Consider the following 114206-nt stretch of genomic DNA (forward strand, 5'->3'; position numbering starts at 1 on the left):
CTGGGCGGGGATGGCGGAAGTGGTACCAACCCTGAGCAATTATTTGCGGCAGGCTATTCGGCCTGTTTTATCGGCGCAATGAAATTTGTTGCGGACAAGGAAAAGGTCGCTACACCGAACGATACCAATGTGCGAGCTGAAGTTGGCATAGGACCCAGCGGGAAAGGCTTTGGGCTGGAAGTTGATCTCTATATAGAGCTACCGGGCATGGATCAGGTGGTAGCTGAACGCGTGGCCTTAAAAGCTCACGAGGAAGTTTGCCCCTACTCTAATGCAACCCGCAATAATATTACCGTGAGGCTGCATATTACGGTTTAGAAGCATAAGGCTGCCAACCCCTGGCAGCCTTACAGGCCACTTTACCCTCTTACTCTTGGCGAGTTGAGCGCGCGGCCCCATTGGCTATTTGGAAAACCAACCTTGCTGCAGTGCGCGCACCATGATCTTCAATATCGAAATAGGGATTAAACTCAGCCATATCCGCCAAGCAAACCTTGTTTGAGTCCAGAACGGTATCCAGCAGCTCTTCGAGTAATTCCAGCGGGACTCCACGCCCAGAGGGGGCACTGACCGCAGGCATTACTGCTGCTGGTAATACGTCCAGGCATACTGTGAGGTACACAAAGTCCACCTTATCGGTAAAGTCCCGGATCTGCTGTTTTATTTTATCCAGATTCCAGCTGCTAATTTCTCGATCGCGAATGACTTCTGCACCCAGTTCATCGGCACGATTGTAAAGCGCCGGCGTATTGGCATTATCGGCAGCACCGACACAGAGATAATTGAAAGGGCGGCCATTGATCTGGCACTGTTCCGCAATTTGATAGAAAGGTGTACCCGAGGAACCCTTGGGTGAAGGGATGCGCAAATCCAGATGGGCATCAAAATTGATAATACCCAGGGTCTTCTCTCGGTGTAGCTCGCGCATCCATCGCGCTATGCCCTGATAACTACCAAACGCGATTTCATGTCCACCCCCCAAAACCAGGGGAAAGTGTCCGTTAGCCAGCAACTCATTGATACGCGCACCGAGTAGTGCCTGTGCGGATTCCAAATCCTCACGATCAACGCGCACATTGCCGGCATCATAAAGAGGTAAATCAAAGGTGGCGGGCAGATTGGCAGTCGCCAAGCGTAGGATTCGCGGCCCTTTCGCAGCGCCAATACGCCCTTTATTGCGACGCACACCTTCATCCGAGGCGAAACCGAGGATGGCAATTCCAGGGGGGTTATCCAGTTGCAGCGGCGAAACACGTTGGTGCCAACGCTCCCCGGCGCGACCGTCCTCGCTGTCTGTGCGGCCACTCCACAAGCGCATATCAGCCAGCTGTAACATCTTTACCTCCCAGGAAAATCTGTGCGGGTTTCAGCGCGCCAAATTCATAGGCCAGCTGATCTGGGGTATCCATCGGCCATAACACCATATCTGCGCGCAATCCGGGCCGCAGTACTCCGCGGGAACAGCAGAGCCCCAAGGCGCGCGCGGCTGCGCGAGTCACCCCGGCCAACGCCTCCGCTGGGGTAAGGCCAAATAGGTTGCAGCCCATATTCATCATTAACCGCAGAGAACCGATAGGGCAGCTACCGGGATTCAGATCGGTGGATAGAGCCATGCAAACCCCCGCCTCCCGCAGTTTCTCTACCGGCGGCATCTGGGTCTCGCGCAGAGTATAAAAAGCTCCAGGGAGCAAAACTGCCACGGTGCCGCTTTCAGCCATGGCCAGCACATCCGCATCGCTAATATATTCAATATGATCTACGGAGAGGGCGCTGGCTTTGGTTGCCATCTCAGTGGCGCCAGTGCGTGCCAGCTGCTCGGCATGCACTTTAATGGGCATGTCCAACTGCTTGGCGGCATCAATCACCCGCTGACACTGCTCTACCGTAAAGCCGATGGTTTCGCAGAACATATCCACCGCATCGGCCAGTTGCTCGCGCGCAACTGCCGGCAATATCTGCTCGCAAATCAAATCGATATATTCATCGGCACGACCATCGTATTCCGGCGGCAAGGCGTGAGCGGCCAAACAGGTGGTAACGATTTCCACCGAATTGTGCTGCGCCAAACGGCGAGCGGTGCGAAGTTGCTTCAACTCCGTATCCAGATCCAGGCCATAGCCGGATTTGATCTCGACAGTGGTGGCCCCCTCAGACATCAAGGCGCGAAGGCGGGGCTCCGACAAACGGTATAATTCCTCAGCACTGGCGGCACGAGTGGCCCTCACAGTGGAAATAATGCCACCACCAGAACGGGCTACTTCTTCATAGCTCTCCCCGCCCAGGCGGCGCGCAAATTCTCCGGCGCGGTGACCGCCGTAAACCAGATGGGTATGGCAATCGATCAGGCCCGGTGTCAACCACTGCCCCTCACCGTCGATCACCTTATCTGGAGCACAGTCCGGTAACTCGCGACGCGGCCCCAGCCAAACAATCTTGCCGCCGGTTACCGCCACTGCGGCATCCTCTACAGCACCGTAGCCCCCGGCAATCGAAGGGTCCATGGTAGCGGCGTTCACATTCGTAATCAGTAGGTCACAGCGTTCTGTCATAAGCTTCTAGCGGCGCGCTTTTCCTTCTTTAACCATAGATGCCCAGTGCAATACCGAGCGGGATTTGGGCAGTCAGCATACAGACCATCGCCCCGGCTTGACAGTCATCTTTAAGACAACCATAGTAGCTTCTATTATTTCTTGTATATACAACCATATACAAGCCATAAAGGCATTAAACCCGAGTATGAATACTGCAAGCGAACCCCGCTACGCGGCGATCAAGCGCCATATCCGGCAAAACATCGAAAACGGCAGCTGGCCTGTGCATTTCCAGGTGCCCTCAGAAAATCAGCTGGCACAGGAATTCGGTGTCAGCCGTATGACCGCCAGACGCGCTTTAAGTGAATTGACCGATGAGCGAGTGCTGATGCGCTCCCAGGGACTCGGTACATTTGTGGCCGAACCAGTACCGGCTGGTTCCCTGTTAGAAGTGCGCAATATTGCTGATGAAATTTCCGCACGCGGCCACAGCTACAGCAATCGAATTTTGCTGGCACAACATTGTATGGCTAATGCCGAAGTAGCCCGTGCCCTGGAAGTGCCGGAACAGGCCAAGGTTTTTCACACCATTATTGTGCACTGTGATAACGGCGTTCCCATTCAGTGGGAAGAACGCTTTACCAATCCGGCCCTGGCTCCCGAATACTTACAACAGGATTTCGCCCACACCACGCCAAACGCCTATCTTTCCAGGGTCGCACCATTGACCGAGGCGGATACCACGGTTGAGGCAATCGCAGCAGAAGCTTCTATTGCCTACGCACTGGAGATCGCCACCGGCGATGCCTGCCTACAGGTGTGGCGGCGTACCAAGAGTAGCGCCGGCACTGTGAGCTTTGCCCGCCTGGTGCACCCGGGTAAACGCTACCGCCTGGGGGCACAGCTGAGATTCTAATTTCTGCATGTATCTCATACGTCCCGGCAACACTAGATTGCTAATCATAGGGCGCAAGAATTTTTAACAAATAATTTGAGAGGAATGTATGTCCGCTGATAAACGCCACGACCCCAGCCGCAAAATCCGCGCGCCTCGCGGCAGTGAGCTCAATGCCAAAAGCTGGCTCACCGAAGCTCCCCTGCGCATGTTGATGAACAACCTGGATGCCGAGGTAGCTGAACGCCCGGAGGACCTGGTGGTTTACGGTGGTATCGGCCGCGCCGCGCGGGATTGGGAGTGCTACGACAAAATTGTCGAGGTGCTAAAGCGCCTGGAAGACGACGAAACCCTGCTGGTGCAGTCCGGCAAGCCCGTCGGAGTCTTTAAAACCCACGCCGATGCACCCCGGGTATTAATTGCCAATTCCAACCTGGTACCCCACTGGGCCAACTGGGAACACTTCAACGAGCTGGATAAAAAAGGCCTGGCCATGTACGGCCAGATGACTGCCGGCTCTTGGATTTATATCGGCTCCCAGGGCATCGTCCAGGGTACCTATGAAACCTTTGCCGCAGTCGCACGCAAACATTTTAAGGGCGAAGCGAAAGGCAAATGGATTCTTACCGGTGGCCTCGGCGGCATGGGTGGCGCTCAGCCACTGGCGGCGACGATGGCCGGTTTCAGCATGATCGCAGTAGAGTGCGACGAAACCCGAATCGATTTCCGCCTGCGTACTGGCTATGTAGATAAGAAAGCCACCAGCCTCGACGAAGCCCTGCAAATGATTGAAGCCGCGATGGAAAAAGGTGAAGCCATTTCCGTTGGCCTGCTGGGCAACGCAGCAGATATTTTCCCGGAAATTGTAAAACGCAATATTCTGCCGGATTCGGTTACCGACCAGACTTCCGCACACGATCCTTTAAATGGCTACCTGCCCCAGGGCTGGACCATGGAATACGCTGCGGAGATGCGCAAGAAAGATGAAGCCGCAGTAGTAAAGGCAGCCAAACAGTCTATGGCGGTTCAGGTTGAAGCCATGCTGGAGCTGCAAAAGCGCGGCGCCGCAACTCTCGACTACGGCAACAATATTCGTCAGATGGCTCTCGAGGAAGGCGTGGAAAATGCCTTCGATTTCCCCGGCTTTGTACCCGCTTATATTCGCCCTCTGTTCTGCGAAGGAGTAGGTCCTTTCCGCTGGGCGGCCCTGTCCGGCAACCCGGAAGATATCTACAAGACCGATGCCAAGGTTAAAGAACTGATTCCCGACAATCCGCAGCTGCACAACTGGCTCGATATGGCCCGCGAGCGGATTCACTTCCAGGGACTGCCCGCACGTATCTGCTGGGTGGGCCTGAAAGATCGCGCGCGCCTGGCACTGGCATTTAACGAGATGGTAGCCAACGGTGAATTGGAAGCACCGGTAGTGATCGGCCGCGACCACCTCGACAGCGGCTCTGTAGCGAGCCCCAACCGCGAAACTGAAGCCATGATGGATGGTTCCGACGCTGTCTCCGACTGGCCGCTGATGAATGCCCTACTGAACACTGCCTCCGGCGCTACCTGGGTATCCCTGCATCACGGTGGTGGCGTAGGCATGGGCTTCTCCCAGCACTCTGGTGTGGTCATTGTCTGTGACGGCACCGAAGCTGCGCGCAAACGTATCGAACGGGTTCTCTGGAATGATCCCGCCACCGGCGTAATGCGCCACGCCGATGCCGGTTATGAGATCGCAAAAAAATGCGCAAAAGAGCAGGGCCTAGACCTGCCCATGCTGAACGACTGATTTTTTACCGCAATAAAAATACCGCCGGCGGAAATCTTTTACAGCCCGAATAACTTTGATCGGGCTGCGCCGCCGGCACCTAACTGGGTGTTGAAAAAGCCAACAAGCGACTTTTTCAAGCCATCTTTGCGGCACATGTCCACAAAGATGGGCACTCAAATAAAGCATTTGCAGTGCTTGATTTTGCGGCAGGCGCTTTCGCACCGCCCACGCAGGCTGTTTTTCAACAGCCTGCTAAGCAGTAAATATTTTTTGGTGAATGAATTTATGTATCAATTGGAAATCGATCCCGGTCAATTGAGCCTTGCGCAACTGCGCCGGGTAGCCCGCGAGTCGGTGCAGCTGTCCCTGGCGAAAAGCGCCTACCCCGCTATTGAAGCCTCTGCCCACACTGTTGCCCAGGTTATTACCGAGGGGCGCACGGTTTACGGAATTAATACCGGTTTTGGTTTATTGGCCAACACCCGCATTGAAAAGCACGACCTGGAAAACCTGCAGCGCGCTATTGTACTGAGCCATGCCGCCGGTACCGGCAACTTTATGAGTGAAGCCACCGTGCGTTTGCTGATGGTGTTGAAAATCAACTCGCTCGCGCGCGGCTTCTCCGGTGTGCGCCCGCAGGTTATCGAAGCTTTAATGCAACTGGTCAATGCCGGTGTATACCCCGCTATTCCTGAGAAAGGTTCTGTCGGCGCTTCTGGCGATTTGGCGCCGCTGGCTCATATGAGCGTGGTACTTCTCGGTGAAGGGGAAGTATTTATCAAGGGTGAGCGCAAGAGTGCTCACGAAGGCCTCAAAGCGGCAGGGCTAGAGCCTATTACCCTGGCTCCCAAAGAGGGCCTCGCCCTGCTAAACGGCACCCAGGCTTCTACCGCCTTTGCCCTGCTCGGCCTGTTCGCCAGTGAAGACTTGTTCGCCGGCGCCCTGGTAACCGGTGCTATTACCCTGGAAGCCGCCAAGGGCTCACGCCGCCCTTTCGATGATCGTATTCACAACGCCCGCGGCCAACAGGCTCAGCGCGACGTAGCGGCAATTTATCGGGACCTGCTCGGTGAAACCAGCCAGATCGGTGATTCCCACCAATTCTGCGAAAAAGTGCAGGACCCCTACTCCCTGCGCTGTCAGCCCCAGGTCATGGGTGCCTGCCTGCAGCAGATGCGCTTCGCTGCAGAAGTATTGTTGGCCGAGGCAAATGGTGTTTCCGATAACCCGCTGGTATTTACCGATGAGGAAAATCCGGATAACTCCGACATTATTTCCGGTGGTAACTTCCACGCAGAGCCTGTTGCTATGGTCGCCGACAACCTGGCGTTGGCATTGGCAGAAATCGGCTCCCTATCCGAGCGTCGCATGGCGCTGCTGATCGACAGTAACCTATCCGGCCTGCCTCCCTTCCTGGTGGAAAATGGCGGGGTGAACTCCGGCTTTATGATCGCCCAGGTCACCTCAGCGGCGCTTGCCAGTGAGAACAAATCCATGGCGCACCCAGCCTGCGTGGATTCACTGCCCACCTCCGCCAACCAGGAAGACCATGTATCCATGGCCACCTTTGCCGGCCGTCGCCTGCGGGATATGGCCGACAATACCTGTGGCATCCTGGCGGTGGAGCTACTCGCTGCCTGCCAGGGACTGGATTTCCGCGCGCCGTTAAAATCCACTGATAAACTGGAGGCAGCCAAGTCAAAACTGCGCGCCCGAGTACCTTTCTATGACAAGGACCGCTACTTTGCCCCGGATATTGAAGAGGCGAAGCAATTGCTGAGCAGCGGCGCCTACCTGGAATCCATTGATCCAGCCCTGCTCCCAAGCAGTCATTAATTTCCTTTAATTTCTATAAATTAATTTTTATAGAAGATTTCGTTACTAAGTACCGGGGCCTAAATCCCGGTATTTTTTCCTCTGTCTTTGGTCCGCCAGCAACAGCGACTCTAAAGTAGCTGTTTGTCCACGGTCGCGTTTTAAAACAAAAAAATCAGTAAAGAGACAAGCTTTTCTTTATCGAGTACTGCTAGAACAATTTTTTTTCTTTGTGAGGAAATTTGCGCCAAAAGTGCTAGGCTGACAATTAGACGTTTTACCCGCCAAAAGGTGTGGAGGTCTAGATGAAACCGCTGTCGCTTCGGCTGCTCCGCCACTCGGGCTACGCGCTGGCTATTGCCACAGGGTTTGCCCTGTCAGCCTGTAACGGGACAGGTTATCCCTGCGGAGGAGGCTATGACTGCTCAGCTAGTTATTACGGATATAGCCCTTATTACAGCAAGTCATATTACAACCTACGGGGCCGCTATGCCCACTGCCACCCCGATGGAACCTGCCACAACATGCAGCATTGCAACTTTTACTGGGATGGGAATTTTTATCGCCTGAGGCCACCCGCGGTGGTGAACACAAGTTACCAGGTAATTGATCTGCCGGATCCGCCCTACCAGGCCAGGCCCTACTGACAAAGAAATTCTGTGTGCATCCATTTGGCACACATAAAGGGGCTTGGCCCCTGCCGGGCCTCTCCGGGGGGAACTTTCGCTTACCGGAGATTGCACTATGAATAGAGCTGTTAAGACGGCTTTTATTGCCGTCACGGTATGCACGGCCCTAACTTTAGGTGCCTGTGCAACCGATAGTTACTATAGCGGTGGCTACTACGGCGGTTACTACAGAGGAGGGGGAGTGGCCTACACATCTTCCTTTGTTTACCCTTACGCAACCCCGAACTACTATCCCTCCAGTAATATCTATGTCTCTTACCGCACACCGGTTTACCAGTATTACCGGGCAACCCCGCGCTATGGCTATTATTATCGCGGTGCCTATTCCTATTACCGCGCACCAGGTTATCGCGGCAACCCCCGCTACCGGGCCAGGTACTTTTATCGCGGGCTTCCCTACTACAACCGCTTTAACTCCCCCGGTGCTGCACAAATCCGCTATCGTGCCCAGCACCGTTACTATCGCGGTGGCCACCGAGGATATCGCAGCCACCGCAGCTACAGAGTGCGTGGGCACCATCGCGTCCGCGGTGGATATCACCATAGAAGACGCTAGCGTTTAGCTGCTATTAATCCAGCCTTGAAATAGCTGAAATCCAGATATTTCATTTTGCCCGCAAAATGCCGGTACAGATCAATAACATTACTGGTATTTTGCGGGCTCACCAATCCACAAAACAACATCAAAACCAATTTTAAATGGGTCCTCTAATAACTTTGAATTAATCATTTAGAAATATTTGATTACTTATTTGCGCGCAAAAAAAAAGAGTGATCAGAAAAATCTCTCTTCGATAATTCACATCCACTCCACAATAGTGACCAGCGAGTTTACTCACTGGGTACCAACGCCTGTTTTATCTTTAGCCATTCAACAGCTCTGTCGCTACTTTTTGCAAATTGGCGTTCTTTTCCTCACTTTGACAGCTATTACCACTACCCTGAGTTAAGAAAGCGAATCCTGTAAACCTTGCGAGGTAAGTGCAGTGCAGAAACTCCTGCCGAAACTGCTTGCTGTGACACTGGTAATAAGCATTACCGGCTGTTCCACAACTAAATCACAGGGCACCCCAAAATCTTTATCACTCAACGGAAAAAAATTTCACTGCGTTGAACAGGAACTGGAAACAAAAACTCTAGTGCGCTGCGCACGACCCGGCTAAAAAACGAATTTATTAATTGCCAGAAAAATACAGATAAAAAAGTCGGGATTTCGATTTAAAAATAAAAATTGAATTTTCGCCCAGAGCGGAAAAAATGCTTACTCAACTCTTACGACCCGTAGGGTATCGGTCTGGCCGCCGGCATCTTGTCGATAGCCACGGGAAACCAAGACAAAATCCCCCGATTTTAAAAGACTGCGCTGCTTCAAATGGTCGATTGCCTTGTGGTCACGGGAGGGACCATCCATACCTGCCACCGCCATTAAAACCGGATCGACGCCGCGATAAAGGGCAACCCGATTACAAACTCTACGGTGCCGACAAAAGGCGTAAATAGGAATGGCTGCGCGAACCCTGGACATCAAAAGGGCTGTGTTGCCCGTTTCTGTCTGGCAGATAATAGCCTTGATATCTCGACAGTGATTGGCAATGGTGATGGCAGCCATGGCGATACAGGCATCCCCAGCAGGGTAATTGCCACGCAAACTATCCGAAGGGCGATGTGTTGCACGGTGTTTTTCCGCCCCAATAATTACCTCGTCCATATGCCGAACAGTCTCCACCGGGTAGTCCCCGCTGGCGGTTTCTGCCGACAACATTACCGCATCGGTGCCATCCAACACCGCATTGGCGACATCACACACCTCCGCCCTCGTAGGCACAGGGCTGGAGATCATTGACTCCATCATCTGTGTTGCCGTAATTACCGTGCGATTCAGATAGCGGGCAAAACGAATTAAATGTTTTTGCACCCCCATCAATTCCGCATCGCCAATCTCTACTGCCAGATCGCCGCGCGCCACCATGATGACATCGCTCGCCAGAATCAGCTCCTGCAAGTGTTCATCAGAAGAGATCGCCTCGGCCCGTTCAATCTTGGCGACAATCTGGCTGCTACCCCCCGCCTGCTGTAGAAGCTCCCGCGCCCTATGAATATCCCGCGCATCGCGAGGAAAGGACACCGCCAAGTAGTCCAGCTGCAGATCGGCGACAACTTGAATATCGCACAAATCCTTGTCCGTTAATGCGGGCGCGGTGAGGCCACCGCCCCGCTTGTTAATTCCTTTTCGATTAGAGAGCCAGCCCCCATCCTGTACCTCAGTGATAACCGCACTGCCATCAATTTTCTTGATCTGCAGACTGAGTCGCCCGTCGTCCAGCAGCAGGGTATCTCCTGGGCGGCAGTCCTCGGCCAGCTCGGTGTAATCCACCGAAACCCCGGCGCTGTTGCCCTGCTCCCTTGGCCAAGTGGGGTCCAGAGTAAACTCGGCACCAGTGCTGAGATGCACACCACCATCGGTGAACTTGCCCACACGAATTTTCGGCCCCTGAAGATCACCCAATATGGCGATATGACACCCTTGGCGAGCGGCCTCTGCACGAACCTGCTCGGCGCGGCGGCGGTGCTCGTCGATTTCACCATGGGAAAAATTCAGGCGCACGATGTTCACCCCGGCGGCGACCAGTTGCCCCAGGGTGTCCCCCTTATCGGTTGAGGGACCCAGTGTTGCGACTATTTTTGTCCGCCGGATCATGCCGCACCTAGCCTCGTTTTACTGCCCGGATAGCACTCGCTTTCAAAGGAGAAGCATAGCTTGTCACACCTGTCGTCTCTCAACAGAGGCCAGCGACTAAGCTTTGCATAGAGCGGGTTATAGGCTAAAGCGACAGGCCCGTTTGAGATTGTAGGTGCAAGGGTCAGGGAGTAACTCGCCGATGAGCAGGTTGGTGCAACTGTGGCTGCTAGGGGCCCTACTGGTCATTGGCGGATGCCTGTCGAACAGTGCGGAAGAAGCCCGAGTTGTGCAGAGTGCGGGAACAGCAAGTTCAGTCTGCAATAAGAAGTGGCAGCTGGTACGCCTGCGTATTAACGGCGCTGCGGTACCGATCCAGAAGCCTGCAGATTTTACTTTCGTGTGTAATCTCGATGGCAATGTGATGGGGCGCAGCGGTATTAATACCTACCGTGGCGAGCTGCAGATAACTGAAAACGGCCTGATGTTGTGGGACAGTTCCAGCTTCGCCTCGACCAAGATGAGCGGCCCGGAGATCCTACTGCAGCAGGAAAATGCCTACCTGCGCGCCCTGGCCGGTACTCGCCAGGCATTTACCAAGTCCCGCGGTAAGCGTTTGATCCTTCGCGACGCCTCTGGCGATATTTATATTGAATATGTCAGGGCAGGATCTTGAACACCACCACAGACCACTGATAGCTTTTACGATTAAATGTCGCAAAAACAATGAGAACGACATCATGCCGCGATCTCACTTACGCTTGCAGCTTGTGGTCCCAGCCGTATTGAGCCTGCTTTTTTCCGGGTGTATGTCTTTCAGGGAGCCCACTCCCCAGCCCCCCAAACAGCCGGCGTGGTCTGCCTGTGAGCACGACTGGATACTCTCAAACCTCCGAGATGGCGAGAACACCTACGAGTACACGCTGCTGTGGAAAAAGTTCTGGCGCGAGCGCCCATTCTTTACCTGTGATCGCTTCGGCTACGTACGGGGTAACGGTGGCATCAATCCCTATCTGGGGCGTTTTTCTCTCGAGAGCAGCGGCGAACTTTCCTGGCCCAGGTCGCCGATTATCTCCAGAGTGGGGAACCGCCGCCCCAGTGATGAACTAGAGGCCGACTACCTGAAAGCCCTGCGCAAAACCCGTTTTCTCGAAGTGGTGGGTGACAAGCTGATCTTGAGCAGTAATGACAAATCCACACGGCTAGAATTTAACCGGGTCGATGACATTATGCGTTGAATTCCCGACACCAATGCCTGTAGCGCAGCCATAAAAAAGGCGACCCATAGGGTCGCCAATATTACAATCAAGAAGAATCAAAAAGATGAGTCAGATGCGCAATCGCATTGGAAAGCCTCGGCGCGCATCATAGTTCTCACAGATGACAGAAAAATGACATAACGGACCTCAAAAGCGCCGCTGATGCCTCTCCAGATTCTCCTGACGCTTGCGCTCGCTTTTGCGCAGCAAAAGGTAAGTAGCGCCCATACCACCATGTTGTTTTTGCGCGCTGTGGAATGCCAGCACCTCATCCAGTTGCGGCAGCCAATGATAGATACAGCTTTTCAAAAGTGCGGGCTGCTTGCGGCCCTCGCCCTTGCCGTGGGTAATAAGCGCACAGCGCACATCCGCCTCGACACAATCACGCACAAACTCCACAACGGCGCTGCGCGCCATTTCCACCGAGTGACGATGCAGGTCGAGACGTGCATCCACCGTGTACTTGCCCAGGCGCAGATTGCGATACACACCGTTCTGCACCCCATCACGCTTGAATTCGATAGGGTCCCAGGGCGCCACAAGCTCAATATACTCACCGGAAAGGGGGTTCATTTCGCGCTCGGTCAAACGCGTCGCAGCAGCACGGCGCTCGCGCAAGATACGCTCGGATGGCTCGCTCTCCTTGCGCAGGGTGACGCGGCGCTCCTGCACCAGCGGTTTCACATCTCCCAGCTCACCGAGAGCGTCTTTGAATAACTTGCTGTCGCCGCTCATGAAGTACCCCCCGCCAGCGTCAGTCCAAAAATAAATCCTTAGTCAGGTCCCCCGCATTATCGGGGTTGTGGGCATAGTCGGTAAAATCTTTTACCCCGCGTTCCACCAGAAGTTCCTCATCGATCAGCTGACACCCGCTCAAGGCGGCTTCCTTGGTGATCAGTACTTCGTAGGCAGCATCGGCCATAATCGCCGGCCTGCGGCTCTGTTCAAACATCTCGCGGCTACCCACGGCAAACTCAATGGCGGCGGTAGCCACCAGAGTGCGCGGCCACAGAGTATTAACGGCAACCCCCGCCTCGCGCAACTCCTCCGCCAATCCCAGGCTGAGGATTGTCATGCCAAACTTGGACAATGCGTAGGGCGCAAAAGGCCCCAGCCACTTGGGCTGTAGGTTGAGCGGTGGACACAGGCTGAGGATATGGGCGCTATCCGATTTCTTCAGGTAGGGAATCGCCAGGTGCGCCGTCAGATACACTGCACGGCTGTTGATGTCTTGCATCAAATCATAACGCTTGGGCGGGGTGGACTCGACATTACTCAGGTTGATCGCGCCGGCGTTATTGATCACAGCATCGATACCACCAAACTTGTCGGCTGCCTGCGCCATCGCTTCCTGCACCCGCTGCTCATCGCGCACATCCACCTGCAGGGCCAAGGCCTTACCGCCAGCGCTCTCCACCTCCTGCGCTACAGAGAAGATGGTGCCGGGTAGCTTCGGGTGTGGCTCTGCAGACTTAGCGGCGATCACAATATTAGCGCCATCCGCCGCGCACTTGAGCGCTATGGCACGGCCAATACCGCGGCTAGCGCCAGTGATAAAGATGGTCTTGTCCTTAAGCGCCCCTGTATTTTCTGTCAGGGTTACAAACTCTTCACTCATTTTTTTCAGCCTCCGGGGCAGTCACTGCCGGACTGTAAATTTCCTTGAAGATCGCCGGCATGCGCTTCGGTCTACCACTGGAAAGTTCGATGCATACCAACCGCCACTGGGCCCGCAATACCAATGCTCCATCGGCGGCGCGAAAGACTTGAAAGTGGCGGGTCATATTCAGGCGCCCATCCACCTCGGTGAGCCAGGTGCCGAATACCAGTTCATCCGCCTCTTTCGCCGCCAGTATATAGTCATACTGCCCATGACGAATGGCCATTCCCCGGTCGAGGTCCTGGTAATTTATGACATCCAGACCCAATGCGGCACTATGGGCCCAGGCGGTAGCCTCGCACCAACGCACATACTCGGCATTATTGGCATGGTGTAATCCATCCACATGCTCAGCACTTACCCTGACTCTGTGGATAAAGGGATTGGGTAAATCCCATTGCATAGGCAGCCCCCGCTGGATCTCACAAATAACTGGTATTTATTTCTACTAATCCCGCTAAGTGGACAAATAGCAGATATAAAAAAAGGCCCCTGATGGGACCTTTTTTGCAAGCTGACCGGATTATGCGTCCGCGTTAGCCTGTGCGCCTTCCGCTTGTTGCTGCGCCTGATTCAGGGCTTGGGCAAACAGGGCGTCGAAGTTGACCGGCGGCAGCATCAGAGCCGGGAAAGAACCCTTAACAACCGCGTTGTCGATCACTTCGCGAGCGTATGGGAACAGGATCTGTGGGCAGGCAGTATTCAGGGCCTGAGCCAGCTGCTGACCTTCCAGTCCCTTGATACCGAACAGACCAGCCTGCTTCACTTCCACCAGGAAAGCCGTGTCTTCTTCCAGCTTCACGGTGATAGTGAGCGTCAGTGCCACTTCGTACAGGTCTTCTTCAACCTTGGCGGTCTTGGTGTTCAGCTCCTGATTTACCTGGGGCTTCCACTGTTTCTTGAAAACCTCAACGCCCATGGGAGTCTCGAAGGAGAGATCCTTCAGGTAGATGCGCTGCATCGCGAATTGTACTTGTGGAGCCTCTGCGTTTGCCGCGCCGTTTAATTCTTCAGCCATGTTACTGCCTGTTTTTATAAAAAGTTTATTGATGCCTTCCGTGAGAAAGACTCCCTGTATGAGCCTTCAGATTGGGGCCTGCAAATACCGTTTCAAGGCCCGGACCGGATTAATAGCAAATATAAAGAGTCGCGTGAGGCACACGGCGTCAACCTTTATCAGCTTGCTGACTTAAGTAAGCCGTTAAGCTTACCGCTGCGCTCAAGGGCCATCAGATCATCGCAACCGCCCACATGGAAGTCGCCGACCCAAATCTGCGGCACCGACCGGCGCCCAGCCTTGGCCGCCATCTGTGCGCGCAGCTCAGGTTTATTGTCCACCGCAATCTCGCGATAATTCACGCCCTTGCTGTCGAGCAGCTGCTTGGCGCGAATACAGTAGGGACAAAAACGGGTGGTGTAGATGACTACATCCTGCATAATAAAACTCCGCCTAAAGCCATCTATAAAACTACTGAGCTAACCCTTGCCTTTGACCAGGGGCAGATTCTGATTACTCCACTCGCTCATACCGCCCTGTAGGCGACGTACCTGGAAGCCCTTCTGCTTAAGTAGGCGGCCCGCAGGGCCTGCGTGCTGACCCATTTTATCGGCGACAATCACCACCTTATCTTTAAAGGGTTCCAGCTCGGCGAACCGCTCGGCCACTTCCCCGTGGGGGATATGCAGTGCATCGACAATATGCCCGGCGGTAAACTCGCTGCGATCGCGCACATCCAACACCTTGGCCCCATCACTGTTGATCAGCCGGGTCACTTCGTGCAGGGAAACCGGCACGCCCGCCTTGTAACGCTCGCTCAGAACCAGCGCATAGAGCAGTGCCACGAGCAGGCCGACCAGCAGCCATTGCTCACTTAAAAAAACGAAAAAATCCACTCCGCCCCCAAAATCCATCGTGGTTATCGTTACGGCGCAGCTGCGCCAAAGCTGGCGGGAGTATACACGATTGTGGCGAATTTCTAACCAGCAAAATCATACTCCAACGGCATGGATATAGACTCAAATGGACTCACCCAACACTATTCGACGTAGTTAAACGATGGCCGAACGGGTTAAAATCCGCGTCCGCAATCCAAACCACCCGATAGAGGAAATCCGTCGCTATGGCCGCTTCGCAAGCCCCGCACAAACGCCCCTTGGTCCTGCTGATTCTGGACGGCTTCGGCCACAGCGACAATGCCGAGTACAACGCCATTCGCGCCGCGAAGTCTCCAGTGTGGGACAAAATCTGGGCGACGCGCCCCAAGACCCTGATCCAGACCTCCGGTATGGCGGTGGGGCTGCCCGAAGGGCAGATGGGTAACTCCGAGGTGGGACACATGACCCTAGGAGCCGGCCGTGTGGTTTACCAAAATTTCACCCGTATCAATAAGGCCATTCAGGACGGCGACTTCTTCCGCAATACCGCCTACACCGCTGCGGTAGATAAGGCCATCGCCAACAACGGCGCGGTACATATTATGGGACTGCTGTCCGAGGGCGGCGTACACAGCCACGAGGACCATATTGTCGCGATGGTGACCCTGGCGGCCCAGCGCGGAGCCCGCGCCATTTACGTACACGCTTTCCTGGATGGCCGCGACACGCCGCCGCGCAGCGCCGAGCCCTCCATCGCGCGCCTGATGCAGGTGTGCGACACCGTCGGCAATGCCCATATGGCCACTTTGGCAGGCCGCTATTTTGCCATGGATCGCGACCAGCGCTGGGAGCGCACCGAATCTGTCTACGACATGCTCACCCTGGGTACCGCAGAACACAAAGCCACTGACGCCCTGGCGGGATTAGCCGCCGCCTATGAGCGCGGTGAAAATGATGAATTCGTTGCGCCGACAGTGATCGGCGAGCCCGCTCCCATCAAAGATGGCGATGCTCTGATCTTTATGAACTTCCGCCCAGATCGCGCACGCCAACTGACCCGCGCCTTTACCGAAGCAGACTTCAGCGGCTTCGAGCGCAAGGCCCAGCCCAAGCTGGCAGACTTTGTCATGACCACTGAATACGCCGCAGACATCCACGCAAGCTGCGCTTTCCCACCGGAAAACCTGGTGAATTCCCTCGGTGAATATCTGTCTGCCCAGGGCAAGACCCAGCTGCGCATTGCCGAAACCGAAAAATACGCTCACGTGACTTTCTTTTTCAGCGGCGGCCGCGAGGAGCCGTACAACGGCGAAACCCGCGAGCTGATCAAGTCTCCGGACGTAGCCACCTACGACCTGCAGCCGGAAATGAACGCGCCGGAAGTAACCGACAAGCTGGTCGCGGCGATTGAGAGCGGCGAGTACGACGCCATTATCTGCAACTATGCCAACGGTGATATGGTCGGCCACACCGGTGTTTTTGAAGCGGCGGTAAAAGCGGTAGAAGCCCTGGACCAATGTGTTGAGCGTGTCGTGAATGCAGCCCTGAGTGCCGGTGGCGAAGTGCTGATCACCGCCGACCACGGCAATGTGGAAGAGATGTTCGACACCAACTCCGGCCAGGTCAGTACCCAGCACTCCACCCTGCCGGTGCCTTTTGTATACATCGGCGAACGCAATGTGCAAATGTGTGACGGAGGCAGTCTGGCGGATGTGGCGCCAACCATGTTAGCGTTGATGGATCTGCCACAGCCGGCGGAAATGACCGGCCACAGTTTGGTAAAAATGGACTGATGAAAACTCTCGTACTCTTCCTGATTGCCCTGCTGTCACTGCCCGCCTGGAGCCAGGCGGAAGCGGACCAGCAGGCACGCCTCGCGGAAATCAAGCAGCGCATCGACTCCCTGCAACAGGAGCTCAACCAGGTGCGCGGCCAGCGCGACCAGCTGCTCAAGGATCTGGAAGAGAACGAGAAAGATATCTCCGGGCTGTACCAGCGCATAGACCAGATCAAGCGGGATATGCGCAGCCGCACGGACAAGCTGCGCGAACTGCAGCGAGAGCAGAAACAGCTGCAAGAAGCGCGACGAAGTATGCAGCGGCGGGTCGAGCAGGAGATCGCCGCCGCTTACCGACTGGGCCGACAAGAACAGATCAAGCTCCTTCTCAACCAACAAAATCCACAGAATATCGCCCGCCAACTTCGCTACCACGATTACTTCCTCCAAGAACGCAGCCGCGTTATCGACAACTACCTGCAAACCCTCGCCTCGCTGGAAACGGTTTCCGCCTCGATCGAGCGCGAGCGCAATAGCCTGCAGGCGGAACGGGCACAGCTGCAGGAGCGCCAGGACAAATTGCGCAGCGCGCAACAAACACGCAAGCGCACCCTGGAAAAACTCGCGGCGCGGCTCGCCAATGGCGGTGGTGAACTCAAGCAACTGCAAGGGGACCGAAAACGCCTGCAGACCCTGATCGATGAAGTCGGGCGCGCAATCGCCACCCTGGTAAATCCGGACCAACACAAACCCTTCGCAAAGCAGCGGGGAAAATTACAGTGGCCGGTCAAGGGCCGCCGCGCCAATGCTTATGGACAGCGCCGCGCCAATGGAATCAGCTGGAAGGGGGTGATTATTCGCGCCGCCGAGGGGGAGCCCGTGCAGGCAATCCACCGCGGGCGCGTCGTCTTTTCTGATTACCTGCGCGGCCACGGCATGCTGGTGATTGTCGATCATGGCGATGGCTATATGAGCCTCTATGCACACAACCAATCCCTCAGCCGCAATGTCGGTGAGTGGGTGGAGAGCGGTGACACTATCGCTCGGGTAGGCAACAGTGGCGGCCTCACCCACAGTGGGCTTTATTTTGAAATACGCCATCGCGGCCAGGCCCGCGATCCCACCGGCTGGTGCCGTGGCTGACACTTTGCCGCTCTCTTCTGCGACGATACGCCCATTTTTTCTCTTGACGCCAGACTTGTGTACCAGTGCAAAAGGGAGTTGTAAGGCAGTTGGGCTTTTCACGACTAAGCCTGTGGCACAGTAGAATTTGGCGGCGCATTAGAATCCCTGCCAATCTCTGCGGTCTACACTTTCGCAAAGCAGCGAAGAAATAAGGCAGAGGTCACAACAATATGTTCATCTCCAAGGCGCTCACCACATTTCTCGGAGCCGCCGCCCTCACAGCCCTGCCGTTAATGGGTCTCAGCGAAGGTGGCCAACAACCCAATCTCGCCACCGAGAACAGCGGGCGCCTCCCCCTCGAAGACCTGCGCAGCTTCGCCAAGGTGTTCGAACAGATCCGTCAGGGCTACGTGGAAGAAGTGGATGATCGCACCCTATTGGAGTACGCCATCAAAGGTATGCTGCAAGGACTCGATCCCCACTCCTCCTACCTGGACCGCCGCTCTTTCGACGATCTACAGGCCAACACCACCGGCGAATTTGCCGGCCTGGGGATTGAGGTGGGTATCGAAGATGACCATATCACTGTGATCACCCCCATGGATGACACTCCCGCCTCGCGCGCGGGTCTCAGAGCCGGTGATGTGATACTGCGCCTGTCCGGCAAATCCATGAAGGGGGTCGGCCTCGATGAGGCGGTGGAATGGATGCGCGGCCCCAAAGGCAGTAGCGTCACCCTGACTATCGCCCGCAAGGGCCGCAAACAGCCCTTCGACGTCACCCTCAAGCGGGACACCGTGCGCGTGCGCAGTGTGCGCAGCAAGGTGCTCGATGAAGGCTACGGTTATCTGCGCATCAGCCAGTTTCAGTTGGATACCGGCGCCGATGTGGCGGAAGAGCTGATCAAACTTCAAAAGAAAGGGGCGCTCAAAGGCCTGATTATCGATCTGCGCAACAACCCCGGCGGCGTGCTGCAGTCTTCGGTAGAAGTGGCCGACGCCTTCCTTGAGGAAGGGCTGGTGGTCTACACCGAAGGCCGCAATGAGGCTGCCAACCTGAGTTACTCCGCCGAACCCGGCGACCTCACCGAAGGCGCCCCGCTGGTAGTGCTAATTAATGCCGGCTCCGCCTCGGCGGCGGAAATTGTCGCCGGAGCCCTGCAGGACCATCGCCGCGCCGTGGTGATGGGCACCGACAGCTTCGGCAAGGGCTCGGTACAGACCGTGATACCTATCAATAGCGAACGCGCCATCAAACTCACCACCGCGCTCTACTACACCCCTAATGGCCGCTCCATCCAGGCCCAGGGCATCACGCCAGATATTGTTGTGGAAAGGGCCAAGATCACCCGTTTGAAAGATATGCAGCGCCCCACCGAGGCGGACCTGGCCGGCCATTTGAACAATGGCAACGGCGGGGCTGATCGCACCTCGGAAGACCGCGCGCGGGAACGGGAAGAGGGAGAGCGCGACAATTGGATGGATCGCGACAACCAGATCTTCGAAGCACTCAATGTACTTAAAGGGCTGAATCTCTACGCTCACAGGGACCGGGGTCTGCGCGAACGCTTTGCCCGCGCAGATAAACAGTAGTAACTGGCGCGCGGCGGGCTCAAGCCCGCCGCCAGCGCATCCGCCCCAGCAGTGACATCAAGCCTCCGCGATCGTCAGCCCGCAGGCTAAACTCGCATCTCTATTCCCGCTTCCTGCATAAACGCCTTGGCTTCGGCGATGCTGTATTCTCCAAAGTGGAAGATACTGGCCGCCAGCACCGCATCGGCGCCGCCCTGCAGAACACCTTCGGCCAGGTGCTGGAGATTGCCGACGCCACCGGAGGCAATGACCGGCACTGGCACCGCCTCGCTGACCGCGCGGGTCAGGGCCAAATCAAAACCGTTCTTGGTGCCATCTCGGTCCATACTGGTGAGCAGTATTTCCCCAGCACCCAACTCCGCCATCTGCCGAGCCCAGGCCACAGCGTCTATGCCGGTGGGCTGGCGCCCGCCATGGGTGAATATTTCCCAGCGGTTCTCCCCCACCTGTTTGGCGTCAATCGCCACTACGATGCACTGGCTGCCAAAACGCTCTGCGGCCTCACGCACAAACTCGGGATTTTTCACCGCTGCGGAGTTGATCGCGGTCTTGTCTGCGCCGGCATTTAACAGGTTGCGGATATCCTGCAGGGTACGTACACCGCCACCCACGGTAAGTGGAATAAACACCTCGTGGGCCATTTTTTCCACGGTGTGCAGTAGGGTGTCGCGCTGCTCATGAGTAGCGGTGATATCGAGAAAGGTAACTTCATCCGCACCCGCCTCGTTGTAGCGGCGGGCAATCTCCACCGGGTCGCCGGCATCGCGGATATCGACAAAATTAACGCCCTTTACCACGCGCCCGGCATCGACATCGAGGCAGGGAATAATACGTTTCGCCAGTGCCATTACTTGCTCCGTTGATCGCAGAGCTGCTGCGCCGCGCGCAGATCCAGCTTGTCCTCATAAATCGCCCTGCCGGTAATCGCGCCGTAGATCTCACCGGTTTCCAACAGCTGCTCGATATCCTCAATGCTGCTGACACCACCGGAGGCGATTATCGGCACCTGTACCGCACGGGCCATTTCCAGAGTGGCCTCGATATTGACGCCCTGCATCATGCCGTCGCGAGCGATATCGGTGTACACAATGGAGCTGACACCACAATCCGCGAAGCGCTTGGCCAGCTCGGTGGCCTTTAGCTCTGACACCTCGGCCCAGCCCTCAGTGGCCACCAGGCCATCTTTGGCGTCAAGCCCGACGATAACGTGGCCTTCGAATTCGCGGCAGGCCTCCTCGACCAGTTTCGGCTGTTTCACCGCAGCGGTGCCGATAATGGCCCATGTCACACCGGCATCCAGATAGCGCTCGATAGTATGCAAGTCGCGGATGCCACCGCCAATCTGTACCGGCAATGTGGGAAATTGCTTGGCAATGGCAGTTACAGCTTCACCGTTGACTGGATTGCCTGCAAAGGCACCATTCAAGTCGACCAAGTGCAAGCGCTTGGCCCCTTGGTCCACCCAGTGCTGGGCGGTAGCCAGGGGATCATCGGAAAATACGGTGGCGTCGTCCATCTCGCCCTGGCGCAGGCGCACACACTGGCCGTCTTTTAAGTCGATAGCGGGAATTACAATCATGCTCTGTCTTTCGTCGGCGGTAGTTATTGATGTCAGGAAAGGTCTGCTGGGCTTAGGCCCGGCCATTCCAGCTGACAAAGTTCTTTAGTAATTGCAGGCCAGTTTCGGCGCTCTTTTCCGGGTGGAACTGGGTGGCGAAGATATTCTCACGCGCCACCGCAGCCGCCAGGGGGACACCATAATCGGTGCGCCCAGTCAGATCCCGATTATCATCAGCCGGCACATAGTAACTGTGCACAAAGTAGAAACGGCTGCCGTCGGCGATACCGGCCCACAGTGGATGCTCGCGGGTTTGTTGCACCCGGTTCCACCCCATATGTGGAACCTTTAAACGTTCACCCGCGGCAACTCGCGGCAGATCCTTGCCAAAAAACTTCACCGGTTGCGGGAAGATATCCAGGCAATCGATACCGTTATTCTCCTCGCTGTGGCGCATCATGATTTGCATACCCACGCAGATACCCAATACCGGTGTACCCGCGGCGATAGCGTCTTTGAGCAACGGCGCAAAGCCCGCGTCAACAAATCCCGCCATACAGTCGCGAATGGCGCCCACACCCGGCACTAATAAGCGCTCTGCCCCCTGGGCCTGCTGCGGGGTTTGCGCCAGTACCACTTCGGCTTCCGGCGCCACCTTATCCAGAGCACTGGCAACCGAGTGCAGGTTGCCCATGCCGTAATCGAGGACCGCGATTTTGCCCATCACAACACCCCCTTGGTAGAGGGCATGGTGCCAGCCATGCGCGGGTCCAGGGTGAGCGCCATGCGCAGGGCGCGGCCGAAGGCCTTGAATACCGTCTCTACCTGATGGTGGGCGTTGTGGCCGCGCAGGCAATCGATATGTACTGTTACCAATGCGTGGTTGACGAAGCCCTGGAAGAATTCATAGAACAACTCGGTATCAAAATTACCGATGCGTTTCTGGGTAAAAGGCACATCCATCACCAGACCGGGGCGGCCGGAAAAATCGATCACCACGCGGGAGAGAGCTTCATCCAGGGGGACATAACTGTGGCCGTAACGGGTCATCCCCTTCTTGTCCCCCAGAGCCTGAGTAATGGCCTTGCCGAGGGTAATGCCGATATCTTCCACCGTATGGTGGTCGTCGATATGGATATCCCCATCACAATGAATATCCATGTCGATCATGCCATGACGGGCAATTTGATCGAGCATATGCTCGAGAAAAGGAACGCCGGTAGCAAACTGGCCGTGCCCCTGGCCGTCCAGATTGACGCTGACTTGAATCTTGGTTTCCAGTGTGTCGCGGGTGACGCTAGCCTTGCGCATCGAAAGCGTTCCTTTTATGAGCAATAAGACAGAGGGCGCAGATTATAAGATGAATGATGCCCTCTGTGGTTCGCTAGTGTCAGATGAAACTTGATTCGTAACCGTAAGTACCTATCATGCGCGGTATGGTTACCTTAAAGCGCCGAAAATCCCATTACTGGGCCAGCCTGTTCCTGCTACTTGCATTAGTAGCAGCTCAGCCGCTGTGGGCGGAGCACTTCCATCTTGGTAACAGCCAGGTGGAACTGTGTGACCTGTGCTGCATGCATTCACCCGCAGCACTCGGCAGCGAGCCACTGCTCGTTCAGGCTGAGCCCCAAAGTCACTACAACTGGCCCTCTGCGCTAGCAGCGCGCGATCGCCAACCGGAACGCCAGAGCGCGCGCGCCCCTCCCCTGTCCCTGTCTCTCAGCTAACCCTAAAAAAACCAACAATTTATTTTGTGGATGCCCGCGCCTGTGCGCGTACGGCAGCATCCGCCTGTGACAGGACATAAAAAAACAAATGATCAAGTTCAATACTCTGGCCCTGGCCATTGCCAGCCTGGCTGCGCCCACTATTTACGCCGCTGAATACAACTCGCCCTTGGAAGAGGTCAACGTTACCGTATCGCCGCTGGATAAACCCGCCGATGCTGTGGCGGCACCAGTTTCTATTCTCTCCGGCGACGCACTGCGCAAATCAGCAGCCGCAACCCTGGGCCAGACTTTGCAAGACCAGCCCGGCGTCGCCAATGCCTCCTTCGGCAGCGGCGTGGGCCTGCCGGTTATCCGCGGCCAAAGCGCCAACCGGGTAAAAATACTCAGTGACAACCTGGATGTGTCCGACGCCTCCAATACCAGCGCCGATCATGCCGCCAGCATCGAACCCCTACTGGCCGAGCGCATTGAGATACTGCGCGGCCCCGCCGCCCTGCGTTACGGCAGCGGCGCCGTGGGCGGTGTGGTGAATATTACCGACGGACGCATCCCCACCGCCGTGCCCGAGAAAGTGGAAGGCGCGGTAGAGCTGCGCCACAATAGCGCCGACAATCAGGATGCCTCGGTATTTCGCTTCACCGGTGGCGCCGGGCAGCTGGCCTGGTATGTGGACGGTGTCTACCGGGAAAATGACAATACCGAAATCCCGGGTCTCGCTATCGTTGAGCACGGTGAACATGAAGAACACCATGATCATGAAGAGCACGCCGGCGAAGAAGGCGAACACGAAGAGGCGTTCAACACCGATGGCTTCGTGGGCAACACCAATGCCCGCGCCCACAGCTATAGCGGTGGCGTTTCCTGGATCACCGACAGCGGCTTTATCGGTTTCTCCGTAAACCGACTGGAAAACAATTACGGCATCCCCCTGGGCACCCATGAGCATCACCATGACGATGAGGATCATGCGGGTGAAGACCACGATGATCACGACCATGATGAACACGAGGAGCACGCCGAGGCCGGTGAGATCGATGCGGTACGTATCGACCTGGTGCAAACCCGCTATGACCTGAAAGGTGAGCACCGCTTCGACGGCGATTACTGGGACAAACTGAGCCTGCGCATCGGCTACAACGATTATGAGCATGTGGAGCTGGATGCCGGTAATCCGGGCACCCGCTTCACCAACGAAGCCTGGGAGAGCCGGGTTGAAATAACCCACGATGCCGGCAACGGCTGGCGCGGTGCCTACGGCCTGCAATTGACCGACAAAGACTTTGCCGCAGTGGGTGACGAAGCCTTTATCCAGCCCTCACGCACCCGCAGCGCTGGCTTTTTCACCATGAAAGAGCGCGAGTGGGGTAACTGGCACCTAGATCTGGGCGCCCGCCTGGAGCGAGTGGATATAGATCCGGAAACCGCCAGCGACCGCGATTACAACCTGATCGGCGCCAGCGCGACGCTGCAGTACTTCCTCGCCGAGCACCAGCATATCAGTTTCGGCGCTACCCACTCCGAGCGCGCGCCCGTGGCCGAGGAGCTGTTTGCCGACGGAGCGCACCTGGCAGAATCCCGCTACCTCTTGGGCAACAACCAGCTGGATAAAGAGAACGGCGTTAACCTGGAACTGGGTTATCACCACCACAACGAAGCCGCCAACGGCTGGCACGCTACGCGTATTGAGGCCAGTGTGTTCTACAACCAGATCGGTGACTATATCTACGCGCAAAACACCGGCGGTGAGGAAGAGGAATTACCGGTCTATGCCTATGCCAACCGCGATGCAACTTTCTACGGTGCCGAGGCCTCGGTGACCTTCCCCTTACAGGGAGGCCACTATGTCACCTTGTTTGGCGATATGGTGCGTGCCAGCTTCGATGATGCCATCGCCGGCGAAAGCTCCGATGTACCACGTATGCCGCCGCTGCGTATGGGCCTGGCCCTGGGGGCCGAGTACGATCAGTGGGGCTGGGAGTGGCGCACCGTACAGGCGGCGGACCAGGACCGCGCCGGTGCCTATGAGGAGCCCACCGATGGCTACACTCGTATGGATCTGAGCGCCGAGTACAACCTCAATATCGGCGGCAGCGACGCGGTGCTCTTCGCCAGCGCCCGCAACCTACTCGACGAAGAAATCCGCAATTCCACCTCTCTGCTGCGCGACTATGCCCCGGCACCAGGCCGCAGTATCGAAGCCGGCGTGCGGTTTATTTTCTAAGCCACAACTGCTTCAATGGCCCCGCGGCGCACCCAGCTCCGCGGGGCTGCATCTCCTACACTTCCCGGATAGGCTCTCGGTGAACACCTGTGGGAACATCAACCCCCACCGCGGCGTCTGAAGTATTACTACACGCTCGACGTACCTTCTAAAAAAACACAGGGACAATCCACTCCATGGCCTGGATCAAGCGCACATTTATCGCTCTATTGGTCGTTTTCCTGCTACTCGCCGGCGCTGTCGCCTGGCTGTTGGCCGGCCTCGACATCAATCAATACAAGCCGCAACTGGAAAAACTCGCCGCCAAACAGGGCATTTCCCTGCAACTCCAGGGCGATATCGGTTGGCAGCTGTGGCCCAAATTGGGGCTGCAATTAGATGATGTCACCATGGCGCCATTGCAGCTGCCGAAAGAGACCCTGGTGCGCGCCGACAAAATCGCCGTGGGTGTGGCCCTCAAGCCACTGCTGCAGCGCCGCGTGGAAGCCGAGGAAATCGTGCTAGTGGCACCGCAGATCGAACTCTCCGTGGACAAAGAGGGGCGCGGTAATTGGGAGCTGATCAGTGAGGCTCTGGAGGCAAAGAAAAAACAGCCACCCAAGCTGGAGATTCCCAAGGAAACGCAAGAGCCTGCCGCGCAACAGGTTGAGCTCAGCCTGGATAAACTGCGTATTGAAAAAGGCCTGCTCTCTTACAGTGACGCCCGCAGCGGCAAGGCCTACAAGGTTGAAAACTTGAGCATAACCGCCGACAACTTGGTGCCCGGCGGCGAGCCTGGGCGACTCAACGCCGATGCCAGCGTGACAGGCAGCGACTTACGTTACCCGCTCAAACTCAAAATGGATAGCACCCTGGCCCTGGATGAAGGCCTCAACGGCCTGCGCCTGCAACCTCTGCAGCTGGTGCTCACCTCCGACAACAACGCCAAAGCCACGATGCACCTGCGCGGCTATGTCCGCCGCGACAACGGCAACCAGCCCTGGCGCGTGCAGATGAATCTAAACGCCAGCGCCGATCCCCTGCGCCCCTGGCTGGAGCTGACCGGCAGTGAAGTAGTGACCCGCGATAGCGCCGCACTGCAAAAGCTGAGTATCGAAGCCAGCATCGAAGGCACCGAACAAAAGATCAACCTGACCCCTCTGCAACTGCAGCTCGACGGCACCACCTTTAACGGCAACGCCCAGCTGCGCAATGCGGAGATGCCGGGGTTAGATCTGAGTCTGCGCGGTGGCGCTTTCAATCTGGACAACTACTTGCCACCCGCCAATGAAAAAGGTGGTAAGCAGGACGAAAAAACCAGTGGAGAGTCAACTACCAAGGCGCCCTCTACTGAAGCCACCGCACAGAGTGTAGAGTCTACCCAGACCCCAACTTCCGCGGAGACCCTGAGTGCCCAACAGACAGAAAAGAAAGCCACCACCAAAGCCGGTGCCCAACAGGTATCCGCCGAGCCCCTACCTCTGAGCGATCTGCGTGGCTTTAACGCCAATATCAACCTGGCCCTGGACCAGTTACAGGCCGCCGGCCTACAGCTGGACAGCCCCGAAATTCTACTCACCGTGGATAACGGTCTCTACCAGCTGCAAAAACTCAGCGCCGACCTCTACGGCGGCCAGCTCAATAGCAACGGCCAGTTCAATGCTCGCGCCCAGACCGCAGAGGGACAGGTGCGCGGCGGCCTTGTCGGTGTAGATATCGGCAAGGTCCAGAAGGCACTGTTCCCCAATGAAAAAGTGCAGGTGGCCGGCGAAGCCAGTGTCAACTGGGACGGGCAGACCAAGGGCAAGACCTCCACAGATCTGCAGCAGAACCTGCGCGCCGCCGTCAATGTGTCCAGTAAAGAGCTGTCCATAGCGCCCTTCAACCTGGAGAAGAGCATGTGCCAGCTGTTCAGCTACGCCGAGAATACTCCACTGCCGGAGAGAAACTGGCCCGCCCAGACCGATCTGCAAGATGTGCGTGCCACAATCGCGGTGAAAGGGGACGAAGTAAAAGTGACCGAGATTCTCGCCGGCATCGAGAATATCGCCATGACCGGCGATGGCGAGGTGGACCTGAAGAAACAGGATTTCGACTTCGCCCTCGGCCTCGCTCTAGTGGGTGAGAGCACCTCCGCGGATGGCTGCACCGTAAAAAACAAACGCTGGCGCAACCGCCCGCTGCCACTGCGCTGCAAAGGCGACTTCGACGATGTGGGTCCAACAACCTGTAAACCCGACAGCCGCCGCCTCGACGACTTGGTGCGCGAAGAGCTGAAATACAAAGCCAAGAAAAAATATGGCGATAAGGTGGAAGAAAAAGTCGACGAACTAAAAGAAAAACTAAAAAATCTTTTCGGCCGTTAATGTAAGCCGCACCGGGTTTCGCCCGGTGCGTAACCCCGCCCCCAATATTGCACGCTATTCCATCTCCGAATCCTCTCCAAAGCGCCAAAGCGCCAAAGCCACGACAAAAATACCGCGCTAAATTGCAGCAACCAATGACCGCGAAGCGCATAGAGTGCGAATAAACCGTTAAAGAACGGGGTTAGTGCGATTTACTTAACGCGGCCCCTAGCCGGTGCCGGGAGCTGTCATCAGGTGCTTCTACATCACCCCGGCCATCTTTTACCTTTATTTATATTTTTTCCCATTGCGCGACAATTTCCTTATTACTTGCACTTTCTTTTCCCAAGATCAGTACAAGCTTGATCGGCCATATAAAGGGAATAACAAATGCCATTAATGCAACGAGCGCAAGACAATAAATCCAAACAGGTGATCACCAAGCTGGTGACTAGCGCTGCGAAAAACACACCTGCAGAGGAGGCCTGGGGTAACCACCACGTGAACTGCTATGCCTGGGCCGCAAACTGCGAGAAGCCCCACAAGGGCAAGCCAGACCCTGGCTCCAACTCCGGCTATGTCGCGGGCTTGGATAATGACCGCCTGATTGAGGGCGCCAAACGCGATGGGATGGCCTATGTAGCCAACGCCCCAGCAAACAATCCCCCGCCTTTCACCAAGGGTTATTACTGTGTTGCCCTGTATAAGTCCACAACCGATCACCACTGGTACCGACGGGACCCGGAAACCGGCTACTGGACGCACAAACCAGGCGCTCACGGAGTGAAAAACTACGGGCCCGGTTTTGTGATTCTGCCCAAGCAGCTGGAGACGGCAAACCATAACTATGGTATGGCTGCCACAAATTATCACTTTGTCGGCTATTTCTATGTGCCGGAAGAGGGTATTCAGGTCTGAGGGCTAAGCCCAGGTCTTCACAGTGTTACTCAGCCTGAGCTAGATAAGATGGGCAGCAAAGCCTGCCCTCACCGAATTTTCACCAGAGCGGTCCACCCAGTGTCCGCAACGCTAGTGGAAGCTCCCCCAGGCTATTCGCAGCCGGCGGGGGGTCTAGCAGAGACAATTTCTGCTTCGGGCAGATAGTAATCTCCTCCGCTCAAATTCCAACTGATCAATGCTGATCTGATAGCGCGTTTACCCCTCCATTGGCCGCACAGGCGGTATCCCTCTCGTTATAACCCGCTAGCGCATCGACCCGCTGCCACAGCGCCGCAAGGCTGACTTTGAAGATATAGATACGGCAACACCCGACATAAGTCGCCTTGAAGACCCAGTGCAAAAAAGAGCTTCAATACAACACCAAGAAAAAATATGGCGATTGGGTAGAAGAAAAGGTCGACGAATTGAGAGAAACCATGAAAAATCTCTTCAGCCGCTAAGGCTCAAAGCAAAGTGCACCAAGGTTACCCCGCGCACAGCCCAAGGTTTCCATCACAAACATCAGCCCGCAGTATCTCCATGACCCCAAAGCAGTTCCAAAACGCCGTTCTCAAATGGTTCGACAAACACGGGCGCAAGGACCTGCCCTGGCAGCAGAGTATCAATCCCTATCGCGTGTGGGTTTCCGAGATCATGCTGCAGCAGACCCAGGTCAGCGCGGTGATCCCCTACTTCGAGCGCTTTATGCAGAGCTTTCCCACCCTGGAGAGCCTCGCCACCGCGCCGCTGGATAAGGTACTGGCCCACTGGAGCGGCCTCGGTTATTACGCCCGCGCGCGCAATTTACATAAATGTGCACAGACGGTGTTGCAGGAACACGGTGGGGAATTTCCACAGGATGTAGAAGCGCTCGTCGAACTGAGCGGCATTGGCCGCTCCACCGCAGGCGCTATCGCCAGTATCAGCATGGGACTCAGAGCGCCGATTCTGGATGGCAATGTAAAACGGGTACTGGCGCGCTTCCACGCCGTGGAAGGCTGGCCGGGACAGAGTGCCGTGGCCAATCAATTGTGGGAGCTGGCCGAGACCTACACCCCGGACAAACGCGTTAACGATTACACCCAGGTGATGATGGATCTGGGTGCCACCCTGTGCACCCGCAGCAAACCCCGCTGTGAAGAGTGCCCGTTAAAGAAATCCTGTGTGGCCCACGCCCAAGGCAATCCGCAGGATTACCCCGGCAAAAAACCGCGCAAGGAAAAACCGGTGCGCAGCGCCACCCTGTTACTGCTGGAATACCAGGGCGAAATTTATCTAGAGCAGCGCCCCGCCAGCGGCATCTGGGGCGGCCTCTGGTGCCCTCCCCAAGCAGAAGATGCCAAGGCTTGGCTCAAACAACAGCGTTGGCGCGCCAGTGAAATACAAACGCTGCCGCTGCTGCGCCACACCTTTACTCACTTCCACCTGGATATTACCCCGCTGTGGGTACAGCTCGACAAAGTCTCCACCCAGGTGGCGGAGAGCGGCGCCGGCTGGTATAAACTGCGGCAACTAAACCGCGCCCGCGCGGCCCAGGAACTGGGGCTACCCGCCCCGATCGTAAAGCTGGCAAAACAACTATTGGCGCTGCAGGCACCCCTGCTCGCCCCAACTACGGCCGACTAGAACCAGGAGGAGTCCATGTCCAGAACCGTATTCTGCCGCAAGTACCAAGAGGAATTGGAAGGCCTGGACGCACCGCCCTTCCCCGGCCCCAAAGGCGTCGATATCTTCGAGCATGTTTCCAAAAAAGCCTGGCAGGAGTGGATGTCGCACCAGACTATGCTGATCAATGAAAAGCACCTCAACATGATGGAACCCTCCAGCCGCGCCTACCTGAGCGAGCAGATGATGAAGTTCCTGAGCGGTGGAGAGTACGACGCAGCCGACGGCTACGTGCCCCCAGAACAGCAGTAAACAGGCTCCGCAAAGCCTCCCCGTAAAAGAAAAAAAACTTTTTACAATCAAGGGGTTGACTCAGCCCCGCGATAAAGCTTTAATACGCGCCTCGCGACGCAGGGGAAGCCCAGCAAGATCGCAAAGCCCGGATAGCTCAGTCGGTAGAGCAGGGGATTGAAAATCCCCGTGTCGGTGGTTCGATTCCGCCTCCGGGCACCATATTAAAACCCGCGCAAGCACTCGCTTTCGCGGGTTTTTTAATTCTCCCCCTCTCTAAAAAATTGGCGCCATATTTCCCCAAAGTGTCAACATGGTGTCACCGCAAAATCACGCTGACACTTTGCCGCCGCTCAAGCCTTTTGGTCGTGCAATCTTTCTTCACCTTTCTTCCCAACTCTTCAAAGTGTGAAATCCAACTCTTAACCAAACCCCGCACCAGCTCAGGCCCTCACCGCCAATCTCATTTCATCAACTAAAAGAGCACCTAAAATCGGCAGGCGTGGGGAGGAGTGACCGGCGACCATTTTTACTGCACGATTATTGATCACAAAAAATCAGAGGGAGCTGGTTATGCGAATTTTTAAGGGCTTTTTGAAAGTTTGAGTCTACTTGGCAGCTTCATATGGCTGCCAGGAGACAATGAAAGGAAGTGAAATCTACGCAAGAACGCGGTGAATTTAACCAGTAGATTAACGCTAACCACTAGCTTTTCAATTTTATAAGCCAAGATCAACTGAAGAATTAAAGTTACTGCCTTTCTGGCACATGAAGTGCCAGAATAAAAAATAGAGTCAAAAACTTATTTCCTAATAAATTAGTGCTTAATTCTTAGTGAAAAATGCAAGAAACCAGCCAACACTTGTAACCATTCAGCACCTTCACACAAAGATGTTAGCCATATTGTCGACCAGTATTTAACAATAAAGCTAGTGAAGCTCACTGTCATTCAAGAAATTCTATTGAGGCAAAAAATCTACATTAATCACCAGTAGATTCATAAGGAAACTAATGATGAAAAAAATAGGCTACATCACTACTTGTATTATTTTAGCGATTTCCAATAATGATGTTACCGCCAGCAACAATACCTTAACAGTTATTCAGGCAGGGGCTAATAACTCAGCAACTGCCGATCAAAATAATCCAACAGCCACAAATAATACCATTGAGATATTTCAGCTTGGTAACAACAACTCTAGCCACACCAAACAATCAACAAAGAGCGAGTCAGGAACCATTATTCATAGCCAGAGCGGCGAGATGAATACCGCAGTATCGCATCAGGACAACTCAATAAACTCCTCTGTCACGATTCAACAAGTCTTGAATAAGCAAAACATAGAAACAAAACAATCATTCACGAACAATAGTAGTGCATTAGTCCTTCAAACCGGAGTAAGCCATAGTGGAATGTTGGATCAATTTATTAGCGTCAACGACATAATTGTTGTCAGTCAATTCGGCCAAAATCATTCTTTAAATGCAGCCCAACATCTAACAGAAAATAGTGTAGTTGAAATACATCAACTCGGTGATTCCAACGACGCCATGCACACAACTGAATGGCGACTCAAACAGATCTTATTCACATCAGAGTGGTAGCGGTAATACTTTTAATGTTTTTCAAACCACTGATCATAATGAAAGCAGCCTCTGGCAGGACGGAGATGGGAATATAGCAATTCACAATCAAACCGGCTCTAACCACAAAGCCTTCACTGTACAGCTGGGTACTTCTAACATTGCAAATATATCCGCAATGGGTATCGGTAGTTCATTTCAAGCTTTTCAAAGTGGCGATGCTAATGCACTACTAGCCACCCAAAATGGTAACAGTCAATCAGTACTTGTATCTCAAATTGGCAACAACAATATGGTCGATATAGCACAGTAACCAATGTGCCCCTAACTAACAGTAGGGGGCACAAAAATAACTATAGCTTATGACTGACTATACCTATTCTCATTTCATCTAACTGCCGGCCCTTTTTACTAAAAATTCATTGTAAGCCCCGACCACAAAATCAAGCATTTGTGGGCAGAAATAAAACTCGGCTCTTTTAAATTTCACAAGCTCTTCCGCCAGCTCCATTGCCGTTTCTTCTGTAGGTGCTGAACCTCTGAAACTCTTTGCTCTATCATTTATAAGGTGGACTTTCTCAGAAAAAAGGCGTATCTGCTTATATTCTTTTCCATAAACAACATCCTTTAACACAATAAAAAACTTAGGCCATTATTGGCCTAAGTTGAGACTCCAAACTATCCGCACTGCTTTTGTTGCCGTTGATTTCCGCATCCTGGTCAGTTTTTTTCCATTGCGAAGTGCGTGTGTAGTGAGTGTGCCGGCCAAGGCCGACACTACGCCGATTAAATCTTCTAATACCTTCAAGATTCACTGCCTAACCAGACCTTGCCGCCGTCTTTTACTTTGATAGCTTGGCGGACCTTGGCCAATGATTCGTGAATATTCCCTATTTGCCCTTTTAGGTAACGGTCTACTTAGTGATTGGGGACACTTGAGCCTATCAGATTTAAATTTTCCGGCACCGAAAAATTGAAACCGCCGCCTAACAACAGGCCTAAAGACCCATAAACCTCAAAAAAAGCTTCACTAGAATATTTACAAAGGCAACTTAACCGCCAAAGCCCCAACCTAAAAATAAGAAAACTCTCTCTAAAACTAGTAGTTATCTCTCTAAAATAATTAGATAACCGCCCAGCAAGATTCCACAGAAAATTCACGACTAATATTTCAATACAGAAACCACTCATTCTCATTTGGTTTTGTCGTTATTGATTTACAGATATTGTGTGATCTAATGTGAAAGGGAGTTCACAATGAGAATTGTTACAGCAAATTTTCTGGCACCCATAGTAGTTACCGGATTAGCCATTGGCTTTACTCCATCCGCGCTATCCCAAGCCACAGATAGTGCAACCAGTTTGATAACCCTCCAATTTGATACAACTATCACAATAGATAATGTTGATCCAATTACTATTTCAAACCCCACACCGGGAAATGACGCAATAGCCGAAGACAGGTTTTGTGTTGCCGGAAATGGTTTTTCACTTTATGGCATAACCTTTGAAAATGATGGTGCTGACCCTACATATAGCTTAATTGGATCTGACGGGACTTCAATTAGTTACGGTGTGGTCTACCAGAATGATGGTGCACTTCCTGAATCGGCCCCAGCTGGACAAGCCATCACCAACAATGTCCTTCAAGCGTCCAACTGCGCGGATGATAACGCCACTTTTGTTATTATTATCCCCGAAAATCAGTGGGAGCCCAATCAGGCATCGGCCCCCTTTTCTGGAACACTACGAATTACCGTTGAAGCCGAATAAAGCAGCAAAAATAATTTAGAAAATCAATCATGATGCACCGGATATTAACTCCTGTGCATCATGTAAGTGAGACCTCCCACTAAAATAATATTTAAAAACTCTCACCTGCCTAAAAGGCTACTACTTTCAAAGCAGCCATAAATTGTAAATCTGAAATTAAAAAACCATTCAGCCCTATAACAAAGATACAAAACTATAAAAATTACATGTCCACTACATACAAGAGCCATTTATAATTTACCACACGACCATTAAACGCCTGCGAAAAAGAAGTCACTTTCTTTGACTTCACATTCTCTCCTGGATATTCCATGGAATACTAACGCGCTTGGCGGTGTTCGTTGTCACAGGGAGACTGTATTTCGGCGGCCTCAATAATACGGCGTAGTGATTTCTTGCGAACATTCCCATGGGTTTCCCGGCTCCAGTTTGCGGAAGCGGCTCAGCAAGTAACTATTTGATGCCAACTATTTTTTGCTGGCACTTACTACTAATCAACCGCCGCAACGTAGGAGTAAGCAGAAAAGACAAAAGTAATATTGATGTTTTCTTGCAGTCTTGCATTAACTTAAGAATATAAAATATAACCCTACTCACAGCCTCGACGGCCCATTACAATTAACCGCTTTACTGTTTTGATTTAAGTGTAATGACAATGAGTGAAGCCCCCCGTAACCTTCTACATCAGGAAACCTTAGCTGTACGCTGGGGTGATATGGACGCCTTAGGGCATATCAACAACGCTACCTACTTCACCTACTTTGAGCAGTGCCGCTGCAGCTGGTTAGCGGCTATTAAACGCTCCGGCGCGGTAAGCAGTAATCAAGGAGATGGCCCAGTACTACTCAATGCTTCGGCCAATTTTCATTTACCTTTGGTATTTCCAGCCAACATTACTGTTAGTATGTATGGCGGCACTCCTGGGCGTAGTAGCTTTAATAGCTATTACGAGATCAGAGATGCGGATAACACCGATAAACTCTACACCACCGGTGAAGCTAAGATTGTTTGGGTAGACCAACAGGCTGGGAAATCCATGCCGGTACCTGATGATATACGGGCTTTATTGCCCACCGCTTAAATTGGATTTCTTCATTCAAAAAGACGGTTAACCCCGTCTTTCAAATAACTGACCCTGAAAAATTTTACCGTTAAACAGGGCGTAATAGACAAGGGTTTGATCACCACGAGTACACATGTCAAAAAAGCAACTGCTTAGAGGGTAAGTACTACCACTTTACTACTCCTGCCAGAACATGGCCGCTATAACCTCGCGCATGAATATTCATGCTACGCTTTTCTTTCTGTAAAACATCAATGACCTTTTACGGGAAAATGTTTATGAGTGATTATTTTGACCTGGAGCGGTTCTGCCAGGCACAAAACGACTCTTATGCACAGGCCTTGCAGGAGTTGCGGCAGGGGCACAAACGCAGCCATTGGATTTGGTATATTTTTCCGCAGCTCAAGGGACTGGGACACAGTGCTACTTCACAACGATATGGAGTGACAGGTCTAGAGGAGGCGCATGCTTACCTGAAACATCCACAGCTTGGGCCACGATTGCGGGAGTGTTGTCAGAAGTTATTACACCTGCAAGATCTCAGCGCCCTGGAAATATTCGGTAGCCTTGATGCAATCAAGGTCAGATCCTGTATGACCCTGTTCGCCCTTGCTGCGGGTGGCACAGATAATCTATTTATGCAGGTTTTAGCGAAATATTATGAGGGCAAACAGGACCCCCGCACCCTGGAGATACTGCAAAGCTCCCATTAACCTCTAGCCCCCAAACCTCCCGAAAAGACACTTAAGCGGTTTGGGTTTCAGGTTCCTCCAGGCTGTCGCTGCCCAATAATTTATCCATCATCAGACAGGCGGTGAGATCGCCCGTGACGTTTACGGCGGTCCTGCACATATCGAGTATGCGGTCCACACCGAGAATCAGTGCAATACCCTCTGGCGGGACACCTATTCCAGCCAGGATACTGGCGAGAATCACTATCCCCACACCCGGTGTACTTGGGGAACCGATTGAAGCGCCCACAGTAGTTACGGTAAGTCCCACCAGTTGTGCCGTGCTGAGGTCAATGCCATAAACCTGGGTGAGAAAAATCGCCGCAATTACCTGATAGAGGGCAGTGCCGTCCATATTCACCGTAGCGCCAAGAGGCACAATAAATTTGGCTATAGAAGGTTTCACTCCCAGGGAAGTCTCGGCAGTGCGCATTGAAAGCGGCATTACGGCCGCGGAGCTGGAGGTGGAAAAGGCCAGTAGCTGTACGCCACTGATGCGCTGCAGAAAGCTCAGAGGCCGCATTGGCGTGGCCAGTGCGACAATCAACAGATAGAACAGCAGTAGGATCAGTAGCCCCAGAATAACCGTGCCCACATAGACAGACATCCCCACTATCGCCGTTAAACCCACGCGAATGGCGATATCCGCCAGTAATCCAAATACCGCCAGCGGCGCGAACAGCATGGCCCAACCGACTATTTTCAAGGCGATTTCCTGCACTATGCCGAAGGCGTAGACCGCGGTATCACGCTGCTTTTGCGGCAGCAACATCACTGCCACTCCGGTGAAAATCGCGTAGACCACCAGCTGTAGCATATTGCGCATGGCGATGCTCTGATTCAGATTGGCTGGTATCAGTTCAGCGATTCGCTCCGGAAGCGGCTTGGATTCCAGCATCTGTGGCGGTGCGCTACTTGGTAGTTCAGTAGCCGCTGTGAGCAGGGCCTCATCGATATAGTTACCCGGTTGAATAAATTGGGCCAGGACTATGCCGATAATCACCGCTACTGTGGTGGTGGCAATAAAATAGGGCGCTATACGCAGGCCAACCCGCTTGAGCTGGGATACATTTCCACTGCCACAGAGCCCGAGGATAATGGAGGAGACCACCAGTGGAATCACCACCATTTGAATCATATTCAGGAATAGGGCACCGGGCAGCTTGAACCAGCTGGCCAATATTACGCTGAGATTCTCATCGACCAGCCCAGCCCCTTCCGGCGACAGCAGCAGGCCAATACCAAGCCCCAGCACCATAGCCAACAGGATTTGCATCCACAGCCGGGTGCGCATCAATAGGCCCAGGGATTCCACCATCCTGAACAAATAAACATTGGAACCATAATTCATACGAGAATTACCAGATTCAAATTCATTAACTCGGCACCCAAAAGGAAAGCCACCAGTATCCTGCAGCTCTAGAGTAAAACTCTTTAGTCAGATCAAGTGAGGGCGATCACGCAATCCCAGGCAATGATTGTTAAGAGCGGTTGCAGAAAGATGACACCGTGCATCCCTAGTGGAAAAGGGCAAGGGATAGATCGTTCACCACTCTAAAAATACTACGGCCTGTTTACCCACATTCAACATCAATGCTTTATCTAATAGCGAGGCCGCTAAAGAATACTCTTGCGCGTTTTTACTGATGATCCGTCGCTGGAGCAAATTGCTACGCCAATAACTCCCTGATCCATTTATGCAGTGGGTCCTGCCCGCTGCGACTGTGCCAGGCGGCGATCACATCGAAACCGGGGGGCTGGTCGGCAATTGGCAGGGTACTCAGGCGCTCATCGGGCAACAGGCGCGACGGCAGAAAAGCCACGGTATTGGTGGAGGCGATACATTCGGCTGCAGCGGCGAAAGAGGGAACCGACAACACCACATTGCGCTGCAGGCCAAACTCCTCGAACCAGGTATCGGCCATGCCACGCAGTTCTCCGCGGGAGGGAGACACCACCAATTGCGGTAGCGCCGCCAACTGTGCCAATGCCAGAGTCTCTCCTGTTAACTGGCCGGGTATTTTTGCATGCCGGCAGCACACGCAAACATAGTGCTCTCGATACAGCAGCATTGTCGGGCAGTTGTCCGGCACAAAACCGGGTGTACTGAAGACCAAATCTACCTCGCCGGTTTGCAGCTGCTGCGCCATGCGGTCGATTTCCAGCTTGAGCACAACCACTTTGAGACCCGGGGCCTGTTCACGCAGTTTTTTCAGCAGACCCGGCAATACCACTCGCTGTTCAAAGTCAGTGGCGCTGATAGTAAAAATGCCGGTGTACTCGGCCGGCAGAAATTCGTGCCCACGCAACAGTGAGGCGATTTCGTTTAATACGCTATCGATCCTCGGTGCCAGCCGTTCTGCCAGGGGAGTGGCTACCACTCCGTTGCTGGTCCGAATAAATAAGCGGTCGCCAAAGATCTCCCTCAATCGCTTGAGCTGTTCACTCACGGTCTGCTGAGTCACACCGAGCTGGTCGGCCACCCGGGATAAATTTAACTCCCGCAGAATTGCCTGCAGCAGCCGCAGTTGCTTTAGTTCCAGCCGATCCAGGCGATCGTCTCTGTTGCCCCTAGTCAAACCTGTATCACTCACAATCGTTACTTGATTTTCATTGTATCTGCTCCAGCCTAGCATTGCCGATACATAGACCCCCATGAGTGAGGAACCCACTATGCCAGGCGCGACTCTGCAATCATCGATACCGGGCTTAATGCGGGCAAGTATCAACTACGCGGACCCCAGCGCAGAGCTGGTCTACGACCAACGCCATACAGGCCCCGGCCCCGCTAGCCTGATCGATCAGGTAATCCCCCACCTGGTGACAGTTCATGACGGCAGGCAACTGCAGGCTGCGGGGGAGACCTTCCGTTTGGACGAACAGGGGTTTGAGCTGGTAGAGCCCAGCCTCGATATCGACCTGCACCAGCTGGATGACACTTTAAAAGCGCTGGATAGCAACAAGCCTTCAGCCAATAGCAAAGTGCTTTCGCCAGAATCCCGAGACACCTTGATCCGTACTCAATGGTATCCGGCGATTGAGCGATGGCTGGCTGCTTATTTGGGAGCGGACCAGGTTGTAACCTTCGATCACACGCTGCGCGCTCAGACTAAAGCAGACGCCATCGCTGAGCAGAGCCGCAGTCGCCGCGCCCCAGTAAAAATCGCGCACAACGATTACACGCCCTGGTCTGCCCAGCGCCAGCTCAAGCAGACGCTACCGGAATACGGCTTAAATCCGGACGAATATCCCCGGTTTAAGTTTGTGAACTTGTGGCTGCCGCTGCTGCATCGGGTTGAAGAGTCCCCTCTGGCTATGGCGGATCTGCGCAGCGTGGAAGCAGCGGATTTCCACAAGATGCGCCTGATTTACCCAGAGCGGGAAGGGCAGATTTCTGTCATTAGCTCCAACCCTCAACACCGCTGGATTTGGTTTAGTGATATGCGCCCCGGCGAAGGGTTGCTACTGCGGGTTTTTGATAGCGAACACAGCGATGTGATTACCGGCAGCCCCCATAGCGCCTTCGACTTACCGGAAAGCGAAAATGCCCCCCGGCGTACCAGCCTGGAAATTCGCACTATCGGGTTGTTTAAACACTAAATAAATTGAAATATCGATCAAAACCCCATGAATAAAACCCTGAACTCAATAGATCCTTTAAATAACGAAGTTATCGGCAGCGTCGATATTTGTTATGAAGACGATTTAAAAAAATTGTTGCAACAGGCCAAGCAGGCACAGGTTGAGTGGGGCAAAAAATCCATTCAGCAGCGTGTACAGCTTGTACAACAAGCCTATAAAAAGCTTGACCCCATACAGGCGAAATTGGCAAAACTGATCAGCCGTGAGATGGGCAAAGATGCGCGGCGGGCCAGCTACGAGGCTGGCGGCGCCATTCACAGTGGCCCCTGGTTGGCCGGAGATTCCGGTGAGGCCCTGCGCAGCCAGCGCCAGGGTAACAGTGAAATTCAATATCGTCCGTTGGGCGTGGTCGCGGTTATTTCCCCTTGGAATTATCCCCTGGCGATGGCCAATAACCTGATCGTACCGGCACTGATTGCCGGTAACAGCGTGATTTTAAAACCCTCCGAAGAAACCCCTCTGGTTGCGGACCTCCTGGTAAAAACCCTGAACCAGTCGCTGCCCAGCGGGGTATTACAGATTGCCCATGGAGATGGAAAAACCGGAGAAGCCCTGGTCAAAGCGGACATCAATATGGTTGCTTTCACCGGCTCCCGTGCAACCGGCCAGGCCATCATGGCTAATGCCGCTCCCAAATTAAAACGCCTGATCATGGAGTTGGGCGGCAATGATCCCATGCTGGTTTTGGCCAGCGCCGATATTCACCGCGCCGCACAATTCGCCGTGGCTTCCAGCTTTGAAAATGCCGGACAAATGTGTACTTCAACCGAGCGTGTTTATGTGGACGAGCGTATCGCGGACCAGTTTGAGCGAGCGGTGGTTGCCATTGCAAAAAATTATCGCACCGGTGGTTGGCCAGAAGGGGATGTCGATATAGGTCCACTGGTCAATCCCCGTCAGCATCAAAAAGTGGTTCAGCATATTCATGACGCCATAGAGAAGGGCGCAACGCTTTTGCTGGGAGAAAAATCCCCCGAGCTTCCTTTTATTCCTCCCACGGTCATCAGTGGTATCAAACCGGGTATGCAACTTGAGGACGAGGAAACTTTTGGCCCGGTAGTCGCAATAGACCGCTTCAGCGCCATTGAAGAGGGGATTCACAGAGCCAACGACTCTGTATACGGCTTGGGCGCCGTGGTATTTGGCACAGCGGATGCTCAGGAAGTCGCGAATCAACTACAGGCGGGCATGATTGGTATTAACCAGGGTGCCGGTGGGACACCATGGGTAGGTGCCAAACAGAGTGGTTTTGGCTACCACGGCGGGGCTGAGGGACACCGACAATTTGCCCAGCTCACCCTTATTAATCATTAATTAAAAAACTCGAGTGCAGATATTTTGGACGAAGTCATTATGCCAAGTTCTCAAGACATTGCGATGAATCCATCAACTGAGGCCAACAGCAGCCTTGAGCAGGATTTCTTTATTATCGCCAGGGAACCCGGTGCGGAGCATCCTGCTCTGCCCACCTGGGCCGCACGACTGGCAAATCCAGCCTCACTAAAGGGTAACGCCCCGTCTTTGGTTCAGCGCAGAGAAATTGCCGAGGTGCCCGGCGCTTTTCAATTACTCAATGTATTTTCCAGTGAGGAATGCCAGCGTCTCATCGATATCACTGAAAATATCGGTTATCTGCCAGATGCCGCCGTTTCTTTGCCTAGGGAGGTACGCCATAACGACAGCCTTACCTGGGTGGTAGATGAAACTACCGAACGGCTAATCTGGCAGCGGTGCAGCGCTTTTATGCAGGACCCCAATGGCTACTTTGAAGGGCGGGAGCCAGTGGGACTCAATCAGCGTTTTCGCTTTTATCGTTACGGCGAAGGTGATTACTTTCAATTTCACACCGATGGAGCCTGGCCGGGCAGCCGAATCATAGATGGCCAGTTGGTCGCTAATGGTTTTCCAGACCGTTTTAGCGAAATGACTTTTCTAGTTTTACTCAGTGAAGATTTTGACGGCGGCGCCACACGTTTTCGTGTCAATGCAGATAACCCCTACCAACAGCCCAGCCGGCACTCCATGATGGATATTGATGTAAGAACCCCCGCTGGATCCGTACTGTGTTTCCCCCATGGTATGCACCCCTTGCATAGGATCCACAGCTCAACGCCAATTACTCGTGGGATAAAATATATTATTCGCACAGATATATTATTTCTTCAGGATTGATTAACAGGGTTAACAATTTTATTTAAAAAATCTTAATAAAGCATTCAGTCGCAGGGAAGCGTCTCGAACTTAAATAACAATAAATCGCTACTTAGAGCTTCCCTAAAGTCGCTGCATATAATCTATAGCCCGACTTATATACTACGCCCTCCATCGAAGTATTGCCGTAAGGTTTATGTCAAGCTGCACTGCCAATCTGATCGCAACGACACATTCGGGTGTGTACTTATGGAATTAATAGAATATTTACAGAGTTACTTTTATAGTAAAGAGAAGCTGCTATCGCTAAGCGGTTTAAGGCAGGAAGAATTTGTAAACTACCAGAATGCCCTTGTTATGCCTAAAGCTTCCTACACGCTGGTACTGGGCCTGCAATGCCATTCATTCTTCGGCACCCATAATGAATCCCATAACCAGGAGTTCTACGCCAAAGGTTATGTATCCTGGTTAAAAGACCTTCGGCTAAAAAATAATCCAAAACAGATTTTTGATTTATTTAAAACAAGATACACGGATACAATCTATCAGTTAAAGTCTCTTGGCCATAGCTGTTCTGACATAAAAATGAACAAGGGGCTTACCACACATATTGAAAGCGAATGGAAACACTTTATCGATGGTACTTATGGGCTATGCACTAAAAGCGGACTCCCCGAGGATATAGCACGCAAAGAGCTGGCCTCTCTAGTGATCAAGGAGTTAACAAAAGAGGGAAATCTCAGCAGAATAGGCCTACAAAAATTACAGAGGGCTGTTGACCTGTTAGAGAGCACCAGCAGCCTTTTCGCACCCCATGAGCGGCATAAGAGTTCGAGGCAAATACTGATTCATGATATTCGTCAACAATTTAATCTCAGATAAAGACACTATAAAAGCCAACGTCACAAACTGAGAGACATACTGTCGCCATAGGCCAAGGAAGGCAGAGCAGGCAACACCTATACCAAATGGCCATATGATTTGGCATGTACTAAACGTATATGCCCCTATAAAATCCCGCCCCTTTAATTGGCTCAAGCCTCTCCGCACTTTTATTAGAGATATTCCATGAAAAGCAGAGTTTACTGCCTTATATCCTTTCTATTGCTATCCGTCTTAACGGTATCAGCCTACGCCAGAGATTGGCGGGAATATAAAAGCACTAACTTTACCGTCTATTCCGATGTTTCACCGAAAAAAGCTGAGAACTTATTGCGCGAACTGGAAAAATTTCGCAGTGCCTCACTTATGGTAACAGGCATGGAAGACCGTCCTGAAAATTCTAGGCTTAGGGTCTATCATTTTAATAGCTCTAAAGAGTTTGATAAATTTTCTGGAAAAAGAAGCATCGGAGGTTTTTATACCAACACTATTAATGGACCCTTGATTTTTTCCCAGGAAAATAAACGTGGCATATTTAGTGGCCAAGCAATCATGTTTCATGAATATGTTCACCATCTTATGCGTGAACGCGGTTCCATGCGTTACCCCAGGTGGTATTCAGAGGGCTTCGCAGAATTATTAGCCAGTGCGACTATTGATAGGAATTCCATCACCATCGGCAATGTTCCGGAGTGGAGAGCTTACTCTCTGGAAGAAGGCACTTTGAAAGCCAGGGAAATCCTCCAACCAAACTACAACAGGAAAGGTTGGAAACATGCTAACCAGTATTACGCCAGTGCATGGTTATTATTACATTATTTATTTTTTAGCGAAGATGCCAGAAAAAATGCATATCATGAAAAAACCAAAAATTACCTAGCGGATATCAATAATGGAGGAGATCCACTAGATCTCTTTACACAACATTATGATATCCGAGAGGAAGATTTAGATATCGCATTAACTCGCTACCTAAAAGAACGGCGTCTGTCGGGCTACAAGGTTAATCTAACCAAAAACGTCTTTAAAATCGAAAAGCGCAAACTGAACCATAATGAAAAATCCCTATTATTGGCGGAGCGAGCGGTTGACCTTGAAAGATATGATCAGGCGTTAAGCTATCTGAATAAAGTAAAAAAAGATGCTGCCAAGTTACCAGGAGTTATCGCTCTGAAAGCGAATCTATTAATGCACAATCAGCAGGAGGCTGCGGCACAGGCTTTACTTCAGGAATTATCAGAAATATCTGATTTGAATCATACAGCGGCAACGAATCTATCTGTTTACCATTTATATAGCTTACATGATACGCTTGAATCCCGGCAATGGGATGAGGGGAGCTATACCAAAACGGTGCATTATGCAGATATGGCTATAGCGCTAAATCCGGCTTCCCTATCGGCTTACCAATACAAATGGATGGCTCAGCAGTACAAAGGCGAAAGTGTTGCCGCACTGAAAACCATGATGGCAGCCTATCAGAAGAATCCAAATAGTATTGAAATAAATAGCGCTATTGGCTTTCACCTCGCAAAACTTAAAAAGCCAAAGCTTGCAAAACCATTTCTGGAGAGAACTCTGGCCTGGTCCCACAATCACAAGGTTCGATCACGCGCTAAAAAATTGCTCGATTGGGTAGCAAAGGAAACCTCCACTGACAGTGGAGTGAGTTCAGGGCAGATATCCTGAGTCCGAGCGCTAGATCAAGCGCATAGCACGTAGAGAATTACTCTCTACGTGCTATGAAAGCGAAGAAATTAGCCTCTCCTCTAACTCTTCTTTTCCTCTTCCCGCAAAGTCAGCACTTCATATCCATCCGCCGTAACCAGCACTGTGTGCTCCCACTGCGCGGAGAGCCTGCCATCTTTGGTCACCACGGTCCAACCGTCTTTTTTGAGTTTGGTTTTGCGATTGCCCTGATTGATCATGGGCTCAATCGTAAATGTCATTCCCTCGCGTAAAACAGCTCCGCTGCCCGCTCGGCCAAAGTGCATTACCTGAGGTTCTTCATGCATTTCACGGCCAATACCATGGCCACAGTATTCACGCACCACACTGAACCCGCGCTTTTCAACATACTGTTGAATCGTATGGCCCACATCACCAAAAGTCGCGCCGGGTTTTACAGTGTGAATACCGGCCCACATGGCATCGTAGCAACACTGCACCAGTTTTTTGGCAATGGGAGTCACATTACCGATCATATACATCTTGCTGGAATCGGCGATATAACCGGACTTTTCCAGGGTTATATCCACGTTGACGATATCGCCATCGCGCAACGCCTGCCCCTCACGTGGCATGCCGTGGCAAACCACCTCATTAATCGAAGTATTGAGAGAGTAGGGATAGTCGTATTGCCCCTTGCTGGCCGGGCGCGCCTGCAGCTCCCGGGTAATAAACGTTTCCACCCGGTCGTTAATTTCCATGGTAGTAATACCCGGCTTCACAATACCATCGAGCATGGCGAACACCCGGCTCAACAATTCACCGGAGTTACGCATCAACGTCTGTTCCCTGGCGGTCTTTATTTTTATGTTATTCACGAGTGAGCTCTTCCAGAGTAAATGATTCGGTGCGCAGTAGTTTCTTGCACAACTGGCTGTAACTGAGTTCTGGATTTAACTCGGCCAACATGCCGATCTTTATCCAATACTCGGCCTGGGCGTTGATGGAACGCGCCAGCGTTGTGCTCGCTTTACGGATTTCATCGTGTAGTTCATCCGAGATCTTGACGATACCCATTTTATACACCGCATACATTATTCATATACAAAGTGTATATTTCTTTTCATTAGAAGTACAAGCCGACCAGCAAGATCAAAAATATGCAACTTGTTGCATAGTCAATATTTGAACGATATGGTTGAGAGATAAAAACAATAGTGATGAGGCCACCATGTCCGAAACCACCGAGAAGAAACGCAGTGCCCCCAAGCCCAGCCGCCTGCGTATTGGCCAGCGTTACCGTGCCAGTCGATTGAACGGCCCCTACGATGCCCTGGTAATCGGCTCTGGAATCGGCGGCCTGACTACTGCGGCTATGCTGAGTGCCACCGGTAAGAAGGTACTGGTCCTGGAACAGCACTACACCGCCGGCGGCTATACCCATGCCTACGACCGCAATGGCTACGAGTGGGATGTCGGCGTGCACTACATTGGCGATGTGGGCGAGCACCCGACCATGACAGGCCGGATTTTCGACTTTATCAGCGGGGGTAAGTTGCATTGGGCGCCGATGGACGACACCTACGATCGCATTTGTATCGGCGAAGAGCAGTTTGATCTGCGCGCCGGTCGCCAAACGTTTATCGATGAACTGGTTAAACATTTTCCCGACGAGCGGGAAAATATCGAGCGCTATCTGGGCCGCCTCAACGAGGTGGCCAAATCCATGCAACGCATTGCGATGGAGAAGCTGTTTCCCGGCTGGTGCGGCCCACTCCTGCGGCTTTGGCGTAAACTGCGCGACCCCTCCTGGCTGAACAAAACCACCCGCGAAGTGTTGGCTGAAATCACCAACAACGAGAAACTGATCTCCGTACTCACTGGTCAGTGGGGCGACAACGGCATGGCCCCGGCACAGAGCAGCTTTATTATTCACGCCCTGATTGCCAAACATTATTTGTATGGGGGTTACTACCCCGTGGGCGGTGCCAGCAAGATTTCCGAGACCATTATTCCGCAAATTCAGGCCAGTGGCGGCGATGTATTTACCTATGCCAAGGTGGAAACCATTCTGTTAGATGGCAATAAAGTTCGCGGCCTACGCATGAGCGATGGTACCGAAATTGAGGCGCCCATGGTGATTTCCGGAGCGGGAGTATTCAATACTTTCGAAAAATTACTGCCCCAGAGTGCCAGTGAGCGCCTCGGTTACCTGCGCGACCTGAAAACCGTCACTCCATCTATGTCTCACCTGTGCCTGTATATCGGCCTGGAAAAGACCGCCGAAGAACTACAACTACCGAAAACCAATTACTGGCTCTATACCAGTGAGAACTACGAGGAGGATATGCAGGCCTTCCTGCAGGATAGCGACAAAGATATTCCGCTAGCCTATATCTCTTTCCCCTCGGCCAAGGACCCCACCTTTACCCAGCGCTACCCTGGGCGCGCCACTATCGAAATCGTTGCACCAGCCAATTACGATTGGTTCGCTCAGTGGCATGACAAACCCTGGGGCAAGCGCGGTGATGACTATGAAGCCCTGAAAGAGGCCTTCAGCCAGCGCTTATTGGAGCACCTTTACAAACATTTCCCCCATCTGCGCGGGCAAATCGATTACTACGAGTTATCCACACCGCTGTCGACAGATTATTTCTGCTTCTATCCACGCGGTGAAATTTATGGCCTAGACCACGATCCCAAACGTTTTGAACAGCGTTGGCTGAGACCCAAGACACGACTCAATGGACTCTATCTCACCGGCCAGGATGTGATGAGTTGCGGTGTCGCCGGGGCAATGATCTCGGGGGTATTAACCGCTCAAAGTATTCTCGGCTTGCGCCAGGGGGCGAAGTTGATGCGCCAGGTTATTAGTGGGCAGCCTTTTCAAACACCGGCAAATAACGGTGAGGCGCTAGGCAAAGCATCCACCTGATTTGTCGGCAATAACGCTCATTCGGCAACTGCAATAATAAAAACCCGGCGATCAATGCCGGGTTTTTATTAAATTTATGGGCTCGGAGACGTATTTAATCGCGGCAATCTGCTCGGCATTCGATCGAAGTTCAAGACGCGGATAACCAGGCGTCGATTTTCCCTTTGCCCAGCCTTGCTCTCATTATCAGCGATAGGATCTGTATCGCCATAGCCCTGTGCTCGCATGCGGTCGCCATCAATACCGCGCTCTATCAAAAAATTGCGTACCCAGTCTGCGCGCCACTGAGAGAGGTGCAGGTTTTTCTTTGGGTCACCGTCATTATCCGTGTGCCCCTCAATCGTAATACGCATCTCGGGGAAATCGCGCATGATCACCAATAGCGCCTCCAGATCGGCGATGCTATCCATACGCGGGGCAAAACCACCGGGGTCAAACTCCAGGCGCAATCTAAAAGTATCCCCATCTTTACGGGAATTTCCGCGTAAAAAGCGCACCAAATCATCGGCAAAGGGAGCCGCCTGCCGCGCCTCTTTCTCACTGTCTCCGGACTGCACCGCAGACTGAGGCTCAAGGGCATATTTTCTATTGGGATCGGGGGTGGGGCAGCCGGCAAGTAATAGCACCAGCAGGGCGAGATAGCAGACGAATAAAGGCTTGCCCGCCATAGACAAAACTTCCGGTTTGCAGACGTCAAATTCAGTGTAGAACAAGCTGCCGGCGGGAGGAGATATCTAGCCGTTAGAGGAAATTCAACACCGACATCATATCGCTAACTACCCGGGCACCGCGCTGCTCCAGCTGTGGCGCTCTCTGCTTATGGGTACTGTAACCGACTACCCGCATGCCAGCGGCTACCGCAGCTTCCACGCCAGCGTTAGAATCCTCCACGACCAGACAACGCCCCGGCTCCACCCCCATACTGGTGGCCGCATGCAGGAACAGCTCCGGCCAGGGTTTACCGCGGGAAACATCCTCAGCACTGTAGATCCTGCCGTCGAAGTAGTCGTAGAGACCGGTTTTATTTAGGGTGAGATGCATTTTCTGGTGAGAGCCCGATGAGGCCACGCAACTGCGCATGCCGATCTGCTGTAAGTGATCGAGCAAGCCCTCAATACCGACTACGGGTTCCAACTCGGCGTGGAATGCTTCGCGAATACGGCGCTCGGTATTGCCAAAATAATTGTCTGGCAGGGGGCCGCCGAAACGCTTCTCGATTTCCAGTAGGCAGTCCCTGGCGGGCCGGCCGCTGAATTGCTCATCCAGCTCCTCCGCAGTGGTGGCCATACCCAACTTATTCATTTCTTCAGCCAGGATGCGGCAGACGATACTCTCGCTATCCACCAACACACCGTCGCAATCAAAAATAATTAAATCTATGGAAGACATGGGACCCCGTAAAATCAGCGCGCTGAAAGCAGCATAATACCGATAACCACACCGAGTATGCCGCTGATACGCAGGAAATTTTCATTGCCCTGGGAGATTTTGATGGCCAGCGCCTTGCCGCGCTCAAAACCCATTTGCAGCATATAAGCGCCACTCAGCAGCACCAATACGCCCAGGGCGTTGAAGAGGATATACCAGTGGCGCGTGTCAGCGATCAACAGCAGGAAGAGACCGATAAAAATGCGCAGCCAGGCGGAAAAGAAATAGCCCGTCTCGCTGAGTCGCTCACTGATGGTTTGCGCCAACTTGGGCTTGGCAATAACCGCCAGCGACAACAAGACAATGGCGATACCCAATAACCCTACAATTACTCGAATCATAGTTTCCCTTCCTGGTTTTCATCCTATCCAATTTTGGCTTGCGTCGGCTCCTACAGGTCACCCCATTGGAACTGTAATACAGACAGTGCGGCGATAGGCGCGGTTTCGGTGCGCATGACCCTAGGCCCCAGGCGCAGTGGCATAAAGCCGTGCCCCAAGGCCAGATCAATCTCCGCCTGGGACAATCCACCCTCTGGCCCCACCATCAACAGGGCCGAATCCGGCTTGCCATTGTCCGCTTCCCAGCGGCGCAGATCCAGCTCGGTACGGTGGTGTAATACCAGCTTGGTTTGCGGCGCGCCCTGCTGGGTTGAGGTTTGTAAATACTGAGGGAGTTTTACCGGTTCGGCAATTTCCGGCAACAGATTGCGCTCACACTGCTCACAAGCACTGATAGCAATCTGGCGCCAGTGGCCGAGTTTTTTTTGCAGGCGTTCACCGGATAGTTTGACCTCGCAGCGCTCGCTGAACAAAGGCTGTATAGCCGCTACTCCCAATTCCGTGGCCTTCTGTATCACCCAGTCAAATCGGTCCCCGCGGGAAATGCCAATAGCCAGGGTTAACGCCAGAGGCGACTGGCGATTGTCTTCGCGAAATGCACCAACACCCACCTGCGCGCGCTTACCCGTAGCCAGCAATTCCGCACTGTACTCACCACCCAAACCATCAAACAGAGTCATCGGGTGGCCAGCGCCGAGGCGCAGGACTTTTACCAGGTGCCGGGAAGCGCCCTCATCCAACTCGATTTGCGAAACACCGGCCAGGGCCTGCTGGGAGTAAATACGCGGGATGCGCATGAGTAAAGATCCTGTAAAGCACTATAAAAAAGCCGACAGAGATGTCGGCATTTTGCAGGCGGGTAGTTTAGGCACTAATGCGCAGGCCAGGCAATGGCGGAAAACCCCCGCCATTGCCTGAAACACAAATTGCTATCAGGCCGTTTCCAGAGACACCGGGGTCTCAATTTGGCCATGGCGCTTGCCTTTCGGACGCAGCACTTCGATCACCTTGTACAGGTTTGGCACCAGCACCAGAGTCACCGCAGTGGCAAACAGGACGCCGAAGGCGAGGCTGATCACCATGGGGATCAGGAACTGCGCCTGGATAGAGCGCTCGAACATGATCGGCACCAACCCGATAAAGGTGGTGATAGAGGTGAGGATAATCGGGCGGAAACGATCGCGACCCGCCTGCACCACCGCATCCATAACAGCTACGCCCTGGGCGCGAAGCTGATTGATGCGATCCATCAATACCAGGTTATCGTTCACCACAACCCCCGCTGCGGCGAGGAAGCCGAGCATGGACATGATGCTGATATCGTGGCCCATCAACAGGTGGCCTACTACCGCGCCGAAGAAGCCGAACGGTACTGCGGTAAGGATCAACAGCGGCTGCGAGTAAGAGCGGAAAGCAATGGCCAGCAGGGCGTAAATGGCGAACAGAGACAGCACGAAGAACGCCAGGATCGCACCGTTGAACTCTTCCTCCTCCTGCATTTCACCGGCAGTTCTCAGGGAGAAACCGGGGAACTGGCGCTCCAGCTCAGGCACCAGAGTCTCGCGCATATCCTTGAGAATTTCCTGCGCAGTGGAGGTGTTCGGCGTCAACTCGGCAAACACGCGCACGGTGCGCTCGCGGTTGTTGCGGCGGATGGTGGTGTAACCGGGCACATAGACCGCATCGGCCACCGCAGAGAAGGGCACTTCTCCCTCCGCCGTACGAATACGCACGCGGTCCATCTGCTCTTCGCTGGCGCGCTCTTCCTGCGGGTAGCGCACCATCACCCTAACGTCCTCGCGACCGCGGGGAATACGCTGTACCTCTTCGCCATAGAAACCCTGGCGCACCTGCCTGGCCACATCCGCCAGGTTGATACCCATGGTAGTGGCGTGGGGCTTCAGCTGAATTTCGATATCGCGACGCGCACTGGTGAGATTGTCACGCACATCGTAAACACCGGCATAGCCGTTCATCTTCTTCTTCACCGCATCGGCGGCAGCGCGCAATTCGTCCATATCCCCCGAAGCGGTGCTCAGGTTCAGGCTCATACCGTTGCCGCCATCATTGATGGTGGCATCAATATTGAGGTCTTCAACACTGGCCGGCATTTCACCGATCAGCTCGCGCCAGCGCAACGACAGGGTTTTGGAAGTCACATCACGCATCTCTCCGTCGGTGAGCTGCAAGATCACAAAGATGTTGCCGCGCCAGTTGAACACCATGGAGTTCATTACGAAGGGCTCGCCGTCGTTGAGCTTCAGCATCTCCTCATCGGTAGCGAGCTTATCTGCGGCCTCCAGCACCTGATTCATCACGCGCTCGGCCTCATGGAAAGGCTCGCCATCGGCCATGCTGGCACGCAATTCCAACAGATCCGACGGTACCTGTGGCGAGAAGGAAGAACCTACATAACCACTGGTAAAGACACTGATGGAAAGTACCAGCGCCATGAAAAAGACCATCACCGTGGTGCGGCTGTTGCCAAGGGACTTCTTGAGCAGCGGCAAATAGTACTTGTCACCGGCGGTCTTCATGGCTCCGGCGAAGCGGCCACGCAGCTTCTGCAACTTGATACCCAGGGCGGATTTGGCGGGTTGCTCCGGCTTCATACCCACCAGGTGCGCCGGCAGAATCAGCAGAGACTCCACCAGGGAGAACACCAGACACAAGAGCACCACCACCGGCAGTGCCAACATCATCTGCGCGGTATAACCGGGCAGGAACAGCATGGGGATAAAGAACACCATGGTGGAGGTCACGGCGAAGATCACCGGCGCGGAGACCTGCTTCACGCCCTCTTCCGCGGCGGCCAGACCGGTAACACCGCGATCGTGGGCCGCATGCACGGCTTCCCCCACAATAATCGCATCGTCCACCACAATCCCGAGAATCAGCAGGAAGGCGAACAGCGACAGCATATTCAGGCTGACCCCGGTAATCGGCAGCAACCAGAAAGCACCGAGGAAGGCCACAATAATGCCCACCGTTACCCACATCGCCAGCGCCGGGCGCAGGAACAGCATCAGCATGATAAAGACCATGGCGAAGCCGCTTAAGGCGTTGGTGGTCAACAGGTTCATGCGGCCTTCAAAAGCTTTGGAGAAGTCGAACCAGACGTCGAACTCCATACCCGGCGGCAACTGGGTGCGCGCCTCCGCCATAAACGCCTTGATACGCTCGGCGGTGGCCACCACATCCAGCGGCTCGCCCTGAACCACACGCAGGTTCATAGCCGGATTGCCGTTAAAGAGAATGACGTTGTTGTACTCCTCGAAGCCATCGCGCACGGTGGCCACATCGCGCAGCAGCAGCACAGAGCCGTCGGCACGGCTGACTACCGGAATACGCTCGAAGTCCTCGGCGGTGTAGGCCTGACCACGGGTCTGCACCTGGATATCACCGCGATCCGAACGCACCATACCCGCGGGCAGATCGAGGGAGGAGCGGCGCACCGCATTGGCCACATCGTTGAAGCTCAGGTTGTAGCGGCGCAGGTCCAGCTCGGAAACCTCGATGGACAGCTCATCCGGGCGCTCGCCCCAGATATCCACACGGCGCACACCGGGAATCAGGGTGAGTTTGTCGCGCAGGTCCAGCGCGGTCTCCTTGAGCTGGCGCTCGGAAACCGGACCGCCAATGGCGATCATCATCAGCTGAGTATCCCACTCCTGCAGGCGAATCACCGGGCGCTCAATACCCTCGGGGAAGGTGTTAATACTATCCACCTGCACCTTGATATCGTTGAGCAGACGCAACTCATCGTAGCCATCCACCGCTTGAACTTCGATAGAGGCGTGGCTGCGGCGAGAGGCGGAGTTCACCTCCTTGATGCCCTTCACCTCAGAGATAGCCTCTTCCACACGCACGGTTACCTGCTGCTCGACCTCCGCCGGGCCGGCACCGGGGTAGGAGATTTCCACCTCGACAATACCGGGCTGAATCGCTGGAAAGACCTCGCGATCAATCCCACTGATTCCGAAGAAGCCGCCGATGATGATCATAATCATCAACAGGTTGGCGGCCTTACTGTTGCGCGCAAACCAGGAAATAATGCCGTTCATCAGTGGCCTCCGTGGGCAGCGCTATTCGTGGCTGCGGTCTCACCGGAGGTACTTGAATCGGCTTCGGCATCGCTCTTAACACTATCGATCAGACCGGCAGGCTTCTCGTTGAGAGGATTAGCGGTAAGTGCCATGCCCTCGCGGGAGTAGCCCAGGCTGGACACCACGACGCGATCACCAACGGCGATATCACCGCGCAACCACACCTGCTCGCCGATGCTCTGCAACAGCTCCACAGTTTTGAACACCAGCTTGCTCTCTTCATCCAACACCAGCAAGTGGTCGCCCTCGTGCAAAGCCTGGCGCGGCAAAACCACTATGCCATCCAGAGTGCGACCGGCAATATCGGCCTCCACAAACAGGCCATTCATCAGGGGAACAGCACCCTCATAAGGGTTCTGCACCTGAGCCACGGCATAAATAAAGCGGCTATTGGTATCGATGCTGGCCTCGGTGCGCACCAGCTGGGCACGCCACTCGCGCTCAAGCCCAGCTACCATCGCCCGCAGGCGTACTTCGGGGCCATGTTCGAAGGATTTACCCAGAGGCAGATCGAGCAGTGCCAGCTGTTGATCGGTCAGAGGCAGGCGCACTTCGGCGATGCCGGTGCTGTGGATTTTTGCCAGAGGCGTGCCAGGGGTGATGTACTGGCCCAGATCGACATAAGTCTCCACTACGCGCCCGGCAAACGGCGTTTTCACTGCGGTGCGCGCCAGATCGAGTTTGGCTTGGTCGCGATCCGCTCGCGCTGCGGCCACTGCGGCCTCGGCGGCTTCAAGGTGTGGCTTGCGCAGAAACAGGGCGTTGGCAGCTTCGCTGCCCAGATTGCGCCACTCGCGCTTGGCCTGCTTGGCGCGACCCTGCTCTTGAGCCAGGGCGGACTTGGCATCGGCCAGCTGTGATTCGGCACGTGTCACTTTATGGATGTAGTCGGCTTGCTCGAGCTGCAGCAATGATTCCCCCTCGGCAAAGAAGCCGCCGGGCACAAAGGACTCGCCCACACCTTCAATCACACCGCCGACACGGGCCACCACCTCAATTTCATGGCGAGCATGCACGGTGCCCTGGCTCGGTACCAACAGGGTCTGGCGCCCCGGTTCCGCATACAGGACATCCGCCACCGGCGGTACCACCGCCTCCGGTGGTTTTTCTTCCGGCTTGGGCTTCAATAGCACCACCGCAGTAATGGCTGCCGCCCCGATAGCCAAAACGGTAAATAAAAGCTTGTTCTTGCTCGACACTTTCACAGGCACCCTCTACCCCATTCTGTGACCGATACTGGTCAAATTTTAATTAGCGCGCATTCTACTGGAGTTCGACGCCGATAAGAGTCGATTCGGATGCAGGTCGCCGCAGGAGTTTGTGCTTTATCGCAAACCTTCCTCGCTGGCCCCTGGTAACGCATAATGCCCGCCCCAATTTACCGTTGCAGGAGAGACAACGGGCCGCGCAAAGCCAAGGAAACCGATAGGCTATTTCCCGGTCAAACGCCGCTCCTTAAGGTACGAACCCCCGGAAAACGGATATAGACATCAAATGCTGGATATCAACGCTCGCATCGCAGAAGAACTCAACGTACGCTCCCAACAGGTAACTGCCGCAGTATCCCTGCTGGACGAAGGCGCCACGGTGCCCTTTATTGCCCGCTACCGGAAAGAAGTAACGGGAGCTTTAGACGACACCCAACTGCGCACACTGGAAGAGCGCCTGCGCTACCTGCGCGAACTGGAAGAGCGCCGCGCAGCCATCCTCAAGAGTATTGATGAACAGGGCAAACTCACCGCAGAATTAGCGCAGCAAATCAACGGTGCCGACACCAAGAACCGCCTCGAAGATCTCTACCTGCCCTACAAACCCAAACGTCGTACCAAAGGGCAGATCGCCATCGAAGCGGGCCTCGAACCTCTCGCCGACGCCCTGATTAACGATCCATCCCTCGATCCGGCCGCAAAAGCACAGCAATACCTCAACACCGATCACGAAGACGCCTCCTTACAGGTAAAAGACATCAAGGCCGCCCTAGACGGGGCCAAATTTATCCTGATGGAACGCTTTGCCGAAGATGCCGAGCTGCTGGGTAAACTGCGGGACTTCCTCAAGCGCGATGGCCAGGTTAAATCCAAGCTGCTCGACGGCAAAGAGGAAGAGGGAGCCAAATTCCGCGACTATTTCGAATACGCCGAGGACTGGTCCAAGGTGCCATCCCACCGCGCCCTGGCGATTTTCCGCGGCCGCAACGAGGGCATCCTCGCCATCAGTGTTGGATTACCAGAAGAGGAAGGCACTCCAGCCACCGCCAGTCATCCCTGTGAATCTATGATCGCTCGGCATTTCGATATCAGCGACGAAGGCCGCCCGGCGGACAAATGGCTCGGCGAAGTGGTGCGCTGGACTTGGCGCATCAAGCTGCTTACCGCGTTGGAAACTGACCTGTTGGGTGAGCTGCGCGAGAAGGCGGAAGAGGAAGCCATCAAGGTCTTTTCCCGCAACCTCAAAGATCTGCTGTTAGCCGCACCTGCCGGACACAAGGCCACTATCGGCCTGGACCCGGGGCTGCGTACCGGTGTGAAAGTTGCAGTGGTAGATGCCACCGGCAAGATACTGGACCACACCGCCATCTTCCCCAATCCGCCGCAAAACCGTCATCAGGAATCCGCCGCGGTTATTGCCGCCCTGTGCAATAAATACAATGTAGGCTTGATCGCCATCGGCAACGGCACAGCCAGTCGCGAGACCGATAAATTTGTCGGCGAGACCATTAAGCAATACAAATTAAATGCGCAAAAGGTGGTGGTAAACGAGGCAGGCGCCTCCGTGTACTCCGCTTCCGAATTCGCCGCGCGGGAATTTCCCGATCTGGATGTCACCATCCGTGGCGCCATCTCTATTGCCCGTCGCCTGCAAGACCCGCTGGCTGAGCTGGTAAAAATCGAGCCTAAATCCATTGGTGTCGGCCAGTATCAGCATGACGTTTCACAGACTCAGCTGGCGCGTTCCCTCGACGCTGTAGTAGAGGACTGTGTAAACGGTGTCGGTGCCGAATTGAACTCTGCCTCAGCGCCGTTGTTGGCCAAGGTTTCCGGCCTGACTGCCTCCATCGCCAGCAATATCGTCAGCTACCGCGATCAGCACGGCGCCTTTAAAAACCGCAAACAGCTGATGGAAGTACCGCGCCTGGGGCCCAAAGCCTTTGAGCAGGCCGCCGGCTTCCTGCGTATTAATAACGGCGAAAACCCGCTGGATAAATCCGGCGTACACCCCGAATCCTATATCGTGGTGAAACGCATCGCCGAGAAAAACGACCGCGAGATCAATAGCCTGATCGGCGACTCCGCCTTCCTGCGCCGCCTCAACCCGGCGGATTACACCGATGAAAAATTCGGTGTGCCCACCGTTACCGATATCATCGCCGAGCTGGAAAAACCCGGCCGCGACCCACGCCCGGAATTCCGCACTGCGCGCTTCGAAGAGGGCGTTGAGGAAATCAAAGACCTGCGCCCGGCCATGGTGTTGGAAGGCACGGTAACCAACGTCACCAACTTCGGTGCGTTTGTGGATATCGGCGTGCACCAGGACGGACTGGTCCATATCTCCGCGCTTTCAGAAAAGTTCGTGAAAGATCCCCACGAGGTGGTTAAAGCCGGCGATATCGTCAAAGTAAAAGTGATGGAAGTGGATGTCGCACGCAAGCGCATCGGTCTTTCCATGCGCCTCTCCGACGAGCCCGGCGAGCAGGGCAGCGGCGGTATCAACAAAGGCGACCAGCGTGAAAACCGCCAGGCCCAGCGCTATAACAAGCAGCAGGGCAATCGGCAACAGAAGGGCAGCCAAGGGAATAGCCGTGGCAGCATGGGCGATCTGTTAATGGCGGCAATGAAGAATAAAAAATAATACGGCGGACCAACAAAAAGGGCGATCTGGTGATCGCCCTTTTTTATTTAATGAAAAATCAAAGCCGGTTGTAAAACTAGCATTAACGATTATTCAGCTGAGAATGCCTCTGGTAATTCACTGGTAACACTCAGGCGCTCTTGCGTCTCCGGATGCACAAATTCCAAAGCACTCGCATGCAATAATAATCTCGGGGCCGCAGCTAAGGCTTCTGAATGTGCATAGAATGGATCACCCAATATCGGGTGTCCCATCGCCTGCATATGCACCCGCAGCTGATGGGAACGGCCTGTAACCGGCAAGAGGCGCAGTAAGCTGCTGTCTGCTGTACTAGATATTTTTTCCCAACGCGTGAGAGAGGGCTTACCCACCTCATGATCCACTTTTTGTTTTGGCCTGTTTGGCCAGTCACAAATCAGAGGCAGGTTCACCTCACCTGAGTCTGCAGTGGGTATCCCCCACACTCTGGCAATATAGGTTTTATCGACCTTGCGATTTTGGAAGAGTGTGCTGAGTTTGCGGTGAACTTCAGGACTCCGCGCCATTACCAACAGGCCCGAAGTATCCATATCCAGGCGGTGCACTATCAGTGCTTCCGGGTAGTTTTTTTGTACCCTGCTTGCCAGACTATCTTTATGGGCCGGATCTCTACCTGGCACACTGAGGAGACCGCTGGGTTTATTTAAAATTAGAAGGGAGGAATCCTGATAAATGACCGATAAAAAAGGCTCGGTTGGTGGGCAATATTTACGCATTATTTAACTCTTACAACCTGCTAAATACTAATGCCCACACCCGGTGGCACTATAAAATATCAAGGAGGACTAGCGAGCCTCAAGGCCCAAGCCCTTTAAAATACTCTCTGAGGCACCAATCTGATTCATCGTATAAAAATGTAATCCCGGTGCGCCCCCCTCCAATAAGGTTTCACACAGGTCGGTAACTACTTCGAGACCCAGCTTACGGATATCATCCGGGTCGCGATAACTTTCCATACGTTTTTTCAGCCAGCGCGGAATCTCTGCACCGCAGTTACGCGAAAAACGCACTAAATTATCGAAGTTAATAATTGGCATAATCCCCGGATAGATCGGTGCATCGATACCGGCTTTCTCACACTGATCTATGAAATAAAAATATGAATCCGGGTTATAGAAGTATTGAGTCAGGGCGCTATTCGCTCCCGCCTCAAACTTTCCTTTTAAATAGCGTATATCATCATCATAACTATTGGACTCCGGATGAATTTCCGGATAGGCGGCAACTTCCAGGTGGAAATAATCGTCAGTATGGCGGCGAATAAAAGCCACCAACTCATTCGCGTAGACCAGTTGCGCCACCGCACCCATTCCAGAGGGCATATCCCCGCGCAGGGCCACAATACGATTTACACCGGCCTCTTTATATATATCTAATAATCCTAGAATAGTCTCTTCATTGTCTCCGCCAAATGACAGGTGCGGCGCGATGGAAATACCATCTTTGCGCATATTGGTAACAATATTGGCGGTAGTTTCACGCGTGGTACCACCAGCACCATAGGTGACTGAAAAGAATTCGGGATTAAACGCCTGTAAAGCCTCGCGGGTTTTATACAGCTTGACGCGGCCTTCGGGGGTTTTGGGTGGGAAAAATTCGAAACTGATGCGAATGGGATTTTTCATTATATTTTCCAGGCCCTCCGAAATTCAGATGCCGGCACAGCCGGCATCTTTTATGAGGGTATTAATATTTATAGCTTTCGGGCTTATATGGACCGTCGACAGAAACACCAATGTATTTGGCCTGCTCCTCGGTCATACGGGTAATTACTCCATCAAAACCTTCCACCATATAGCGCGCGACTTCCTCATCGAGGTGCTTGGGCAGTACCTTGACATAGAGTGCAGACACTTTTTGATCGGAGGCCAAGTCGGCAAACTTCTCTTCAAACAGGTGAATTTGCGCGAGAACCTGGTTGGCAAATGACCCATCCATAATACGGCTGGGGTGACCAGTGGCGTTGCCCAGGTTTACCAAACGGCCTTCGGACAACAACAGCAGGTGATCATTGGTTTCGCTATTGCGCACTATTTTATGCACCTGGGGCTTCACTTCTTGCCATTCCCAGTTCTCACGCATAAAGGCGGTATCGATTTCATTATCGAAGTGGCCAATATTGGAAACTACAGCGCCGCTCTTCAGTGCCGCCAGCATATGCTTATCGCAGACATTGGCATTGCCGGTGGTGGTGACAATCAGGTCAGTATTGGCCAGCAGCTCTTTATTAATGCCTTCGGCGGTGCCGGTGTTAATACCATTAATATAGGGAGAAACCAGCTCGAAACCATCCATACAGGCCTGCATGGCACAGATGGGATCCACTTCAGAAACCTTTACGATCATGCCTTCCTGGCGCAGCGAAGCGGCGGAGCCTTTACCCACATCACCGTAACCGATAACCAGCGCTTTCTTACCCGCCAGCAGGTGATCAGTGGCGCGCTTGATTGCATCGTTCAGGCTGTGACGACAACCGTATTTGTTGTCATTTTTGCTCTTGGTTACGGCGTCGTTGACGTTGATCGCCGGAACTCTAAGAGTGCCTTCACGCAACATGTCCTGCAGGCGATGTACGCCGGTGGTGGTTTCTTCACTGATACCGTGGCAATTGTTCAGGACGGCGGGGTATTTACGGTGCAGCAGTTCGGTGAGGTCACCACCGTCGTCGAGAATCATATTCGGCTGCCAGCCGGCAACATCGGCACCCACGGTACGCTCTAAACACCACTCGTACTCTTCCTCCGTTTCACCCTTCCAGGCAAACACAGGAATTCCGCGTGCGGCGATAGCGGCAGCAGCGTGGTCCTGAGTAGAGAAAATATTACAGGAAGACCAGCGCACTTCAGCACCCAGGGCAACCAGAGTTTCAATCAGTACTGCGGTCTGAATGGTCATATGGATACAGCCCATAATACGCGCACCGGCGAGAGGCTGTTCCGCGCGGTATTTCTCCCGCAGGGTCATCAGCGCCGGCATTTCACCTTCGGCAATTTCGATTTCACGGCGGCCCCACTCGGCCAGTGAAATATCCGCGATCTTAAAATCTTTAAATTCAGTGCTCATTTGATTCATTCTTTTGAGTTCCAGTAATGTTCTTTTCACTCACTGAGGCGCCGCAGCGCCCCCTGATAGCGACTCACGCTATGGAGCCGCGTTTATCCAGTAGATTACAAACCCGCCTGCGCACGCAGCGCATCGACTTTGTCAGTCTTCTCCCAGGGGAAGGCGGTGAAAGTTTCACTGCGCGCTTGGCCGTTGCCATCCACCCAGTTATAGGTGTGGGTAAAGGGATCGCGACCAAAGTGGCCGTAGGCTGCAGTCAGCTGATACATGGGGTGCAGCAGATCGAGGGATTTTGAAATGGCATAGGGGCGCAGATCGAAATTCTCGCGCACCAGCTCCACCAGTTTCTCTTCGGAAACCACGCCTGTGCCAAAGGTATTGATGGCAACCGAGGTAGGCTCGGCAACGCCGATGGCATAGGACACCTGAATTTCACAGCGCTTGGCCAGGCCTGCGGCGACAATATTCTTGGCCACATAGCGACCGGCATAGGCCGCAGAGCGGTCCACTTTGGACGGGTCCTTACCGGAGAAGGCACCGCCACCATGACGCGCGGAACCGCCGTAGGTATCCACAATAATTTTGCGCCCGGTCAGGCCACAGTCACCGACGGGGCCGCCAATCACAAAATTACCGGTGGGGTTAATATGGAATTTGGTGTCCTTGTGTAGCCACTCTGTCGGCAGGGTGTGGTGTACGATCAGCTCCATCACCGCATCGCGCAGGTCGGCCTGGCTCACATCGGGATTGTGCTGGGTGGAGAGCACCACCGCATCGATAGCGCAGGGACGGCCCTGGTCGTCGTAGCGGAAAGTAAGCTGGCTCTTGGCATCCGGGCGCAACCAGGGCAGCAGGCCGGACTTACGCGCCTCGGCCTGACGCTCCACCAAGCGGTGGGAATAATAGATAGGCGCCGGCATAAAAGTCGGTGTTTCATTGGTGGCGTAGCCAAACATCAGGCCCTGGTCGCCAGCACCCTGATCTTCCGGCTTGGCGCGATCGACACCCTGGGCAATATCCAGGGATTGCTTGCCGATAACGTTGATCACACCACAGGTTTCCCCGTCGTAACCCACATCGGAGGAGGTGTAGCCGATATCGGTAATCACCTTGCGCACCAATTCCTCCAGGTCAACCCAGGCGGAGGTGGAGATTTCCCCGGCAATAACCGCGATACCGGTCTTTACCAGAGTTTCACAGGCAACGCGCGCCTGCTTGTCACGAGCCAACAGAGCATCCAATACCGCGTCGGAAATCTGGTCGGCGATTTTATCCGGGTGCCCTTCAGACACGGATTCCGAGGTAAACAGTTTGTATTCACTCATGTGAGAGTCTCCATGTGTTCCGCCGCGGGCGGTTAGCAAAATTCTGGGCCTGACAATCGACTGCAGTTGTCAGGGTTTTACAAATTCTCTGATCTGAATCTGAAAGCCATTGCGCAGCGCACTGTAGACACTGCGGCCGTCCCTTAAACCGGCAGTTTGTGCCCACTGGCTCAGCTGTTCGGGGGCAAATCCCAGCCATAGATCACCGCAGGCTTCCCGCGCCCAGTCCTGACCGTGCTCCTGTAGCTCTGCCACCAGCAACTGGCCGCCGCTTTTCAGTGCGCCTTGTAAGTCCTGGAAAATCTGTGCGGGGTCGGGGGTGTGGTGCAATACCATATTCACCACAATGCTGTCCGCACTGGCTGGACGTGCAGATGCAGCACGGGTGTCACCACAGACAAATTCGATATTGGCCAGGCCCTGCTCATCGGCGAATGCCTGCGCGCGCTCCAACATAGCCGAGGACAGATCCAGCGCAGTGACTGTGGCAAAACGCAGGGATAACTCCTGTAGGAACTCCCCCTCGCCGGGCCCCACTTCAAGGGCATGGCGGCCAGAGTTGAGCAGCTGTGCCACCTGCGGGCCATACACGCTGTAACTGGCGATCAACTCCTGCTGCTCGCGAAAGCGATTGCCGTAGTCCGCAAAGAAGCGACGCGAGGCTTCGGCGCGCTCCTCCGAGATACGCGCCACCGATTGAGCCCGCGCGTCTGATAACGACAACTGGTCCAGGTTCGCGAACAGCTGTGCGAGCAGCGGTGTGCTGCCTGTGCGCCGGTAAAAGAGGTTGTTGCCCTCGCGGCGCTTGCTCACCAACCCCGCTTGGGCAAGCACCTTAAGGTGGTGACTCAGGGCCGGTTGGCGCAGATCAAAAATTCGGCAGAGTTCCAGCACGCTGTAGGAGTCCTGGCTAAGCAGGCGCAAAATCTCCAGACGCAGGGGATCCCCCGCAGCTTTTAGGGTCGCCGCCAGTTGGGGAATTTCCGCGCCGGTGCCGGATTGAGAAATGGGCTGGATTTCAGACATGCGGACGAGTCTATCAGGCACACCACCCTATATCAAAGAACTTTGATATAGCTTCATAAAATTATTTTGATGTAGGTGCTTATGGCCACCATCTGCACATAAACCTGGGCAATTGTTGCTTCACTTAATAGCAATTTCCCTCCGCAAGCCTTTGCGTGAGACGCACCTTTACGGGAAAATACGCCCCCATTTTGTCGCTGCGGGAAGCGCCTGTAGAGCACCCCGCGGCCATCCGAAAATCAGAGAGTTCTTCCTATGTCTTCTACTCCCTCTCGCACAGACAAGGCCAATGCTATTCGCGCCCTGTCTATGGACGCCGTCCAGAAAGCCAACAGCGGCCACCCCGGTGCGCCTATGGGTATGGCGGATATCGCCGAAGTGCTGTGGAATGACTACCTGAAGCACAATCCAGCCAACCCCGAGTGGGCCGACCGCGACCGCTTTGTGCTCTCCAACGGCCACGGCTCCATGCTGCTGTACTCGCTGCTGCACCTGTCCGGTTACGACCTGCCGATCGAAGAGCTGAAAAATTTCCGCCAGATGCATTCCAAAACCCCGGGCCACCCGGAGTACGGTTATGCGCCGGGCGTAGAAACCACTACCGGCCCTCTCGGCCAGGGTATTACCAATGCCGTTGGTATGGCATTGGCTGAAAAAGTATTGGCAGCACAGTTCAACCGTCCGGGTTACGAGCTGGTCGACCACCACACCTATGTATTTATGGGTGACGGCTGTTTGATGGAAGGTGTTTCCCACGAGGCCTGCTCCCTGGCCGGCACCCTGGGCCTGGGCAAACTAATCGCCTTTTATGACGACAACGGCATTTCCATCGACGGAGAAGTAGAAGGCTGGTTTACCGACGACACGCCCAAGCGCTTTGAATCCTATGGCTGGCACGTAATCCCCAATGTGGATGGCCACGACGCCACCGCCATTAAAGCCGCCATCGAAGAGGCCCGCGCCAACAGCGATAAGCCAACCATTATTTGTTGTAAAACCGTGATCGGCTTCGGCTCCCCCAACAAGCAGGGCCGCGAAGAATGCCATGGCGCACCTCTGGGTGACGATGAAATCTCCCTGGTACGCGAAACCCTCGGCTGGGCCCACGCCCCCTTCGAAATCCCCGCGGAGATCTATGCCGACTGGGACGCCAAACCCAAAGGTGAAGCCCAGGAAGACGAGTGGAAAGACATTTTCGCCGACTACCGCGAAGAGTTCCCCGAGCTGGCTGCCGAATTCGAGCGCCGTATGCGCGGCGAACTGCCCGCAGACTTTTTTGCAAAGGCCGATGACTATATTCAGCAGTGCCAGGACGATGCGCAGAAAATCGCCTCGCGCAAGGCGAGCCAGAATGCACTGAACGCCTACGGTCCGCTGCTGCCTGAATTCCTCGGTGGTTCCGCCGACCTGGCCGGCTCCAACCTCACCATCTGGTCCGGCTCCAAGGGCGTCAGCGCAGAAGATGCCTCCGGCAACTACGTCTACTACGGCGTGCGTGAGTTCGGCATGAGCGCCATGATGAACGGCATCGCCCTGCACGGCGGTTTCGTCCCCTATGGCGCCACTTTCCTGATGTTTATGGAATACGCTCGCAACGCCGTGCGCATGGCCGCACTGATGAAGCAGCGCGTGATCTTTGTCTACACCCACGACTCCATTGGCCTTGGTGAAGATGGACCCACTCATCAGCCGGTTGAGCAGCTGAGTGCTTTGCGCTCTACCCCCAATCTACACACCTGGCGCCCCTGCGATGCCACCGAATCCGCAGTGAGCTGGAAAATGGCTATCGCACGTAAAAATGGCCCCAGCACCCTGGTGTTCAGCCGTCAGGGCCTGGCGCCGCAACCGCGCAATGCCGCACAGCTGGCCCAGGTAGAGAAGGGCGGCTATGTACTGTCCGACTGCGACGGCACCCCGGAAGCGATCATTATCGCCACCGGCTCTGAGGTGGAACTGGCCATGGCCGCCCAAGAGAAGCTCGCGGGCAAGAAGGTGCGTGTGGTTTCCATGCCCTGCGCCGAGGCCTTTATGGAGCAGGACGAGTCCTACCGCGAATCGGTACTGCCCTCCGCCGTGCGCGCACGCGTGGCCGTAGAGGCCAGCCACCAGGATTACTGGTATAAGTTTGTCGGCTTTGACGGCGCCATTATCGGCATGAGCAGCTTCGGTGAGTCCGCCCCCGGCGGCGAGCTGATGCACCACTTTGGTTTCACCGTGGAAAATGTGGTGGAAACCATCGAGAAAGTGCTGAACTAATTTCAGCACTCTAGCCGGGCGCCCCTTGCACACAATATCGCGAGGGGCGTCTCGGCTACGCCTTCAATTCCTATCCGGCATGTACCGCTATGACCACCCGACTCGCCATTAATGGCTATGGCCGTATCGGCCGCTCCGTTCTGCGCGCTCTGTACGAATCCGGCGCCCGCGATACCCTACAGATTGTCGCCATCAACGAGCTGGCAGACTGCGCTACCATCGGCCACCTTACCAAGTACGATTCGGTACACGGTCGCTTCGCCGGTGATGTCTCAGTGAAAAATGACACACTAACAGTTAATGGCGATTCCATTGCAGTTACGCATTTCGAGCGTTTGGAAGACCTGAATTGGCGCGAAGAAAATATCGATATCGTGCTTGAATGCACCGGTAGTTTTAAAGAGCGGCGCTGTGCCGAACTGCACCTGGCCGCAGGGGCAAAGAAAGTTTTATTCTCCCAGCCCGCCAGTCGCGATGTGGATGCCACCATTGTTTATGGGGTTAACGATCACACCCTGAACGGCAATGAAACTATTATTTCTGCCGCCTCCTGCACCACCAATTGCAGCGTGCCGGTAATCGCAGCGCTCGACAAGGCGTTTGGTATAGAAGCGGGCGTGCTGACCACCATCCACTCCGCCATGAACGATCAGCCGGTAAGCGATGCCTATCACCACACCGATTTAAGAAAAACACGCTCCGCCGTTACCTCAATTATTCCCGTCGACACCGCACTCGCCCGCGGCATCGAGCGCATATTGCCGCACTTATTTGGAAAGTTCGAAGCCCAGGCTATGCGCGTACCCACGGTCAATGTCTCCGCTATTGATCTATCGGTTCAATTGCAAAAAGACGTAAGTCAAAGTGAGATCAACGCTTTACTAAAATCCACAGCTGCGACCGAGTTTAAAGGCGTACTCGGCTTCACCGAAGAACCCCTCGCCTCCTGCGACTTTAATCACGACCCGCGCTCGGGAATTATTGATGCCAGTCAAACACGGGTTGCCGGCGGAAAATTAGTAAAGATATTGATTTGGTTTGATAATGAGTGGGGGTTTGCGAATCGGATGTTGGATGTGGCAAGCAAGTTGGGAAAATAATAGAGTGAAAAACACTCTATTATTTTTCATTTGGCGTCTATTCATATATTTTGGTTTCAAAGCATAATTATTATACTCTTACACTGAAAATAGATCACTTCTTCACCTTATTATAAGTACAACTGTATATCTCTCGTACCAGTTATAACTTAACCGGCTTCAGTCGACAGAATGCAAATTGACAAATCTCAACCTTCATACTGTAAATGTCAGGGCCCTTTAGGGAAGACTTTTGAGAGAAGCTGTTTGAGCATGTAAAAATTAAATCTATAGCACTTATAAATCTGCTCACAGAGTGTTCTTGTAACTCAACAATAACCCTATGTGTCTATTTAAATTACTCTTCACTTTCAATCGACTCCTCTTCTTTAGAGTCAAATCATAGATTTCCTAATATTTTTTGTCGGTCATTATTATAAAGTGTGGTTAAACTTAAGGTTTTGGCACTTTAGAATTTAACCATAAGGCTATCTTCTGGTCCAAGATTTCGCCGCAATTTTTAGCTAACCGCCATTCAGCCTCTCTCCAGAAAGTCTACAGTTACAGCCAGACAACAGCCATTTTTTAGCTTATAGAGTTAGTATCGTACCTTTCTCACCTGACTGGTAGTAACCTGTCGATATTTTCACCTGGTAAGGAGAGGCGCTGAAACCAGCAACTGACCTCTCTCTTTCCTAATAACACTTACTATCGAAAATTAAAGCTTATAGAAAATATAAGCTATTGATAAGGAATATTGATTGGTCTTTCAGATAATTTTTTCACTACCGAGTGGTAGATTAAAGTTGATTCCAAATTAAGCCTACCACCATTCGAATCACTTGGAACATTTTCCCCTTCAGTATTAGAAAAAAACTGAAAGTTACTTTTAACATGAAGAGTTTGGTCGTCGACAACACTGAATATTTCCCAATTACGTACCAGATGTAGCTGACAATCAGAATTCATAGGTGGATTCCAAGACAATGGGTCACAATCTTTATATGATTGATCAGAGTACTGCCTAATTTCTATATTATTTTTACTATTAAGTTTCCACAGTCCATGACGAATACTAATCTCATCATCCTCTAGGCTTCCACTTAAATCTGAGTCGTAAGCACTTATCATCATTACAGCCCCATCAGTTTTTAATTCAACCCAATAGTGATCCAGCGGCCACCAGAAACTGTATTTTGGATCTGTCAACTGGTAAAGACCTGAAATCTCTGTCTCTTCCCAACCCTTTAAATTCTGAACGAAACTCGTGTAAAATCTTGCTGTTTTTTTTCCTTCAAAGTCCTCAAGTACAAATACCCAGTCTAGATCTTTGTATTCATAATTTAAAAAACAATAAATTAACTTAACTCCATTTGGCATTTCCACCACGATTTTGTCATCATAATCTAAATACCAAACTCCAGATCTCTCAAACTCAAGCAATTCACCACTTTCATTAATTTCTGGGAAGGTAATATCAACAATACCACCACTTTCATAACTTCCATGAAAGCGCATATCTAAGACTTTTACGGTATATTTTGAAGTTATTTCAACTATAGGATTAATAATTTCACTTGGTGTAGTCACTATAGGAAGGCTATACAACTTCCCTAACTCAATTTTATCAGATACAGGAAGCATTCCAGATGATCGAAGTGCAATTGCCAAATCTGTTCTATCTCCAAATACTGAATTCTTATATTCTTCATTTTGAGAATGCTCATACTCCTGCGCATCGATAACAATCAAGTCGTGATTTGAGCCTTCAGAAAGCCAATTTATTTTATTAATTTTATAGTGTGTTTCTTCGTAGGATGAATCAAATTCATTGTAATTAGAACTTATTACTAGATCTGCTCCATCTATAATAATAGCGTTATTAGTTTGCACCCAAGTAATATCTACGCTATCCACTAAACTATTAATTTCACCTGTGCCATCATCCCTTAGAATTAATCTTACCCCCTTTGAAGGTAGATAATATGAATCAGCGATAAAAGAAAATTTAGATGGTGAGGAAGCGAGAATCCCTTCCTCCCTAACAATTTCCTTTTTTGTTTCCACAAATAGATCAAAAACACTATCTGTGACTTTAGCAACATAAAGAGATATTTCGTTATAATTTGTGGCTAATTCATAAATATCAATGAATTTCTCAGGTAGGCCAAGACCATTTTCAACTAAATAAGGTGAATCATTAATTAACATCTTTAAAGATGTGGCAATAGCAAATACTACAGAGGCATCTATCTTGTGATAAGCCAACTCATATTGAGATTGAGATATAACTGGGCCATCATTTGTAGTTTCTATAACTGCTGAGAGAGCAGTTGAAAGAGAGGTAATATTTACATCAAGTAATTCAGTACGTACTAGAACTCCGTCTTCACCAGATTTCTCTAGCAAAGTTCTTACAGAGCCAAGTAGACTCACAAGTCTTATACTACTTTCGGCAGGAAAAATGGCTTCAGCTCTTACAAAGCTATCAATCTGAGATTCAGGGATATCTATATCGATAGAGTAATTCCCTAACGCATCTACCTCTCCATAAAATTCAGTATCAGCTACCTGTAACCTCACCTCAGCATGGGTAAAGCTCGTAGTTTCCACATATCCTTCAATCGTCAAGCTAACCGTTTTCTCGGGAAGCTCATTATTCTTGTCTTTATCATCGCTGCTACAAGCTGATAGAAGTAACAAGCAACCAATTATTAGAAAATTGGATAAGAATTTAGGGTACATCATTCTACTCATTCATACTGGATGGAATTCTGAGGGACGGGACTATAAAGAAACAAGCAGAGCCAGGCCAGAAAAATTAAGATATGAAATTTTGAAATTACACTAACTAGCTGTCACACAATGCAAATAAATGTCTGAACATGGCTTGTTGATAATGATAGGATCAGGTTTGATCCTTCTTATGGTTAGAAAAAATTCCCAATAAAAATCCTTTGTCAAGAAAGGGGCGTCTACGAGATTTTTATATTAATTACGTAAAATGCAACTCATTTCATCTAGCCCTCCTTGCTTTATCTCTGAGTTTGACTGGCGATATTCATCCCCCAACTGGCGTAAACGTTCTTCGCGATTAACTTTACCTAAATCTCCCAACCTTTGCGCAGCATTATAAAAAGCCTCCCAACTACCACTATCCAAATAAAGCTGCTTAAAGGCAGGCACCTGGGATTCATATTCGGCGGCTAGAGCCAGGGTGGCATTATTCGTTTTTTCTATGTAGCTCTGGTAGCGAGTTGGATTGGGCCAGTTTGCAGATAGCTTTCTATAGCATTGACGTAATCGAAATAAAACACGGGCTTTTTGTTCGCGCTTTAAATCATCTGGCTGTGAAGATTGATAGACTGTTTGTAATTGGCTGCGTGCGGCTGCCATCAATTGACGCACAGACAAGGTTTCTGCGCGGGCTTGATCTGCGGAGCTGACCAGGCCCTGACTGCTGAGCCAGCCGGGTAGGGCAATTTCTGAGACGGCGGTGGCAAAGCTCTCGTTGAACTGGGTATCACCGGAGATATAAACCCTTCTATGGGCCAGCTCATGAAATAAAAGACCGGCTAGGCGTTCCTGAGGCCAATTAACAAAACTGGATAATATTGGGTCGTTAAACCAACCGAGGGTGCTGTAAGCGGGCACCGCGCCCAGATATACATCATAGCCCTGTCCACGCAGTTGATTCGCTTTTGCCTCTGCCGCAGACTTGCGAAAATAACCTCGGTAGCTGGCGCAGCCGGCGATAGGGTAACACCAGCGCTTAGGCTCAAGGGAAAACTCTGGCGCTGCCAGGACATTCCAAATCGGGTAGGTGTCATCTAACTGTACATAAGCGTTATAGGCATCACCTACCGGCAGTTGCAAAACTTCAGCTGCATAGGCACGAATCTGCAATACCAGTTGTAGCTGCTGTTGTAATTGCTCACTGGTACCCGGTTCATTAATGACTTTTTCTATCGGCTGACGCCCAGACAAAATACGCCACTGGCCGGAAGCTGCTTGGGCATAATACCCGACGGTTTCACAGCCCGCCAAATACAGTGGGATGATAAGCAGCCATAAGCGCAAATTAAGCCATTTTTTTGGCAGGCCCGTGATAAGCAATCTGCTATACACTTCCTTTCCTATTGTCATTTTAATGTGATCTTGCCAGGGCCTTTTCTTTCCCTTCAATAGCCTCTAAGGGTTATAGCATGATGCCAGTTAGCGCGGTTCTGACAGTATTTGCCCTGGCTTTTGCCGCCATTGCATGGCTGCGATTAGTGAAAGTGTGCTTTGACGACAGCACTATAGCCGGATTCCTCGCTCTTTTTATACCTCCCTTGGCACTTATGCTGCTTCTCCCTCGCTGGCGCCAGGAGCAGGAGTTATATCTTTTATGGGGCGCAGCACTTGCCTGCCTGCTATTAAGTTTTGTGCTGCATTGATGAAAAAATTCCCTATGCTCTAAAGCGCATATATGAACCTAGCTAACTCTATCAGGTAAAATACTGGTCAGTCGCAGTACTGCACCTTCTCCTTTAGGAAAAGTAGCCCCCTAAGAACACCTGCACTTGGTATCCGCTTATATACGCCCAGCCAGAGACCTCCGATCCTTCTCTTCTCCAGTAACTCAAGCCCAGTTGATTTAGGTCAAGAGGTTTGTAGCACTACTCCATACACTGCATAACTGAAGCATTGGCGTACTGGAGAGAAAGATGGATGCCTTAATTGATCTATTTACCAGCTTTTCCGGCTTGCTCAGTCTGGCCGTAATCGGGTTTATATTCCTGATGGCATTCTATTTTTATCGACTGGTTAGCAACAATGTGGAAAAAGCAGTAGCGGAGCAGGAAAAGAAAGAGCGCGCTGCAGCCACCCGTGTCAATAAAACGGCGGCTGCATCTCGCTAATACCTGGGGTCTCAGGGTAGTACCATTGCCGCAAGTTTTTTGCGGCGCAGGCGGTTATTTTAAGAAACAGGAGTTTCGGATCTTAATCGCTAATTTCCTCAGCTGACCGTTTGGTTTTTGTTGCGATGGGGGCTTGCCAGTAGTGGCGCAAAAACCAATATCGTTCGGCTTTTTATTGCATGGAACGCAGACTGTCTATCCACAACCAGCTCTGTTTGAGAGCACGGCGTTGGATTTTGGTTAGGGCAGGTAAAACAACAGGGCGACTGCCCCGGCTGCGAAAGCAGTCGGGGCATTTTATTGCGCAAGCAAAATGTTGATTTGAAAAACTACTTCGAGCCGTTTAACTGATGGCGGAAATGTAATTTTTAAAAATCCGCAAATCAAGACTGCTCGGCTTGCTCTTTCGACCGGCGCGATGTAATCCAGCGACCAAACAAGATTCCCACCTCAAACAGCAACCACATGGGTACGGCCAGTAGGGATTGGGAGATAACATCCGGTGGGGTGAGCAACATACCGATTAGGAAGCAGCCCACAATCACATAGGGACGTTTACTCCCCAGGGTTTTGGCATCCACTGCGCCACTCCAAATCAATAACACCGTGGCGATAGGGATCTCGAAAGCGAAGCCGAAGGCAAAAAATAACTTCAATACCAAATCCAGATAGCTGCGCATATCCGGCATAACTTTGATATCTGCGTGGGCCGAGCCAACAAAGAAATCAAATAAAATAGGAAACACTACAAAATAGGCAAAGGCCACACCGGCGTAAAACAAAAATACGCTGGTGACCAAGATTGGAATCGCAATACGTTTTTCATTTTTATAAAGACCGGGAGCTATAAAAGCCCAGGCCTGATAGAGCACAAAGGGAATGGCGATGAAAAACGATACAATAAAGGTGGTCTTAAATGGCGTAAGAAAGGTGGAGGTCACCTCTGTGGCAATCATGCCTGCATCGCCGACCAAACGTTCCTGTAGCGGATTGGCAATAAAGTTGTAGATATCCGCGGCAAAGGGTACCAGGCAGGCGAACAAAACCACTACAACCAGTAACGTGCGCAGCAGCCGATCCCGCAGCTCGATCAAGTGATCGATAAAGGGCTGATGGCTGTCTTGTGATTGATCGCTCATGGTTGCTTGTCTTTTTCCTGTTGCGATTCTTTTTCTAGGTCTTTAGGCGTATTTTCCGGGTGCTCCGGATTCAGTTCGGGATCACCTAAATCGTGCCAGTGCTCCGGGTATTCCGGGTCCTGCAACTCTTCAACGGTTTCATCCTGCTCCGGTAAATAGTCTTCTTTTTCCGCGCGCGGATGTTCGGGCTCCTGGGGCACTTTGGCTGGAGCTTTTTCCTTAAGTTTGGCCGACTCGCTGGGCTGTGGCTCCTCCTGCTGCTGCAGGGATTCATTCACCTCGCGGTTAGCCTCACTAAAGGTACGCTCCATTTCCCGGCGACTCTCCTCGATCTCCTTGAGGATGCGCTCATTGTGCAGTTCTCGGCGGATATCGTCGGCACCGACTTCCCGTTCCAGTTCCTCACGCGCACCTTGCAAGGTTCGCTTCAGGCCAGACCACCAGCGCGCTGTCGTGCGGATGGCATCGGGCAGGCGCTCCGGGCCCACCACAAGCAGTGCCACTACCGCGACCAGTAGTAGTTCAAAAAAGCCAATATCAAACACGGGGCATTACTCGCGTTAACAGTGCCGAATTATTTGTCCTGGGACTGCTTGTCTTTTTCTTTCGAGGTGCTGCCCTGTTGCGGCTTTTCTTCCTCATCGTGCTGAAGACGCTCAGGGTCTTTGTCTTTATCTTTGTCCTCATCTTTATCATCGTCCTTCACCGCTTTGCGGAAGCCTTTCAGTGCACCGCCCAGATCACCACCGAGGTTTTTCAAGCGCTTGGTTCCGAAAAGCAGCAGGACAATGACCAAGATAATCAACAGCTGCCAGATGCTAATTCCACCGAATCCCATAATTGTCTCCATGTCATTTAATACGGCAGCCGATTTGCATTGCCATTGGCCACCATGGGTAAAACCACAAATTATCAGAGGACTGTTACGCCAGTCCTTCCAACTGAATTCTTATCCCTCTTTACTGCGGGATGCCTTTTCCTCCAGGCCAGAGAGGCCAAAGCGTCGACCCAGTTCACGCACTACATCCTGGGAGTCCGCTCCCAGGTGCGAAAGCATCACTAATGAGTGAAACCAGAGATCCGCCGTCTCGGCGATCATATCCCGGTTGTCGCCACTGGCCTGCGCATCTTTGGCGGCGAGAATTGTTTCGGTGGCTTCCTCGCCCACCTTTTCCAGTATTTTGTTGAGCCCCTTCCTATGCAGGCTAGCCACATAGGATTTATCGGCATCCTCTGCGCACTTGCGGCTCTCTAGTACCGCATCGAGTTGTTGCAGCAGATCACTCATTTCCGGGCTCACTTGTAGATGGCTTTGGGGTCTTGCAATACCGGTTGGCTAACGCGCCATTCACCGTCCTGCAAGAGATTGTAAAAACAGCTACTACGGCCCGTATGGCAAGCAATTCCGCCCTCTTGCTCAACCATTAACAGCACGGTGTCACCGTCACAGTCGAGGCGAATCTCGCGTATTTTCTGTAGGAAGCCGGATGACTCCCCTTTGCGCCACAGGCCCTTGCGCGAACGCGACCAGTAGACCGCATAGCCCTCGCTAGCGGTCAGTGCCAGAGACTCGCGATTCATCCACGCCATCATCAGCACGCGACCGCTTTTAAAATCCTGGGCAATGGCGGGTACCAGGCCATCGCTGTTCCAGCTGACCTGATCAATAAAGCCGCTTGTTGGCACAGCTTGGGTCAATGTCTCTTCCATCAGAATTCCAAGTGTAGGCCGGCGCGACGCCGGCAAAATACTGCCGCCAGTGTCATTAGGGCCAGAGCAGTAAAATCAGGGCTGCGATGCCCAATACCCAACCAGAGGGTGGCAACTGCTCCAGCCACTGCGGCCGGCTTAAGGCCAGGGCACCTGCCGCGAGCAGTACACCGCCGAGCCGACGCAAATACTGCCAGCGCCCACGGCGCTGACTGCTCGCCAGTTTTTCACCGATATTTTCCAGTTGTGGCGCCAATTCCCGCGACTGCTCAAGGGCTGAATAGACCAATTGCGGCATCTGTGGAAACTTCTCCAGCCACTCGGGACCGTAGCGCTTGATTTCACCCACCAGTGTTTTGGGGTGGATGCGTTCACGCATCCAACGCTCCAAAAATGGATGAGCAGTCTTCCACAGATCCAATTCCGGATAAAGCTGGCGTCCCAAACCCTCGATATTCAACAGGGTCTTCTGCAATAACACCAACTGTGGCTGCACCGCCATATCGAAGCGTCGCGCAGTCTGGAACAGGCTGATCAATACCCGCGCAAAGGAAATCTCCCCCAGCGGTTTCTCAAAGATCGGCTCGCACACGGCGCGGATTGCCGCCTCGAAGGCGTTTACAGGGGTATCCGCACGAACCCAGCCACTCTGTACGTGCAGCTCCGCCACCATGCGGTAATCGCGCCGGAACATGGCGAGCAGGTTGCGCGCCAGGTAGTACTGATCTTCTCGCGACAAGCTGCCGACAATGGCGGTGTCGATGGCGATATACTGCGGACGCTGCGGGTGTTCCCGGGAGACAAAAATATTGCCCGGGTGCATATCCGCGTGGAAAAAGTTGTATTCAAAAACCTGCTTGAAGAAGATCTCCACGCCGCGCTCGGCCAACAGCGGCATATTGGTATCCTGCTCGCGCAGCTGCGCTAAATCAGTGACAGGAATACCATTGATACGCTCCAGCACCAGCACGTTTTCGCGGGTGTAATCCCAGTAAACTTGGGGGATATATAGCAGTGGGGAATCAGTGAAATTACGCCGCAACTGGGTGCCGTTGGCCGCCTCGCGGGTTAAATCCAACTCGCCCTCGATGGTATGACGGTAGTCTTCCACCACTTCCACCGGGCGCAGACGGCGGCCCTCTGGCACGAAGCGTTCGATAGCCCGGGCAATCACCCGCAACAGGCGCAAATCTTCCTGAATCACTTCGCCGATGCCCGGGCGCAACACCTTGACCACGACTGACTCGCCGCTGTTAAGCACGGCGGCGTGAACCTGTGCCACCGAAGCTGCCGCTAGGGGCTCGTGCTCAAAGCTGGCAAAGACTTCATCGACACTAGCGCCAAGGGCTTCCTCAATCAATGCGCGACACTGATCACTGGGGAAGGGCGGTACTTTGTCCTGTAGGTAGTCGAGCTGCTCAACCACATCTGGCGGCAACAAATCCGGGCGAGTGGAGAGCAGCTGACCGAATTTAACGAAGATCGGTCCCAGCTCTTCCAGGGCGCGGCGTAGTCGCTCGCCGCGCTCCATCTTTGGTTGCGGCAACAGTTTGAGTGGAGCCAGTAATCCGCGCAGCCACAGGGGGCGGCGTTCGGCCGGTAATAACAGATCTAAGCGATGGCGCAGGAAAACCCGCGCGATAGTAAAAGTACGGGATATAGGCAAGACTACTCGGCCTCCCCGCGGGAAAACTGTTCCTGCAGCAGGCGCACCCGCGCCTCCAGGCGCTCGGTGGCCAGGGACAACTCGGCGAGGTCATCCGCGAAAGCTTCAAATTGTGCCTGTGGTGGCGTCAACTGCCATTCCTCACTGATCGTCTCTGCGGCCGCAACCGGCGCGCGACTAAGGCTGGCACTTAACCAGCTACTAGCACTGCGCAGCACATTGCCGATGGAGTGGGCGGGAATATCTCCAAACACTTGCGCAAGTGGCGCCTCCCAATCGATATCCAGATCGCTCATGATCCACTGCAACTCCGCCAGTAGGGCACTGGAGCCGCTGATAGAAACGCCCAGTGCCGCAGGCGTGGCATCGGGGTCCTTTAGTAATCGCACCAGGGAAATAGCCGAGCCGCTGATGGTGGTCGTTACATCTCCCTCCCAGTGCTGGCGCACGCGCACCTGATCGCCCTCAATACATAGGCAGCATTGCAACTTTGGAGCCGTCAGGTCGAGCGCCATGGTTTTGCCGTCCAACTCCTGCAGGCGTGCTCGGGTCGCGGGATCGTATTGCAAGGCAGTATTAATAGCGGTTTCCAGCGCGGCGTCAAAACCCGCGCGATAGGTGGGATCGCTCATGGTGGTTATTGGCCTCGTGCCATCACTTGGGGGTCAATCACGACGGGCACCTCTCAGGGCTTGATACCACGGTGCAACGCCACAATGCCACCGGTCATATTGTGAAATTCACAATCGACAAATCCAGCATCCACCATCATCTGCTTGAGCGTTTCCTGATCCGGATGCATGCGGATGCTCTCCGCCAAGTAGCGGTAACTCTCCGCGTCGTTGGCCACCAATTTCCCCATAAATGGCAGCAGGCGGAACGAGTAGTGATCGTAGACTTTTTCCAGCAGTTTCGATTCCGGCTTGGAGAACTCCAGTACCAGTAAGCGCCCACCGGGTTTCAGTACCCGCAACATGGAGCGCAGCGCCAAGTCTTTATCGGTGACATTGCGCAGACCAAAAGCGATGGTAATACAGTCGAAGGTGTTGTCCGGAAAGGGAAGGTACTGGGCGTCCGCCTGTACCGGCACTACGTTGCCGGCAATGCCACGATCGAGCAGGCGGTCGCGGCCGACCCTAAGCATCGATTCATTAATATCTGCCAACACCACCTGACCGCTGGCGCCCACAATACGCGAGAAACGCGCGGTGAGATCACCGGTGCCCCCGGCGATATCCAGAATTTTCTGTCCCGGCCGCGCACCGGACAATTCGATGGTGAAACGCTTCCAGAGGCGGTGAATACCCCCGGACATCAAGTCGTTCATTACGTCGTAACGCGCCGCCACTGAGTGGAACACTTCCGCCACACGACCGGCCTTTTCCTCCACCGGGACCTCTTGGTAGCCGAAGTGGGTGGTCTTGCGATCCTTCATGCTGTGCTGCCTGCTGAGCCAAATTCAGTGCGCCATTGTACATCGACCAAGCCGGCGGAACAGTGCCCATGATTCGCCCAGTGGCAACTCACTAAAATTAAATCACACTAGAGAAAATACTGAGTCCAGGGCCAATTCATGGATTACCGACTCGACAGCGACATGCCCGCTGCACTGAGTCTGCGCACTGCGGCTCACGCAGAAATACGCGCCGCCTGTGATAATGCCCGGCTTCTGCCAGGTGAACATGCCATTCATGAGCTACGTAAACACTGCAAGAAACTGCGTGCTCTACTGCGACTGATTTTTCCGAAAGAAAATTCACTCTTCCAACTCGAGAACGATCGCTACCGGAAATTAGCGCGATCCCTATCGGCGAGCCGCGATCTTGTCTCCATGCGCACCGCGCTCCTTACCCTAGCTCCCCCCAACCACTTTGAAAAAATGCATAGAGTGCTGCACCAATTACAGCGGTCGCTGCGAGATGAGGAGAGCCTTATTCGGGTCGAAGGGTTACTGCATGAGGCACAAAAGAGTATTGAGTGTTGGCCCCTGCAAAATATTGATTGGAGAGATATCGACGTAGGATATTTACGCGGCTACCAGCGCACGCACAAAACCTGGCTAGAAACACGCGAAGGAGACAGCGCCCATAAACTGCATCAATTGCGTAAAAGGGTAAAAGATCACTGGTACCACTGTCGCCTACTCAGAGAGAAACACCCCCAATCTATTGCGCTGCGCTGTGAACCGCTCAAACAACTCGCACAAATACTAGGGGACTGGCGTGATCTATACCTACTGTGTCGCTTTGCCATCACTGTGGGAGAGCCATTAGGGGAAGAGTTAATCAAGTTATTGGAGATGGGGGACTGGCACAAGATGCGACTGCGCAGGAAAATAGAAGACGGTTGCGCCATTTTCTTTGCCCACAAAACACTTGTGATCTAAGTGATGCTGGCACAGAGGGCGCTGAAACTACTCACCAAAAAACTAAAAAGGCGCAGGAGGGTTTCCCGCGCCTTAAACTCGCCAACTTATTTGGCGCTCTGCTCCAGCAGGCCGCCGGCGCGGGCCATCACATGGAACAGATAGTTCTGCTCATTGGTACCGCTTACTAGGTGCGCACCGGGTCCTCGGGCCCAGACACCTACATCTTCACCGCCGTGGGTCTCCCCGGAAAGAGGAACAAGAACTTCCTGGTGGAAACCAGGAGCGGTGGTGTCCACATCGGTAAGATCCTGACGCCCTTGAACAATATCGTCATAGTAGCGGTCATCAGCATCGGTATTGTCGCCGTAATGTGCAAAACCGCGACCATTGGCATAGTTCAGGGTTGTGTAAGGCAAGCCGGTTTTATCCAGCTTGGGCATCTCTTCAGCCACACCGGTCTTGTCATTTTTAACTACCTTACCGAGGATTGGGTTGCCACGGGTAGTCCCACCGGCAATGGTCATCACGTGACTGTGATCCGCGGTAACAACGATTAGAGTATCCTCGGCACTGGTGTTCTCTAGGGCTACCTGCACGGCTTTGGCAAACTCTTCCGCATCGCTGAGGGCATTGTAGGCATTGTTGGCGTGATGACCGTGGTCGATACGACCGGACTCCACCATCAGGAAGTAACCCTTGTCGTTTTGCTGCAGCATCTCGATGCCCTTGGCAGTCATCTCACTCAGGGAAGGCTCGCCGCCAACATCGTTGCCACGATCGGCCTCATAGCGCATATGAGAGGAGTTAAATAATGCCAATAGCTTATCGGTGTTAGTCACATCCAGCTGGTCAAACCCGGCTTTGTCTTCCATGTAGTGCGCGGTGGTTACGCCATCGTTGTAACGAGTTTTCCACGCTTCAATCAAATTGCGCCCATCGGTGCGCTTACCAGTCTTGCCTTCCGCATCGGTGAAGTCCGCTGGCAGGAAGTTGCGGCGGCCGCCGCCCATTACCACGTCGATACCATCGCCGGCTTCCAATTCAACCAGGTGGGTGGCGATATCGCGACAGCCATCCGGAGCAGTGTATTCCCACTCACGCTCAGGCACCTTGGCATAGGTGGCTGCGGGCGTGGCGTGGGTGATACGCGCGGTGCTGATGATACCGGTGCTCTTACCCAGTTCCTCGGCCAGTTCCAGGGAGGTGGTCAGGGGACGTTCGAGGCTGGCAGCGCAGTCACCGCGGGCGACATCTTCAGCCACACTCAGAATACCCGCCTTGGTTTTCACACCGGTAACCAGAGCGGTCATGGTGCCAGCGGAATCCGGGGTCTGCTGGTTGGTGTTGTAAGTTTTTACCAAACCGGCAAAGGGCATTTTTTCGAAGCTCAGCTGGTATTCCTCGCCGTCTAGGCCTAGTTTTTGGCCGGCGAAGATGCGCGCGGCGGTGACAGTGGAGATACCCATGCCATCGCCCACAAACAGAATAATGTTTTTTGCGGCACCCGGCGTATTGTTGATTTTCTCTGCGCTCGCCGCAGCTACCGCTTTCTGGCCATCTTCGAACCAGCTGCTTTCACTTTGGGTTGAGGAAAGGCCTAAATAATTCTGCTGCTGCGGTGTTTCAGTAGCATCCGGCACTTCGGCAACATTGTTGGAGCTGGAGTTATCGTCGCTACAGGCACTGGCCAGTACGGCAACGGAAAAGGCCAGCAGGGTCTTTTTAAACTGTTTCATGGTCAATACCCCCAATTATTCTTCTGACAGCGACAGGTCGGTCGCGGCAGTCATTATGTGGAAAACCGCGTTCTGTTCCAGATGTCCCTGCACTTTTTCGGCACCGGCGCCGATCGCGTGCAGACTAATATCCTCACCGCCGTGGCTTTCGCCCCCCAGGGCAACCAGGGACTCCTGATGGAAACCCGGTTTTTCGGTATTTATCTCTGTCAAATCATGACGACCGGCGGCGATATCATAGTTATCGCGCTTGTCCGCATCGGTGTTTTCACCTGAATCCACATAGGCGAAGCCGCGCCCATTGGTGTAAGTCAGGGTAGTGTAAGGCTTATTGTCCTCGGCCAGGGAGACGGCCTGATTTGGCGCACCGCTGTCATCGTTGCCGATCACCTTGCCCAGAATAGGGTTACCTCTGGTGGGATAGCCCGCCATATTCATTACGTGGCTGTGGTCAGCAGTCACCAGGATCAGGGTTTCTTCCAGATTCACTTTTTGTAGTGCTGCCTTGACCGCGTCAGATAACTCGATCGCTTCATTCAGTGCGTTATAGGCATTGCCGGAATGGTGAGCGTGATCGACTCGGCCGGATTCCACCATCAGGAAGAAGCCGTCTTCATCTTTTTGCAGCATATCGATAGCGGTAGTGGTCATCTCGACGATGCTGGGCTCTTCGCTGTTCTTGGCGATGCGGTCGGCATCGTAGCTCATGTGATCTTCGGTAAAGAGACCCAACAGCTTATCCGTTTTGGCGATATCCACTGCCGACAATTCAAAACTATTTTCGACGTAAACCGCATTCTGCTCACCGTCATAGCGCAGCAGCCATTCACCCGTTAGGTTGCGCTCGTCCTCACGCAGGCCACCCTCGGCCACCGGTGTAAAGTAGTTGCGGCCACCACCGAGCATAACTTCCATGCCATCGCCGATATTCATTTCTACCATTTGTGTAGCGATATCGGTACAGCCCTCATCGGCCGCGTGTTCCCACTTGCGGCTGGCGCTGTGGGCATAAGTGGCTGCCGGAGTAGCGTGGGTGAGGCGTGCGGTAGAAACAATGCCGGTAGCCTTACCGCGGCTTTCCATCATCTCAAGAAAGCTGTTCAAACCCAGCTCCTTACTCGCAGCACAGTCAGCCACCAGGCCCTTGCCATCCACATTGATCATACCAGCGCGAGTTTTCACCCCGGTCATCATCGCGGTCATGGTGCCGGCGGAGTCGGGGGTCTGCTGGTTAGTGTTGTAGGTTTTGATCAGGGCACTGTGAGGGAAATCCTCAAAAGAAAGACTGTTCTCTTCACCGGGTTCACCGCGACGCTGGCCCTCGAAGATACGGGCTGCGGTCTGGGTGGAAATCCCCATGCCATCGCCAACAAATAGGATGACGTTTTTGGCAGTTTTGGCTTCACGGGTAAGAGAAACGCGTTCTTCCAGGCGATCGGACGCCTCGGTAAACCATTCACTCTTAGTTTGGTAATCGGGCAGGCTCGCGGCGGAAACCGCGGAAGCGAGAGGAATCAAACAAAAGGCGCTGAGTGCGCGGGCAAGTTTTTTTGCCACGGTGGGCCTCCGGAACTCGTGAATTTGGCGAGCATTAGAGTCCGGAAATATGACAAAAGAATTACGCGCCGATTAACATCTCGTTTTCTTTGTCATAAAGATTTGTACGCTTGTTACAACTGCAAAAAGGCATCCACATAATTGTTACAGTATTGTGAAATAATGCTGGAAATTATAGTTTTTCCTCGCTTTTTAATACTTTGGGAGGGAAGGAAAGTGCGCCACTGAAGGGCGCACTTGGCAGCTAACCGATAAATTTCACCACACTTTCATCCGGGTCGCGCCCCTTGCCCGCCGCGCGCAAGCGCTCCAGGTAGGCCTCCCAATTGACGGTGTATTTTTCGGCCAGTTCACGCAGATATTCCCAGGTGTAAATGCCGGTGTCATGGCCGTCATCAAAATCGATTTTCAGACCGTAACGACCGGCGGCTTCGACCCTGTCGATACCCACATGGATTTTTCCATCCACCAGCAGTGCGGGGCTATTGCCATGGCCGCGCACCTCGGCGCTGGGGGAGTAGACACGCAGATACTCTGCCGGCAGGCTGAACTCGCCATCGGCAAACAGCAACTGCAGAGTTTTCTCTGCGCGATTTAATCGTATTTTTTGCGGTTTCATTTACAGGATAAAACGCGAAAGGTCCTCGTTTTGGCTCAGCTCACCCAGGTGACTGTCCACATAAGTCGCATCCACTTTGAGAGACTTGTCGCCGTCGCCGGCATCGAAGGAAACCTCCTCCAGCAGGCGCTCCAGCACCGTATGCAAACGGCGTGCACCGATATTCTCTGTGCGTTCATTCACTTCGTAAGCCACTTCAGCGATACGGCGAATGCCGTCTTCGGTGAATTGCAGTTCCAGACCCTCTGTCGCCAGCAAAGCCTTCTGCTGTTCGGTCAGAGACGCGGAGGGTTCGGTGAGAATACGCTCAAAGTCAGCGGAAGTCAGCGAGCTCAGCTCCACGCGAATCGGCATACGCCCCTGCAGCTCGGGAATCAGGTCCGAGGGCTTGGACAGGTGGAAGGCACCGGAGGCGATAAACAGAATATGGTCTGTCTTGATCATGCCGTACTTGGTGTTGACGGTGCTGCCCTCGATCAGCGGCAACAGGTCGCGCTGCACCCCTTCACGGGAGACATCGGCACCGCCGCTCTCCTGGCGCTTGGCCACCTTGTCGATCTCATCGATAAAAACGATACCGTTTTGTTCGGCAGCGCGAATCGCACGGGTTTTGATATCTTCATCGTTCACCAGCTTGGCGGCTTCCTCATCGGTAAGCTGTTTCAACGCCTGCTTGACTGGCAGCTTGCGCTTGCGCGTCTTGCCCTGGGACATATTCGAGAACATGCCCTGCAGCTGGTTGGTCATTTCCTCCATCCCAGGAGGGGCCATAATCTCCACACCCATAGGCGCGGCGGCCATATCAATTTCCACTTCCTTACTGTCCAAGTCGCCCTCGCGCAGCTTCTTGCGGAACAGCTGGCGGGTGCTGGAATCCTTGTCGTTGGGCTCAGCCGAACGCGCAGGTGGCAGCAGAGCGTCGAGAATGCGTTCCTCGGCTGCATCCATAGCGCGCTGTTGCACGCCGGCCATGGCCAGTTCGCGCTCCTGCTTCACTGCCATCTCGACAAGATCACGCACGATAGATTCTACATCGCGGCCAACATAGCCCACTTCGGTGAACTTAGTCGCTTCAACCTTAATGAAAGGCGCATTGGCAAGCTTTGCCAGACGGCGTGCGATTTCGGTTTTACCCACACCGGTGGGGCCGATCATCAGGATATTCTTCGGGGTGATTTCGGCACGGAGATCCTCGCTCACCTGCATACGACGCCAGCGGTTGCGCAGCGCAATCGCTACCGCGCGTTTGGCATCCTGCTGGCCAACGATGTGGCGATCGAGTTCATGGACGATTTCACGGGGGGTCATCTGGGACATACAAATTCCTGCAAAACGGTTGTGCGGGCCAGGTTGCAGCCCGCTGGACTCAGGTGCTTCTTCTGAGTGCGCCCGGTCAGTAAGTCAATTCTTCGATAGTGTTGTTGTGGTTGGTGTAGACGCAGATATCACCGGCAATTTTCAAGCCCTGCTCAACGATGGAGCGCGCATCCATATCGGTATTGTCGAGCAGCGCGCGCGCCGCCGACTGGGCAAAGGGGCCGCCGGAACCGATAGCAATCAGGTCATCTTCCGGCTGAATCACATCGCCGTTGCCGGTCACAATCAAACTAGCGCTGTCATCTGCCACCGCTAATAGAGCTTCCAGGCGACGCAGTGCGCGGTCTGTGCGCCAGTCTTTGGCCAGCTCCACCGCAGCGCGGGTCAACTGGCCACCGTGAGCTTCCAGCTTGGCTTCAAAACGCTCAAACAGGGTGAAGGCATCGGCGGTGCCACCGGCAAAACCAGCGATAACCTTATCTTTGTAAAGTCGGCGCACCTTGCGGGCATTGCCTTTCATAATGGTGTTGCCCAGAGACACCTGGCCGTCGCCGCCAATCACAACTTTGCCGTTGCGGCGACAGGATAAAATGGTGGTTCCGCGATACTGTTCCAATGGAGACCTCTCGGATTACGCGTGTACTGTGGCTGTGCAAGGCCTGCTGCCTTACACGCCGGGAAAATTAGTCAGATTAGATAAGTGAGGACGGGACGCACCGATTTCAATAAGAGAAGGGCCAATTGCTATACTGAGAACCCGTCATCCATTGCGGATTCGCCTCTTGGCTCTGCTTCCCTCCCGCTACTTCAAGCCGCTTTTCACCCTGGTTATGACCTGCGTGATGTCGGGAGTAATCTCTGGGGCGATCACCTACTCCCACCAGGGATTCAGCGAAGGATTTCTGCCGATATGGGGCCGGGCCTGGTTACTGGCCTGGATAATTTCACTGGGATTGCCGCCACTGATCAGACCGGTAATAAAAAGTCTGCTGGGCAAACTGGCGGCGCCAGACGAGGAATCCAGCGGTTGATTTAATTTGCAGGTCGCTTCAATACCAGCGGCATCAGGCGATGTTCTGCCAGAACCTGGCGGGCTTTGGCCATGCGCGAGCGGTTGTCGAAGGGTCCAACCAAGACCCGATGCCAAGTGCCGCGGCTATCACTGGCAGACTCCACTTTGACATCCAGATTGGCCAGGGTGAGCTGGGCGCGCAGGCGCTCGGCTTCCGCCGCCTCGCGGAAAGAGGCGGCCTGCAAGATATAAACCTGCGCTTTGACCTTGTCAGCAGCCCCTTGTTTATTGGAGGAAGACTCCCCACGAATGGCGGGCTTGGCCACCTTGGGTGGCGGTACCGAAACTTCGTTTTCCTTAAGCATGGTATAGAAATCAAAGCGCGGTTCGGACGGCGCCTGCGCCGTCGGTTTGGTTGCCGGAGCTCTGTCACCAGCGGCACCTTTGCCATTGCCGGCCACACCGAACTGCAGCAGCAAAAACACCGCAAAGCCACCCACGGCATTGCCCAGTACAAACCACACCCATGCTGGTTTGCCCGAGGCACTTTTGCTGCGGCGTTTCGTGTTGCGACGGCTCATGGTGGAATTCTTCCCTGGATAGTCTACTCAGCGGGCAAATTGTACCGCCAATTTACACAAGGGCATTGCTCTCTCGCAAAATTCACGACAATTCCTGCGCATCCATGTCCACCGCCCAGCGCAAGCGGCGATTCTTATTGCTCTCGGCCCAGGCACATACCCGGGCCAGCAGGGGTTGTAACTGGGCGCGATTTTGTGCGGTCACCTGAACATAAAAACGGTAGCGACCAGATTTGCGCTCAAGCAGCGCCGGCACCGGACCCAGATATTGCAACTGAGGTGAGGGCGGTACTAGGGATTGCATAAATAGGCGTGCATTATGCAGAAATTCCTCGGCCCAGGCGGGCTCCTCACACTCGGCTCGCACCAGTGCCATGGCGTGGGTCGGAGGCAGCTGTGCCACCGCACGATCGCGCAACAGCTGGCGCGCAAAAGTCCCATAGCCTTTTTCCAATAACATTTGCAGCAGCGGGTGCTCCGGGAAGCGGCTCTGCACCAATACGCGGCCACTCAAGCTGCCGCGCCCGGCGCGCCCCGCCACCTGCTCCAGCAACTGACCTGTGCGTTCGGGCGCGCGAAAATCGGCACTGAACAAGCCGCCATCGGCATCCTGAATCACCACCAGAGTCACCCTCGGTAGATGGTGCCCCTTGGCCAGCATCTGAGTGCCCAGTAACAGACAGGGATCGCCATCGCGGGCCGGCGCCAGCAAGCGATCGAGAGCCTGCTTACTGGTGGTGGTATCCCGGTCAACGCGAATTACCGGGTAATCGGCAAAGCGCCGCGCCAGCAACTCTTCGCTGCGCTCGGTGCCGCCTCCCAGGGCAGAGATTGAGCGGCTGTGGCACTGCGGACAAGTATCCACCAGGGGGCGGCGATAATCGCAGTGGTGACAACGCAGCTGGCGCTGGCGTCGGTGCATGGTGAGTTTACTGGAACAGTGCGGACAGTCGGCAATCCAGCCGCAATCATCACAGTTGAGTGCCGGTGCAAAGCCACGCCGGTTAATAAACACCAGCACTTGCTCTCCGCGAGCCAGTGTCTCGCCGATATGACGTAAAACCTGAGGCGAAAAACCCTCTTCCAGGGGCTCGCGTAGGGTCGGCACCACGTGGATCTGCGGCGGGCGCGCATCGCCGGCGCGCTGGCGCATGCGCAAATGTTGATAGCGACCATTAAGGGCGTTGTGCAAGGTTTCCAGGGAAGGCGTTGCAGAACCCAGCAGCACCGGCACATCACTGTTGCGCGCCAAAACCACCGCCAGGTCACGGGCGGAATAGCGCACACCATCCTGTTGCTTAAATGAAGCGTCGTGTTCCTCATCTACTAACACCACACCGAGTCTCGGCAGTGGCGTCATAATTGCCGAGCGGGTGCCAATAACGATATCCGCTTGGCCCTCAGAGGCGGCGAGCCACGATTGGGCACGCTCGCCCTCGGCCAGCCCCGAGTGCAGGGCGGCGATACTGTGCTCGGGAAAGCGCGCGGCGATGCGCCGCAAGGTCTGCGGAGTGAGACCGATTTCCGGCACCAACAACAAGGCCTGGTGCCCTTCGGCCAGAACCCGCTCCATTAACCGCAGGTAGACCTCGGTCTTGCCACTGCCAGTGGTGCCTTCTAACAAGGTGGCGGAAAAGCAACTGCAATCTACCGCAGCGAGTACCTGCTGCTGCTCACTATTCAGCTGCGGTGGCGGAGTGGCCTCCGCAGCCGGCATCGGCGGCGGCACCGTAGGACCCGAAACCCACTCCACCAGTTGGCGCTCCTGCAAGGCGCGAATCACCGCCGGAGTATGCCCCTGGGTTTTCAGGTAGGTGCGGCTCTGCTGGCCGGCGCGCAGTAATTGTTGCAACAGGGCCTGCTGCTTGGGCGCCCGCGCCAGTGCAGATTCCGGTAGCCCCTTGCCTTCGGTAGTGAGTTGCAACCACTGCTCAGCCCAATGATCAGCCGGCTTGCCCTTGCGCAAGGCGGCGGGCAGGGCGGCGGCGTAAACCTCTCCAACCGGGGCCTGGTAATAGTCGGCGATCCAGTTGAGAAGTTTGCGCGCGCCACTGTCGAACAGGGCTTTGCTATCAATCAGTTCCTGCGCCGGTTTCAGCTGTGCCTGCGGCGACTCCGGCACTAACTCCACCAATACGGCTACCAATTTGCGCCCAGCAAAAGGTACCCACAAGCGCTGGCCGGGTTTCAATTCAGCGGGATTGAGGCCCTCCGGGGGCAGATAATCGAAGAGACGCCGCAGTGGCACTGGCACCGCCAACCGCAGGATAACTCCCTGTTGCACTGTCTTTGGTACCGTCTGCTGCACCCCGCCCCCAATAACCTCGGTAAAAGGCGCTAGTGTACTGGCTGTTACGACAAGGTACAGAGACTGCAAATTTTACTTGCCAACTCTAAAATTCAGAGTACTCTATAAATCAACTCTAATATTTAGAGTTCACTAAGTTAGCAAGGAAGACAGCCATGACCGATATGGAAAAACTCAAAGACAGCCTGGATTTTGTCAGCGATGCCGTGCGCAGCAACCAAGTGGAGAACGGCATCCCATCACTCTATTTCTTGTGGGGACTACTAATTTTTATCGGATTCGCTTTGGCGGACCTGGCCCCGCAACTTACCGTGTATTACTTCCTGGTGGCGAGTACCGCCGGCGGACTGTTCAGCTGGTGGCTGGGCGAGCGCACAGCACGCCGCACTGGCATCAATAACAGTACCTTTGGTCGCAAGTATGGTTGGCACTGGATGGTAACTGGGATCGGTTTCCTGTTGATATTGGCCACAATGATCGCCAAGCCCAACGCTGCTGGCCCGGAGCAATTTCTGCTTTTAGCCGGACTCTCCTATAGCCTCGCCGGTATCCACCTGATCCGTCCACTGCTCTATAGCGGTATATTGATGCTGGCCAGTTACTTGCTGATCATTTTGCTGACACCGCCCTACGCCTGGGTACTGAGCGGCCTGGCGATCGGCTGTGGACTTGTTTGGACCGGCCTGGTACAGCGGGCCAGGCAAACTAATGGAGCAGCGCAATGAAAGCCCTTGCGGACTTGGACCCGGTCCTCGAACACCGGGTACGCCTCGCGATTTGTGTGATGCTAGCGAAATACGAGGAAATCAGCTTCTCTCTCTTCAAGGAGCAGTTGCAGGTAACCGATGGCAACCTCGGCGCGCAGCTGCGCCGCTTGGAAGAGCAGGGCTATATTGCTCTACGCAAAGACTTTGTAGAGCGTAAACCCGTCACCTGGTATCGCCTCACTGAGAGCGGGCGAGAGGCGCTAAACAAGCACCTGCAGGCTCTGCAGCAACTTATCGCCGCCGCGGAATAACACCATTGCCCGGCCTTTATTTGGGCTTGAACCCCGGCGCTAATCTGATAGTATGCGCCGACTTTTTAATCAGCCTGGAACCAATCCGGTTCCTGCTCCAACGACGATGCCGTGCCCGGCAACAGATCGAGTGGCGGTTTCGGAAAGAGGCAATCATGAAAGCAGATATCCATCCTAACTACACTGACATCACCGCTACTTGCTCCTGCGGCAATGTTGTTAAGACCCGCTCCACCCTGGGCAAAGACCTGCAGATCGACGTCTGCTCCCAGTGCCACCCCTTCTATACCGGCAAGCAGAAGCAGGCTACTACCGGTGGACGCGTGGACCGCTTCAAGAAGCGTTTCGGCAGCCGCATCGGCAAGTAATCCGAATAAAGAGGTACTTTGGTACTTCAGAAAGGGCGCCCTGGAATTTTCCACGGCGCCCTTTTTTGTGCTGCAAATTCAGCGCTCTGCTCAGATCCAGAGCGCTGGGGCGAAATCGATTTGTATCGCTTAATATATTCGTTATTAGCAGTAAATTTATCCTTCAAATTGAATATTAGACGGCTGATCATCCTGAATTTGGCCAAATGTTAAGGGCAAAATAGTAATAAGTAGCTGTTTCATTACCTCTGTGAGCTTGTGACCGCAAGCACCCCTCGGTTATTCTCTGAAACCCGCAGTAACCGGGATGACGCCCCAAGTGTCGCCCCCCGTTTTCGAGAGAACAGCCCCCAAATGACGGATTCATTGCGCCAGGCAGCGCTCGATTACCACGCACTCCCCAGCCCCGGCAAACTTTCAGTCGAGCTGACCACCCCCGCTGAAACTCAGGAGGACCTGTCGCTGGCCTATAGTCCCGGTGTGGCGGAACCTGTGCGTGAAATTGCCAAGGACCCAGAGGCCGCCTATCGCTATACCGGCAAAGGCAACCTGGTGGCGGTCATTTCCAACGGCAGCGCCATCCTCGGCCTCGGTAACCTGGGCCCACTGGCCTCCAAGCCGGTGATGGAGGGCAAGTCACTACTGTTCAAGCGCTTCGCCGATATCAACTCGGTGGATATCGAAGTGGACGTCAACAGCCCGGAGCAGTTTATTCAGACAGTTGCCGCCATCGCCAATACCTTCGGCGGCATCAATCTCGAAGATATTAAAGCGCCTGAGTGCTTCCATATTGAAGAGGCACTGATTGAGCGCTGCCCAGTACCCATATTCCACGACGACCAGCACGGCACTGCAATTGTGACCGTTGCCGGCATGCTGAATGCCCTGGAGATCCAGGGAAAGAAAATCAGCGACGTGCGCATGGTGTGCCTTGGAGCTGGTGCCGCCGCCACCGCTTGCTGCAAACTGCTGCTGGCCGCCGGCGCACGCAAAGATCAAATCACCATGCTCGACAGCCGTGGGGTAATTCACTCCGGCCGCACCGATATCAATGCTTATAAAGGTGAGTGGGCGCGGGATACTGATATGCGCACCCTCGATGACGCTATCACCGGTGCCGATGTATTCCTCGGAGTATCGGGCCCAGATCTGCTCTCCGCCGAACAGCTGCAGCGCATGGCGCCGAAGCCAGTGGTATTCGCCTGCTCAAATCCAAATCCGGAGATCAAACCAGAGCTGGCCCACAGCGTACGCGACGACCTGATCATGGCTACCGGGCGCTCGGATTACCCCAACCAGGTCAACAATGTACTCTGCTTTCCCTTCATATTTCGTGGCGCGCTGGATGTGCGTGCGGCGCGTATCAATGAAGAGATGAAGCTGGCCGCAATTGAAGCCATCCGTAAGATCGCCCATTTACCGGTGCCGGACTCGGTACGCGAGGGCTACGGCGGGGTAGAACTGAGCTTTGGCCCAAGTTATATCTTGCCCAAACCCACGGATCCACGCCTGCTTCCGGAGGTTGCCGCCGCAGTAGCGCGCGCAGCGGTAGACAGCGGCTGTGCCCGCCTGCCTTACCCCGAAAACTACCCGCTGCAAACACTCTAGGGCCGGTTAATTCGTCCCTAGCAGCCCGCCTTATCCTCCCGGGGCGGGCGTTTGCCGCTTTCACCCCCACAGACTTCTTGAGCCATAAAGCACCCGTCGCTAAACTGCCTTTCTGTCACAGCATCAAAGTTGCCCAACACAATGAGTCACGTGTATGTGCTGACAAACCAGCACCAGCAGTTCCTGAGCAAAAGCGGCGAATGGCTTGATGGCCGCGAGCCCAACAAACTGTTTCGCAGCGAGCATAAAGATGTCGCCATCAACCAGATGTTCGAGGCCAATACCCGTGATGTCGGCTTGCGTATCGAATTGCTGCAGTGTGCGCTGAACCCCAAGGCCCAGCCACTGATACCGGAAGAAGCTCTCGCTGAGCAATCTTCGGCGCCCGAGGATCCGGAGATCGAGCCCGGTGTACCAGAGGAGATCCCGGCTGCAGAGCCCACCGAGCTGGAACCACAGCCAGAGCCGGAAGTGGCCCCGGAACAGGCTCCTGAGGTCGCGCCAGCACAAACCCCGGATGAGACGCCCGCACAACCCGGCGAGCACAAATCGGAATCGGAGTCTGCCGCCTGAGCGGAGATTCTTTTAGCACCGGCACAAGTAGCCCCAACGGCGACAACAAGAAAGAGTTCCGGTAGTACCAAGGAGATTCGAGTGCCTATTCCCCACCTGGCTGCCCTATCCCAGGCCAAACCCGTGCAACTGCTCAAGGGCATACGTCGCGGCCTGGAAAAAGAGAGTCTGCGGGTCGCCCACGACGGCACCCTGGCGCAAACGCCACACGCGCAGACACTGGGCTCCGCGCTGACCCACGAGAGCATCACCACCGATTTTTCTGAGGCGCTGCTGGAATTTATTACCCCTCCGGTGGCTACCCCGGAGGAAGCCCTGCGGATTCTCGACCGCATTCATCGCTTTACCTACAGCCAGATCGGAGACGAACGCCTGTGGGTCAACAGCATGCCCTGTGTTATCGGCGCCGATAGCGATATCCCGGTGGCCCGCTACGGAGATTCCCATAGCGGCACTATGAAGACCATTTATCGGCTGGGACTCGGCCTGCGCTACGGCCGCGCCATGCAGACCATCGCCGGTATCCACTACAATTTTTCTCTGCCGGATGAATTCTGGCTGTGGCTGCACGAGTTCGAAGGCAGCAGTGAAGCCCTGTGCGAATTCAAGACCCGCCGCTACTTCGACCTGATCCGTAATTTCCGCCGCAACTACTGGCTGCTGATCTACCTGTTTGGAGCCGCACCTGCGGTGTGTTCCTCTTTTGTCGAAGGACGCCAGCATAAGCTCGAAGCTTTTAACGGCGACGGTCACACCCTACACGCTCCCTTCGCCACCTCCCTGCGCATGGGCGACCTGGGCTACAACAGCGAAGTGCAGCAGTCTCTGGTGGTTTGCTACAACAACTTGCGTAGCTACCTGTCCACGCTCTGTTCAGCGATTAGCCGGCCCTATGGCCCCTACAACGAGCTCGGAGTCAAGGATAGCGATGGACAGTATCAGCAGCTTTCCGCCGGCGTGCTGCAAATCGAAAATGAATTCTATTCACCGATCAGGCCAAAGAATCCCGCCAAACGCGGCGAGACCGCCCTGGCGGCACTGGATAATCGCGGAGTCGAATATATCGAGGTGCGCTGCCTCGACCTGAACCCGTTTATGCCGCTGGGCATTGATGCGCAACAAATGCGCTTTATCGACAGCTTCCTGTTGCACTGCCTGCTGACAGAGAGCCCCGAGACCGATGAGGTCGATTACCGTTCGACCCAGGAAAACCAACAGCGTATCGTCTATCGCGGCCACGAGCCCGGCCTCAAGCTGCGCTGCAACGGAAGCGAGCGGCAGCTCAGTGAGTGGGCTTCCCAGCTACTCGGGGAGGTGGATACTGTAGCCGAGTTGCTCGACAGCGCTTGGGGCGGCGACCAGTACCGCAGTGCCGTAGGAGTTCAGCGCGCCAAGGTCAAAGGGGAGATACCCACCCCAGCCCAGCAGATCCTGGCGGAAATGCAGGAGCAAAACCTGAACTTCTACCATTGGGCTATGCACAAAGCCGAGCAACATCGCCGCTACTTTCTCGAGCGCCCTCTCGACAGCGAGTCGGTGCGGGATTTCTCTCGTGAAGCCGAGGAGTCCCTGCTCAGACAAAAGCGCGTGGAAGCGGAAGACAAGGGCTCCTTCGAGGAATTCCTCAGCCACTACTACGCGCAATATATGTGTTGCCAGGGCTAGCCCTGGCAACATAGAGCACCGGCGCAGGGTCCGGATATCCGCCCCATAGGGATTGAGCGCATGAACTATCTCGCCCACCTGCTGCTTTCTGGTCCCGACACCCGCTGGCGCTTGGGTGGGCTACTCGGAGATTTTGTGAAGGGTCCACTCAAAGGCGAGCGGCCGGAGGCCATTGAGGCCGGTATCAAACTGCACCGCCGCATTGATGCCAGCACCGACAGCAATGCCTCTTATCGTGAGGCCCTGGCGCAGTTGGACCCCAGCTGGCGCCGCTATGCCGGTATCGCACTGGATATCTGGTTCGACCATCTGTTGGCACAGCATTGGCAGGAGTGGCATCCACAGAGCCTGGAAGAATTTTGCGACCAGTGCTGGAGAGACTTTCGCAGCCACAGCCGGTATATTCCGCCGCAGGCACGGGCATTTATGGCCCGTGCCGAGCAAATTAAATTACTGCAGAGTTACCGCGAGGAACGCATCATCGGCCTCACCCTGGAGCGGGTAGGTCAGCGCCTGCGCCAACCGGTTGCGCTGCAGGAAATACTGCCTGAGCTCAGTAGCGGGCGGGCAAAACTGGAAAACAATTTCAATAAACTACTAACCGACTTGAATCTCGAAGCCCAGCGCTTTCGGCAGCACTATTCAGGATCCGATAAACCATGACCTTACCCAACCCGCGCATTACCTTTCTGTTGGTATTTCTAATTGTCGTCTTTTTGCTCGGCTCCGCCTTTTATCTGGAGTACGCTCGGGGCCTGGAGCCCTGCAAGCTGTGTATTACCCAGCGGGTGATGTTACTTGGCATTGGACTGGTCTCTCTCATAGCCTTCCTGCACAATCCTGCAACGATCGGCCGGCGCGTTTATGGGTTGCTGGTTTCCATTTGGGCTCTGGGCGGCCTCTATTTTGCCGGGCGCCAGCTGTGGCTGCAGAGCCTGCCGGAGGGCCAGGTGCCCGCCTGCGGACCCAGTGTCAGCTACATGATGGAGGTCTTTCCTATGGCCGATGTACTTAAGGCACTGCTCACCGGCGACGGCAACTGCGCCGAAGTCCAGTGGACCATGATGGGCCTCAGTATCCCCGGCTGGTCCGCTATCGGTTTTGCCGGACTGATCCTATTTGGCGGCTGGCAGGCATTTCGCAAAGCCTGAATCAACCGGACACTAAACCGCGGCTCAGCGGAGCCGCCCTTTGCCAATGACAGCACCATCCCCACGCAAGCTAGCCCATTGGGTGCTCGGTATCGCAATCCTGTTTGGCTGCGAACGGCTCGGTAGCCTGATCGGAAAGGCGCTCGCCCTACCGGTGCCGGGTGCTGTAGTGGGGATGTTGTTGCTACTGGTGGGCCTAATGGTCTACGGCAGCGTGCCCCGCGGCCTGGCAAAAGTCAGTGCACAGCTGCTCTTTTTACTGCCGCTGCTATTTTTACCCGCCGCCACTGGGGTCTTCTTTCTGCGCGATCTCTCCTTATCCGATTGGCTGGGCCTGCTCGCCGCGATTCTTTTTGGCACCCTGATCAGCCTTACGCTGTGCACTCTGTTGCTGCGCCGCCTACTCAGAAAAACCGATATAGTGCACAACAATGAGCAGTGAGTTACTACACAGCCCGCTGTTTGCCCTGCCATTGAGCTGCGGTGCCTTCTGGTTTGGGGTACTGCTGTACCGACGCACGGGTACGGTACTGTTACACCCGATAATCACCGCAAGTCTGCTAGTTTTCGCAGCTCTCTATCGCCTGGATATTCCCTACCGCGACTACCAGGATGCCAGCGGTCTACTCTACGCCTTACTGGGTCCGGCCGTAGTCGCGCTGGCCGTACCGCTGAAACAAAACCTGACAGTGATTCGCCGCGCTGGCTGGCCCCTGCTGGTAACCATCACCGTCGGAGCCCTATTGGCCCCAGCAATTGCTGTGGGGATCGCACTTTTACTCGGAGTGGGGAAGTCTGTACTACTCGCCCTTAGCGGAAAATCCATTACCACACCCATCGCACTTGCAATTGCCGAAAAAGTTCACGCGAGCTTAAGCCTGACCGCAGCAATCGTGGTGCTCACCGGCGTAGTAGGAGCCCTGGCCGGACCACCGCTGGTGCGCCGCCTAGGTATTCGCGACGAGCGGATTCTCGGCGTGGTGCTCGGTATCAATGCCCACGCCGTGGGCACGGCGCGCGCACTGGAAATCAGTGCACTGTGTGGCGCCTGTGCCGCCCTCGCTATGGGACTTTGTGGCGCCTTAAGCGCGCTATTGTTACCGCTAATTATCGCCCCCTGAGTCACCTGCCGACGCGAGCAGTGAAATTCGCACAGCCGTCACAGCATTCTGACGTACTTTGCGCCTGACTCCTTGCTGCCGGCGGGGGAATCTCCTATCTTCCTAAGGGCCTTCGAGATCAGCAAAAAGCTAATAAGCTGCCACTGCAGCAACAGTAACAAAAGGACATCTTGGCGATGCTGGAAAATTGCAAGTCGGCGCGGGAGCGCTGGGGTGGTGTCAGCGAAATTATTGACCGCTGGCTTCAGTCACGACAAAACCTATTAGTGAGTTTCTACCACCTCTCCGAAAAAAAGGAATTCAGTGAGGATGACCCCGAAACCGAAGACCGTGTCCGTCAGCTGTGCCAGCTGCTGGTGGACTATGTGTCGGCCGGTCATTTTGAGGTCTATGAACAACTGATGCGTGAGGGGCAGGCCTTCGATGATAAACAAGGTCTGCAAAAAGCCTGTGAACTCTACGATGATATTGATAGGACTACAGATATCGCCGTTGATTTCAACGATAAATATCTGGAGACGGACGACCTTTCCAGCCTGGCACCAGATCTGTCCGAACTGGGAGAGGCGCTAGAAACCCGCTTTAGCTCCGAAGATAGAATGATCGCCCTGTTACACACCGCTCACAAAAATCGGATCGCCTAGCACAGCCACCTCTTGTTGCATGCAATTTTTCGTTGCACAGGGACTCCTATTTTTTGCTCGCCTTCACTCGCCGGCTGACGACCAGTTAGCCGGAATATATCTGCGAATGCATTTAAACTTTAAATAAAACCAGGTGGCCAAGCGAAATAAATTCAAGCACAAAAAAAGGGCGCCTATTGGCGCCCTTTTTCAGTAAAGTTCGAAAAGTCAGATTATTCAGATGGAGCTTCTTCTTTCTTTTCTTCTTTTTTCTCGGAACCCTCATCACCAGCAACATTTGCTTTGTGCAGTTCCACTTCAAAAATCAGAGTGGCATTGGGGCCAATTTTACCGCCTGCACCACCGGGACCGTAAGCAAGCTCAGAGGGGATATAAAGTTCCCACTTGGAGCCTTCTTTCATCAGTTGCAGAGCTTCTGTCCAGCCCTTGATTACCCCGTTTACCGGAAACTGAACCGGCTCACCGCGCGCGTAAGAGCTGTCGAACTCCTCACCGTTAATCAGGGTGCCCTTGTAATCAACTTCAACGGTGCTGGTAGCGCTTGGCTTACTGCCGCTACCCTCTTTAATCACTTTATACTGCAGGCCAGAATCAGTGGTGACTACACCATCTTTCTTAGCGTTCTCTTCGAGGAAAGTCTTGCCTTCCTGCATATTTTTGTCGGCGCTCTCTTTAAATTCTTTCTCCTGCTGAGCCAGCATTTCCTGCTGTTTCTTCTGCATCTGCTCCTGGAAAGCGGCAATGGTCTGCTGCTTTTCTTCATCGGACAAGCGATCCTCGCGGCCACTGGCAACGTCGTTCAGTGCCATCGCAACCACTTTGGGATCCAGCTGCACATCTTGAGCCTTTAGGCGCTTAGCCATGTCTTCGGCAATGATGTAGCTGACCTTCTTCTCCTGAGTGTCCAGGGCAACTTCTTTTTCCTGCTTCTGTCCCTGTTCGTTACAGCCGGTCAGCGCCAGGCCAAGGGCAATTGCTGCAGCCAAAGGGTATTTATTCATGGGTGTTGTCTCTTTGTCCGTATTGCGTTTATAGATTCGCGCTTGACCTTGGTCCAACGCCAACAGCGGTATTTCAAGCAACTCTGTTCCGGCCCTAAGCCACCAGGCGCACAGTTTCCGCCAGTGCGCCCAAGTCTAACCCAAGGCGACTCCCAGTGCATACTGATGACGCGCACACTGTGCAGGACACCACATTCCCCTTGCTGGTTCCAGCCGCTTCACAAAAAATCTGCAGACAACGCTTTTTTCGCAGTACACGGCATACATTTTTTTTAAAAACAGCGCTATTATCGGCCAGTAACCGGTTATTGTTCTGGACTGTTTGAAGTGCTTTTCAGTTTGGGGCAGTGCGCGGTGCGCATATCTCTTGCTAGAGCGGTATCCATCGTATTTAAAGGAAGAAGAGCGCACTATCCGGAAGTGCCAATCGATAATAAACGTCAGGACATTTACTCATGGCTGCCAAACCAAAAGCTGTCAATCCGGTTGCAGAGCTGGAAGCACAAATTTCCAAACTCGCCGCAAAACTGGACAAAGCCCGCAATAAGAAAATCACCGATGCCGGCAAAGCGGTACTTAAGGCCGGAAAAAACCTGACCTCAGCAAAAGACAAGCTGAGTAAGGCAAAGGACAAGCTGGGTGAAGCCCGCGCTAAGGCGAAAACCACCAAGACGCCCGCAGCTCTAAAGCGTGTGGAAACCGCTAAAAGCAATGTAGAGAAATTTAACGAGGTATTTCAACAGGCTAAGCAAGCTGCTGCCGACGCCAAGTATCTGCAAGCCAGAGCCAAAGCAGAGCTCAAAGCGGCGGAAACCGTACGCAAAGTCGCAGCCAAAACGGAAAAAGAGCTGCTTAAGACTCAGCCTAAGGCGAAAAAACCCACCGCCACTAAGCAAGCCACCAGTAAAACCTCTGCTAAGTCTGTAAAAGCTGGCACGGCAAAATCTACGAGAAAGACGGTAGCAGCAAAGGCCAGCGAAAAGAAAGCTGCTGCGAAAAAGACGAGTACTGCTAAACCGTCTAAGAAGGCAGCAGTTAGTAGCACAAAGAAAACCGCTACCAAGCCGGCAAAAACTACCACCGCGAGCAAGCAAAAAGTAGCAAAACCCGCCAGCAAGAAAGCTACCCAAACTAAAGCCGCAACAGCGACAAAAACTTCTGAAGTTGCTAAACCTGAGCAGATAAAGGCCAAAGAAGGAAAGCCGCAACAGGAAAAACCCAAGCAAGCCGCACCCAGTGAAAGCAAAATTCAGGAAAAACCCACTGAAGAAGCAAAGAACCTGGCATCTGATGAGCAGCAAAAACCACTGGAGCAAACTCCACCAGCACCATCGATTACGCCAACTACACCGGCCAATAGCCTGTTTTCCACAGAGGGTCACCGTGGCGAATAGGCGCTCCTAATACTTTGTAAACAGATTGGCACCCGGCCGGTTCTATTAGGGTGGGTGCCAAGTAGCCAGTCCATTACGGTGTAATTTATTGGAAGTATGGGGTTAGTAGTAGGTAGAAACCTTCCAATTTTATTGGCAGCACACTGTGTTTGCTAAAGCCGCTGCCTGAAAAATTCAGACGGCATCCGGATTTTCGACTGAAGCCATAAAACTCTCAATCAGACCTGCCCAGTGAACCTGATCTTTTTGTAAAAGCCCATATTGCTGTCCCGCAAGTTGTAGCGCAGGCTTATCTCCCGGCCATGCCTCCAGGCAAATTTTCCAAAGTGCCGCCAGCTGCAAGCGTTCCAAGTTCAATTCATAACGCTTACACATTTCATACACGCGCACTGTATGAGGGCGAAAGCGCCCCAGTAAGCGACGCAGGTGGCGTACACTGATAATCATTCTACGACGCGGTGCCAAACCGCGATCAGCCACACGCCACCCCTCCTCACTCAACTGGTGTCCACAAACCGCTGCATAGCTAGCCCAAAGCATTAAACACACGTCGGCCCCCCTCGTGTCCTGACAGTCGAGCAAGAAGTCTTCAACCCCTTGATGACGATAGAAGTCCAGACTGAACTGCCACAGTGGGTTTTCCTTGGAAGAGGATGGAGGTGTGCTATCTGTCACGTTAAAATCCAGGCCCTTTGCGGTTCGGCGCGCTCAAGCGGCGGCGAATACGTACAAATACGTCGAATAGCCTAGCATTCATCGGCCTGTTCATAAGAGGTTTTTTCCAGTGATTAATTTGCAAGGTGTCTCCCTGCATCGAGGCGAGCGCGACCTGCTAAACGGTGCAGACTGCCGTATATTCCCCGGCCACAAGGTGGGAATTATCGGCGCGAATGGCTGTGGTAAGTCAACGCTGTTTAAGTTGCTACTGGGTCAACTGGAAAGCGACGCTGGACAGGTGGATATCCCCGGTGACTGGCGAATTGCCCATATGGCCCAGGAGGTGGAGGCTAGCGATCAGTCGGCCCTCGACTATGTACTCGACGGCGATCGGGAACTGCGCAACCTGCAAGACCAGCTCAAAAAGGCTGAAACCAGCGGGGAATCCGATGGCCACAAACTGGCTGAGCTGCACGAGCGTATGGCCAGCATCGACGGCTATAGCGGGCCCGCGCGTGCCGCACAGTTACTCGACGGCCTGGGTTTTGCGCACGCGGAACAACAGCGCCCGGTGCGCAGCTTTTCCGGTGGCTGGCGCATTCGCCTCAATTTGGCTAGAGCATTGATGTGCCCCGCGGATTTGATGCTGCTGGACGAACCCACCAACCACCTGGATCTAGACGCGACCCTCTGGCTGGAACAGTGGTTACAGCGCTTCCCCGGTACCCTGTTAATTATTTCCCATGATCGCGATTTCCTCGATGCAGTGGTTGATGGCATTGTCAGTTTTGAACAGCAAAAACTCGTGCTTTATAGCGGCAACTACAGCGCCTTCGAACGCACACGCGCCGAGCGCTTAGCCCAGCAACAAATACAATACGAAAAACAGCAATCCGAACGCGCCCACATGGAAGACTTTGTGCGGCGCTTTCGCGCCAAGGCCAGCAAGGCCAAACAGGCGCAGAGCCGTTTAAAGGCATTGGACCGCATGGCACAAATCGCCCCAGCCCATGTGGACTCACCCTTTCACTTCACCCTGCCATCTGCAGATAAAACTTCCAATCCGCTGATCGACCTGCGCGAAACTGATATCGGCTACGCCGACAAAGTGGTCGTGAGGAAAGTACAACTGGGTATTCAGCCCGGCCGCCGTATCGGCCTGCTCGGTCCCAATGGCGCGGGTAAGTCATCGCTAATTAAAACCCTTGCCGGCGAGCTTGCTCCCAAGAGCGGTGAGCGCCAATGTGGCGAACATCTGGCTATTGGCTATTTTGCCCAACACCAGCTCGAAGCTCTGGATGGCAAGGCCTCTCCTTTATTACACCTGCAACGACTGAGTCCCGAGGCCAGTGAGCAATCTCTGCGCGACTTCCTCGGCGGATACGGCTTTATTGGCGACCGGGTCTTTGAAACCGTAGCCGGCTTCTCTGGTGGAGAGAAGGCCCGCCTGGCATTGGCGATCCTCGCCTGGCAAAAACCCAACCTACTACTGCTCGACGAGCCCACCAACCACCTAGACCTGGAAATGCGCCATGCTCTTACCATGGCCCTGGCTGAGTTCCCCGGTGCGGTTATTTTGGTATCCCATGATCGCCATCTACTCGCCAATACCGCCGATGAATTTATTCTGGTCGCAAATGGTCGTGCGGAACCCTATCGCGGTGACCTCGAGGACTACAAACAGTGGCTATTGGGTTTTAACCGGGAAAAGCGGCGTGAGGAAAAATCAGTAGAAAGCGGTGATAATCAGGAAAAACCTGCAGAAGATAAAAAGGCCCAACGCCGTGCCGCTGCCGCCTTGCGAGAACAACTAAAACCCCTGACCAATAAATTAAAAAATATTGAGCGGCAAATGGCCGCAACAGAGGAAAAACTTCAAAAAGTTCAAGGCAAGTTGGCCGATGAGCAACTCTACATGGGAGGTCAGCAAGATGAAATTGCACGTCTCAATAAAGAGCAAACCGAATATCGCGAAGCTCTCGACCTTCTGGAAATGGAGTGGTTGGAAATTTCTGAGCAACTTGAGCAATTGCGCGGGGAGTAACTCGACCGTTTGCCTATCAAAATAGCTCCTGGAGGGCATCTTCACCGCCCTCCAGGAGCTACCCCGGAAGCCTTTAAAAAGGCATTAGCTATCTGCGAATACAGCCATATTCATCCACGGCGGTGCCGACTGGTGTATTCGGGCACTGATCGATATAGGCCGGCACGCCATCAAAGTCGATATCCATGGGGCAGCCATCGGGGCCAACATCAACACCTACCGGGGTCTGTGGGCACTGATCGGTTGCATCGATAATCCCGTCCGCATCCTCGTCGTACCAAAAGTCCGGGTACTCGATCCACTGGTAGCCAATCGCAACGCTGGCAAAACCATCCAACCCACCGTGATCCACCCCCTGAAAAAGTCGCACATCCGCACGGGCCTGCCAGCGGGGACCGAGGCTATATTTTATCCCCAGACCGAGATTGACCATGGTTTGGCGATCATGCCAGTTGCACAGATATCTCCGGTAGGGGTGCCAGTCAGGATATTTATAACCGTGTTTATACCGATATTTACAGTCGTAACGTTCTATCCCATCCTCGTCCGTGTAATATCTCCTGTAACGTTTTTTCGGCGCTTTATCATAATTAATGCGCATCTCGCCAACGCCAAAAGCCACATATGGCTGCCAACAAAAATCACCACAGAATTGCCCACCAAATTGGTAGAGGAGGTCCAGGTGGTAATTGTAAATCTCGAGTTTTTCGGGAAAATCATCCACTCCAACAATAAAGTAATCGACCACCCCCTCCATCGCCCAGTAGTTGGTCATATTAAATCCCAGGCCACCACCGCCACCGGTGGTATCCTGCAAAGTCAATCCGTGAAAAGGGGTTCCGTTTAAACGGTCACTGTTAAACCAGTATTTACCGCCATTGGCATAGAGATTGAGGGTACCGACAAAATCGGCCGAAACATTGCTTACGGAAAAAAGCAACACAACACCGCAGAGGATTGAAATGGAAGTATGGCATTTACCCATTACTGACACCGAAATCTTTTTAAAACCATCCCCCTTTCAATTTTTATTAATTTGATTAACTACTTTAAATTCAAATTAATTCGGTTATCTTTGTGTTATTTGTTCTGCATTTTTAATAAAACTACTATTTAATGCCGCGCCCAATATGAAAATCATAGACGGGAAATAAAAAATATACTTATAAACAGCGGAGAGTTAACCGATGCTGGCGCCAAACATAGATAACTACGTAAGAAACCTGGTTCGCCCAGAGTTGATTCAAACTTCGTGCCGCCCACCAAAAACTATTCGAGAATACGCCACCGATTTTCAACAGAATTCTCGCTGCAGTTGGAAGTACAGCCGCAGTAAAGATGGACTAACCCGAATTGATCAGTTAGTGACTCAGGCTGCACTGATCCAGACTCTGGATTACACCCGCATATCCAACACATCCCAAAGCCTTATAGAGGCAATGTATACTTGGTTGACCGGCTTCAATCCCTCTAACCCGGTACAACAGCTCACCTCGGATGGAATACAGCGACGTCAAAACGCCATTACCACATTGCTGGGCGGCGCCTATTGCTGGTATCGCCAGGCCAGTGAAGCCGCATTGTCAGAACCTTTGGCTCTGGGCAATATTCAGAACCACAATGACATCCCTTTCAATCTGTATCGTTATCGTTTTAGTCGCTCGGGTTTTAATCTACATATGACACCGGGGCGTCTGTACCGGGGGGATACCCGGCCGCCGCAAATGCTGTGGCAGTCAGGGGGATTTTTTCCAAAAATGGATAACAACAACCGCCACGACCCCCATCTCGGTAGCGGCGCTTCCTGCCAGGTGATATCCAGTACCGACGATCCCAACGTGGTAGCACGCTTTGCCTGGCACAACAAAACTTACTGTCCGGTGCGTTACTACTACCTGCACCAAACCGACAGGGTGGATAAAGCCATCGCTGGATTTGTCTATGAGTTCGACAAAACTGGACATGAATGCGTTGAGGTCGCCAACGTCACCCCCGGTCGTGAGGTAGCCTTCCTGGCAATACCCAACCAATATATTCGCCGCTTCCGCATGCGCTACTATGCCGGCAGCCAAAACAATATCGTGTTATCGGATTGGATGTACTACAACGAAAACTCGGTAAGAAATATCCGTATCACCGCAGACAAACAGCGCTGGGAATCTTTTAAGAAGAACTGGCAGCTGTACGTTTAAAGAAAGGGTGGGGTACTGCCGTAGGTGGGGGAGAACGCCGACTTACAGTCGGCGCTTATTGCTAAAACTCTCCAAGTGGCAAATTGGATGTTATTCGACCTCCGGTGCCGACTTGGAAGGCTTTTCAACTGTCTCTTCGCTCGGCGCTAGGGCAGGAGCTTCTCCGGGCAGGCGGCGGTACACCAGATCCCAGACACCGTGCCCAAGGCGCTGGCCGCGGCGCTCAAACTTGGTTTCCGGGCGCCACTCTGGACGCTCGACATAGTCATCATTGGAGGAGGTATTTTCCAGCAGCGACTCCGCTTGCAACACTTCCAGCATATGCTCGGCATAATTCTGCCAGTCCGTAGCCATATGCATAACACCGCCGGTTTTCAGCTTGCTGCAAATCAGGCGCACAAACTGCGGCTGCACGATGCGGCGCTTATGGTGCTTCTTCTTATGCCAGGGATCGGGAAAATACAATTGGAACCTGTCCAGGATGCCATCCCCAATGCAGTCATTCAAAACATCCACCGCATCGGCCATATAAATTTTGAGATTATCAATCCCGGCTTTACCGGCATTGTTAATCAGCCGACCCACACCGGGAGGATGCACCTCAATACCAATAAAATTCTTATCCGGTTCGGCCTGGGCCATGGCAAGCAGTGAGTCGCCCATACCAAAACCGATCTCCAACACAAGCGGAGCCTCACGGCCAAATGCCTCAACTGGATTCAGAGGGCCATCGAAGAGCGACAGACCATATTTTCCCCAGTAAGTATCAAAGGCGCGGCGCTGCCCCTCAGTCATCCGCCCCGCACGAATCACGTAGCTGCGGATAGATTTTTTCTTGTACTCGGTGCGGTAGGGAAACTCTTCCGCGGATTCGTCTTGCATTGTTCGCGACCTCTTATGCGAAACGGTTTTCTCTTATTCGGGTTTTGATAGGCGACAGCCCGGCTATTTGGGGGCATTCACGGCGGCAATAAACAGTGTCACCCAGCCGGCGATCATCAATAACCCACCAATCGGTGTAATCGGCCCCAGCCAACGCGGCCCACCCAGGGTAAGGGCGTAGAGACTACCGGAAAAAAACACCAAGCCAAATATAAAGAAAGCGCCGCTCAGAGTGAGTGACAGACGTTCTCCCCAATTCTGTATCAGCAGCGCCACAGCCAATAGCGCCAGGGCGTGGATCATCTGGTACTGCACACCGGTCTTGTAGGCTTCCAATAGCGGCTCGGCGACCTTGCCACGCAGGCCGTGTGCGCCAAAGGCACCGAGAGCAACGCCACTGGCGCCAAATAATGCGGCGAGTAGAAGGTAAACTTTAGCCATGGCTTATCCCATTTTTTTGCGCCCGACGAAGCGGGTCCATGCATCGCAGAAATAAAAAAACCGCGCTGCTGCGCGGTTTTTTCCGAACTGCCAAAGTGCGCTATCAGGCCTCCATAGCCGCACGCACTTTTTTCATGGCGTTCTTCTCCAGCTGACGGATACGTTCGGCGGAGACTCCGTATTTATCTGCCAACTCGTGCAGAGTGGATTTCTCCTCGCTCAGCCAGCGTGCCTGGATAATATCGCGGCTGCGCTCGTCGAGCTGCTCCATAGCATTGGCCAGACTGTTGAAGCTGGTTTCCTGCCAGTTATCCCGCTCCAACTGAGCTGCCGGGTCATAACTGCGGTCTTCCAGGTAGTGTGCCGGCGCTTGCCAGGCGGTGTCGTCATCGTCGTCCACCCCCGCATCAAATGCGGCATCATGAGCGGCAAGGCGGCCCTCCATCTCATGGACCTGGGCGACATCTACATTCAAATCTTTAGCCACCGCCTTGGCTTCATCGTTGCTCAGCCAGGCCAGTTTCTTCTTCTGACCACGCAGGTTGAAGAACAACTTGCGCTGTGCCTTGGTGGTAGCGATCTTCACGATGCGCCAGTTGCGCAGGATAAATTCGTGAATTTCCGCTTTGATCCAGTGCACCGCAAAGGAGACCAAACGCACCCCTTTCTCGGGGTTAAAGCGTTTAACCGCCTTCATCAGACCAACATTGCCTTCCTGCACCAGATCCGACTGGTTGAGTCCATAGCCAGAATAAGACTTGGCAATATGTACGACAAAGCGCAGGTGGGACATGACCAGTTGGCGGGCCGCGTTAATATCTTCGCGATAATAGAGGTCTTCTGCCAGGCGCTTTTCTTCCTCCGCGGACAGCACATCGAAGCTGCTGACGGTCTGGATGTAAGCTCCCAGGTTGGCGCCCGGAGACAGCGTATGCACTGGCTGTAGGCTGGTTCCCATTCAGGTTTCTCCTCTCATTATTAGTCGGCCGATTCCAGCGGCCGCTGTCGTCGGACACTTTATCCGGCAACAGGCTGGACTCAGTGTAGCACTTGCACGAGCGGTTAAGAAAGTCCGCCGCCAACTGCCGTATTCCCTTGTATTGCAGCCGTTTAGAGGGACCAAATCCCACCTAGGTTCCCCAATTCGCTACAGCTTTACGCTTCTTGGCTAAACCAAGGCGTGTAAACACTCGTCTCAGCTGGGTTCGATCTCGCGCAAGTGACGGCCCGCCGCCAGCCAGGCCCCCAGCAGCCCAAGCAAAGCAGCGCCACCGATAAGGCCAACAAAATAGCTGAAACCGGGCCCCACTAGGCTGTAATTACTGCCGTAGCTGGAGGAGAGGCCTGAGATCGGCCCGGACAATAGCAACACCGCCCCCAGTAACAGAGCCCATGCCAGCAGTCCGCCAAAAGCCCCATAACAGAGACCACTGTAGAGGAAAGGTCTGCGCACAAAAGCGTTTGTGCCACCCACAAGCTTTACCACCAGGATTTCCTCTCGGCGGCTCTCAATGTGCAGGCGAATCGTATTGACCACCACCAGGATAACCCCCAGCGCCAACAGCAGCGCGAGCCCTGCGGACATCCGTTGCCCCAGCTCCGTCAGCTGGGTTAGGCGCTGCACCCAGGCCAGATCGAGCACCACCGAGTCACTCAGGGCGTGCTCCTGTAGGTTATCCACAATGCGCTGCAATTTTTCGCTGTTATGGGTATCTCGCGGGCGCAGCAGCAATACTGCCGGCAGAGGGTTGGCATCGAGCCCCACCAGGAGGTCGCCGAGCCCGGATGCCTGCTCGAATTCCGCCAGCGCCGCTTCCGGGGAAATATAAGTCACCTCTGCGATGGCCGGGTCGCTGCGTAGTTTGGCGGCGAAGGAGTCTACTGCCGTTTTCTGCGCTCTCTTATTGAGAAATACTGAAATCTGCGGCTGGCCATCCCAGCCAGCCACAGCGCGCTGAAAATTTGCCAATCCAAGTTGCAAAGCGGCGGGCAGGGCCAGGGCGATAGCGATTACCAGGGCGGTCATAGCACTAGCCATGGGCGTAGCGAAAAAACGACGCAGGGATTCCCGCGCTACCTGGCGATGGTGGTCGAGCCAGGACTGCCAGCGATCCGAAATACCGGTGCGAGCAGCCACCGCGCCACTGCTACGCGGGCGCTTTTCAATGCTACTACTCGCCGGGCGCTGGACTCTAGACTGGGTGTGCTTCACGGCTTGGGACTCCGTCGTAGATCAACTGACCGGCTTGCAGGGTCAATACCCGCCGGCGCATGCGCGCTATCAATTCCAGGTCGTGGCTTGCCACCAATACAGTGACGCCCACAGCATTAAAGTCGGAAAACAGTTGCATGATCTCCTGTGACAGCTGAGGGTCCAGATTACCTGTAGGCTCATCCGCTACCAGGATCGCCGGCTTGTTCACCACTGCGCGGGCGATACCCACCCGCTGCTGCTCCCCTCCAGACAGGGTAATGGGATTGTGTTTCTCCTTGTCCAGGAGGCCTACCTTGTCTAGAGCGGCACGCACCCGGCGGCCCACTTCGCGTTTGCTGCAGCCGGCCACTGCCAGTGGCAGAGCGATATTGTCGAACACACTGCGATCAAACAGCAGCTGGTGGTTTTGAAAAACGATACCCAGGTTGCGGCGGTAATAGGGGATCTGACTATTGCGCAGGCGGTTGAGATTCTGCCCAGCAACCAAAATCGAGCCTTTAGTGGGGCGCTCGATGGCGGTCAACAGCCGCAAAAGTGTGCTCTTACCCGCACCTGAATGACCGGTGAGAAACACCATATCGCCGCGGGGGACTTCCAAGCTGATACGCACCAGGGCGTCCTGCCCCGATGCATAGCGCTTATTCACATTGTCAAAGGTGATCACGATTTTGTTCTTGTTATTCCCTAAGAGGGTTTAGTAGCGATCAAGCGGTATCGCGGCCAAACAGCGCCGAGACAAATTCGCGCGCGCGGAACGGCTGCAGATCCTCAGCCTGTTCACCCACACCGATAAAGCGCACAGGAATACCGAAACGCCGCGCCAGGGCAAAGATCACGCCACCCTTGGCGGTGCCGTCAAGCTTAGTGAGTACCAGGCCGGTGACACCGGCCGCCTCGCGAAATTGCGCAGCCTGGTTAATTGCATTCTGGCCGGTGCCGGCATCCAGCACCAATAGCACCTCGTGGGGAGCGCTGGGATCCAGCTTGCCCATTACGCGGCGCACCTTGGTCAACTCTTCCATCAGGTTGGACTTGGTGTGCAGGCGGCCGGCTGTATCGGCGATCACCACATCAATACCACGGGCCTGGGCCGACTGCACGGCATCAAAAATTACCGAGGCGCTGTCCGCACCGGTATGCTGAGCCACCACCGGCACATCGTGGCGCTGCCCCCAAACCTGTAACTGCTCTACCGCAGCGGCGCGGAAAGTGTCGCCGGCGGCGAGCATCACCGATTTGCCTTCGCCGAGGAAACGGTGCGCCAGCTTGCCGATAGTGGTGGTCTTACCAACGCCGTTAACGCCGACTACCAAAATCACATAGGGCTTTTTACTGGTATCCAACACTAAAGGCGCGTCGACACTGTCGAGCAGCTCTGCCAACTCCTGCTGCAGCGCTTTATAGAGCGCATCGCCATCGGCCAGCTCGCGGCGCGAGACGCGCTCAGTGAGGCGCTCAACAATTTCACTGGTGGCCTCGACACCCACATCTGCCATCAGCAGCTGGGTTTCCAGCTCTTCCAACAGATCTTCATCGATTTCTTTGGCTCCGAGGAACAGGTTGCCCATGCCCTCGACAAACTGATTGCTGGTGCGGCTGAGCCCGCGGCGAATACGTGCAAAGAAACCCTCTTTCTTTTTCGCTACGGGTTTTTCCTGCACGGGGGTGGGCTTGGGCGCTGGCTCCTGAACCCGAGGAGCCGGTTCTGACGCTGCTGCTGCAGTATCGGCTGGCAACTCAGATTCAGGGCTAGACGGAATTTCGGGCTGCGCATTGGCTGTACTAGCGGGCGAAGGCTCAACAGCTTCTGTGGAAGGTTCCTGCACATCAGCAGTCGCTTGTTCCATCTCTGGAGCGGGCGCCTCTGCTGACTCGGCAGCGGCCTCCTGGGGTGCAGCGGGCTCTTTATCGGTGACAGATGGCTCCTGCCACTCTTCCGCCGGGGCCTCCTCTGGTGAGCCAACCGCTTCGGCCTGCTCCCCTTGGGGCTCGCTTTGTTCGGGCTTGCGCTTTTTCTTTTTGCGCAGGAAATCAAAGATCATTCGTTTATCCGGGTGTACCGCTTGCAGAAAGACGCTAATCTTAGCATCGCTAAGCCCCCAGTAGAGAGTTACCTTGGCCAGAAGTTCATCGCGCAAGCAAAGCACACAGCCCCTTTCCCAATTGCGCATCATCGGAGGGCAGTGGCGCGGGCGCAAATTACAATTTGCGCCGGTTGAGGGATTGAGACCTACCGGCGATCGCCTGCGCGAAACCCTGTTCAACTGGTTGCAGTTTCACCTACCTGGCGCACAATGCCTCGACCTCTTCGCCGGCTCCGGCGCCCTGGGTCTGGAATCTCTATCCCGTGGCGCGGCCTCAGTGGATTTCGTCGAACTGAATCCCCAGGCTGCACGCACCCTAAACCAGCAACTCCAGCTACTCGAAGCCACAGATGGCGAGGTGCATAACTGCCGGGCAGCAGATTTTTTGGTCGGTGGCGGCAAGCCTTACGATATTGTCTTTATCGATCCGCCCTTTGCAGACGATTTGTGGCAGGAGAGTCTCGGCGCTCTCACTGGCAGGCTCTCAGAAGGCGCTCTGATTTATATCGAGACACCCCGAGACATTGTTATTTCTGCTGCGAACGACTGGTCGTTAATCAAGGAAAAGCGCGCTGGTCAGGTCTGTATGCGACTGTTTCGTAATAACTCCGATACAACCACTGAACACTGACCGGTCAGCGGGTCAGGTTAACGCATTCGGTTTTGAGCCTTAGCCGTAAATTGTTTACCATTCGCATCCCTTTCAGCCCGCATTTATCCTTGGCGTATGAAAAAAGTTGTCTACCCCGGAACTTTCGACCCAATCACCAATGGTCATCTCGATTTGGTGGAGCGGGCCTGTCGCCTGTTTGACCACGTCATCGTGGCCGTAGCCGCCAGTAGTCGAAAGAATCCTTTATTTACACTGGATGAGCGGGTGGAGCTCTCCCAGCGCGTACTCGGCCACCTGCCCAATGTGGAAGTCATCGGCTTCGATATCCTGCTGGCTGACCTGGTGCGCCAGGTGGATGCCTATGGGGTTCTACGCGGCCTGCGCGCAGTATCCGACTTCGAATACGAGTTTCAGCTGGCTAATATGAACCGCCAACTGGCGCCGAATATGGAAAGCCTGTTCCTGACCCCAGCAGAACATTTGTCCTATATTTCTTCCTCTTTGGTTAGAGAAATTGCCTCTCTCGGTGGAGATGTCGCAAAATTTGTTCCAAGTGCTGTACAAGCGGCACTGGAAGAGAAATTCCGCTAACTCCCGAATTGGTTATTTCTGATACACTCGAGCGGATTTTTCCACAATCCGCGGAGTGTTTCGTGCGTCACATTCTCCTCGCTCTCGCCCTTGTTCTATCTCCGGCCATGGCCGATGAGCCGCAACCGGAAGTCGATACCGGCCGCAGTGCAATCAAGTCTGCCACGGCCAAATCCTATATGGCGGTGACCGCCAACCCCCACGCGAGTCGCGCCGCCGAACAAATCCTCGCACAGGGCGGTAGTGCCGTGGATGCAGCCATCACCGCTCAGTTGGTACTCGGGCTGGTGGAGCCCCAGTCATCGGGTATTGGCGGTGGCGCCTTTATGCTGAGCTACGACGCCAAAGATAAACAGCTGCGCTATTACGATGGCCGGGAAACCGCTCCGGCAGAGGTGGATGAAAACTACTTTATGCACGACGGTAGACCGCGTTCATTTATGCAGGCGGTTATTGGCGGCTACTCAGTGGGCGTCCCTGGCGTCATCCGCATGTTGGAAATGGCGCACCAGCGCGATGGCAAACTGCCATGGGAAGTTTTATTCCAGCCAGCCATCCAGCTAGCCGAAAGCGGCTTTGAAGTCTCTCCACGTCTGCACAAATTGTTGAGCAGACTACCCCATGTAGATGCAAGACCGGCGATCGCCAGTTATTTCTTTGACAGCGACGGCAGGCCCCTGCCGGTGGGCCACCGGCTGAAGAATCCGGAATATGCCCGCACCCTGCGCATGATTGCCAGCGATGGTGCGAACGCTTTTTATAAAGGAGAGATCGCCGAAGCGGTCGTCAAGGCCGTTCGCGGCGACACTGAAAACCCTGGTCTGCTCAACCTTGAGGATATGGCCAATTATCGGGCCAAACTGCGCCAGCCTCTCTGTTCCGCTTTTCTCGAATACCGGGTCTGTGGTGCGGATGCCCCCTCATCGGGCGGCACCACCGTGGGCGGTATTTTGGGCATGCTGCAAGCTTTTCCCATCGCTGAAATGGAAGCCGGGGACGACCTGCTCACCCATTTGTTTATCGAAGCCTCAGAACTGGCCTTTGCCGATCGCAACACCTATTCGGCCGACTCGGATTTCATCAGTGTGCCCAGTAAGGCTTTGGTATCCCCCGCTTACTTGAGCGAACGTGCGACACTCATTGACCCTGACAGCGCCAGCATAGCCAAGCCCGGCAATCCGAACACTGGGGCGACCAAGCGCCTCACGGCCCAATCACCTGAGATGCCCAACACCAGCCATTTGGTCTTTGTGGATCGCTACGGCAATGGCGTCAGCATGACCAGCAGCATCGAAACGGGCTTTGGCTCTCGCCTGCTGGTAAAGGGTTTTCTGCTGAATAACCAGTTGACCGATTTTTCCTTTACCCCAAAAACAGCCAAAGGGCAGTTGGTGGCGAACCGTATCCAGGCCGGCAAACGACCTCGCTCTTCCATGTCGCCAACGGTGGTATTTAATAAAGATGGCAGCCTGCGCCTACTGGTGGGCTCACCCGGGGGGTCACGTATTATCGACTACACCGCCCGCACCATTCTCTACCACCTGGGGCTGAATATGCCGATTGCCGATGCCATCGCAGCCGGCAACATTGGCGCTATCGGGCGGCGTGTCGAACTTGAACCCGGTTTCTTTAGCCAGGAAACCATCAATAAACTCAGGGCACGCGGGCACGAGGTCGTCGAGCGCGATCTCAACAGCGGCATTCATGCAATCGCGGTAAAAAACAATACACTCCACGGCGGTGCCGACCCCCGCCGGGAAGGTAGTGCGCTAGGGCACTGATTTTCTGGAGGAGGCATATTGCATGCCTCCTCAAAACCATCCCCCCTAGAAAGCTGCCATTCATAAACCAGCTTTCCGGATAGCGTGCCCCTTCTTTAGAGTGGTCCATACTTCCCCCTAGCTAGCGTAAGCCAAAACGCAACTGGAGGGCCCCTCTTGGACCACCGCAAAGTAGATGCCACTGGCATCGAACTCCTGCACGACCCCAGCACCAATAAGGGCACTGCTTTTACAGAAGCGGAACGCAACAAGTTTGGCCTTAACGGCCTGATTCCCTACGCTCTGGAAACCATCGAAACCCAGGTAGAGCGGGTGATGATGCAGCTGAGCCACAAACATTCGGATATCGATCGATTTGTCTACCTGACCGGTCTACTGGATACCAATGAGACGCTCTTTTACCGAGTGGTGATGTCTGATCCGGTGCGCTTCCTTCCGATCATTTACGACCCCACTATCGGTGAAGCCTGTACCAAGTTCAGCCATATCATGCGCAGGGTCAGGGGTGTCTATCTGTCTATTGCACAGAAGGGCAGTATCGCCGACTCCCTGTCTCACTGGCCGGACCGGGACATTCGATTTATTTGTGTCACCAATGGCGGACGAATTCTGGGGCTCGGGGATATCGGCGCGAATGGCATGGGTATCCCCATTGGTAAACTGCAGCTTTACACCGCCGCCGGGGGCGTACCGCCAGAACATTTACTGCCACTCTTTTTAGATGCCGGCACCGATAATGAACAAGTACTCGCAGACCCACTCTATGTAGGCCTGCGTCGTAAACGCCCGGATACCGAGACGCTTTACCGTTTTGTGGATGAATTTGTGGACACTATCCAGCAGCGCTATCCACATTGCTGCCTGCACTTTGAGGACTGGACCGGTAGTGACGCCGTCCACCTGCTGCAACGATATCGAGACAGGGCCTGCTGCTATAACGATGATATCCAAGGCACTGCGGGTATTGCCCTGGCCGGCATGATCAACGCCCTGAAAATCAAACAGGGCTCGTTAAAGGATGAAAAAATCTTCTTCGCCGGTGCCGGCTCTGCCGGCATAGGGCTTGCAGATTTATTTGTGAGTGAACTGGTCAATGAAGGGCTCTGTAAGGAAGAGGCCCAAGCCCGCATTATTATGTTCGATGAAAAGGGACTGCTGGTAAAAAGTCGTGAAGACCTTTTCGACTTCCAGCGCCCCTACGCACACGACCAATCCCCAACTTCACAATTATTGGAGGCCATAAAAACTCACAAGCCAACCACCTTGATTGGCGTCAGTACTGTTGGTCAATTATTTACCCAGGAAGTCGTGGAAACTATGGCCGCACACAACCCGCGACCCATTATTTTTGCTCTGTCCAACCCAACCGAACATGCCGAATGCAGTGCGGAGCAGGCCTACAGTTGGAGCCAAGGCCGAGCCATCTATGCCGCCGGCGTACAATTCCCCAAGGTCACACTGCATGGAAAAACCTATTTGCCAGGCCAAGCGAATAATTTATATATCTTCCCCGCGATAGCAATGGCAATTTATGCAACAAGTGCTAAACGTGTGCCCGATTCACTATTTATTGAGGCCGCCCGTGGAGTTGCTGAGCAAGTTGGTCAAGATCTGCTGCAGCAGGGCTGTCTGTTTCCGCCACAATCAAAAATTTTAGAAATATCCCAAAATACAGCCGCAAAAGTCAGCAAGAAAATCTTTGAACTTGGACTCAGCACACTGGAGCCGCCAAAAGATTTTTTAGAATTTATAGAAAAACATACTTATAAAGCTGAATATCTTTCTTATATTTGAATTTAACCCAATGCAACAAAGGTCAGAAGGTGTCTAGTTGTATTGATCTTGGTTCATTGTCTGAATTTCTTAAAGATTTCCGGTCAAACACCAAGCGTCCCTTATAAAAAGTCTTTATCACTTTGGCTTCATCAACCTGACTTTTAGAAACATTAAATATATTTCTATCTAAAACAATAAAATCAGCCCACTTACCCTTTTCGATACTGCCCGTTTCCTTTTCCAAGCCTCCAGAATAGGCAGCATTAATTGTAAAAGCCTCAACCAGGTCATCAATAGAAATTCCTAGATTTAATCCCCGATAAATAACCGCCATTGGATCCACCATGCCACGAATCTGAGAGGGGTCAGAAGATAATAAAGAGACACTCATGGGAATATATTTTTCTCCACCCTCTAAAACTCCACCCCCAGTTGAACCTTCTCGGCCGCTATACAAGAGGAAAATATTTTTTGGCTGTACAAATACGGCACTATGCATCTGGGAAAGCTGATCCAGAGTGGACTCTTTATCTAAAGAAGCATTAACAATTGCATTGCGTATTTTGGTGTCGCCCCCCTCCAACTTTTCCAGTATATTTAAAGCTTTATCAGTTTCCTCTCCTCCAGAAACCAAAATCTGTATGGGAAATTGGTGAGCGTTCGCCCTTTGCGCCAAACTAATAACCTCTTTAAGCGAACCAGTAGTTCTTGAGATTGGTTCAGTAGTGATCCACACCTTTAAATTTTCTGGTAACCATCCAATATAACTTATCGAAATCAGCCTAAAGTCATCGATTGTTATTTGACTAACCTTTTGCTGCAACGAACTAAAATCTTTGTCGGCAAAATCTGTACTAACCGCCATTGAGGCCAGCACGCGAAAACCCATGGGTTCAATTTCGGATATTTGATCAAAATAACGCTTTTGACCTTCCTCATCTTTTAATACAACAACGGAATCATAGAGACTTGTCACACCATTACTAACCGCTAAATCTTGCATACTGAGCAAGTCTTTTCGGTAATCTCCGTTTATGTCCTGCGGGATCAATTTCTCTATTAGTGCGACAGCGCCAGGACCCCGCAACCAACCAGTAGCAATGCCGTGTTCGTTTTTTTCTATGAATCCATTAGGAGGATTCACACTATCGTTATTAAATCCTGCGGCAGCCAGACCTTCTGAATTTGTCCAGATATTGTTTCGGTCTGTAGAAAATAAAATAATCGGGATCAGGTCATTAATTTGATCGAGAATCCCTTTGTGCGGAGGCTCAACAGAAAATGCCTGCAAATTCCAACCATCACCCACAATCACTTGCTGTTGCGGATTCTCTCGAATATAACGCGCTACCGCAAAACGGTAATCTTCAATGGAGCCTCCAGAAAATAAGTTGATTCTGGATGCCGCCCCCCGAATTTTTGCCCTTTGGAAAAAGCCAGGTAAAACCAGCTTACCATTCAGATCTACAATTTCAGTATCCCCGCCAATATAAGCCTCAACACCTGCCTCAGTGCCGACAAAGACAATTCGTCCATCCCTGATTGCCATCGCCGCAGCAATAGATCGGGCTTTATCCGCGGTATAAATAGTGGCGTTGCGGATAATTAACTGAGCGGGCTTGCTTGGGGTGGGATTGGCGGTGGGAATGGAGCCTACGCTCTTTTCTAGAGGATCACAGGAGAGGAGCAAAAGAACCGATAGCAAACTGAATAAACGCATATAGCTTCCCACGGATTTGCCCTATCCCCTCAATTTTCCACTGTGAAAAAATTCAGCGAGACTAGCAATTCAATGATTCTCTCAAGGCCACAGCCAGTGATAGCCGAAAGAGCCTCTCGTACAGGGACCTAGACCGCACTCCAATAGGGTGCTGGCCAGGTTCGCCATAGCAATGGTGAGAAAAAGCACCGCGATAAATTTCTCGGGAAAGGTAAATCGACGCGGTGACAAATTGCGCCGCAAGAAGCCCAACATCATTGCGACCCCGCAATAAGTAAGCAGCCCAAAAAAGGCCACGGCCGCCCAGGTATAGAGATGCAAGCCGAGAAAGGGCTCTCCAAATCCGGGGTTATTGGGCAGAATATGCAACAACACCTGGCGCCCGGCAGCAGCCAGCCCGGCAATACTCGAGAGGATAACAATTCCGTAGTGAGCGGGACGTACACCAAATCGCAGGTTCATCAGCAAGCCCAAGCCA

General features: G+C 53.7%; 111 protein-coding genes and 1 tRNA gene (2 of these 112 running past the window's edge). 55 read left to right on the plus strand and 57 right to left on the minus strand.

Going from position 1 to position 114206, the window contains the following annotated elements:
• Positions 1-318, plus strand: the 3' portion of a protein-coding gene (locus ACJJI0_RS14335) for an organic hydroperoxide resistance protein (protein WP_444883113.1). 105 nt of this gene lie to the left of the window's left edge; the window shows 318 of its 423 coding nt (coding positions 106-423); its start codon lies beyond the left edge, outside the window; the stop codon is at positions 316-318.
• Between the two features lie 49 nt (positions 319-367).
• On the opposite strand, the gene hutG is transcribed toward ACJJI0_RS14335, so the two are convergent.
• Both hutG and hutI read right to left on the minus strand, forming a co-directional pair.
• Positions 368-1336, minus strand: coding sequence for a formimidoylglutamase (gene hutG / locus ACJJI0_RS14340; protein WP_444883114.1), 969 nt, complete (start codon positions 1334-1336; stop codon positions 368-370).
• The gene (gene hutI, locus ACJJI0_RS14345) at positions 1320-2549 is read right to left on the minus strand and encodes an imidazolonepropionase (protein ID WP_252083749.1); all 1230 of its coding nucleotides are present in this window, start codon (positions 2547-2549) and stop codon (positions 1320-1322) included. The genes hutG and hutI overlap by 17 nt, the downstream gene beginning before the upstream one ends.
• Positions 2550-2736: 187 nt before the next feature.
• Here hutI and hutC point away from each other — a divergent pair, with 187 nt between their 5' ends.
• The 5 genes from hutC (at position 2737) to ACJJI0_RS14370 (ending at position 8254) form a co-directional block, all read left to right on the plus strand.
• A complete protein-coding gene (hutC, locus tag ACJJI0_RS14350; RefSeq protein WP_444883115.1) occupies positions 2737-3447 on the plus strand; it encodes a histidine utilization transcriptional repressor HutC in 711 nt (236 codons plus the stop codon).
• 88 nt (positions 3448-3535) lie between these two features.
• Entirely contained in the window at positions 3536-5212 is a 1677-nt protein-coding gene (gene hutU, locus ACJJI0_RS14355; protein WP_444883116.1) for a urocanate hydratase, read from the plus strand.
• 267 nt (positions 5213-5479) lie between these two features.
• The gene (gene hutH / locus ACJJI0_RS14360; protein WP_444883117.1) at positions 5480-7030 is read left to right on the plus strand and encodes a histidine ammonia-lyase; all 1551 of its coding nucleotides are present in this window, start codon (positions 5480-5482) and stop codon (positions 7028-7030) included.
• A gap of 284 nt (positions 7031-7314) precedes the next feature.
• Positions 7315-7656: a hypothetical protein gene (locus ACJJI0_RS14365; RefSeq protein ID WP_252083753.1), complete on the plus strand. Its 342-nt coding sequence runs from the start codon at positions 7315-7317 to the stop codon at positions 7654-7656.
• Positions 7657-7753: 97 nt separating this feature from the next.
• The gene (locus tag ACJJI0_RS14370; RefSeq protein ID WP_444883118.1) at positions 7754-8254 is read left to right on the plus strand and encodes a hypothetical protein; all 501 of its coding nucleotides are present in this window, start codon (positions 7754-7756) and stop codon (positions 8252-8254) included.
• Positions 8255-8959: 705 nt separating this feature from the next.
• On the opposite strand, the gene pyk is transcribed toward ACJJI0_RS14370, so the two are convergent.
• Positions 8960-10396: a pyruvate kinase gene (gene pyk / locus ACJJI0_RS14375; protein WP_444883119.1), complete on the minus strand. Its 1437-nt coding sequence runs from the start codon at positions 10394-10396 to the stop codon at positions 8960-8962.
• A gap of 181 nt (positions 10397-10577) precedes the next feature.
• On the opposite strand from pyk, the gene ACJJI0_RS14380 reads away from it, so the two are divergent.
• Together ACJJI0_RS14380 and ACJJI0_RS14385 are read left to right on the plus strand one after the other, a co-directional pair.
• Positions 10578-11051, plus strand: a complete 474-nt coding sequence (locus tag ACJJI0_RS14380) for an META domain-containing protein (protein WP_252083757.1) — start codon at positions 10578-10580, stop codon at positions 11049-11051.
• 64 nt (positions 11052-11115) lie between these two features.
• On the plus strand, positions 11116-11613 hold the full coding sequence (locus ACJJI0_RS14385; RefSeq protein ID WP_444883120.1) for an META domain-containing protein: 498 nt from the start codon (positions 11116-11118) through the stop codon (positions 11611-11613).
• A 168-nt stretch (positions 11614-11781) separates the two neighbouring features.
• On the opposite strand, the gene smrA is transcribed toward ACJJI0_RS14385, so the two are convergent.
• The 6 genes from smrA to ACJJI0_RS14415 form a co-directional block, all read right to left on the minus strand.
• The gene (smrA, locus tag ACJJI0_RS14390) at positions 11782-12369 is read right to left on the minus strand and encodes a DNA endonuclease SmrA (protein WP_444883121.1); all 588 of its coding nucleotides are present in this window, start codon (positions 12367-12369) and stop codon (positions 11782-11784) included.
• A gap of 19 nt (positions 12370-12388) precedes the next feature.
• The gene (locus tag ACJJI0_RS14395; RefSeq protein ID WP_252083760.1) at positions 12389-13252 is read right to left on the minus strand and encodes an SDR family oxidoreductase; all 864 of its coding nucleotides are present in this window, start codon (positions 13250-13252) and stop codon (positions 12389-12391) included.
• Complete coding sequence (locus ACJJI0_RS14400; RefSeq protein WP_444883122.1) at positions 13245-13697, minus strand: acyl-CoA thioesterase; 453 nt, start codon at positions 13695-13697, stop codon at positions 13245-13247. Before ACJJI0_RS14400 ends, ACJJI0_RS14395 begins: the two co-directional genes overlap by 8 nt.
• A gap of 120 nt (positions 13698-13817) precedes the next feature.
• The gene (secB, locus tag ACJJI0_RS14405; RefSeq protein WP_444883123.1) at positions 13818-14312 is read right to left on the minus strand and encodes a protein-export chaperone SecB; all 495 of its coding nucleotides are present in this window, start codon (positions 14310-14312) and stop codon (positions 13818-13820) included.
• A gap of 158 nt (positions 14313-14470) precedes the next feature.
• Positions 14471-14731 carry a glutaredoxin 3 gene (gene grxC / locus ACJJI0_RS14410; RefSeq protein WP_444883124.1) on the minus strand — a complete coding sequence of 87 codons (261 nt, stop codon included), beginning with the start codon at positions 14729-14731 and terminating at the stop codon, positions 14471-14473.
• A 39-nt stretch (positions 14732-14770) separates the two neighbouring features.
• Complete coding sequence (locus ACJJI0_RS14415; protein WP_444883125.1) at positions 14771-15187, minus strand: rhodanese-like domain-containing protein; 417 nt, start codon at positions 15185-15187, stop codon at positions 14771-14773.
• Between the two features lie 227 nt (positions 15188-15414).
• On the opposite strand from ACJJI0_RS14415, the gene gpmI reads away from it, so the two are divergent.
• From gpmI to ACJJI0_RS14430, 3 genes are all read left to right on the plus strand, one after another.
• Complete coding sequence (gene gpmI, locus ACJJI0_RS14420; protein ID WP_444883126.1) at positions 15415-16962, plus strand: 2,3-bisphosphoglycerate-independent phosphoglycerate mutase; 1548 nt, start codon at positions 15415-15417, stop codon at positions 16960-16962.
• A complete protein-coding gene (locus ACJJI0_RS14425) occupies positions 16962-18089 on the plus strand; it encodes a murein hydrolase activator EnvC family protein (protein WP_444883127.1) in 1128 nt (375 codons plus the stop codon). The genes gpmI and ACJJI0_RS14425 overlap by 1 nt, the downstream gene beginning before the upstream one ends.
• 212 nt (positions 18090-18301) lie before the next feature.
• A complete protein-coding gene (locus ACJJI0_RS14430; RefSeq protein WP_444883128.1) occupies positions 18302-19663 on the plus strand; it encodes a S41 family peptidase in 1362 nt (453 codons plus the stop codon).
• Positions 19664-19749: 86 nt separating this feature from the next.
• Here the strand turns inward: ACJJI0_RS14430 and hisF are convergent, their stop codons facing one another.
• The 4 genes from hisF to hisB are packed head-to-tail and all read right to left on the minus strand — an operon-like array spanning position 19750 to position 22532.
• Positions 19750-20511 carry an imidazole glycerol phosphate synthase subunit HisF gene (hisF, locus tag ACJJI0_RS14435; protein WP_444883129.1) on the minus strand — a complete coding sequence of 254 codons (762 nt, stop codon included), beginning with the start codon at positions 20509-20511 and terminating at the stop codon, positions 19750-19752.
• Positions 20511-21242, minus strand: a complete 732-nt coding sequence (hisA, locus tag ACJJI0_RS14440) for a 1-(5-phosphoribosyl)-5-[(5-phosphoribosylamino)methylideneamino]imidazole-4-carboxamide isomerase (protein ID WP_444883130.1) — start codon at positions 21240-21242, stop codon at positions 20511-20513. Before hisA ends, hisF begins: the two co-directional genes overlap by 1 nt.
• Before the next feature lie 52 nt (positions 21243-21294).
• Entirely contained in the window at positions 21295-21945 is a 651-nt protein-coding gene (gene hisH, locus ACJJI0_RS14445; RefSeq protein WP_444883131.1) for an imidazole glycerol phosphate synthase subunit HisH, read from the minus strand.
• Complete coding sequence (hisB, locus tag ACJJI0_RS14450; RefSeq protein ID WP_444883132.1) at positions 21945-22532, minus strand: imidazoleglycerol-phosphate dehydratase HisB; 588 nt, start codon at positions 22530-22532, stop codon at positions 21945-21947. The genes hisH and hisB overlap by 1 nt, the downstream gene beginning before the upstream one ends.
• A gap of 116 nt (positions 22533-22648) precedes the next feature.
• Here hisB and ACJJI0_RS14455 point away from each other — a divergent pair, with 116 nt between their 5' ends.
• From ACJJI0_RS14455 to ACJJI0_RS14495, 9 genes are all read left to right on the plus strand, one after another.
• Positions 22649-22948, plus strand: a complete 300-nt coding sequence (locus ACJJI0_RS14455; protein ID WP_444883133.1) for a hypothetical protein — start codon at positions 22649-22651, stop codon at positions 22946-22948.
• A gap of 88 nt (positions 22949-23036) precedes the next feature.
• Positions 23037-25172, plus strand: coding sequence for a TonB-dependent receptor (locus ACJJI0_RS14460; RefSeq protein ID WP_444883134.1), 2136 nt, complete (start codon positions 23037-23039; stop codon positions 25170-25172).
• Positions 25173-25348: 176 nt separating this feature from the next.
• Positions 25349-27517 (plus strand): AsmA family protein, encoded by a 2169-nt coding sequence (locus tag ACJJI0_RS14465; RefSeq protein ID WP_444883135.1) that lies wholly within the window; start codon positions 25349-25351, stop codon positions 27515-27517.
• A 369-nt stretch (positions 27518-27886) separates the two neighbouring features.
• Complete coding sequence (locus ACJJI0_RS14470; protein WP_252083777.1) at positions 27887-28414, plus strand: hypothetical protein; 528 nt, start codon at positions 27887-27889, stop codon at positions 28412-28414.
• Positions 28415-28975: 561 nt separating this feature from the next.
• Positions 28976-30061 carry an A/G-specific adenine glycosylase gene (gene mutY / locus ACJJI0_RS14475; protein WP_444883136.1) on the plus strand — a complete coding sequence of 362 codons (1086 nt, stop codon included), beginning with the start codon at positions 28976-28978 and terminating at the stop codon, positions 30059-30061.
• Between the two features lie 15 nt (positions 30062-30076).
• Positions 30077-30352 (plus strand): oxidative damage protection protein, encoded by a 276-nt coding sequence (locus ACJJI0_RS14480; RefSeq protein WP_444883137.1) that lies wholly within the window; start codon positions 30077-30079, stop codon positions 30350-30352.
• A 125-nt stretch (positions 30353-30477) separates the two neighbouring features.
• Positions 30478-30553: transfer RNA gene (locus tag ACJJI0_RS14485), tRNA-Phe, on the plus strand.
• 792 nt (positions 30554-31345) lie between these two features.
• Complete coding sequence (locus ACJJI0_RS14490; protein ID WP_444883138.1) at positions 31346-31936, plus strand: hypothetical protein; 591 nt, start codon at positions 31346-31348, stop codon at positions 31934-31936.
• 157 nt (positions 31937-32093) lie between these two features.
• Positions 32094-32228, plus strand: coding sequence for a curlin repeat-containing protein (locus ACJJI0_RS14495; RefSeq protein WP_444883139.1), 135 nt, complete (start codon positions 32094-32096; stop codon positions 32226-32228).
• Positions 32229-32306: 78 nt separating this feature from the next.
• Here the strand turns inward: ACJJI0_RS14495 and ACJJI0_RS14500 are convergent, their stop codons facing one another.
• A complete protein-coding gene (locus tag ACJJI0_RS14500) occupies positions 32307-32549 on the minus strand; it encodes a hypothetical protein (RefSeq protein WP_444883140.1) in 243 nt (80 codons plus the stop codon).
• Between the two features lie 623 nt (positions 32550-33172).
• On the opposite strand from ACJJI0_RS14500, the gene ACJJI0_RS14505 reads away from it, so the two are divergent.
• From ACJJI0_RS14505 to ACJJI0_RS14515, 3 genes are all read left to right on the plus strand, one after another.
• Positions 33173-33688 carry a hypothetical protein gene (locus tag ACJJI0_RS14505; RefSeq protein ID WP_444883141.1) on the plus strand — a complete coding sequence of 172 codons (516 nt, stop codon included), beginning with the start codon at positions 33173-33175 and terminating at the stop codon, positions 33686-33688.
• 655 nt (positions 33689-34343) lie between these two features.
• Positions 34344-34769, plus strand: a complete 426-nt coding sequence (locus ACJJI0_RS14510; RefSeq protein ID WP_444883142.1) for an acyl-CoA thioesterase — start codon at positions 34344-34346, stop codon at positions 34767-34769.
• 260 nt (positions 34770-35029) lie between these two features.
• Entirely contained in the window at positions 35030-35464 is a 435-nt protein-coding gene (locus ACJJI0_RS14515; RefSeq protein WP_444883143.1) for a DUF1810 domain-containing protein, read from the plus strand.
• Positions 35465-35495: 31 nt separating this feature from the next.
• On the opposite strand, the gene ACJJI0_RS14520 is transcribed toward ACJJI0_RS14515, so the two are convergent.
• Positions 35496-36833: a dicarboxylate/amino acid:cation symporter gene (locus ACJJI0_RS14520; RefSeq protein ID WP_444883144.1), complete on the minus strand. Its 1338-nt coding sequence runs from the start codon at positions 36831-36833 to the stop codon at positions 35496-35498.
• A 319-nt stretch (positions 36834-37152) separates the two neighbouring features.
• Entirely contained in the window at positions 37153-38076 is a 924-nt protein-coding gene (locus ACJJI0_RS14525) for a LysR family transcriptional regulator (RefSeq protein ID WP_444883145.1), read from the minus strand.
• A 79-nt stretch (positions 38077-38155) separates the two neighbouring features.
• Here ACJJI0_RS14525 and ACJJI0_RS14530 point away from each other — a divergent pair, with 79 nt between their 5' ends.
• The 5 genes from ACJJI0_RS14530 (at position 38156) to ACJJI0_RS14550 (ending at position 43846) form a co-directional block, all read left to right on the plus strand.
• Positions 38156-39082 carry a CmcJ/NvfI family oxidoreductase gene (locus tag ACJJI0_RS14530; protein ID WP_444883146.1) on the plus strand — a complete coding sequence of 309 codons (927 nt, stop codon included), beginning with the start codon at positions 38156-38158 and terminating at the stop codon, positions 39080-39082.
• A gap of 27 nt (positions 39083-39109) precedes the next feature.
• Positions 39110-40438, plus strand: coding sequence for an aldehyde dehydrogenase family protein (locus tag ACJJI0_RS14535; protein ID WP_444883147.1), 1329 nt, complete (start codon positions 39110-39112; stop codon positions 40436-40438).
• A gap of 63 nt (positions 40439-40501) precedes the next feature.
• Entirely contained in the window at positions 40502-41296 is a 795-nt protein-coding gene (locus ACJJI0_RS14540) for a prolyl hydroxylase family protein (RefSeq protein WP_444883148.1), read from the plus strand.
• A 228-nt stretch (positions 41297-41524) separates the two neighbouring features.
• The gene (locus ACJJI0_RS14545) at positions 41525-42157 is read left to right on the plus strand and encodes a DUF6058 family natural product biosynthesis protein (RefSeq protein WP_444883149.1); all 633 of its coding nucleotides are present in this window, start codon (positions 41525-41527) and stop codon (positions 42155-42157) included.
• A gap of 186 nt (positions 42158-42343) precedes the next feature.
• Positions 42344-43846, plus strand: coding sequence for a tetratricopeptide repeat protein (locus ACJJI0_RS14550; protein ID WP_444883150.1), 1503 nt, complete (start codon positions 42344-42346; stop codon positions 43844-43846).
• 80 nt (positions 43847-43926) lie between these two features.
• On the opposite strand, the gene map is transcribed toward ACJJI0_RS14550, so the two are convergent.
• Entirely contained in the window at positions 43927-44703 is a 777-nt protein-coding gene (gene map / locus ACJJI0_RS14555) for a type I methionyl aminopeptidase (RefSeq protein ID WP_444883151.1), read from the minus strand.
• A complete protein-coding gene (locus ACJJI0_RS14560) occupies positions 44696-44902 on the minus strand; it encodes a ParD-like family protein (protein ID WP_152455728.1) in 207 nt (68 codons plus the stop codon). Before ACJJI0_RS14560 ends, map begins: the two co-directional genes overlap by 8 nt.
• Positions 44903-45056: 154 nt before the next feature.
• On the opposite strand from ACJJI0_RS14560, the gene ACJJI0_RS14565 reads away from it, so the two are divergent.
• Positions 45057-46760, plus strand: coding sequence for a phytoene desaturase family protein (locus ACJJI0_RS14565; RefSeq protein ID WP_444883152.1), 1704 nt, complete (start codon positions 45057-45059; stop codon positions 46758-46760).
• Between the two features lie 74 nt (positions 46761-46834).
• Here ACJJI0_RS14565 and ACJJI0_RS14570 read toward each other — a convergent pair whose 3' ends face one another.
• The 4 genes from ACJJI0_RS14570 to ACJJI0_RS14585 all read right to left on the minus strand — a co-directional run bounded on the left by ACJJI0_RS14570 (position 46835) and on the right by ACJJI0_RS14585 (position 49326).
• Positions 46835-47428: an OmpA family protein gene (locus tag ACJJI0_RS14570; RefSeq protein ID WP_444883153.1), complete on the minus strand. Its 594-nt coding sequence runs from the start codon at positions 47426-47428 to the stop codon at positions 46835-46837.
• 73 nt (positions 47429-47501) lie between these two features.
• Positions 47502-48149, minus strand: a complete 648-nt coding sequence (locus ACJJI0_RS14575; RefSeq protein WP_252083804.1) for an HAD family hydrolase — start codon at positions 48147-48149, stop codon at positions 47502-47504.
• Between the two features lie 14 nt (positions 48150-48163).
• Positions 48164-48529 (minus strand): hypothetical protein, encoded by a 366-nt coding sequence (locus ACJJI0_RS14580; RefSeq protein ID WP_252083806.1) that lies wholly within the window; start codon positions 48527-48529, stop codon positions 48164-48166.
• Between the two features lie 50 nt (positions 48530-48579).
• Entirely contained in the window at positions 48580-49326 is a 747-nt protein-coding gene (locus ACJJI0_RS14585; RefSeq protein WP_444883154.1) for a 16S rRNA (uracil(1498)-N(3))-methyltransferase, read from the minus strand.
• Between ACJJI0_RS14585 and ACJJI0_RS14590 the strand changes: the two genes are divergently transcribed.
• Positions 49325-49447: a hypothetical protein gene (locus tag ACJJI0_RS14590; RefSeq protein ID WP_444883155.1), complete on the plus strand. Its 123-nt coding sequence runs from the start codon at positions 49325-49327 to the stop codon at positions 49445-49447. The two genes, ACJJI0_RS14585 and ACJJI0_RS14590, sit on opposite strands and share 2 nt — an antisense overlap.
• 14 nt (positions 49448-49461) lie before the next feature.
• On the opposite strand, the gene ACJJI0_RS14595 is transcribed toward ACJJI0_RS14590, so the two are convergent.
• Both ACJJI0_RS14595 and ACJJI0_RS14600 read right to left on the minus strand, forming a co-directional pair.
• Positions 49462-52593: an efflux RND transporter permease subunit gene (locus ACJJI0_RS14595; protein ID WP_444883156.1), complete on the minus strand. Its 3132-nt coding sequence runs from the start codon at positions 52591-52593 to the stop codon at positions 49462-49464.
• A complete protein-coding gene (locus ACJJI0_RS14600; RefSeq protein WP_444883157.1) occupies positions 52593-53834 on the minus strand; it encodes an efflux RND transporter periplasmic adaptor subunit in 1242 nt (413 codons plus the stop codon). The genes ACJJI0_RS14595 and ACJJI0_RS14600 overlap by 1 nt, the downstream gene beginning before the upstream one ends.
• Positions 53835-54129: 295 nt before the next feature.
• On the opposite strand from ACJJI0_RS14600, the gene ACJJI0_RS14605 reads away from it, so the two are divergent.
• Positions 54130-56484, plus strand: coding sequence for a Tex family protein (locus ACJJI0_RS14605; RefSeq protein WP_444883158.1), 2355 nt, complete (start codon positions 54130-54132; stop codon positions 56482-56484).
• A gap of 89 nt (positions 56485-56573) precedes the next feature.
• On the opposite strand, the gene ACJJI0_RS14610 is transcribed toward ACJJI0_RS14605, so the two are convergent.
• The 5 genes from ACJJI0_RS14610 to ACJJI0_RS14630 form a co-directional block, all read right to left on the minus strand.
• Entirely contained in the window at positions 56574-57239 is a 666-nt protein-coding gene (locus ACJJI0_RS14610; protein WP_444883159.1) for an RluA family pseudouridine synthase, read from the minus strand.
• Positions 57240-57308: 69 nt separating this feature from the next.
• Positions 57309-58148 carry a methylenetetrahydrofolate reductase [NAD(P)H] gene (metF, locus tag ACJJI0_RS14615; protein ID WP_444883160.1) on the minus strand — a complete coding sequence of 280 codons (840 nt, stop codon included), beginning with the start codon at positions 58146-58148 and terminating at the stop codon, positions 57309-57311.
• A 61-nt stretch (positions 58149-58209) separates the two neighbouring features.
• Positions 58210-59595: an adenosylhomocysteinase gene (ahcY, locus tag ACJJI0_RS14620; RefSeq protein ID WP_252083815.1), complete on the minus strand. Its 1386-nt coding sequence runs from the start codon at positions 59593-59595 to the stop codon at positions 58210-58212.
• Positions 59596-59690: 95 nt separating this feature from the next.
• The gene (gene metK, locus ACJJI0_RS14625; RefSeq protein ID WP_252083816.1) at positions 59691-60911 is read right to left on the minus strand and encodes a methionine adenosyltransferase; all 1221 of its coding nucleotides are present in this window, start codon (positions 60909-60911) and stop codon (positions 59691-59693) included.
• 69 nt (positions 60912-60980) lie between these two features.
• Positions 60981-61937, minus strand: a complete 957-nt coding sequence (locus ACJJI0_RS14630; RefSeq protein WP_444883161.1) for a metalloregulator ArsR/SmtB family transcription factor — start codon at positions 61935-61937, stop codon at positions 60981-60983.
• 255 nt (positions 61938-62192) lie between these two features.
• Here ACJJI0_RS14630 and tkt point away from each other — a divergent pair, with 255 nt between their 5' ends.
• Positions 62193-64193: a transketolase gene (tkt, locus tag ACJJI0_RS14635; RefSeq protein ID WP_444883162.1), complete on the plus strand. Its 2001-nt coding sequence runs from the start codon at positions 62193-62195 to the stop codon at positions 64191-64193.
• Between the two features lie 89 nt (positions 64194-64282).
• On the plus strand, positions 64283-65293 hold the full coding sequence (gap, locus tag ACJJI0_RS14640; protein WP_444883163.1) for a type I glyceraldehyde-3-phosphate dehydrogenase: 1011 nt from the start codon (positions 64283-64285) through the stop codon (positions 65291-65293).
• 720 nt (positions 65294-66013) lie between these two features.
• Here the strand turns inward: gap and ACJJI0_RS14645 are convergent.
• Together ACJJI0_RS14645 and ACJJI0_RS14650 are read right to left on the minus strand one after the other, a co-directional pair.
• On the minus strand, positions 66014-68017 hold the full coding sequence (locus ACJJI0_RS14645; RefSeq protein WP_444883164.1) for a nuclear transport factor 2 family protein: 2004 nt from the start codon (positions 68015-68017) through the stop codon (positions 66014-66016).
• A 246-nt stretch (positions 68018-68263) separates the two neighbouring features.
• On the minus strand, positions 68264-69400 hold the full coding sequence (locus ACJJI0_RS14650) for an aminopeptidase (protein WP_444883165.1): 1137 nt from the start codon (positions 69398-69400) through the stop codon (positions 68264-68266).
• Between the two features lie 77 nt (positions 69401-69477).
• On the opposite strand from ACJJI0_RS14650, the gene ACJJI0_RS14655 reads away from it, so the two are divergent.
• Together ACJJI0_RS14655 and ACJJI0_RS14660 are read left to right on the plus strand one after the other, a co-directional pair.
• A complete protein-coding gene (locus tag ACJJI0_RS14655; RefSeq protein WP_152455765.1) occupies positions 69478-69711 on the plus strand; it encodes a hypothetical protein in 234 nt (77 codons plus the stop codon).
• Positions 69712-69981: 270 nt separating this feature from the next.
• The gene (locus ACJJI0_RS14660) at positions 69982-70176 is read left to right on the plus strand and encodes a DUF3149 domain-containing protein (RefSeq protein ID WP_252083824.1); all 195 of its coding nucleotides are present in this window, start codon (positions 69982-69984) and stop codon (positions 70174-70176) included.
• Between the two features lie 383 nt (positions 70177-70559).
• Here the strand turns inward: ACJJI0_RS14660 and tatC are convergent, their stop codons facing one another.
• From tatC to ubiE, 8 genes are all read right to left on the minus strand, one after another.
• Positions 70560-71315, minus strand: coding sequence for a twin-arginine translocase subunit TatC (gene tatC, locus ACJJI0_RS14665; protein WP_444883166.1), 756 nt, complete (start codon positions 71313-71315; stop codon positions 70560-70562).
• Positions 71312-71860 carry a Sec-independent protein translocase protein TatB gene (tatB, locus tag ACJJI0_RS14670; protein WP_444883167.1) on the minus strand — a complete coding sequence of 183 codons (549 nt, stop codon included), beginning with the start codon at positions 71858-71860 and terminating at the stop codon, positions 71312-71314. The genes tatC and tatB overlap by 4 nt, the downstream gene beginning before the upstream one ends.
• 29 nt (positions 71861-71889) lie before the next feature.
• Positions 71890-72153: a twin-arginine translocase TatA/TatE family subunit gene (tatA, locus tag ACJJI0_RS14675; protein WP_252083828.1), complete on the minus strand. Its 264-nt coding sequence runs from the start codon at positions 72151-72153 to the stop codon at positions 71890-71892.
• A 111-nt stretch (positions 72154-72264) separates the two neighbouring features.
• Positions 72265-72603 (minus strand): phosphoribosyl-ATP diphosphatase, encoded by a 339-nt coding sequence (locus ACJJI0_RS14680; protein WP_252083830.1) that lies wholly within the window; start codon positions 72601-72603, stop codon positions 72265-72267.
• 8 nt (positions 72604-72611) lie between these two features.
• Positions 72612-73025 (minus strand): phosphoribosyl-AMP cyclohydrolase, encoded by a 414-nt coding sequence (gene hisI, locus ACJJI0_RS14685; protein WP_252083831.1) that lies wholly within the window; start codon positions 73023-73025, stop codon positions 72612-72614.
• A gap of 55 nt (positions 73026-73080) precedes the next feature.
• Positions 73081-74691, minus strand: a complete 1611-nt coding sequence (ubiB, locus tag ACJJI0_RS14690) for a ubiquinone biosynthesis regulatory protein kinase UbiB (RefSeq protein WP_444883168.1) — start codon at positions 74689-74691, stop codon at positions 73081-73083.
• A 2-nt stretch (positions 74692-74693) separates the two neighbouring features.
• Positions 74694-75323, minus strand: a complete 630-nt coding sequence (locus ACJJI0_RS14695) for a ubiquinone biosynthesis accessory factor UbiJ (RefSeq protein ID WP_444883169.1) — start codon at positions 75321-75323, stop codon at positions 74694-74696.
• A 53-nt stretch (positions 75324-75376) separates the two neighbouring features.
• Positions 75377-76126: a bifunctional demethylmenaquinone methyltransferase/2-methoxy-6-polyprenyl-1,4-benzoquinol methylase UbiE gene (gene ubiE, locus ACJJI0_RS14700; RefSeq protein WP_252083834.1), complete on the minus strand. Its 750-nt coding sequence runs from the start codon at positions 76124-76126 to the stop codon at positions 75377-75379.
• 138 nt (positions 76127-76264) lie between these two features.
• Here ubiE and ACJJI0_RS14705 point away from each other — a divergent pair, with 138 nt between their 5' ends.
• Complete coding sequence (locus ACJJI0_RS14705; protein ID WP_444883170.1) at positions 76265-77077, plus strand: CHAD domain-containing protein; 813 nt, start codon at positions 76265-76267, stop codon at positions 77075-77077.
• A gap of 86 nt (positions 77078-77163) precedes the next feature.
• Here the strand turns inward: ACJJI0_RS14705 and ACJJI0_RS14710 are convergent, their stop codons facing one another.
• The 5 genes from ACJJI0_RS14710 to hslV form a co-directional block, all read right to left on the minus strand.
• Positions 77164-78795, minus strand: coding sequence for an alkaline phosphatase (locus tag ACJJI0_RS14710; RefSeq protein WP_444883171.1), 1632 nt, complete (start codon positions 78793-78795; stop codon positions 77164-77166).
• 15 nt (positions 78796-78810) lie between these two features.
• On the minus strand, positions 78811-80352 hold the full coding sequence (locus ACJJI0_RS14715; protein ID WP_444883172.1) for an alkaline phosphatase: 1542 nt from the start codon (positions 80350-80352) through the stop codon (positions 78811-78813).
• Between the two features lie 244 nt (positions 80353-80596).
• Positions 80597-80971 carry a gamma-butyrobetaine hydroxylase family protein gene (locus ACJJI0_RS14720; protein ID WP_444883173.1) on the minus strand — a complete coding sequence of 125 codons (375 nt, stop codon included), beginning with the start codon at positions 80969-80971 and terminating at the stop codon, positions 80597-80599.
• Positions 80972-82288: an ATP-dependent protease ATPase subunit HslU gene (gene hslU / locus ACJJI0_RS14725; RefSeq protein ID WP_444883174.1), complete on the minus strand. Its 1317-nt coding sequence runs from the start codon at positions 82286-82288 to the stop codon at positions 80972-80974.
• Positions 82289-82364: 76 nt separating this feature from the next.
• Positions 82365-82904: an ATP-dependent protease subunit HslV gene (gene hslV / locus ACJJI0_RS14730; RefSeq protein ID WP_252083840.1), complete on the minus strand. Its 540-nt coding sequence runs from the start codon at positions 82902-82904 to the stop codon at positions 82365-82367.
• A 166-nt stretch (positions 82905-83070) separates the two neighbouring features.
• Here hslV and ACJJI0_RS14735 point away from each other — a divergent pair, with 166 nt between their 5' ends.
• Complete coding sequence (locus ACJJI0_RS14735; protein WP_252083842.1) at positions 83071-83319, plus strand: DUF2798 domain-containing protein; 249 nt, start codon at positions 83071-83073, stop codon at positions 83317-83319.
• Position 83320: 1 nt separating this feature from the next.
• On the opposite strand, the gene ACJJI0_RS14740 is transcribed toward ACJJI0_RS14735, so the two are convergent.
• On the minus strand, positions 83321-83881 hold the full coding sequence (locus ACJJI0_RS14740; RefSeq protein WP_252083843.1) for an SPOR domain-containing protein: 561 nt from the start codon (positions 83879-83881) through the stop codon (positions 83321-83323).
• Positions 83882-83963: 82 nt separating this feature from the next.
• Complete coding sequence (locus tag ACJJI0_RS14745) at positions 83964-86258, minus strand: primosomal protein N' (RefSeq protein WP_444883175.1); 2295 nt, start codon at positions 86256-86258, stop codon at positions 83964-83966.
• An 86-nt stretch (positions 86259-86344) separates the two neighbouring features.
• On the opposite strand from ACJJI0_RS14745, the gene ACJJI0_RS14750 reads away from it, so the two are divergent.
• From ACJJI0_RS14750 to rsd, 11 genes are all read left to right on the plus strand, one after another.
• Positions 86345-86914, plus strand: coding sequence for a hypothetical protein (locus ACJJI0_RS14750; protein ID WP_444883176.1), 570 nt, complete (start codon positions 86345-86347; stop codon positions 86912-86914).
• Positions 86911-87207: a winged helix-turn-helix domain-containing protein gene (locus ACJJI0_RS14755; RefSeq protein ID WP_444883177.1), complete on the plus strand. Its 297-nt coding sequence runs from the start codon at positions 86911-86913 to the stop codon at positions 87205-87207. Before ACJJI0_RS14750 ends, ACJJI0_RS14755 begins: the two co-directional genes overlap by 4 nt.
• Before the next feature lie 155 nt (positions 87208-87362).
• Positions 87363-87575, plus strand: coding sequence for a 50S ribosomal protein L31 (gene rpmE / locus ACJJI0_RS14760; RefSeq protein WP_083922744.1), 213 nt, complete (start codon positions 87363-87365; stop codon positions 87573-87575).
• Between the two features lie 354 nt (positions 87576-87929).
• Entirely contained in the window at positions 87930-89183 is a 1254-nt protein-coding gene (locus tag ACJJI0_RS14765) for a malic enzyme-like NAD(P)-binding protein (RefSeq protein ID WP_444883178.1), read from the plus strand.
• Between the two features lie 156 nt (positions 89184-89339).
• Entirely contained in the window at positions 89340-89756 is a 417-nt protein-coding gene (locus tag ACJJI0_RS14770) for a hypothetical protein (RefSeq protein ID WP_444883179.1), read from the plus strand.
• A gap of 81 nt (positions 89757-89837) precedes the next feature.
• On the plus strand, positions 89838-91421 hold the full coding sequence (gene gshA, locus ACJJI0_RS14775; protein WP_252083852.1) for a glutamate--cysteine ligase: 1584 nt from the start codon (positions 89838-89840) through the stop codon (positions 91419-91421).
• 60 nt (positions 91422-91481) lie between these two features.
• Positions 91482-92084, plus strand: coding sequence for an acyl carrier protein phosphodiesterase (locus tag ACJJI0_RS14780; RefSeq protein WP_252083853.1), 603 nt, complete (start codon positions 91482-91484; stop codon positions 92082-92084).
• Positions 92081-92572, plus strand: coding sequence for a disulfide bond formation protein B (locus ACJJI0_RS14785; RefSeq protein ID WP_252083854.1), 492 nt, complete (start codon positions 92081-92083; stop codon positions 92570-92572). Before ACJJI0_RS14780 ends, ACJJI0_RS14785 begins: the two co-directional genes overlap by 4 nt.
• A 46-nt stretch (positions 92573-92618) precedes the next feature.
• Entirely contained in the window at positions 92619-93014 is a 396-nt protein-coding gene (locus ACJJI0_RS14790) for a CidA/LrgA family protein (protein ID WP_444883180.1), read from the plus strand.
• On the plus strand, positions 93004-93693 hold the full coding sequence (locus ACJJI0_RS14795; RefSeq protein WP_444883181.1) for an LrgB family protein: 690 nt from the start codon (positions 93004-93006) through the stop codon (positions 93691-93693). The genes ACJJI0_RS14790 and ACJJI0_RS14795 overlap by 11 nt, the downstream gene beginning before the upstream one ends.
• A gap of 176 nt (positions 93694-93869) precedes the next feature.
• Positions 93870-94337: a sigma D regulator gene (gene rsd / locus ACJJI0_RS14800; RefSeq protein WP_252083857.1), complete on the plus strand. Its 468-nt coding sequence runs from the start codon at positions 93870-93872 to the stop codon at positions 94335-94337.
• Positions 94338-94549: 212 nt separating this feature from the next.
• Here rsd and bamJ read toward each other — a convergent pair whose 3' ends face one another.
• Entirely contained in the window at positions 94550-95338 is a 789-nt protein-coding gene (gene bamJ, locus ACJJI0_RS14805; protein ID WP_252083858.1) for an FKBP-type peptidyl-prolyl cis-trans isomerase, read from the minus strand.
• A 455-nt stretch (positions 95339-95793) separates the two neighbouring features.
• Here bamJ and ACJJI0_RS14810 point away from each other — a divergent pair, with 455 nt between their 5' ends.
• A complete protein-coding gene (locus ACJJI0_RS14810; RefSeq protein WP_444883182.1) occupies positions 95794-96732 on the plus strand; it encodes a hypothetical protein in 939 nt (312 codons plus the stop codon).
• Positions 96733-96906: 174 nt separating this feature from the next.
• Here ACJJI0_RS14810 and ACJJI0_RS14815 read toward each other — a convergent pair whose 3' ends face one another.
• Positions 96907-97407 carry a TIGR02444 family protein gene (locus ACJJI0_RS14815; RefSeq protein WP_444883183.1) on the minus strand — a complete coding sequence of 167 codons (501 nt, stop codon included), beginning with the start codon at positions 97405-97407 and terminating at the stop codon, positions 96907-96909.
• 109 nt (positions 97408-97516) lie between these two features.
• Between ACJJI0_RS14815 and ACJJI0_RS14820 the strand changes: the two genes are divergently transcribed.
• On the plus strand, positions 97517-99433 hold the full coding sequence (locus ACJJI0_RS14820) for an ATP-binding cassette domain-containing protein (RefSeq protein WP_444883184.1): 1917 nt from the start codon (positions 97517-97519) through the stop codon (positions 99431-99433).
• Positions 99434-99521: 88 nt separating this feature from the next.
• On the opposite strand, the gene ACJJI0_RS14825 is transcribed toward ACJJI0_RS14820, so the two are convergent.
• Positions 99522-100418, minus strand: a complete 897-nt coding sequence (locus ACJJI0_RS14825) for an outer membrane beta-barrel protein (protein WP_444883185.1) — start codon at positions 100416-100418, stop codon at positions 99522-99524.
• A 202-nt stretch (positions 100419-100620) separates the two neighbouring features.
• On the opposite strand from ACJJI0_RS14825, the gene ACJJI0_RS14830 reads away from it, so the two are divergent.
• Positions 100621-101625 carry a hypothetical protein gene (locus tag ACJJI0_RS14830; RefSeq protein WP_252083863.1) on the plus strand — a complete coding sequence of 335 codons (1005 nt, stop codon included), beginning with the start codon at positions 100621-100623 and terminating at the stop codon, positions 101623-101625.
• Positions 101626-101715: 90 nt separating this feature from the next.
• On the opposite strand, the gene trmB is transcribed toward ACJJI0_RS14830, so the two are convergent.
• From trmB to ftsY, 6 genes are all read right to left on the minus strand, one after another.
• Complete coding sequence (gene trmB / locus ACJJI0_RS14835; protein WP_444883186.1) at positions 101716-102507, minus strand: tRNA (guanosine(46)-N7)-methyltransferase TrmB; 792 nt, start codon at positions 102505-102507, stop codon at positions 101716-101718.
• Positions 102508-102570: 63 nt separating this feature from the next.
• Entirely contained in the window at positions 102571-102948 is a 378-nt protein-coding gene (locus tag ACJJI0_RS14840; protein WP_444883187.1) for a DUF423 domain-containing protein, read from the minus strand.
• A 103-nt stretch (positions 102949-103051) separates the two neighbouring features.
• The gene (gene rpoH, locus ACJJI0_RS14845) at positions 103052-103906 is read right to left on the minus strand and encodes an RNA polymerase sigma factor RpoH (protein WP_252083866.1); all 855 of its coding nucleotides are present in this window, start codon (positions 103904-103906) and stop codon (positions 103052-103054) included.
• Between the two features lie 237 nt (positions 103907-104143).
• Complete coding sequence (gene ftsX / locus ACJJI0_RS14850; RefSeq protein WP_444883188.1) at positions 104144-105160, minus strand: permease-like cell division protein FtsX; 1017 nt, start codon at positions 105158-105160, stop codon at positions 104144-104146.
• The gene (gene ftsE / locus ACJJI0_RS14855; protein ID WP_252083868.1) at positions 105141-105827 is read right to left on the minus strand and encodes a cell division ATP-binding protein FtsE; all 687 of its coding nucleotides are present in this window, start codon (positions 105825-105827) and stop codon (positions 105141-105143) included. Before ftsE ends, ftsX begins: the two co-directional genes overlap by 20 nt.
• A gap of 40 nt (positions 105828-105867) precedes the next feature.
• Positions 105868-107010: a signal recognition particle-docking protein FtsY gene (ftsY, locus tag ACJJI0_RS14860; RefSeq protein ID WP_444885937.1), complete on the minus strand. Its 1143-nt coding sequence runs from the start codon at positions 107008-107010 to the stop codon at positions 105868-105870.
• 268 nt (positions 107011-107278) lie between these two features.
• On the opposite strand from ftsY, the gene rsmD reads away from it, so the two are divergent.
• The 4 genes from rsmD (at position 107279) to ACJJI0_RS14880 (ending at position 112026) form a co-directional block, all read left to right on the plus strand.
• Positions 107279-107878 (plus strand): 16S rRNA (guanine(966)-N(2))-methyltransferase RsmD, encoded by a 600-nt coding sequence (gene rsmD / locus ACJJI0_RS14865; RefSeq protein ID WP_444883189.1) that lies wholly within the window; start codon positions 107279-107281, stop codon positions 107876-107878.
• 96 nt (positions 107879-107974) lie between these two features.
• Positions 107975-108451, plus strand: coding sequence for a pantetheine-phosphate adenylyltransferase (gene coaD, locus ACJJI0_RS14870; protein WP_444883190.1), 477 nt, complete (start codon positions 107975-107977; stop codon positions 108449-108451).
• A gap of 62 nt (positions 108452-108513) precedes the next feature.
• Positions 108514-110232 (plus strand): gamma-glutamyltransferase, encoded by a 1719-nt coding sequence (ggt, locus tag ACJJI0_RS14875; protein ID WP_444883191.1) that lies wholly within the window; start codon positions 108514-108516, stop codon positions 110230-110232.
• Positions 110233-110388: 156 nt separating this feature from the next.
• The gene (locus ACJJI0_RS14880) at positions 110389-112026 is read left to right on the plus strand and encodes an NAD-dependent malic enzyme (protein ID WP_444883192.1); all 1638 of its coding nucleotides are present in this window, start codon (positions 110389-110391) and stop codon (positions 112024-112026) included.
• 22 nt (positions 112027-112048) lie between these two features.
• On the opposite strand, the gene ACJJI0_RS14885 is transcribed toward ACJJI0_RS14880, so the two are convergent.
• Both ACJJI0_RS14885 and ACJJI0_RS14890 read right to left on the minus strand, forming a co-directional pair.
• Positions 112049-113728 carry an amidohydrolase gene (locus ACJJI0_RS14885; RefSeq protein ID WP_444883193.1) on the minus strand — a complete coding sequence of 560 codons (1680 nt, stop codon included), beginning with the start codon at positions 113726-113728 and terminating at the stop codon, positions 112049-112051.
• Positions 113729-113809: 81 nt separating this feature from the next.
• A protein-coding gene (locus ACJJI0_RS14890) for a disulfide bond formation protein B (RefSeq protein ID WP_444883194.1) crosses the window boundary here: on the minus strand, positions 113810-114206 show its 3' portion. The gene runs 143 nt beyond the window's last position; the window shows 397 of its 540 coding nt (coding positions 144-540); the start codon falls outside the window, past its right edge — the gene reads right to left on this strand; the stop codon is at positions 113810-113812.

The organism is Microbulbifer mixtoriginis (SeqCode) (genome assembly GCF_052466695.1).

Excerpts from the sequence above, each read along its gene's own strand:
- hutG (WP_444883114.1), bottom strand. The coding sequence starts at position 1,336 with ATGTTACAGCTGGCTGATATGCGCTTGTGGAGTGGCCGCACAGACAGC.
- hutI (WP_252083749.1), bottom strand. The coding sequence starts at position 2,549 with ATGACAGAACGCTGTGACCTACTGATTACGAATGTGAACGCCGCTACC.
- hutC (WP_444883115.1), top strand. The coding sequence starts at position 2,737 with ATGAATACTGCAAGCGAACCCCGCTACGCGGCGATCAAGCGCCATATC.
- hutU (WP_444883116.1), top strand. The coding sequence starts at position 3,536 with ATGTCCGCTGATAAACGCCACGACCCCAGCCGCAAAATCCGCGCGCCT.
- hutH (WP_444883117.1), top strand. The coding sequence starts at position 5,480 with ATGTATCAATTGGAAATCGATCCCGGTCAATTGAGCCTTGCGCAACTG.
- ACJJI0_RS14365 (WP_252083753.1), top strand. The coding sequence starts at position 7,315 with ATGAAACCGCTGTCGCTTCGGCTGCTCCGCCACTCGGGCTACGCGCTG.
- ACJJI0_RS14370 (WP_444883118.1), top strand. The coding sequence starts at position 7,754 with ATGAATAGAGCTGTTAAGACGGCTTTTATTGCCGTCACGGTATGCACG.
- pyk (WP_444883119.1), bottom strand. The coding sequence starts at position 10,396 with ATGATCCGGCGGACAAAAATAGTCGCAACACTGGGTCCCTCAACCGAT.
- ACJJI0_RS14380 (WP_252083757.1), top strand. The coding sequence starts at position 10,578 with ATGAGCAGGTTGGTGCAACTGTGGCTGCTAGGGGCCCTACTGGTCATT.
- ACJJI0_RS14385 (WP_444883120.1), top strand. The coding sequence starts at position 11,116 with ATGCCGCGATCTCACTTACGCTTGCAGCTTGTGGTCCCAGCCGTATTG.
- smrA (WP_444883121.1), bottom strand. The coding sequence starts at position 12,369 with ATGAGCGGCGACAGCAAGTTATTCAAAGACGCTCTCGGTGAGCTGGGA.
- ACJJI0_RS14395 (WP_252083760.1), bottom strand. The coding sequence starts at position 13,252 with ATGAGTGAAGAGTTTGTAACCCTGACAGAAAATACAGGGGCGCTTAAG.
- ACJJI0_RS14400 (WP_444883122.1), bottom strand. The coding sequence starts at position 13,697 with ATGCAATGGGATTTACCCAATCCCTTTATCCACAGAGTCAGGGTAAGT.
- secB (WP_444883123.1), bottom strand. The coding sequence starts at position 14,312 with ATGGCTGAAGAATTAAACGGCGCGGCAAACGCAGAGGCTCCACAAGTA.
- grxC (WP_444883124.1), bottom strand. The coding sequence starts at position 14,731 with ATGCAGGATGTAGTCATCTACACCACCCGTTTTTGTCCCTACTGTATT.
- gpmI (WP_444883126.1), top strand. The coding sequence starts at position 15,415 with ATGGCCGCTTCGCAAGCCCCGCACAAACGCCCCTTGGTCCTGCTGATT.
- ACJJI0_RS14425 (WP_444883127.1), top strand. The coding sequence starts at position 16,962 with ATGAAAACTCTCGTACTCTTCCTGATTGCCCTGCTGTCACTGCCCGCC.
- ACJJI0_RS14430 (WP_444883128.1), top strand. The coding sequence starts at position 18,302 with ATGTTCATCTCCAAGGCGCTCACCACATTTCTCGGAGCCGCCGCCCTC.
- hisF (WP_444883129.1), bottom strand. The coding sequence starts at position 20,511 with ATGGCACTGGCGAAACGTATTATTCCCTGCCTCGATGTCGATGCCGGG.
- hisA (WP_444883130.1), bottom strand. The coding sequence starts at position 21,242 with ATGATTGTAATTCCCGCTATCGACTTAAAAGACGGCCAGTGTGTGCGC.
- hisH (WP_444883131.1), bottom strand. The coding sequence starts at position 21,945 with ATGGGCAAAATCGCGGTCCTCGATTACGGCATGGGCAACCTGCACTCG.
- hisB (WP_444883132.1), bottom strand. The coding sequence starts at position 22,532 with ATGCGCAAGGCTAGCGTCACCCGCGACACACTGGAAACCAAGATTCAA.
- ACJJI0_RS14455 (WP_444883133.1), top strand. The coding sequence starts at position 22,649 with ATGCGCGGTATGGTTACCTTAAAGCGCCGAAAATCCCATTACTGGGCC.
- ACJJI0_RS14460 (WP_444883134.1), top strand. The coding sequence starts at position 23,037 with ATGATCAAGTTCAATACTCTGGCCCTGGCCATTGCCAGCCTGGCTGCG.
- ACJJI0_RS14465 (WP_444883135.1), top strand. The coding sequence starts at position 25,349 with ATGGCCTGGATCAAGCGCACATTTATCGCTCTATTGGTCGTTTTCCTG.
- ACJJI0_RS14470 (WP_252083777.1), top strand. The coding sequence starts at position 27,887 with ATGCCATTAATGCAACGAGCGCAAGACAATAAATCCAAACAGGTGATC.
- mutY (WP_444883136.1), top strand. The coding sequence starts at position 28,976 with ATGACCCCAAAGCAGTTCCAAAACGCCGTTCTCAAATGGTTCGACAAA.
- ACJJI0_RS14480 (WP_444883137.1), top strand. The coding sequence starts at position 30,077 with ATGTCCAGAACCGTATTCTGCCGCAAGTACCAAGAGGAATTGGAAGGC.
- ACJJI0_RS14490 (WP_444883138.1), top strand. The coding sequence starts at position 31,346 with ATGAAAAAAATAGGCTACATCACTACTTGTATTATTTTAGCGATTTCC.
- ACJJI0_RS14495 (WP_444883139.1), top strand. The coding sequence starts at position 32,094 with ATGGGTATCGGTAGTTCATTTCAAGCTTTTCAAAGTGGCGATGCTAAT.
- ACJJI0_RS14505 (WP_444883141.1), top strand. The coding sequence starts at position 33,173 with ATGAGAATTGTTACAGCAAATTTTCTGGCACCCATAGTAGTTACCGGA.
- ACJJI0_RS14510 (WP_444883142.1), top strand. The coding sequence starts at position 34,344 with ATGAGTGAAGCCCCCCGTAACCTTCTACATCAGGAAACCTTAGCTGTA.
- ACJJI0_RS14515 (WP_444883143.1), top strand. The coding sequence starts at position 35,030 with ATGAGTGATTATTTTGACCTGGAGCGGTTCTGCCAGGCACAAAACGAC.
- ACJJI0_RS14520 (WP_444883144.1), bottom strand. The coding sequence starts at position 36,833 with ATGAATTATGGTTCCAATGTTTATTTGTTCAGGATGGTGGAATCCCTG.
- ACJJI0_RS14530 (WP_444883146.1), top strand. The coding sequence starts at position 38,156 with ATGCCAGGCGCGACTCTGCAATCATCGATACCGGGCTTAATGCGGGCA.
- ACJJI0_RS14535 (WP_444883147.1), top strand. The coding sequence starts at position 39,110 with ATGAATAAAACCCTGAACTCAATAGATCCTTTAAATAACGAAGTTATC.
- ACJJI0_RS14540 (WP_444883148.1), top strand. The coding sequence starts at position 40,502 with ATGAATCCATCAACTGAGGCCAACAGCAGCCTTGAGCAGGATTTCTTT.
- ACJJI0_RS14545 (WP_444883149.1), top strand. The coding sequence starts at position 41,525 with ATGGAATTAATAGAATATTTACAGAGTTACTTTTATAGTAAAGAGAAG.
- ACJJI0_RS14550 (WP_444883150.1), top strand. The coding sequence starts at position 42,344 with ATGAAAAGCAGAGTTTACTGCCTTATATCCTTTCTATTGCTATCCGTC.
- ACJJI0_RS14560 (WP_152455728.1), bottom strand. The coding sequence starts at position 44,902 with ATGGGTATCGTCAAGATCTCGGATGAACTACACGATGAAATCCGTAAA.
- ACJJI0_RS14565 (WP_444883152.1), top strand. The coding sequence starts at position 45,057 with ATGTCCGAAACCACCGAGAAGAAACGCAGTGCCCCCAAGCCCAGCCGC.
- ACJJI0_RS14570 (WP_444883153.1), bottom strand. The coding sequence starts at position 47,428 with ATGGCGGGCAAGCCTTTATTCGTCTGCTATCTCGCCCTGCTGGTGCTA.
- ACJJI0_RS14575 (WP_252083804.1), bottom strand. The coding sequence starts at position 48,149 with ATGTCTTCCATAGATTTAATTATTTTTGATTGCGACGGTGTGTTGGTG.
- ACJJI0_RS14580 (WP_252083806.1), bottom strand. The coding sequence starts at position 48,529 with ATGATTCGAGTAATTGTAGGGTTATTGGGTATCGCCATTGTCTTGTTG.
- ACJJI0_RS14590 (WP_444883155.1), top strand. The coding sequence starts at position 49,325 with ATGAGTAAAGATCCTGTAAAGCACTATAAAAAAGCCGACAGAGATGTC.
- ACJJI0_RS14585 (WP_444883154.1), bottom strand. The coding sequence starts at position 49,326 with ATGCGCATCCCGCGTATTTACTCCCAGCAGGCCCTGGCCGGTGTTTCG.
- ACJJI0_RS14595 (WP_444883156.1), bottom strand. The coding sequence starts at position 52,593 with ATGAACGGCATTATTTCCTGGTTTGCGCGCAACAGTAAGGCCGCCAAC.
- ACJJI0_RS14605 (WP_444883158.1), top strand. The coding sequence starts at position 54,130 with ATGCTGGATATCAACGCTCGCATCGCAGAAGAACTCAACGTACGCTCC.
- ACJJI0_RS14610 (WP_444883159.1), bottom strand. The coding sequence starts at position 57,239 with ATGCGTAAATATTGCCCACCAACCGAGCCTTTTTTATCGGTCATTTAT.
- metF (WP_444883160.1), bottom strand. The coding sequence starts at position 58,148 with ATGAAAAATCCCATTCGCATCAGTTTCGAATTTTTCCCACCCAAAACC.
- ahcY (WP_252083815.1), bottom strand. The coding sequence starts at position 59,595 with ATGAATCAAATGAGCACTGAATTTAAAGATTTTAAGATCGCGGATATT.
- metK (WP_252083816.1), bottom strand. The coding sequence starts at position 60,911 with ATGAGTGAATACAAACTGTTTACCTCGGAATCCGTGTCTGAAGGGCAC.
- ACJJI0_RS14630 (WP_444883161.1), bottom strand. The coding sequence starts at position 61,937 with ATGTCTGAAATCCAGCCCATTTCTCAATCCGGCACCGGCGCGGAAATT.
- tkt (WP_444883162.1), top strand. The coding sequence starts at position 62,193 with ATGTCTTCTACTCCCTCTCGCACAGACAAGGCCAATGCTATTCGCGCC.
- gap (WP_444883163.1), top strand. The coding sequence starts at position 64,283 with ATGACCACCCGACTCGCCATTAATGGCTATGGCCGTATCGGCCGCTCC.
- ACJJI0_RS14645 (WP_444883164.1), bottom strand. The coding sequence starts at position 68,017 with ATGTACCCTAAATTCTTATCCAATTTTCTAATAATTGGTTGCTTGTTA.
- ACJJI0_RS14655 (WP_152455765.1), top strand. The coding sequence starts at position 69,478 with ATGATGCCAGTTAGCGCGGTTCTGACAGTATTTGCCCTGGCTTTTGCC.
- ACJJI0_RS14660 (WP_252083824.1), top strand. The coding sequence starts at position 69,982 with ATGGATGCCTTAATTGATCTATTTACCAGCTTTTCCGGCTTGCTCAGT.
- tatC (WP_444883166.1), bottom strand. The coding sequence starts at position 71,315 with ATGAGCGATCAATCACAAGACAGCCATCAGCCCTTTATCGATCACTTG.
- tatA (WP_252083828.1), bottom strand. The coding sequence starts at position 72,153 with ATGGGATTCGGTGGAATTAGCATCTGGCAGCTGTTGATTATCTTGGTC.
- ACJJI0_RS14680 (WP_252083830.1), bottom strand. The coding sequence starts at position 72,603 with ATGAGTGATCTGCTGCAACAACTCGATGCGGTACTAGAGAGCCGCAAG.
- hisI (WP_252083831.1), bottom strand. The coding sequence starts at position 73,025 with ATGGAAGAGACATTGACCCAAGCTGTGCCAACAAGCGGCTTTATTGAT.
- ACJJI0_RS14695 (WP_444883169.1), bottom strand. The coding sequence starts at position 75,323 with ATGAGCGATCCCACCTATCGCGCGGGTTTTGACGCCGCGCTGGAAACC.
- ubiE (WP_252083834.1), bottom strand. The coding sequence starts at position 76,126 with ATGAAGGATCGCAAGACCACCCACTTCGGCTACCAAGAGGTCCCGGTG.
- ACJJI0_RS14705 (WP_444883170.1), top strand. The coding sequence starts at position 76,265 with ATGGATTACCGACTCGACAGCGACATGCCCGCTGCACTGAGTCTGCGC.
- ACJJI0_RS14710 (WP_444883171.1), bottom strand. The coding sequence starts at position 78,795 with ATGAAACAGTTTAAAAAGACCCTGCTGGCCTTTTCCGTTGCCGTACTG.
- ACJJI0_RS14720 (WP_444883173.1), bottom strand. The coding sequence starts at position 80,971 with ATGAAACCGCAAAAAATACGATTAAATCGCGCAGAGAAAACTCTGCAG.
- hslU (WP_444883174.1), bottom strand. The coding sequence starts at position 82,288 with ATGTCCCAGATGACCCCCCGTGAAATCGTCCATGAACTCGATCGCCAC.
- ACJJI0_RS14740 (WP_252083843.1), bottom strand. The coding sequence starts at position 83,881 with ATGAGCCGTCGCAACACGAAACGCCGCAGCAAAAGTGCCTCGGGCAAA.
- ACJJI0_RS14750 (WP_444883176.1), top strand. The coding sequence starts at position 86,345 with ATGACCGATATGGAAAAACTCAAAGACAGCCTGGATTTTGTCAGCGAT.
- ACJJI0_RS14755 (WP_444883177.1), top strand. The coding sequence starts at position 86,911 with ATGAAAGCCCTTGCGGACTTGGACCCGGTCCTCGAACACCGGGTACGC.
- rpmE (WP_083922744.1), top strand. The coding sequence starts at position 87,363 with ATGAAAGCAGATATCCATCCTAACTACACTGACATCACCGCTACTTGC.
- ACJJI0_RS14765 (WP_444883178.1), top strand. The coding sequence starts at position 87,930 with ATGACGGATTCATTGCGCCAGGCAGCGCTCGATTACCACGCACTCCCC.
- ACJJI0_RS14780 (WP_252083853.1), top strand. The coding sequence starts at position 91,482 with ATGAACTATCTCGCCCACCTGCTGCTTTCTGGTCCCGACACCCGCTGG.
- ACJJI0_RS14785 (WP_252083854.1), top strand. The coding sequence starts at position 92,081 with ATGACCTTACCCAACCCGCGCATTACCTTTCTGTTGGTATTTCTAATT.
- ACJJI0_RS14790 (WP_444883180.1), top strand. The coding sequence starts at position 92,619 with ATGACAGCACCATCCCCACGCAAGCTAGCCCATTGGGTGCTCGGTATC.
- ACJJI0_RS14795 (WP_444883181.1), top strand. The coding sequence starts at position 93,004 with ATGAGCAGTGAGTTACTACACAGCCCGCTGTTTGCCCTGCCATTGAGC.
- rsd (WP_252083857.1), top strand. The coding sequence starts at position 93,870 with ATGCTGGAAAATTGCAAGTCGGCGCGGGAGCGCTGGGGTGGTGTCAGC.
- bamJ (WP_252083858.1), bottom strand. The coding sequence starts at position 95,338 with ATGAATAAATACCCTTTGGCTGCAGCAATTGCCCTTGGCCTGGCGCTG.
- ACJJI0_RS14810 (WP_444883182.1), top strand. The coding sequence starts at position 95,794 with ATGGCTGCCAAACCAAAAGCTGTCAATCCGGTTGCAGAGCTGGAAGCA.
- ACJJI0_RS14825 (WP_444883185.1), bottom strand. The coding sequence starts at position 100,418 with ATGGGTAAATGCCATACTTCCATTTCAATCCTCTGCGGTGTTGTGTTG.
- ACJJI0_RS14830 (WP_252083863.1), top strand. The coding sequence starts at position 100,621 with ATGCTGGCGCCAAACATAGATAACTACGTAAGAAACCTGGTTCGCCCA.
- trmB (WP_444883186.1), bottom strand. The coding sequence starts at position 102,507 with ATGCAAGACGAATCCGCGGAAGAGTTTCCCTACCGCACCGAGTACAAG.
- ACJJI0_RS14840 (WP_444883187.1), bottom strand. The coding sequence starts at position 102,948 with ATGGCTAAAGTTTACCTTCTACTCGCCGCATTATTTGGCGCCAGTGGC.
- rpoH (WP_252083866.1), bottom strand. The coding sequence starts at position 103,906 with ATGGGAACCAGCCTACAGCCAGTGCATACGCTGTCTCCGGGCGCCAAC.
- ftsY (WP_444885937.1), bottom strand. The coding sequence starts at position 107,010 with ATGGAACAAGCGACTGCTGATGTGCAGGAACCTTCCACAGAAGCTGTT.
- coaD (WP_444883190.1), top strand. The coding sequence starts at position 107,975 with ATGAAAAAAGTTGTCTACCCCGGAACTTTCGACCCAATCACCAATGGT.
- ACJJI0_RS14885 (WP_444883193.1), bottom strand. The coding sequence starts at position 113,728 with ATGCGTTTATTCAGTTTGCTATCGGTTCTTTTGCTCCTCTCCTGTGAT.